At 40.6% G+C, this 111710-nt stretch carries 97 protein-coding genes (1 of these 97 only partly in view); 50 read left to right on the top strand and 47 right to left on the bottom strand.

The window, feature by feature from the left end; all coding sequences use genetic code 11:
• Nucleotides 1-120: 120 nt before the first annotated feature.
• The 8 genes from IQ244_RS10110 to IQ244_RS10075 all read right to left on the bottom strand — a co-directional run bounded on the left by IQ244_RS10110 (nucleotide 121) and on the right by IQ244_RS10075 (nucleotide 10359).
• Nucleotides 121-1458 carry a P-loop NTPase fold protein gene (locus tag IQ244_RS10110; RefSeq protein ID WP_193892997.1) on the bottom strand — a complete coding sequence of 446 codons (1338 nt, stop codon included), beginning with the start codon at nucleotides 1456-1458 and terminating at the stop codon, nucleotides 121-123.
• 114 nt (nucleotides 1459-1572) lie between these two features.
• Nucleotides 1573-1818 (bottom strand): P-loop NTPase fold protein, encoded by a 246-nt coding sequence (locus IQ244_RS10105; RefSeq protein ID WP_193892994.1) that lies wholly within the window; start codon nucleotides 1816-1818, stop codon nucleotides 1573-1575.
• A 286-nt stretch (nucleotides 1819-2104) separates the two neighbouring features.
• Entirely contained in the window at nucleotides 2105-2848 is a 744-nt protein-coding gene (locus tag IQ244_RS10100) for a M50 family metallopeptidase (RefSeq protein ID WP_193892991.1), read from the bottom strand.
• Between the two features lie 140 nt (nucleotides 2849-2988).
• Entirely contained in the window at nucleotides 2989-3801 is an 813-nt protein-coding gene (locus tag IQ244_RS10095; RefSeq protein WP_193892987.1) for an FHA domain-containing protein, read from the bottom strand.
• A gap of 216 nt (nucleotides 3802-4017) precedes the next feature.
• On the bottom strand, nucleotides 4018-4740 hold the full coding sequence (pgl, locus tag IQ244_RS10090) for a 6-phosphogluconolactonase (protein WP_193893026.1): 723 nt from the start codon (nucleotides 4738-4740) through the stop codon (nucleotides 4018-4020).
• A 489-nt stretch (nucleotides 4741-5229) separates the two neighbouring features.
• Nucleotides 5230-8181: a DUF2225 domain-containing protein gene (locus IQ244_RS10085; RefSeq protein ID WP_322746046.1), complete on the bottom strand. Its 2952-nt coding sequence runs from the start codon at nucleotides 8179-8181 to the stop codon at nucleotides 5230-5232.
• Nucleotides 8182-8976: 795 nt separating this feature from the next.
• On the bottom strand, nucleotides 8977-9717 hold the full coding sequence (gene rph / locus IQ244_RS10080) for a ribonuclease PH (protein ID WP_193892984.1): 741 nt from the start codon (nucleotides 9715-9717) through the stop codon (nucleotides 8977-8979).
• A gap of 81 nt (nucleotides 9718-9798) precedes the next feature.
• A complete protein-coding gene (locus IQ244_RS10075) occupies nucleotides 9799-10359 on the bottom strand; it encodes an adenylate kinase family protein (protein WP_193892981.1) in 561 nt (186 codons plus the stop codon).
• A gap of 320 nt (nucleotides 10360-10679) precedes the next feature.
• Between IQ244_RS10075 and IQ244_RS10070 the strand changes: the two genes are divergently transcribed.
• Together IQ244_RS10070 and dcd are read left to right on the top strand one after the other, a co-directional pair.
• Nucleotides 10680-11216 (top strand): P-loop NTPase family protein, encoded by a 537-nt coding sequence (locus tag IQ244_RS10070; protein WP_193892977.1) that lies wholly within the window; start codon nucleotides 10680-10682, stop codon nucleotides 11214-11216.
• A gap of 56 nt (nucleotides 11217-11272) precedes the next feature.
• Complete coding sequence (gene dcd / locus IQ244_RS10065) at nucleotides 11273-11872, top strand: dCTP deaminase (RefSeq protein WP_193892975.1); 600 nt, start codon at nucleotides 11273-11275, stop codon at nucleotides 11870-11872.
• A gap of 391 nt (nucleotides 11873-12263) precedes the next feature.
• Here the strand turns inward: dcd and IQ244_RS10060 are convergent, their stop codons facing one another.
• Both IQ244_RS10060 and IQ244_RS10055 read right to left on the bottom strand, forming a co-directional pair.
• A complete protein-coding gene (locus tag IQ244_RS10060; protein ID WP_228058833.1) occupies nucleotides 12264-12548 on the bottom strand; it encodes a hypothetical protein in 285 nt (94 codons plus the stop codon).
• 36 nt (nucleotides 12549-12584) lie between these two features.
• Nucleotides 12585-13250, bottom strand: coding sequence for a helix-turn-helix transcriptional regulator (locus tag IQ244_RS10055; RefSeq protein WP_193892972.1), 666 nt, complete (start codon nucleotides 13248-13250; stop codon nucleotides 12585-12587).
• Nucleotides 13251-13363: 113 nt separating this feature from the next.
• Here IQ244_RS10055 and IQ244_RS10050 point away from each other — a divergent pair, with 113 nt between their 5' ends.
• Nucleotides 13364-14017 carry a DUF3386 domain-containing protein gene (locus IQ244_RS10050; RefSeq protein WP_193892969.1) on the top strand — a complete coding sequence of 218 codons (654 nt, stop codon included), beginning with the start codon at nucleotides 13364-13366 and terminating at the stop codon, nucleotides 14015-14017.
• 47 nt (nucleotides 14018-14064) lie between these two features.
• Here the strand turns inward: IQ244_RS10050 and IQ244_RS10045 are convergent, their stop codons facing one another.
• Both IQ244_RS10045 and IQ244_RS10040 read right to left on the bottom strand, forming a co-directional pair.
• A complete protein-coding gene (locus IQ244_RS10045; RefSeq protein ID WP_193892966.1) occupies nucleotides 14065-19833 on the bottom strand; it encodes an ATP-binding sensor histidine kinase in 5769 nt (1922 codons plus the stop codon).
• Nucleotides 19834-20562: 729 nt separating this feature from the next.
• A complete protein-coding gene (locus IQ244_RS10040) occupies nucleotides 20563-21240 on the bottom strand; it encodes a response regulator transcription factor (RefSeq protein ID WP_015113911.1) in 678 nt (225 codons plus the stop codon).
• A gap of 1195 nt (nucleotides 21241-22435) precedes the next feature.
• On the opposite strand from IQ244_RS10040, the gene groES reads away from it, so the two are divergent.
• The 9 genes from groES (at nucleotide 22436) to IQ244_RS09995 (ending at nucleotide 29585) form a co-directional block, all read left to right on the top strand.
• On the top strand, nucleotides 22436-22747 hold the full coding sequence (gene groES / locus IQ244_RS10035; RefSeq protein ID WP_015113912.1) for a co-chaperone GroES: 312 nt from the start codon (nucleotides 22436-22438) through the stop codon (nucleotides 22745-22747).
• Nucleotides 22748-22837: 90 nt separating this feature from the next.
• The gene (gene groL / locus IQ244_RS10030) at nucleotides 22838-24475 is read left to right on the top strand and encodes a chaperonin GroEL (RefSeq protein ID WP_193892964.1); all 1638 of its coding nucleotides are present in this window, start codon (nucleotides 22838-22840) and stop codon (nucleotides 24473-24475) included.
• A gap of 136 nt (nucleotides 24476-24611) precedes the next feature.
• Nucleotides 24612-24899, top strand: a complete 288-nt coding sequence (locus IQ244_RS10025; RefSeq protein WP_193892961.1) for a hypothetical protein — start codon at nucleotides 24612-24614, stop codon at nucleotides 24897-24899.
• Nucleotides 24900-25304, top strand: a complete 405-nt coding sequence (locus IQ244_RS10020) for a type II toxin-antitoxin system VapC family toxin (RefSeq protein WP_193892959.1) — start codon at nucleotides 24900-24902, stop codon at nucleotides 25302-25304.
• Between the two features lie 71 nt (nucleotides 25305-25375).
• Entirely contained in the window at nucleotides 25376-25981 is a 606-nt protein-coding gene (locus IQ244_RS10015) for an SMI1/KNR4 family protein (RefSeq protein WP_193892956.1), read from the top strand.
• 48 nt (nucleotides 25982-26029) lie between these two features.
• Nucleotides 26030-26242, top strand: coding sequence for a DUF4351 domain-containing protein (locus IQ244_RS10010; protein ID WP_193892954.1), 213 nt, complete (start codon nucleotides 26030-26032; stop codon nucleotides 26240-26242).
• A gap of 133 nt (nucleotides 26243-26375) precedes the next feature.
• Nucleotides 26376-26669 (top strand): hypothetical protein, encoded by a 294-nt coding sequence (locus tag IQ244_RS10005; RefSeq protein WP_193892952.1) that lies wholly within the window; start codon nucleotides 26376-26378, stop codon nucleotides 26667-26669.
• A 123-nt stretch (nucleotides 26670-26792) separates the two neighbouring features.
• The gene (locus IQ244_RS10000) at nucleotides 26793-27134 is read left to right on the top strand and encodes a hypothetical protein (protein WP_193892951.1); all 342 of its coding nucleotides are present in this window, start codon (nucleotides 26793-26795) and stop codon (nucleotides 27132-27134) included.
• Nucleotides 27135-27800: 666 nt separating this feature from the next.
• On the top strand, nucleotides 27801-29585 hold the full coding sequence (locus IQ244_RS09995; protein ID WP_193892949.1) for a sensor domain-containing diguanylate cyclase: 1785 nt from the start codon (nucleotides 27801-27803) through the stop codon (nucleotides 29583-29585).
• A 124-nt stretch (nucleotides 29586-29709) separates the two neighbouring features.
• Here IQ244_RS09995 and IQ244_RS09990 read toward each other — a convergent pair whose 3' ends face one another.
• On the bottom strand, nucleotides 29710-30786 hold the full coding sequence (locus IQ244_RS09990) for a PIN/TRAM domain-containing protein (protein ID WP_193892947.1): 1077 nt from the start codon (nucleotides 30784-30786) through the stop codon (nucleotides 29710-29712).
• A 249-nt stretch (nucleotides 30787-31035) separates the two neighbouring features.
• On the opposite strand from IQ244_RS09990, the gene hemW reads away from it, so the two are divergent.
• Complete coding sequence (hemW, locus tag IQ244_RS09985; protein ID WP_193892944.1) at nucleotides 31036-32217, top strand: radical SAM family heme chaperone HemW; 1182 nt, start codon at nucleotides 31036-31038, stop codon at nucleotides 32215-32217.
• Nucleotides 32218-32273: 56 nt separating this feature from the next.
• Here hemW and IQ244_RS09980 read toward each other — a convergent pair whose 3' ends face one another.
• Nucleotides 32274-32831, bottom strand: coding sequence for a DUF2808 domain-containing protein (locus IQ244_RS09980; RefSeq protein ID WP_193892942.1), 558 nt, complete (start codon nucleotides 32829-32831; stop codon nucleotides 32274-32276).
• 618 nt (nucleotides 32832-33449) lie between these two features.
• On the opposite strand from IQ244_RS09980, the gene IQ244_RS09975 reads away from it, so the two are divergent.
• On the top strand, nucleotides 33450-35039 hold the full coding sequence (locus IQ244_RS09975) for a glycoside hydrolase family 57 protein (protein WP_193892939.1): 1590 nt from the start codon (nucleotides 33450-33452) through the stop codon (nucleotides 35037-35039).
• A gap of 134 nt (nucleotides 35040-35173) precedes the next feature.
• Here IQ244_RS09975 and IQ244_RS09970 read toward each other — a convergent pair whose 3' ends face one another.
• From IQ244_RS09970 to IQ244_RS09955, 4 genes are all read right to left on the bottom strand, one after another.
• Complete coding sequence (locus IQ244_RS09970; protein ID WP_322746047.1) at nucleotides 35174-36046, bottom strand: SDR family oxidoreductase; 873 nt, start codon at nucleotides 36044-36046, stop codon at nucleotides 35174-35176.
• 111 nt (nucleotides 36047-36157) lie between these two features.
• Nucleotides 36158-37945 carry a sensor histidine kinase gene (locus IQ244_RS09965; protein ID WP_193892933.1) on the bottom strand — a complete coding sequence of 596 codons (1788 nt, stop codon included), beginning with the start codon at nucleotides 37943-37945 and terminating at the stop codon, nucleotides 36158-36160.
• Between the two features lie 401 nt (nucleotides 37946-38346).
• Nucleotides 38347-39075: a pentapeptide repeat-containing protein gene (locus tag IQ244_RS09960; protein WP_193892931.1), complete on the bottom strand. Its 729-nt coding sequence runs from the start codon at nucleotides 39073-39075 to the stop codon at nucleotides 38347-38349.
• Nucleotides 39076-39133: 58 nt separating this feature from the next.
• Nucleotides 39134-39628 (bottom strand): hypothetical protein, encoded by a 495-nt coding sequence (locus IQ244_RS09955; protein WP_193892928.1) that lies wholly within the window; start codon nucleotides 39626-39628, stop codon nucleotides 39134-39136.
• A 590-nt stretch (nucleotides 39629-40218) separates the two neighbouring features.
• On the opposite strand from IQ244_RS09955, the gene aroF reads away from it, so the two are divergent.
• Nucleotides 40219-41079, top strand: a complete 861-nt coding sequence (aroF, locus tag IQ244_RS09950; protein ID WP_193892925.1) for a 3-deoxy-7-phosphoheptulonate synthase — start codon at nucleotides 40219-40221, stop codon at nucleotides 41077-41079.
• Between the two features lie 165 nt (nucleotides 41080-41244).
• Here the strand turns inward: aroF and IQ244_RS09945 are convergent, their stop codons facing one another.
• Nucleotides 41245-42186 carry a phosphoribulokinase gene (locus IQ244_RS09945; RefSeq protein WP_193892922.1) on the bottom strand — a complete coding sequence of 314 codons (942 nt, stop codon included), beginning with the start codon at nucleotides 42184-42186 and terminating at the stop codon, nucleotides 41245-41247.
• Nucleotides 42187-42495: 309 nt separating this feature from the next.
• On the opposite strand from IQ244_RS09945, the gene IQ244_RS09940 reads away from it, so the two are divergent.
• The 7 genes from IQ244_RS09940 to IQ244_RS09910 all read left to right on the top strand — a co-directional run bounded on the left by IQ244_RS09940 (nucleotide 42496) and on the right by IQ244_RS09910 (nucleotide 52719).
• Complete coding sequence (locus tag IQ244_RS09940; RefSeq protein ID WP_193892919.1) at nucleotides 42496-44097, top strand: peptide ligase PGM1-related protein; 1602 nt, start codon at nucleotides 42496-42498, stop codon at nucleotides 44095-44097.
• Between the two features lie 144 nt (nucleotides 44098-44241).
• On the top strand, nucleotides 44242-45981 hold the full coding sequence (locus IQ244_RS09935) for a serine/threonine protein kinase (protein WP_193892916.1): 1740 nt from the start codon (nucleotides 44242-44244) through the stop codon (nucleotides 45979-45981).
• 376 nt (nucleotides 45982-46357) lie between these two features.
• On the top strand, nucleotides 46358-46945 hold the full coding sequence (locus IQ244_RS09930; RefSeq protein ID WP_193892913.1) for a pentapeptide repeat-containing protein: 588 nt from the start codon (nucleotides 46358-46360) through the stop codon (nucleotides 46943-46945).
• A 191-nt stretch (nucleotides 46946-47136) separates the two neighbouring features.
• Nucleotides 47137-48312, top strand: a complete 1176-nt coding sequence (locus tag IQ244_RS09925) for a M20 family metallopeptidase (protein ID WP_193892910.1) — start codon at nucleotides 47137-47139, stop codon at nucleotides 48310-48312.
• Between the two features lie 732 nt (nucleotides 48313-49044).
• Nucleotides 49045-50490 carry a glycoside hydrolase 100 family protein gene (locus IQ244_RS09920; protein WP_193892907.1) on the top strand — a complete coding sequence of 482 codons (1446 nt, stop codon included), beginning with the start codon at nucleotides 49045-49047 and terminating at the stop codon, nucleotides 50488-50490.
• 396 nt (nucleotides 50491-50886) lie between these two features.
• Nucleotides 50887-52236, top strand: a complete 1350-nt coding sequence (locus IQ244_RS09915) for a 16S rRNA (cytosine(967)-C(5))-methyltransferase (protein ID WP_193892904.1) — start codon at nucleotides 50887-50889, stop codon at nucleotides 52234-52236.
• A 57-nt stretch (nucleotides 52237-52293) separates the two neighbouring features.
• The gene (locus IQ244_RS09910; protein ID WP_193892902.1) at nucleotides 52294-52719 is read left to right on the top strand and encodes a TerB family tellurite resistance protein; all 426 of its coding nucleotides are present in this window, start codon (nucleotides 52294-52296) and stop codon (nucleotides 52717-52719) included.
• Nucleotides 52720-52807: 88 nt separating this feature from the next.
• On the opposite strand, the gene psb35 is transcribed toward IQ244_RS09910, so the two are convergent.
• From psb35 to IQ244_RS09895, 3 genes are all read right to left on the bottom strand, one after another.
• Nucleotides 52808-53035 (bottom strand): photosystem II assembly protein Psb35, encoded by a 228-nt coding sequence (psb35, locus tag IQ244_RS09905; protein ID WP_193892899.1) that lies wholly within the window; start codon nucleotides 53033-53035, stop codon nucleotides 52808-52810.
• Nucleotides 53036-53439: 404 nt separating this feature from the next.
• Nucleotides 53440-54288 carry a M56 family metallopeptidase gene (locus tag IQ244_RS09900; RefSeq protein ID WP_193892896.1) on the bottom strand — a complete coding sequence of 283 codons (849 nt, stop codon included), beginning with the start codon at nucleotides 54286-54288 and terminating at the stop codon, nucleotides 53440-53442.
• The gene (locus IQ244_RS09895; RefSeq protein ID WP_193892893.1) at nucleotides 54288-54707 is read right to left on the bottom strand and encodes a BlaI/MecI/CopY family transcriptional regulator; all 420 of its coding nucleotides are present in this window, start codon (nucleotides 54705-54707) and stop codon (nucleotides 54288-54290) included. The genes IQ244_RS09900 and IQ244_RS09895 overlap by 1 nt, the downstream gene beginning before the upstream one ends.
• A 201-nt stretch (nucleotides 54708-54908) precedes the next feature.
• On the opposite strand from IQ244_RS09895, the gene IQ244_RS09890 reads away from it, so the two are divergent.
• From IQ244_RS09890 to IQ244_RS32420, 3 genes are all read left to right on the top strand, one after another.
• Entirely contained in the window at nucleotides 54909-55544 is a 636-nt protein-coding gene (locus tag IQ244_RS09890) for a Uma2 family endonuclease (RefSeq protein WP_193893020.1), read from the top strand.
• A gap of 139 nt (nucleotides 55545-55683) precedes the next feature.
• Entirely contained in the window at nucleotides 55684-56421 is a 738-nt protein-coding gene (locus IQ244_RS09885; RefSeq protein ID WP_193892890.1) for a 2-phosphosulfolactate phosphatase family protein, read from the top strand.
• Between the two features lie 810 nt (nucleotides 56422-57231).
• Nucleotides 57232-57384, top strand: coding sequence for a CopG family transcriptional regulator (locus tag IQ244_RS32420; RefSeq protein ID WP_228058832.1), 153 nt, complete (start codon nucleotides 57232-57234; stop codon nucleotides 57382-57384).
• 61 nt (nucleotides 57385-57445) lie between these two features.
• On the opposite strand, the gene IQ244_RS09880 is transcribed toward IQ244_RS32420, so the two are convergent.
• Nucleotides 57446-57634, bottom strand: a complete 189-nt coding sequence (locus tag IQ244_RS09880; protein WP_322746045.1) for a CopG family transcriptional regulator — start codon at nucleotides 57632-57634, stop codon at nucleotides 57446-57448.
• A gap of 307 nt (nucleotides 57635-57941) precedes the next feature.
• On the opposite strand from IQ244_RS09880, the gene IQ244_RS09875 reads away from it, so the two are divergent.
• Entirely contained in the window at nucleotides 57942-58793 is an 852-nt protein-coding gene (locus IQ244_RS09875; RefSeq protein ID WP_193892887.1) for a hypothetical protein, read from the top strand.
• 104 nt (nucleotides 58794-58897) lie between these two features.
• Complete coding sequence (locus tag IQ244_RS09870) at nucleotides 58898-59119, top strand: hypothetical protein (protein ID WP_193892884.1); 222 nt, start codon at nucleotides 58898-58900, stop codon at nucleotides 59117-59119.
• Nucleotides 59120-59348: 229 nt separating this feature from the next.
• Here the strand turns inward: IQ244_RS09870 and IQ244_RS09865 are convergent, their stop codons facing one another.
• Both IQ244_RS09865 and IQ244_RS09860 read right to left on the bottom strand, forming a co-directional pair.
• On the bottom strand, nucleotides 59349-62867 hold the full coding sequence (locus tag IQ244_RS09865; RefSeq protein WP_193892881.1) for an NB-ARC domain-containing protein: 3519 nt from the start codon (nucleotides 62865-62867) through the stop codon (nucleotides 59349-59351).
• A gap of 719 nt (nucleotides 62868-63586) precedes the next feature.
• A complete protein-coding gene (locus tag IQ244_RS09860; RefSeq protein ID WP_193893014.1) occupies nucleotides 63587-66025 on the bottom strand; it encodes an ATP-dependent Clp protease ATP-binding subunit in 2439 nt (812 codons plus the stop codon).
• Between the two features lie 230 nt (nucleotides 66026-66255).
• Here IQ244_RS09860 and IQ244_RS09855 point away from each other — a divergent pair, with 230 nt between their 5' ends.
• The 7 genes from IQ244_RS09855 to IQ244_RS09825 all read left to right on the top strand — a co-directional run bounded on the left by IQ244_RS09855 (nucleotide 66256) and on the right by IQ244_RS09825 (nucleotide 72817).
• Nucleotides 66256-66552 (top strand): DUF3288 family protein, encoded by a 297-nt coding sequence (locus tag IQ244_RS09855; RefSeq protein WP_193892878.1) that lies wholly within the window; start codon nucleotides 66256-66258, stop codon nucleotides 66550-66552.
• Between the two features lie 213 nt (nucleotides 66553-66765).
• A complete protein-coding gene (locus IQ244_RS09850) occupies nucleotides 66766-67869 on the top strand; it encodes an AAA family ATPase (RefSeq protein WP_193892875.1) in 1104 nt (367 codons plus the stop codon).
• A complete protein-coding gene (locus tag IQ244_RS09845; protein WP_193892872.1) occupies nucleotides 67866-68354 on the top strand; it encodes a hypothetical protein in 489 nt (162 codons plus the stop codon). Before IQ244_RS09850 ends, IQ244_RS09845 begins: the two co-directional genes overlap by 4 nt.
• Nucleotides 68355-68585: 231 nt before the next feature.
• The gene (locus IQ244_RS09840; RefSeq protein WP_193892868.1) at nucleotides 68586-70907 is read left to right on the top strand and encodes a heavy metal translocating P-type ATPase; all 2322 of its coding nucleotides are present in this window, start codon (nucleotides 68586-68588) and stop codon (nucleotides 70905-70907) included.
• 12 nt (nucleotides 70908-70919) lie between these two features.
• Nucleotides 70920-71180 (top strand): hypothetical protein, encoded by a 261-nt coding sequence (locus IQ244_RS09835; RefSeq protein WP_193892865.1) that lies wholly within the window; start codon nucleotides 70920-70922, stop codon nucleotides 71178-71180.
• A gap of 504 nt (nucleotides 71181-71684) precedes the next feature.
• Nucleotides 71685-71903 carry a helix-turn-helix domain-containing protein gene (locus tag IQ244_RS09830; RefSeq protein ID WP_228058831.1) on the top strand — a complete coding sequence of 73 codons (219 nt, stop codon included), beginning with the start codon at nucleotides 71685-71687 and terminating at the stop codon, nucleotides 71901-71903.
• Complete coding sequence (locus IQ244_RS09825) at nucleotides 71900-72817, top strand: hypothetical protein (RefSeq protein ID WP_193892859.1); 918 nt, start codon at nucleotides 71900-71902, stop codon at nucleotides 72815-72817. Before IQ244_RS09830 ends, IQ244_RS09825 begins: the two co-directional genes overlap by 4 nt.
• Here IQ244_RS09825 and IQ244_RS09820 read toward each other — a convergent pair.
• The 10 genes from IQ244_RS09820 to IQ244_RS09775 form a co-directional block, all read right to left on the bottom strand.
• Nucleotides 72807-73871 carry a DNA methyltransferase gene (locus tag IQ244_RS09820; RefSeq protein WP_193892856.1) on the bottom strand — a complete coding sequence of 355 codons (1065 nt, stop codon included), beginning with the start codon at nucleotides 73869-73871 and terminating at the stop codon, nucleotides 72807-72809. The genes IQ244_RS09825 and IQ244_RS09820 overlap by 11 nt on opposite strands.
• 130 nt (nucleotides 73872-74001) lie before the next feature.
• Complete coding sequence (gene nifJ, locus IQ244_RS09815) at nucleotides 74002-77697, bottom strand: pyruvate:ferredoxin (flavodoxin) oxidoreductase (protein ID WP_193892853.1); 3696 nt, start codon at nucleotides 77695-77697, stop codon at nucleotides 74002-74004.
• A gap of 461 nt (nucleotides 77698-78158) precedes the next feature.
• Nucleotides 78159-78590, bottom strand: a complete 432-nt coding sequence (locus IQ244_RS09810; RefSeq protein ID WP_193892850.1) for a YidH family protein — start codon at nucleotides 78588-78590, stop codon at nucleotides 78159-78161.
• 7 nt (nucleotides 78591-78597) lie between these two features.
• Nucleotides 78598-79185: a hypothetical protein gene (locus IQ244_RS09805; protein WP_193892847.1), complete on the bottom strand. Its 588-nt coding sequence runs from the start codon at nucleotides 79183-79185 to the stop codon at nucleotides 78598-78600.
• Nucleotides 79176-80009, bottom strand: coding sequence for a DUF692 domain-containing protein (locus IQ244_RS09800; protein ID WP_193892844.1), 834 nt, complete (start codon nucleotides 80007-80009; stop codon nucleotides 79176-79178). The genes IQ244_RS09805 and IQ244_RS09800 overlap by 10 nt, the downstream gene beginning before the upstream one ends.
• Nucleotides 80010-80015: 6 nt before the next feature.
• Entirely contained in the window at nucleotides 80016-81068 is a 1053-nt protein-coding gene (locus IQ244_RS09795) for a TIGR04222 domain-containing membrane protein (protein WP_193892841.1), read from the bottom strand.
• 70 nt (nucleotides 81069-81138) lie between these two features.
• Nucleotides 81139-82167 (bottom strand): TIGR04222 domain-containing membrane protein, encoded by a 1029-nt coding sequence (locus IQ244_RS09790; protein ID WP_193892838.1) that lies wholly within the window; start codon nucleotides 82165-82167, stop codon nucleotides 81139-81141.
• A gap of 32 nt (nucleotides 82168-82199) precedes the next feature.
• The gene (locus IQ244_RS09785; RefSeq protein ID WP_193892835.1) at nucleotides 82200-82400 is read right to left on the bottom strand and encodes a hypothetical protein; all 201 of its coding nucleotides are present in this window, start codon (nucleotides 82398-82400) and stop codon (nucleotides 82200-82202) included.
• On the bottom strand, nucleotides 82400-83014 hold the full coding sequence (locus IQ244_RS09780) for a hypothetical protein (RefSeq protein WP_193892832.1): 615 nt from the start codon (nucleotides 83012-83014) through the stop codon (nucleotides 82400-82402). Before IQ244_RS09780 ends, IQ244_RS09785 begins: the two co-directional genes overlap by 1 nt.
• Nucleotides 83015-83100: 86 nt before the next feature.
• The gene (locus IQ244_RS09775) at nucleotides 83101-83892 is read right to left on the bottom strand and encodes an ion transporter (RefSeq protein ID WP_193892829.1); all 792 of its coding nucleotides are present in this window, start codon (nucleotides 83890-83892) and stop codon (nucleotides 83101-83103) included.
• 85 nt (nucleotides 83893-83977) lie between these two features.
• On the opposite strand from IQ244_RS09775, the gene IQ244_RS09770 reads away from it, so the two are divergent.
• A complete protein-coding gene (locus IQ244_RS09770) occupies nucleotides 83978-84409 on the top strand; it encodes a nucleoside deaminase (RefSeq protein WP_193893011.1) in 432 nt (143 codons plus the stop codon).
• Nucleotides 84410-84470: 61 nt separating this feature from the next.
• Here the strand turns inward: IQ244_RS09770 and IQ244_RS09765 are convergent, their stop codons facing one another.
• The gene (locus IQ244_RS09765; RefSeq protein ID WP_193892826.1) at nucleotides 84471-85133 is read right to left on the bottom strand and encodes a response regulator; all 663 of its coding nucleotides are present in this window, start codon (nucleotides 85131-85133) and stop codon (nucleotides 84471-84473) included.
• A gap of 11 nt (nucleotides 85134-85144) precedes the next feature.
• Nucleotides 85145-86335, bottom strand: a complete 1191-nt coding sequence (locus IQ244_RS09760) for a sensor histidine kinase (protein ID WP_193892824.1) — start codon at nucleotides 86333-86335, stop codon at nucleotides 85145-85147.
• Between the two features lie 278 nt (nucleotides 86336-86613).
• Here IQ244_RS09760 and IQ244_RS09755 point away from each other — a divergent pair, with 278 nt between their 5' ends.
• The 8 genes from IQ244_RS09755 (at nucleotide 86614) to IQ244_RS09720 (ending at nucleotide 91245) form a co-directional block, all read left to right on the top strand.
• A complete protein-coding gene (locus IQ244_RS09755) occupies nucleotides 86614-87144 on the top strand; it encodes a Spy/CpxP family protein refolding chaperone (protein WP_193892821.1) in 531 nt (176 codons plus the stop codon).
• Nucleotides 87145-87207: 63 nt separating this feature from the next.
• Entirely contained in the window at nucleotides 87208-87507 is a 300-nt protein-coding gene (locus IQ244_RS09750; RefSeq protein WP_193892818.1) for a hypothetical protein, read from the top strand.
• A gap of 58 nt (nucleotides 87508-87565) precedes the next feature.
• On the top strand, nucleotides 87566-88081 hold the full coding sequence (locus IQ244_RS09745) for a Coq4 family protein (RefSeq protein ID WP_193892816.1): 516 nt from the start codon (nucleotides 87566-87568) through the stop codon (nucleotides 88079-88081).
• Between the two features lie 184 nt (nucleotides 88082-88265).
• Nucleotides 88266-88532 (top strand): regulatory protein SipA, encoded by a 267-nt coding sequence (sipA, locus tag IQ244_RS09740; RefSeq protein WP_193892813.1) that lies wholly within the window; start codon nucleotides 88266-88268, stop codon nucleotides 88530-88532.
• Nucleotides 88533-88564: 32 nt separating this feature from the next.
• On the top strand, nucleotides 88565-89122 hold the full coding sequence (locus IQ244_RS09735; protein WP_193892810.1) for a peroxiredoxin: 558 nt from the start codon (nucleotides 88565-88567) through the stop codon (nucleotides 89120-89122).
• Nucleotides 89123-89235: 113 nt separating this feature from the next.
• Entirely contained in the window at nucleotides 89236-89724 is a 489-nt protein-coding gene (locus IQ244_RS09730) for a hypothetical protein (protein WP_193892807.1), read from the top strand.
• A 101-nt stretch (nucleotides 89725-89825) separates the two neighbouring features.
• Nucleotides 89826-90695 (top strand): polyphosphate kinase 2 family protein, encoded by an 870-nt coding sequence (locus IQ244_RS09725; protein WP_193892805.1) that lies wholly within the window; start codon nucleotides 89826-89828, stop codon nucleotides 90693-90695.
• Nucleotides 90696-91017: 322 nt separating this feature from the next.
• Nucleotides 91018-91245, top strand: a complete 228-nt coding sequence (locus IQ244_RS09720) for a DUF4327 family protein (RefSeq protein ID WP_193892803.1) — start codon at nucleotides 91018-91020, stop codon at nucleotides 91243-91245.
• A 264-nt stretch (nucleotides 91246-91509) separates the two neighbouring features.
• Here the strand turns inward: IQ244_RS09720 and IQ244_RS09715 are convergent, their stop codons facing one another.
• From IQ244_RS09715 to IQ244_RS09700, 4 genes are all read right to left on the bottom strand, one after another.
• Nucleotides 91510-92616 carry a sensor histidine kinase gene (locus tag IQ244_RS09715; protein ID WP_193892801.1) on the bottom strand — a complete coding sequence of 369 codons (1107 nt, stop codon included), beginning with the start codon at nucleotides 92614-92616 and terminating at the stop codon, nucleotides 91510-91512.
• Nucleotides 92617-92764: 148 nt separating this feature from the next.
• A complete protein-coding gene (locus IQ244_RS09710) occupies nucleotides 92765-93475 on the bottom strand; it encodes a response regulator transcription factor (protein WP_193892799.1) in 711 nt (236 codons plus the stop codon).
• A gap of 90 nt (nucleotides 93476-93565) precedes the next feature.
• Nucleotides 93566-94276 (bottom strand): NYN domain-containing protein, encoded by a 711-nt coding sequence (locus IQ244_RS09705; RefSeq protein ID WP_193892797.1) that lies wholly within the window; start codon nucleotides 94274-94276, stop codon nucleotides 93566-93568.
• A 1245-nt stretch (nucleotides 94277-95521) separates the two neighbouring features.
• Nucleotides 95522-96469: an SGNH/GDSL hydrolase family protein gene (locus IQ244_RS09700; protein ID WP_193892794.1), complete on the bottom strand. Its 948-nt coding sequence runs from the start codon at nucleotides 96467-96469 to the stop codon at nucleotides 95522-95524.
• Nucleotides 96470-96818: 349 nt separating this feature from the next.
• Between IQ244_RS09700 and IQ244_RS09695 the strand changes: the two genes are divergently transcribed.
• The 6 genes from IQ244_RS09695 to IQ244_RS09670 all read left to right on the top strand — a co-directional run bounded on the left by IQ244_RS09695 (nucleotide 96819) and on the right by IQ244_RS09670 (nucleotide 104372).
• Nucleotides 96819-96959 (top strand): hypothetical protein, encoded by a 141-nt coding sequence (locus IQ244_RS09695; RefSeq protein ID WP_190709609.1) that lies wholly within the window; start codon nucleotides 96819-96821, stop codon nucleotides 96957-96959.
• Nucleotides 96960-97145: 186 nt separating this feature from the next.
• Nucleotides 97146-100040: a glycerol-3-phosphate acyltransferase gene (locus tag IQ244_RS09690; RefSeq protein WP_193892791.1), complete on the top strand. Its 2895-nt coding sequence runs from the start codon at nucleotides 97146-97148 to the stop codon at nucleotides 100038-100040.
• Nucleotides 100037-100384, top strand: a complete 348-nt coding sequence (locus IQ244_RS09685) for a cupin domain-containing protein (RefSeq protein ID WP_193892788.1) — start codon at nucleotides 100037-100039, stop codon at nucleotides 100382-100384. Before IQ244_RS09690 ends, IQ244_RS09685 begins: the two co-directional genes overlap by 4 nt.
• Before the next feature lie 804 nt (nucleotides 100385-101188).
• Nucleotides 101189-102316 carry a sodium-dependent bicarbonate transport family permease gene (locus IQ244_RS09680; protein ID WP_193892785.1) on the top strand — a complete coding sequence of 376 codons (1128 nt, stop codon included), beginning with the start codon at nucleotides 101189-101191 and terminating at the stop codon, nucleotides 102314-102316.
• 84 nt (nucleotides 102317-102400) lie between these two features.
• Entirely contained in the window at nucleotides 102401-102733 is a 333-nt protein-coding gene (locus IQ244_RS09675; protein ID WP_193892782.1) for a P-II family nitrogen regulator, read from the top strand.
• 277 nt (nucleotides 102734-103010) lie between these two features.
• Nucleotides 103011-104372, top strand: coding sequence for a cation:proton antiporter (locus IQ244_RS09670; protein ID WP_416209768.1), 1362 nt, complete (start codon nucleotides 103011-103013; stop codon nucleotides 104370-104372).
• Between the two features lie 377 nt (nucleotides 104373-104749).
• On the opposite strand, the gene rimJ is transcribed toward IQ244_RS09670, so the two are convergent.
• The 4 genes from rimJ to ndhD1 all read right to left on the bottom strand — a co-directional run bounded on the left by rimJ (nucleotide 104750) and on the right by ndhD1 (nucleotide 109490).
• The gene (gene rimJ / locus IQ244_RS09665) at nucleotides 104750-105325 is read right to left on the bottom strand and encodes a ribosomal protein S5-alanine N-acetyltransferase (RefSeq protein WP_193892776.1); all 576 of its coding nucleotides are present in this window, start codon (nucleotides 105323-105325) and stop codon (nucleotides 104750-104752) included.
• 289 nt (nucleotides 105326-105614) lie between these two features.
• Entirely contained in the window at nucleotides 105615-106319 is a 705-nt protein-coding gene (locus tag IQ244_RS09660) for a hypothetical protein (RefSeq protein WP_193892774.1), read from the bottom strand.
• Nucleotides 106320-106536: 217 nt separating this feature from the next.
• A complete protein-coding gene (locus tag IQ244_RS09655) occupies nucleotides 106537-107259 on the bottom strand; it encodes a Uma2 family endonuclease (protein WP_193892771.1) in 723 nt (240 codons plus the stop codon).
• A 653-nt stretch (nucleotides 107260-107912) separates the two neighbouring features.
• Nucleotides 107913-109490, bottom strand: a complete 1578-nt coding sequence (gene ndhD1, locus IQ244_RS09650; protein WP_193892768.1) for a photosynthetic/respiratory NAD(P)H-quinone oxidoreductase subunit D1 — start codon at nucleotides 109488-109490, stop codon at nucleotides 107913-107915.
• A gap of 317 nt (nucleotides 109491-109807) precedes the next feature.
• On the opposite strand from ndhD1, the gene IQ244_RS09645 reads away from it, so the two are divergent.
• Nucleotides 109808-110065, top strand: coding sequence for a hypothetical protein (locus IQ244_RS09645; protein WP_193892765.1), 258 nt, complete (start codon nucleotides 109808-109810; stop codon nucleotides 110063-110065).
• 98 nt (nucleotides 110066-110163) lie between these two features.
• Here IQ244_RS09645 and IQ244_RS09640 read toward each other — a convergent pair whose 3' ends face one another.
• Together IQ244_RS09640 and IQ244_RS09635 are read right to left on the bottom strand one after the other, a co-directional pair.
• Nucleotides 110164-110778 carry a hypothetical protein gene (locus IQ244_RS09640; RefSeq protein WP_193892762.1) on the bottom strand — a complete coding sequence of 205 codons (615 nt, stop codon included), beginning with the start codon at nucleotides 110776-110778 and terminating at the stop codon, nucleotides 110164-110166.
• Between the two features lie 207 nt (nucleotides 110779-110985).
• Nucleotides 110986-111710, bottom strand: the 3' portion of a protein-coding gene (locus IQ244_RS09635) for an NAD(P)H-quinone oxidoreductase subunit 5 (RefSeq protein ID WP_193892759.1). 1366 nt of this gene lie beyond the right edge of the window; only the last 725 of its 2091 coding nucleotides appear in the window; its start codon lies beyond the right edge, outside the window; the stop codon is at nucleotides 110986-110988.

Genomic DNA, 111710 nt, shown 5'->3' with positions numbered 1-111710 from the left:
GGTCATTAATGGAGTTCAAACAAGAGGAGAAAAAAGAAACTATAGTACACAACGTGTAAAATTTAACTCTAATTCTTCTACTTAATTGCTTGTTACATAGTTGTAAATTTTCACCACGGCTTACTTAGGTAGATTATCTATATCTATATTGTAAAGAAACTTAGCTCTAATTTTATTTAATTTACTCTTTTTAGCTAATATACGAATAGCTTGCTCTAACTTTTGAGATGCAGTTAACCCGAAATTCAAAAACTTTTTAACCATATCAGATAAATCAGTATCACCTTGTTCAAGCCATTGAGTATATTGCTCAACAGTACAGTTGTTTATAAATTCAACATTTTCCTTCTCCCAAGGAGATATTGAAAGGGAATTATTACTGATTATATTTTTTATTGCTGTGGTGATATCTAAGGTTTGCAGATATTGATTCTTTTGTTCTTCTAGATATACCTCTAATTCAGGATATTTACGCAATTTAGCTCTAAATATATTTAAATCATTAAAATAGTGAGGGTCATTATTTTTTAGTTTATGTTCTAATAAAGCTCTTTCATATTGGCTAATATCAAGTTCTATAATTGAAGCAACTTGTTCAACTTGTTCAAATTCAGAAATACTTAAATATAGATTATTCTCTTCGAGAAAATTTATAATTTCCTCACTCATTTCTTGTTCGGAATTTCCAAATGAATTATAATACGGCTTGCCAAGATTACGCAATTTTTCAATAACTTGATTTTTTTCCTCTCTATCATTAAGAATTTTTCCTCTTTTAATAAACTCTATTTCATCATAATTAGACAGCGAGCTTTCAACTGAATTAATTATAATCTCATCAATTTCTAGAGAGTTATATCCTAGATAAAATAATTTTTGTATAAGTTGGATTTGTTCTTCAAAACCGTCGTTATTTTTGTATTTTGAAGAGTCTGTTAAAGATAATATGCTGTCTATAGTAATAGAAGAAGTTTTGCAAAATTCTGTATCCATTGTTACTAAATTAATAACAATACTATTTCTTATAACTTGATTACGTAAACTAGTCTGCCAATCCTTTATTAAAGGACTAAGCTCATCAATCAGCCATCTAGTTTTACGAAGAATGCGAATGTTGTTTGTACGAGTCTTTAGAAAAACTGATTTTATTGCCTCTTTATCAGGATGATCTTTAAAGATAAAATCTAAGTTTTCTTCTACTGTTGGAGCAAGCGTAAATTCTCTATCAATTACTTTTTCCCTATAAGTCTGTAAGATGTCTTTGGAAGCTTGTTCTAGATTATCATCACTATAAATTAAAATGATTTTACATTTTAATTCCTGAACTAGATATTCAACAAAGCCAAGTATTTCATCTAGTGGAAGCTGAGATTTTCTTTCAAGATCGTCAATACATATAATTGAATTATCATTTATGTTTAAATTAAAAAATATCTCAAGCAATAAATCACCACCCATAGCAAGTAATGAACCTGATAATCCAAGGTCGAGTTTTGGAGTTTTTTCTAATCTTCCAGAGTTGCGGTTGAAAAACTCAACAACATTCTTAATTGGTTCAGGATTGATATTTTTCTAGTAATTAGCAACTATTCTTGCTTTCAAGTGTTCAATTGAAGAAATCCCAAAAACAGAAGCATACAAATAATAGTTATTTCGATGTTCATATAAAAAATTTCGTACTAGATGGGTTTTTCCAATACCCCATTTTCCTTTGACAGCTAATACTTTATAGTCTTTATTGTTTAAGAATTTATGAATAATATTTTCTGCTTCTCTTCGATTCACACCAGAACGGAATATATTTGTACTGTTCACCATAAAGACTTGTCACCTCCGATAATAACTAAAATTATAATTATTTTATTAATTTTAAAAGCATTAATTATAAGTCTATGTTGTCACATACAAAAAACAACAAAAAATCTCATACCTTACGGTGGCTGATTTTAATTACTTACCTACAAAACGAGTAGCCAGATGAACCGAACTTACCAGCAGTGAACTTACTAATTTTCATACATAATGCGATCGCCCTAAAAAATTATTCTTCATCGGCAGTAGAATTTTTGACTGCTAAAGGGCGATCGCTAATCTGCATATTCTTTTACGCTGAACGATAGGCAACGCGGAGACTTTGAATCAAGATTACCAAAGAAGCGATCACCATCAATCCGCCCCAAAACCAATAAGGTAAAAGTAAATATCTTTGCATCTGGGCTGTATCAGATAGCCCTAAATAGCCAGCACTATAACTAAATAAATAATTGAGTTGGTGATAGGTACTCACACAAGCTTGGACACCCAAAAATTGAATAGCAAAACCCTGCATCCAACGAGGCGCTTTTAACGCCATACCCAGAATAATTAAACCTAATAAAGGAACTGCCAACAAGCCAAACCAAGAACGTACCCAAATTAATGTAGAAAGTAGCAGAAAACCGCCTAAAATTTTTAAACTCAGGGATGCTGCTTTAAAACTGCGAGAAGCCAAAATCAAAGCAGCACCAGCAATTGGCGGCCCCATTGGCCCGGCGGCGGCGACTAAACCGGGGCCAATGGGGCCGAGTGAAGTAGCAATCCGATAAGTAGCTACACCGGAACCATTGCTAAAAATTTCTAACTTTTGAAACTGTCCCCCTAATACCAGCGCCATCAAACCGTGTCCCATTTCATGAAACCAAGTTGCCAGGATAGTGAACGGGTATAAAATATAATCGCCGCCGGGAACTTGCCACAACACAGCCGTGGCGATCGCCGCTGCGACTAACCAATTTAACCCCATACGTTCTACTTCTGGTGGGGCTTCTGTAGAGAGCAAGGTTTCAAAATGTTTTTTTGGTTCCTGCATAGCGCACTTTCCTGAATGTAATTACCCCAGTTAGTGGAGTGTATTTTCATCCATCCTAATCTAAGGAGATAGAAGGCAGGAGACAGGAGGCAGGAGTGAGAATCATTCTTTCCCTGTTCCCTGTTCCCTGTTCCCTATTTTTAAGTTAGTTGAAAGATAAATGTGACCAAATCACCTTTACCGAGGCTGATGCGATCGCCTGGGCGGAGGCGGTGTCTGTTCCCTGGTAATAATGGCAAGTTGTTAATATAAGTGCCATTGGAACTACCAACATCTTCTACATAGTAAGCATCTGCCTCAACCCGAATATCTGCGTGTATCCGAGAGACAATTTCTGAATTACTAAACCCGGAAACATCGATATCAGGGGGAATACGGTCATTTGGCTTGCCGATGTGAATTACCGAAAGACTTTGGGGTAATTCAATTTCGCGATCGCTTTGAATATGAACCACTCGCGCGGTGACTTGTTGCAACTGAGTTCTTGATACGCCTGCGGGAGCCGCTGCTACTGGAGTCGGTTCTGGTTCTGGTTCGAGAACAGGTTCCAGTTCGGGCGGTGAGCTAGGAATCGCGGCCTCAACAGCTACAGGTTCAGGCGCGACAGTAGGTGCTGGATCTGGGGGTGTGCTTTCAGATACTGCTGTTGGTGGTACAGCTACAGGCTGTTGGTTAATTCCTAAAGCGTCTGGTTGTAAAAGATCTAATAGTGGATCTGGTGTAACTAATGGTGGTGCTTGTACAGGAATTTCGGGTGCAACTGTAGCAGCAACAGGAGCAGGTGCAGCAGCGGAGTGCAGATTAAAGCCACATTGACCGCAGAAAGCAGCATCAGCCTGTACCGTTGCTCCGCAGTTGGGACAGTTACTAGTCGCTGGTAAAGGCGTATAGCAAGCTTCACACTGGACAGCGCCGTTGGGATTGGGATGATTGCAATTCGGGCAGACGATCATTGATTTAAGCCTTTGTTGAAGATCAGCGTTAGATAGTACTGGTAAGCAGAAAGAACTCTGTAGAAGTTTCTGCTTCCACCAATCGGCAGTTTTGCAAGGGGGCGATTCTAGCTTTCGATTTTAACAACTACTCTTTAGGAAGTTAAAAAGTAAAAAGCAAAAGTAAAAAGAATAGAGTCTTTTACCTTTTACCTTTTTACTTTTACCTTTTGACTTTTAGGTTGGTAATTCCGCCCCAGCCGCAGCATCTAGGAGCCACCAAAGCTCTCCTTGGGGGCGAATTAAGCGAGATGGGTAGCTAAAGTCATCGGCTTGGGGGGCAAAGACTTTGGCTAAAGCGGGACGTTTATTAGCACCTGCAACGACAAAAATCACGCTGCGAGCCGCGTTGATGAAGGGGTAAGTGAAGGTGATGCGGGGGTTTCCGTCTTTGTTACCCACAGTAATTAAGCGATCGCTCACTTTGAGCGCGTCTGTGTGGGGAAACAAAGATGCAGTATGGGCATCATCACCCATACCCAGCAAGATGACATCTAAAGCTGGGAACTCACCGGGAGCAGTATGAAAAAATTCTCGTAAATCCTGCTCATGCTTGTCAGCCGATAAGGCTGGATCAGCATCTAAAGTAGGGACGGCGTGAATGTTGGCGGCTGGAATATTAACCTTATCTAGCCATGCACGCCGCGCCATTAATTCATTGCTATCGGGATGATCTGGGGGAACGTAGCGCTCATCGCCCCAAAAAACGTGAATTTTATCCCAAGGCAAATCTTTTGTAGCGATCGCTTCATATAAAGGCTTAGGTGTACTCCCGCCAGATAGAGCAATCGTAAATTGCCCTCGTTGGGCAATGGCAGTTTCCAACTTCGATAAAATTAACTCCAGCGATCGCGCCACGAGCGCTGACTGATCTGATAGAATTTCTACCTGTTTATTCATGGCTTGATGATTACATTGCCTGCTTCCAGCAATACGATACCGAACTTCTGACAATCCTCCTTTTTAACTTTTGAAACTTTTAACATCATGATTTAAATAGCCATAAATTAACCTCATTTACCGTTATCATCTTTCATGTTCTGTTGTCAGTAGTCAGTGGTACTAACTGCGAAGGAGGAAGGATTTAAGGGTGTATGGGTGGAGAAACTGACCAGTACAAAATATGATCTGCCAGTTGTAACCTATAACCCAATACGGTTCAGTTAAGGTTGTCAGCTTATCGATCTCAGAAGAACCAAGACTTGGGGGAGAATCCCCCAAACCCCCGAATGGGTGACGGTTGCGTCCCCCAAACCCCCTCCAAAAAATAGATCTGTTTTATGTGTAGCAATTAATTTATTTTCTTAACTGAACCGTATTGACCTATCACCTATCACCTATCACCTATCACCTATCACCTATCACCTGTCAACTGTCAACTGTCATCTGTCACCTATCACCTGCAACATTACTCAACGGAGTCCAATCCCCAGAAGGAAGAAACGCTGCCCAAAATCTGGGATGCTGATATTCTTGACTATTGAGCAAATCCAACTGTGCAGCACGCAAAGCTTCATGTCTTCCCTTCCCCGTCTGCAAATTTTGATAATACTTCACCATTAAATCCTTTGTTGCCGCATCATCCACCAACCACAAACTCAAAACCTGAGATTGGGAACCAGCAATTACCAAAGCCCGACGTAAACCATACACACCATCGCCAACTTTCACATCACCCTTACCAGTTTCACAAGCCGACAACACAACTAACTGATTAGAACGCAAATCTAACCCAGCCACTTCCAAGGCTGTCAACACACCATCATCATTTCCTGGGGTGGCTTGATTGCGTTTGTTTGCACCAGCTAGAGCTAAACCAGAACGCAATAAGGGATTTTCTACTTGTAAAATATTTGGTTGACTCGGTGTTAACTCTAAATCTGATGATGCGTTGAGGTTTTGTTCCACATCAGTGATGAAGAAACCATGCGTAGCCAAGTGTAAAATGCTTGGACTTTTTATTTGTTTGACTGCGGTTTCTGTCGCATCTTTACCTAAGACTAATTTTGCCTTGGGTAAAACATTTTTAATAGCTAAGGCTTCATCTTTAGTAGCAGTTAAAGCTTCAAATTCTAAATTAGCTAAATCACCAGAGCGCAGGTTTTGGGAACTACGCATACCTGTTGTTTTTGCAGTTCCTCCCGTTGAGGTTTGATTATCGTAGTCAATATCTGCCAACACCACAGGCGCAGAAGCATTCTTATTATTTGCTTGAAAGCGTAACAAATCTCTGCCACTGGTGAGGTAAGAAAAAGCGTAACTCTGAATCAAGAATTTATCTTGCTGATCCTTTAAGGCTTCAAAGGGAATTAATGTTAATTGCCCATCAGGAGAAATCAAAATATGCCGCGCATCACCCAATAAAGGACGGATAGGTGCGATTAATTTCTCTTCTAAAGTCCGGGCGAGTTTGTTGAATGACCTTCCTGTAGCTAACTCTACCCGGAAATCAACAGCTAATTGATCAATCTCTGCGGCTTCACCTAAATCAACCCATGAGGGTTTACCAGTAGAACGTAACACCGCCGCCGCATAACGCGCTTTTCCCCACGTTGGGACATCTTTCACCGATTTAGCATTGAACGGCCGATACTGCACAATCTCTACCAAGACGGCATTCTTGGGGATTTTAGCTTGAATGCTGGCTAATTTTACTGGTTGCGTTTGCTCACGGAATTCAGCACTTTTATTACTAATAGCTGCTTCTAGTTTGGCTTTTTCTGCTTCTAGTTGTTCTAGTTGAGGTTTCAGGTTAGCAGTTTGTTTTGTTGATTCAGAAAATACTAATGCGGAGAGTTGCTGTTGTATTTGCAGCCATTGAGTAAATAACTTTTGAGTTTCGGGGTTTTTGTCTAGTTGAATGCGGAGTATTTGGATGCTATCAGCTACAGCATCTAACACCAGTCCTTTGCGCCGCAGTACAGTTGTTAAGGCTAGAGATGCGGCGGTTGAATTTTTTGGTGTTTCTTGCAGGGATAGGGAAATGGCGGTGTTAGTTGTCCCCCGAAAAGTTCTCACGTAACTCTGTTTTCTTTGTTCTGAGCCGACTGCAAAAATCAAATTGAGATTTTTTGCTTCAATTTCTAGCCCACGACGTGAGAAATCAATCGCACGATTATGATCACCCTTGGCTGAGTAGAGTAAAGCCAAATTGTTCAAACTCAAGGCAATTAATGGATGTTCTTTACCAAGTACCTGCTCATAAATAGCTAAAGCGCGGAGGTGCAATGGTTCTGCTTGTTGATAATTTCTTTGTATTTGATAGAGTTCAGCTAAGTTATGTAATATTTGAGCAAAATTACGATGCTCGTGACCAAATACCTGCTCATAAATAGCCAAAGCGCGGAGATATAATGGTTCCGCTTGTTGATATTTACCTTGGGCGCGATAGAGTGCAGCCAAATTATTTAAGCTTTGGGCAATCTGCGGATGTTCTTTACCTAAGACTTTCTCTCTGATAGCTAGAGAAAGCAAATATAATTGCTCTGCTTGTTGATATTTACTTTGTTCACGATACAGTTCCGCTAAATTATTCAAGCTTTGAGCAACATCAGGATGTTCCTTACCCAGAACATTTGCATAAATTTCCAAAGAGCGAAGATACAATACTTCTGCCTGTTGATAATTGCCTTGTTCTTTGTAGAGTAAGGCTAAATTATTTAAGCTTTCAGCGACATAACGATGTTCTTTACCAAGTACCTTTTCATAAATAGCCAGCGATCGCAGATACAATGGTTCTGCTGCTTGATATTTTCCCTGTAATAGATACAGTTCAGCCAAGTTATTCAAGCTATTGGCAACATCAGGAGATTCTTGCCCTTGTGCCTTCTGATAAATAGCCAGAGAACGGAGATACAATGGTTCCGCTTGTTGATATTTTCCCTGTTCTTGATACAGTAAAGCTAAATTATTTAAAGCAATAGCGACATTGGGATCTTCTCTTCCCCGCACCTTTTCAGAAATTGCCAAAGCGCGGAAATATAGTGGTTCTGCTTGTGAATATTTTCCCTGTAATCGATACAGTTCCGCCAAATTATTCAAGCTATTGGCAACTAATGGGTGTTCCTTACCCAGCACCTTCTCGCGGATAGCCAAGACGCGTTCTGCTAAAGGGGTAGCAGTAGCGTATTTTCCTGCTTGGTATAACTTTCCTACCTGTTGATTAAGTTCTTGGGCTTGTTCTAAGGCTGCTTGCTCCTCTGCTGAGTATATAGGAGTTTGCTGTTGGGCGATCGCTTTAACTGACACACTCAACATTAACCCTGTTGTCATCACACCCGCCATCATCCAAGGTGCGAGACAAATACCCGCAGCACTCTTCACACTGAATAACTTTTTCACACTCAACTCACAAGCTTATATAGGTCAGTTATCAGTTATCAGGGAACAGTTATCAGGGTTTTAGTTGGGGATTCGACTCTGGTTAAATACCACTTTTTAGCAATGCGGGACTTTAAAATATATTGCTGATAACTGTTGACTGTTCACTGATTACTGTTAAGTAAATCATGCCGTCTTCCGCACTTTTCGCAAAGCTGTTGTAAAAAAACTAAAAACCCTCCTCTCTGCGTCTCTGGTTACTGAGCAACTTGTACCGAGCGAAGTCGTTCGCGCAGCGTCTCTGACAGGAGAAGGGAGTCGAAGTGTGCGCCTCTGCGTGAGAAAATTCCACAAAATTTCCTGACACTTCACCCTCAAAGGCTCAACTTTTACCCTTTGAACCTCGACGTTCAACCTCAAAGGCTCAACTTTCACCCTTTGAACCTCAACATTTAACCTCAAAGGCTCAACTTTCACCCTTTGAACCTCAACGTTTAATCTCAAAGGCTCAACTTTTACCCTTTGAACCTCAACGTTCAACCTCAAAGGCTCACCTTTTAGCCTTTGAACCTCAACGTTTGAGTAAAAAGACCGAACACGATATCATTCAAAGGCTCAATTTCCTTTCTGAAAACTCCAATTTTTATCTATAAATATAGCCAGCATATCTTTAATAGATGTTTGAATTAATGGTTCTTCAGTATCTAGAGAAAAATGGTGCGTTACGGCTAATTTTCACTCTCTTAAGTTCCAAAATCTTTGTATAGCCGTAACACACCCTACTTAATATTTACTTTATAAATAACCTCTCACACTTCACACTTCAAAAAGAGTTTCCCAATCAGGAATAGCCTCACGTTGGGCAATTAATAATTGTTGAATGCCTTTTTCGGCACAATCAAGCAGTTGATTTAACTGTGTACGGCTAAAACTACCTTCTTCCGCCGTTCCCTGCACTTCAATTATGCCCAGATGATGATCCATAACGACGTTGAAATCTACTGTAGCTGCTACGTCTTCTGGGTAGTTTAAATCTAAATATGGCTCACCTTCTAATAAACCTACAGAAATTGCTGCCACTTGTCCAGATAAAGGCGATCGCTCTAATACCCCCCGCTGTAATAATTGGGAAATTGCCTGCGCTAAGGCGACAAAACCACCTGTAATAGCTGTGGTTCTCGTTCCTGCATCCGCTTGCAACACATCAGCATCCACAGTTATTGTCCGTTCTCCCAACGCCGCAAAATCGATTGTTGCCCTTAAGCTGCGTCCAATCAAACGTTGAATTTCTTGAGTCCTCCCAGACAGCTTTAACAATTCCCGTTCTTGGCGCTGCTGTGTAGCTGCGGGTAACATTCGGTACTCAGCCGTTAACCAACCTTTACCACTCCCGTTTAAAAATCTTGGCACTCCCTCATTGATGCTGACATTACAAAGTACCTGAGTATCACCACATTTAGCCAGCACCGAACCAGGCGCAAAGCGAGTAAACCCAGACTGAAAGCTTACAGGACGAAGTTCATAAGGTTGTCTGCCGTCGGGACGCTGCCATGCCATTGGATTGCCTCACCATTTTCATCTAGAATACTGCTTGAAGTGTGAAGTTGAAGTATGAAGTCGGAAATTTTATCTTTTGACTCAGCACTCAGCACTCATAAGCAGCTTAAGGATATGTTGCTCTACCATATCAGGTGCTTGATCACCATTGATTGTTAACAGGCGGCGGCGACGGTCGTAGTATTCTAAAATGGGGATAGTGCGATCGTAAAAAATTTCCACACGACGCTGGACGATTTCGGGTTGGTCATCTGGTAAAGAACGCCCTAGGGAACGGCTCACCATGATGGCTTGCGGTACTTGTAAATAAATTGCCCAGTCTAATTTTTGTCCTAAACTATCCAATAAAAAATCTAGTTCTTCTGATTGAAAGGCTGTGCGGGGATAACCTTCCAAAATCCAACCACCAACGACATCAAGCTTTTTCAGTCGCAGGCGCATTAATTCAATCATCATTTCATCCGGGACTAACTCACCTCTGGCTACATAGGGTTGTGTATGGCGACCGAGTTCGCTATAGTTAGCGATCGCTTCCCGTAAAATTTCACCCGTAGAAATCTGAGGTATATCAAAGTGTCTAGCAAGCCTTTGGGCTTGAGTGCTTTTACCTGATCCTGAACCTCCCAGAATCACTAATCTCACTTAATTTCACTCCCCATCTGGTAAAATTCACAACATTCAACTCTGTTTTTCCCAAACACAGAGTTGAGATCACACTCGGCTATTTTCATTTATTGCTTCCAAATTTGGCGATGGTGTTGCGACTAGTTTCATCCAAAAAACAAAAATGTCAATATCCCATACCAATTTTGAATTATGGGATTTTAGATTTTGGATGATTTTTCCCTATTCCCTACTCCTAAAACACGCTTGTCAAAATCAGGTTAATCATATAGATAGATTTGCAATAACTCTCAGCCGAACTTCTTTCCTTATTTTTTGTACTTTTCTAAATTTTTCCTATGGTCGCCCAGTTAGAATCTCCCAGCAACAATTCGATACTTTCCTTACCAAATCCAGTAGAAGGGCTAGTGCAGGTTTTCACTAGCGCTCACCGTAACTTTTTCACCACCGTTATGGCTCAATCCTTGAGAATTGCTGGTCAAGGCACATCAGTATTAGTAGTACAGTTTCTCAAAGGTGGTATCGGCCAAGGACAAGATAAACCAATTCAGCTAGGACAAAACCTCGACTGGATTCGCTGTGACTTACCTCGCTGTATCGATACTCCACATCTAGACGAAGCCGAAAATCAAGCTTTACAAAAATTATGGCAATATACACAAAATGTAGTCTATGAGGGCAAATATTCGCTGGTAGTTTTAGATGAGTTAAGTTTAGCCATTAACTTTGGTTTAATTCCCGAAACTGATGTTTTAGAGTTTCTGGCAAAACGTCCGCCCCACATCGATATTATTCTCACAGGGCCAGAAATGCCCAAATCCCTGTTAGATGTCGCCGACCAAATTACCGAAATTCGCCGCAGCCATCGCCCCTAAACAAATGACACCGTTCACGATATTCTAGTAGTTCGGTTGGAATTACCTGTGAACTTGTGATTAAGAACGATAAATGGATTACGGAAATGGCTCAACAAGGGATGATTTCACCCTTTGAGCCAAGCTTAATCCGAAAAGTGCAGAAAGAGACATCTGTTGATGCTCAACCCGTTATCAGCTACGGTCTTTCTTCCTATGGCTACGATATTCGCCTCTCTCCGGCTGAGTTTCGGATTTTTCGCCACATACCGGGAACTGTAGTTGACCCCAAAAACTTTAATCCCCACAATTTAGAGTCAACACCACTGCATACAGATGTCAATGGCAGTTACTTTATTTTGCCTGCTCACAGCTATGGATTGGGTGTTGCTTTAGAAAAGCTAGAGGTTCCAGATAATATTACAGTAGTTTGTATAGGTAAAAGCACGTATGCACGTTGCGGTATAATTGCGAACCTAACGCCCGCGGAAGCTGCGTGGCGCGGTCATTTAACTCTAGAATTTTCTAATTCTTCTAGTGCTGACTGTCGTATATATGCTTCGGAAGGAGTAGTGCAGCTACTCTTTTTAGAAGGAGAACCCTGTGCGATTAGTTACGACACAAGACAGGGTAAATATCAAGATCAGTTAGAAATTGTCACCATAGCTCGCGTATAGTTTAAATTTAAAACCACAGGTTACGGTTACTTTTACCTGTGGTTTCTATATTTGTTATGTGCGTAGACGCAAAGCGGCTTGTTGCTAGATATTGAATATATTGACTCATCCAAAATCTAGGATATAACTATCAATAAGAATTTTTTAACATGAGTTCAACAGATGAAAAAACCTCTCTCCAAACCTCTCTCCTTTTAGGGGAGAGGCTTAAAAAGCCTAGTTTTTGCTTGTGGTTTAAGCCCCTCTCCGCGTCGGAGAGGGGTTGGGGAGAGGTCAAAAAAGACTTCTCGAATTCACATTTTTGTAAATATGAATTAAATATAAAATGGGCGCTGAACCTTGGCACTATTTTGTTCCTTACGAAGAAAACGTAAATTTTACATTACAAAATTTACGGGAGCGAGAATTTAAAGCTAGAAGATTCTAGTGTAGGAGCAATTAATACTTCTCGTCTTGCAGTTTCACTAATTGGGTTAACGTAAGTTAAATTTCTTTGCAAATAGCCGGTCAAAAATTCTAAACAATTAACTTTATCTGCATATCTTGGTAAGTCCAGCCGCTTGCGTTCATATTTAAAATCAAATTCTGCAAGAATATCGGCTGGCGCATAAGGTAATTCAAAATATTTGCTAAAGGTATAACTTGTACCAGGTTGAAGAATGAGAGGGCGAGTCATATTAGTATTTAGTTATTGGCGATCGCACTTCGTTCTCTACGAAACCAAAACATCCTGTAATTTCGCCACCATCTCCGCCCGTGCTGATACTTCTAGCTTGCGAAACATCCGCTTTAAAGCTTGCTTCACTGAGTTTTGCGTAATCCAGAGTTTTTCCCCAATTTCTGCATTCGTTAAACCTTGCGCCACCAACTCAGCGATTTCTAACTCGCGCGGTGTGAGGCGACTAACTAAAGGTGAAGTTACAGGTTTAGCTCTTAAAGTTGCAAGTTTGGCTGACAAATGCAAGCATACAGCACTCAAGTCAGCTAAATCATTGCCATCAAAAGCAGGCTGTCCGCGATCGCGTGCTAAGTGTAATGTACCAATCAACTGACCATCACAAACAATTGGCCCAGTCATAACATGCTCGTGGTCAGAACGAGAACAAAAATGTTTCCAGTCGCCTGGTGATAATAGCAATTGTTCATGGGCGGGAGCGTGACGCTCAACTACATAGCGTCCAACAGGGTTTCCCTCTAAACATACAGAAGGAATAGCCGGAATATTAATTTCTGTTGCTGCTTGGTCATCTAAAAGATAGATACCCCAATGCTGTACGCCAAAATGCTCGCTAATTTTATCCTTGAGAGTGAGGTGTAGCTCTTGCTCATTACGGACAGTAGCGATCGCACCAAATACAGCATGAAGAGAATTAGCCATAAGTGTACCCAAAGTGTACCCCATTGGGGACTATGCTCTACTCAACAATTACCTCTATGCTAATACCAGCAAGAATAAAACGCTATTATCACTGGATAAGCTAGGAGAAGCACATGACAGTTACCAAACTCTCTGCTCAGGAACTTTTCCGGGCCGCTTATGAAAACCGTTACACATGGGATAACAATTTCCCCGGTTATACCGCAGATGTTACCTATAAGTATGACGATAAAGTTACTACAGGTAAAGTAATCATCAATGCTGATCTCAAGGCGGAAGTTCTGGAAGTAGAAGACGAAGCCGTAAAAAAGGCCATCCACGGTCAAGCTTGGGAAATTGCTATTCACCGCATCCGCCGCAGTTTTGAAGACACCCACAGCGAAAACACCTTTAGCTATGGTGACAGCGACTTAACTGATGCAGTAGAAATTTTAGTTGGTGGTAAAGGTTCTGGCGATAAATATAAAGTCCGCAATAACGAAGTTTGTCTGGTTCACCGTCAAATTCATGGCGTTTTCGTCACCATCAACACCTTCAGCAGCCACCAAACTGGCGAAGGTTACTTGTCTCATACTTATGATTCTGTTTACCACGATCCTAAGACTGGCGAACAAAAAGGTGGTAGAAGTGAATTCACCGACGAATATGAAAAAGTAGGCAAATACTTTATCCTCAATCGTCGAGAAATTCGCACCGAAGTCAACGGACATTTGAATGTTCAAGAATTTATTTTCTCGAATATTAAATTGTTGGAACCTGCTGCTTAAGCTGAATTTTCAAATAAATATACGCCTCCAATGGAGGCGTATATTTTTTATACAGGAATTTCAATTAAAAATTCTGTACCCTTGTCTAAAACAGAGTAACAGGTTAATTTGCCACCGTGGGTTTCTTCGACGATTTGCCGAGCGATCGCTAATCCCAACCCCGTACCTTTTCCGACAGCTTTCGTAGTAAATAAATTGTCAAATATCTTTTGTTTAATTTCTTCGCTCATTCCTTTAGCATTATCAGCAATCTTCATCTTCACGAAATTATCTGCTAGGTCAGTAGTAATAGTAATTCGGTTGGGATTGGCTTGAATATCTGCCAAGTTTCGTCCATTATCCGAGTCCTCTAAAGCATCAATAGCATTAGCAAGAATATTCATAAACACCTGATTTAATTGTCCAGGAAAACATTCAATTTGAGGTAAATTACCGTAGTTAGTGACAACTTGAATCGCCGGACGTTGTTCGTTAGCTTTGAGGCGATGTTTGAGAATGAGAATGGTGCTATCTATACCTTCGTGAATATTAAATGGCACTTTGTAATCGCGATCAGCACGAGAGAAAGTACGTAAACTGGTGCTGATATTTTTCAGCCTGTTGCACGCCAAAGTCATGGAATCAAGTATTTTGGGCAAGTCTTCTAAGCTGTATTCCAAGTCAATTGATTCGGCATGGTCTTCGATTTCTTCACTCTTGTTTGGAAAAGTTTCTTGATAGAGTTTTAAGTGTGCAAAAATATCAGCAATGGTGGGTTGAGCTTGTTTGATACTAGCAGCAATAAAACCTAAAGGATTATTCATTTCATGAGCAACACCCGCAACTAAGTTACCCAAAGCAGACATTTTCTCACTTTGGATAATTTGTAATTGCGCTTGTTGCAGGGCAAGTTCTGCTTGTTTGCGATCGCTTATATCAATTACTACCCCATCCCATACAGTTACTCCATCGGCTCGTCGCGTTGGCCGAGAAGCAAATTGCGCCCATTTCACCCTTCCCGAAGACATGACAAGGCGACATTCTTGTTCAAAAGGTGTGAGGTTTTGTGCAGAGTAGGTGAGGGCTTCTATCATTGCTGCGTGATCGTCAGAATGGTGCATTGTAGAAAGATTATGTATCCCCGCCATCACCAACTCCGGATCTAACTCATACAAGTCCCAACAGCCAGAACTAACGTAGGGTGTAGAAGTGGAACCATCCGCAGCCAGATGGAATTGGTACACCATACCCGGAATATTATTTGCTAAATTTTGAAAGCGGATTTCATTAGCCTGCAATTGCGTGAGAGATTGTGTCAATTGTTGAGCATAGTTTTGGGAATTTTCATAAAGTCGGGCATTTTCTAGAGAAATTGCGGCTTGAGCGCAAAGTAGATTGAGGAGTTCAACGCGATCGCTTGTAAATGCGCCTGTGACTAAATTATTCTCTAAATATAAAATTCCGATCAACTTGCCTTGATGCAAAATCGGGCTACACAAAATACTACGAGGTTGTTGGCGAACAATATAGGGATCGTTGGCTAAGGTGGGATCTGCTGTCGCATCCACCAGGACAACAGTTTGATTGTTGTGCTTGACTTTATAAATTAGCTTGTGAGGAATATCTTGACTATCTTCAACAGGTATTCTCTGCAACACCACTGGCTGTGTTCCCTGAGTAATTGAGCCTTTAATTAGCAGGCGCGAGTCTCGCAACAGCATTAACACGCATTTATTAGCCCCGGCATTTTCGATGACGATTTTCAGTAACGATGAAAGTAGCTTTTCCAGTTCGATTTCACCGGAAATAGTATGGGAAGCTTTGAGAATCGCTTTTAAATCTAAGGTATTTGAGAGACTGGTGTTAGAAGTGGCTCCACTGGTGGAGGTGACAGTCCCCAAGGTGATGATGGTTTCGTTAATTGAGAGGGTCGAACGAGTTTGCTGTAATATGGGGGCAAGGAGTTGGGTATAGCGTTTTTCTAAATCGGCAACTTTGGCTTTTGCACCCCATTTGGCATAACAATAGTAGGCTTCTTGCATATGGACTGCGGCAACTTTGGTTTTACCCCAGCCCAGGTAGAATTTAGCTGCCAGTTCGTTAGCTAAGGCTTCTTCTTGGATGTAGCTGTTGGCCTTAGCAAGAGAAATAGCGCGATCGTAATAATCTCCTGCTGCATAATTCTTGCCTAATACTCGGTATTTTTCTGCCTCTACCAAATCCAATTTATGCTGGTGATTCATGGGTGCATGATGCGCCCATTGCTGTAACCGGGTTTGGTTTTCTGTGACACTCTGTAATGCTGCTGATGTTTCGTCTAATTCTGGATTCAATTGTGCCAAAGTCAGCAGAGAATCATAAAGATAAAATACTGGTTCGCTGACTAATCCCGCACCAGCCATAAAATAGCGCCTGACTTCAATAGCATGATTTTTCGCTGGCTCAATTTCTCCAAACAAAAAACAAAGCATTAATTTATATAAATGGAAAATATACAGTCCATATCCATCATTGGTAGACTGTAGCTGCGGTCGAAATTCTGTTTCTTCAAGGGCTTTTCCAGACAAAAAGGTGGTATGTTCTGCAAAACCCAGCAGATTTAAAACCGGTTGCCAATAAATCCGACAATAATTTGCGGTTGTCAATTGATTTATTTGCATCAAACTATGGCAGTAGGCGCTAATATCCTGCTCTAAGGTAGCCAGGGGTTGATTACACCAAAAAGAATTGAGACAAAAAGTGTGTCCATTATATCCAGCAAGTACCAGGTTTCCAAATTCTAAGGCACTGGTGTAACCTTCTTGCAAGAGGGGTAGTGTTTCTTTAATGTGAGATTTGCGGTGTACAATAAATACCCCCAAAATCATCAAAACCTCTGTTTTAGTGGCTTTGGCATCGAGTTTTGAGATAATCTGGAGTGCCAGAGAACCAAACTGCGTTCCTGTATCCACGATTTGAAAGAAATTGCAGAGAATATTGCCATAGTTCACATAGCCAAAAGTAGAATTCGATGTGTTGCCGTACTGAATCGAGAGTTTAACGGACAAAGTATTCAGCAATGGGTACAACGGTGAACCAGTAAGGTAAGCTGCTGGGCTGATGATATTGCAAATCTTCAGAATAGCGAGTTTTTCAGCATCCCGCATCTGTGGCAAGTTAACCAAATCGGCAATTTGCCTATCTCCAATCAGTTGCTCAATCTCTTTGATTTCTTGTTGCCAATCTGATGGTGTGGGTGTTTCAGGAAAAGTGGCACCAAGCTGTTGTAAGACTGGTTGAGCGATCGCGATCGCACAAGTCAATTTACTTTGGAAAATATGAGATTGAATTCTAATGCAGTAAACATTAACCTTTTCTAATAAAGAATGTGCCTGTTCAATGACAGTATCAATGAACTGTTCCATCGCCTCAAAATTACCATTTAGCAGTGCTACTTCTGCCGCTAATTCATGCAAGGCGAGGGTCATTTCATACTGCTGCCGCCAAGTATTTTCTCCCAATAAAGATAATCCCACTATGATATATTCATGCGCTGCTTGATAGGCGGTGGAATTTTTGGCTTTGCGAGATGCAATTAAATTAAGTTGTGCTAGTTCATCTCGTTGAGTTTGTTCGCTAATTAAAGCCGTGCCATAATTTAATTGATTGACGATTTCAAAAATCCGGTCTTCTCTTGCTTGTGCGGAAATCTGTTGTAGCAGCAGTTGTCCGATTTGGTAATGAGTCGTCTGTTTTTGGTCATCAGGAATCAGGGAATAAGCTGCTTGCTGTACTCGGTCATGTAAGAATTTGTATGTAACAATCAGTTGATTTTCCGATGTACCTGCTTGATTTTCTTGCCCGACATAAAATTTATAAACATCACCAATTGGTAAAATCAATCCTTCTTGCAAAGCTTTCCACAAAGCCGCAGCAGTTTCAATTTCTGATTGCTGCGAAACAATCGCCAAAGTTGCTAAATCAAAAGAGTTGCCAATACAAGCAGCTAACTGCAAGACATCTTGAGTTGATCGCGGTAATTTTTGCAATTGCCAACTCATAAAAGTTACAACATCATCTGTAACTGCTTGAGCCGTCACTTCTGATAAATTGCATTGCCAACAGCCGATTTCAAAGTCAAATTGAATTAATCCATCTTGATGCAGTGCTTTGAGGAACTGTGTGGCAAAAAACGGATTTCCTTTAGTTTTTTGATAAATCAATACAGAAAGATGCCATGCTACATCTTCTGAACATTTGAGCGTGTCAGCCACTAACTTATTGACTTGCACTTGACTCAGTGGTGCTAAAGTAATCGTATTAATCTTTGCTTGTGATTTCGCAATTTCATTTAAAGTCAACATCAATGGATGTGCTGGATTGACTTCATTATCACGATATGCGCCGATAATAAAAAGATGACTTGTATCAGCCATTAATAGCTGCATTAACTTCAGCGATGCCGAATCTGCCCATTGCAAGTCATCTAAAAACATTACTAAGGGATGTGATGCACTGGTAAAGACTTGCGTAAACTTTTGGAATAATAAATTAAAGCGATTTTCTGCCGCCGTTCCTGATAACTCTATTGCTGATGGTTGTTCGCCAATAATTCTTGAAAGTTCGGGAATTACTTCAATAATTACTTGACCATTTTCACCAACAGCATCTAAGATTTTAGTTTTCCATTGCTGAATTTGGACATCGCTTTCTGTTAATAATTGCTCCATTAAATCCCGGAATGCTTGCACAAAAGCACTGAAGGGAATATTTCGCCCAAATTGGTCATATTTGCCTTTGATAAAATAGCCGCGTTGTCTGACAATTGGTTTATGTACTTCGTTGACAACAGCTGTTTTACCAATCCCGGAAAACCCAGCAACAAGCATCATTTCTGTTGCGCCAAGACTGACTCGATCAAATGCTTGCAGCAGGGTTTCAACTTCAGTTTCTCGTCCATAAATTTTATCAGGAATGAGGAAGCGATCGCACACATCACGCTGTGCAATTTCAAAGGATTTAATTTCACCAGTTGCTTCTAGCTGCTGTAAACAATTCTCTAAGTCGAACTTTAATCCTAATGCACTTTGATATCTATCTTCAGCATTTTTTGCGATCAATTTCATGACAATCTCACCCAGAACTGAAGGAAGTTCTGTTTTGGGATTACTCAATCTTTCTGGGAGTTTTGCTAAATGAGCGTGTACCAACTCCATTGGGTCATTTGATGCAAAAGGTAACTTTCCTGTAAGTAATTCATAAAAAGTTACACCGAGCGAGTAGAAGTCTGTGCGATAGTCAATCCCACGATTCATTCTCCCTGTTTGTTCAGGAGAAATATAAGCTAATGTCCCTTCTAAAACATTCGGATTGACTAGTGTTTGGGTTTCTCGTGGTAGTAAAGATGCAATGCTAAAGTCGATTAATTTAACTTGCTTGGTTTCGGGATTAATTAATATATTGGCGGGTTTAATATCTTTATGAATGATGCGCTCGCGGTAGAGTATATCTAAGGTATCGCACAAAGCGATCGCTATTTCTAAAAACTCGTGTAAGGTTCTCTCTACTCCCCATTCTTTAAGAGAAATTCCCCCAAAGTCTTCCATGACTAACATATAGCCATTTTGGAAAGGTTCGAGGCTATAGGTTTGAACAATCGAAGGTGAGTTGAGATTTTTGGCAATAGTATATTGATTGCGAAACGACAAGAGTTCATGGAAACTGGGATAAGCATTTCTCAGCAGCTTAATCACTACAGGTTTTTGATCGGTTTCTCGATATCCTCGATAAACTTTTGTTCTAGAACCTAGGTAGAGTTCTTCGCTGACTTTATATCCAGGAACACTTACTGAAGCCATGATTTTATCACCACAATCTTGACAAATTCTGATATTAGTTTGCCCAAAATGATGATCAAGTAAGTTCAAAAATGTCAAGTGTTGTAAAACTTGATAAAATATGCGCTTCCGTGCGAGAATCACGATTATTTAAACTAAAAGCGATCGCACTGGTGATGTTAGGGCGATCGCTTTTAATATTAGGGTAGAGTGATGCAGTGGATTACTTGCAGGATTCACTTTTTTCGCGCTCTTGTTAGGTCTTAGCACTAATACGCGTCACAAAGAACTATCTTCCACAGCACAGGATAAAAATCATGAATTCTACCAATTTAGGAAATGATTTCGATATATGGATTGAAAGAATTTAGACGCAGACAACAATTCCCAATCCAAAATCTAAAATTTAAAATCCAAAATTGGATTACCCCAAGGAGGGTAGATGCAATCATGTCATTTGTCCCGTGCATTCAATAACTATTAGGCATTAATAATTGCTGAAGTCACTTATCCTGGGATGACTGGATTTTTCGATGGGGTGCGATACTGCTGAGATTGGCGCATTTCATCAGGATTTAGCGGCTTTCTTTTCTAACTGGCGCAAAGCAGCTTTGCCACCGGGGAAAAGTGCTGAGTAAAAATACTACTCCCTCATCCCTAGCCTCTAGCCTCTATACCTCTCAAGCCAGCTTTCAGCTATCAGCGGTCAGTGAAACAGTCAAAAGCTGACGGCTGAATGCTGAAAACTTTTTAAGCCATTTGATTCTCAATCGCCCACCGCGCTAATTCAGTGCGGTTATGGAGATTGGTTTTGCCCAACATATTGGACACATGGCTTTCAACAGTACGCTGACTAACATTTAATTCTTCAGCTATTTCTCGGTTCGCTAAACCCCTAGCTACGAACTGGACTACTTTCAGTTCGGTTGGGGTTAACTGTACATCGAAGGGAACTTGAATGCGGGAACCGTTTTCTCCGCCTTTGGCTTGGTGTTCCTTCCAACGGATGGTTTGTTTGAGCGAAGATTCTACTTGGGCAACGAGTTCTTCTGGTTCGAAGGGCTTGACCATATAGACATCAGCACCTTTGTTTAAACCTTTCACTCGGTCTGCACTTTGTCCTTTGGCTGACAAAAACAGAACGGGAATCCAACTAGTGCGTTCGTTTTGCCGGACTTGTTCTACAAAAGTGTAACCGTCCATTTCCGGCATCATTACGTCACAGATGATCATATCTGGAACGTCATGCTCTAGAATTTCCAGAGCTTCACGTCCATTTTCAGCTGTGACGACTTCGTATCCTCTAAATTCCAAGTAATCCTTCACCAGCAAGATGAGGTTAGGGTCGTCATCAATCAGTAGAAGGCGTTTGTGATCTTTCATGCTGGGCTCTTTCATAGCAGTGGCACTTGTCGCGCTTCGGTCCATCAAGGTTTTGAATGGTTATCCTTAATATGGTGGATTTATCGAGATGTTGTCTTTTTTCCCACTTAACTTGCCTTTGCTTCCTCGAAGTCTCAAAAGCGGTTGTCACCTTATTTAAGACCACTAGCTCATCGGCAAAAGTCCGGTAAGGATACGTAGAGCAGTAGTAATTATAATGCGCTATTATATATCGCTTTGAAAGTGGCGGGTGAAAAAACACTGATTAAATAATAATCCTCTGCCATTCACAAGTAAGTATTGGCTTCAGATGACCCTAGCTTTATAACAACTCGCACTTTCATCAGCTTACTGCTTTACTATATCCTGCGGATGTGAAGCCTTATCAGATGTTAACAAGCAAGTAGGGGAATTTCCGGCAAAGATGGGTTAAAAATGCAAATTCTTCTACCACCATGATGCCGATCAAGTATGTTTGGATGATCCGCTGTAGGACTTGCAAATTTGCTTGGTGATACCAGACACCACCATCCGAGCAGACAACCATTATCTGTGTAGAACAACAAAGTGGCAAGCAATTGTCTTGAATTGTCAAGATGCAGAGGGGTAAACTTTCGTAGCTCTTAATCAAATTTTAGTTCTTGAAGTAGCTAATTGAAGCCTTCCCAGAACTATTCACTAACTTGCTGTTAACCGGAGTTAGTAACCGTGTGGTCAGCATACATAAAAATATGTTGCTGATTTTTGGCAATTCCTAAAATTTTTACACAATTGCTTAAGGTTCTCTTGTTGTCTACATATTTAATGCCTTTGTCGATGTGATGGTTTTTTGAATCTTGGTATTGTTACTCAATAGCAGCTCCCTGTTTACTGTTCTATAACAATTTCCAAGCTTTGCAAATAAAGTTGACCATATAAGAATATTCGTAACTTACGGATGAAAATCAGAAAATTAAACTCAATTAGGTACTTATACTTACGTGAACTTCCGATTACTGAGAGTTGGGGAGTGGGGAAATGAGCAGAGGGGCAGGGGTGCAGAGGAGATGGGGAGTAGTGTGCAATGAGCAAAGAGAAATTTTTATAGTAAGTCTTCTCCTCCGCCCCTCCGCTCCCTTGCTCCCCTGCTTTCTTACAACAGTTCGGGAACCCGTACATCAGAAAATGTTGCCATTGCAGGCTTTTCTTCGGTAAATTAGCACTCAGGAGTTGAGAGTGCTAACTCTGGAGAAAAAATTTTATGGCAGCTGTATCTTTAAGCGTATCTACAGTTAAACCTTTGGGCGATCGCGTTTTCGTGAAAGTAAGCGCCTCGGAAGAAAAGACCGCCGGTGGTCTATATTTACCCGACACCGCCAAAGAAAAGCCCCAGGTAGGGGAAGTGGTTGCTCTTGGCCCTGGCAAGCGTAACGAAGACGGTAGTCGTCAAGAGTTGGAAGTCAAAGTTGGCGACAAAGTGCTGTACTCCAAGTACGCTGGCACAGACGTTAAACTCGGCACCGATGAATATGTACTGCTTTCAGAAAAAGACATTTTAGCAGTGGTTGCTTAGTCGAAAGTCAATGGTCAAAAGTCAATAGTCCCTGGACAAATGACAAAAGCCAAATGACAGAGAACAAATAACACAGGAAGATTAACAACTATGGCAAAGCGCATTATTTACAACGAAAACGCACGTCGCGCTCTAGAGCGAGGCATGGACATCTTAGCTGAGGCTGTAGCTGTAACCCTCGGCCCTAAAGGTCGTAACGTAGTTCTAGAGAAAAAATTTGGCGCACCTCAAATCGTCAACGACGGTGTGACCATTGCCAAAGAAATTGAATTAGAAGACCACGTTGAAAACACTGGCGTTGCATTAATTCGCCAAGCTGCTTCTAAAACCAATGACGCTGCGGGTGATGGTACGACAACCGCGACCGTATTGGCTCATGCAATTGTTAAAGAAGGCTTACGGAACGTGGCAGCTGGCGCTAACGCCATCCTGCTAAAGCGCGGTATTGATAAAGCTACCAACTTCTTGGTAGAAAAAATTGCCGAACACGCTCGTCCTGTAGAAGATTCCAAAGCTATTGCTCAAGTTGGTTCTATCTCTGCCGGTAACGACGATGAAGTCGGTCAGATGATTGCCCAAGCAATGGACAAGGTGGGTAAAGAAGGCGTAATTTCCCTAGAAGAAGGGAAATCCATGACCACCGAATTGGAAATCACCGAAGGGATGCGCTTTGACAAAGGCTACATCTCTCCTTACTTCGCAACCGATCCTGAGCGGATGGAAGCAGTATTTGATGATCCTTACTTACTGCTAACAGATAAGAAAATCGCTTTAGTACAAGATTTAGTACCTGTTCTTGAGCAAGTTGCCCGTCAAGGTAAGCCCTTGGTAATTATTGCTGAAGATATTGAAAAAGAAGCTTTGGCAACCTTGGTTGTTAACCGCCTGCGTGGTGTGCTGAACGTAGCTGCTGTAAAAGCGCCTGGATTTGGCGATCGCCGCAAAGCTATGCTAGAAGACATCGCTATCCTCACTGGTGGTCAACTCATCACCGAAGATGCTGGTCTGAAGCTAGAAAACACCAAGCTTGATGGTTTAGGCAAAGCTCGCCGCATCACTATCACCAAAGACAACACTACAATTGTTGCCGAAGGTAACGAAGCTGGCGTTAAAGCTCGTATCGAACAAATTCGTCGTCAAATGGACGAAACCGAATCTTCCTACGACAAAGAAAAATTACAAGAGCGTCTAGCTAAATTGGCTGGTGGTGTAGCTGTAGTCAAAGTTGGTGCAGCCACCGAAACCGAAATGAAAGACAAAAAACTCCGCCTAGAAGACGCTATCAACGCTACTAAAGCTGCGGTAGAAGAAGGTATCGTTCCTGGTGGTGGTACAACTCTGGCTCACCTCGCTCCTCAACTAGAAGAGTGGGCTAAGGCTAATCTCAAAGATGAAGAGTTGACTGGTGCTTTGATTGTCTCTCGTGCATTACCAGCACCTCTGAAGAGAATTGCTGAAAATGCAGGTCAAAATGGCGCTGTCATTGCTGAACGCGTTAAAGAAAAAGAATTCAACGTTGGTTTCAACGCTGCTACCAACGAATTCGTTGATATGTTGGCAGCTGGTATCGTTGACCCCGCGAAAGTAACTCGTTCTGCACTGCAAAACGCTGCTTCTATCGCGGGTATGGTATTGACAACCGAATGTATCGTTGTTGACAAGCCAGAACCCAAAGATTCTGCTCCTGCTGCTGGCGCTGGTATGGGCGGCGGCGACTTCGATTACTAATACTCTGTAGTCACTTAAATAAAAAACAGCTGCTTCCGCAAGGGAGTGGCTGTTTTTTTGTAAATTTCTATATTTTCAGAGAAAATCTAACTGCTAACATAGGATTTAAATTGCCTTATTTTGAGGAGCTTTAAAGATGACTCTGATTAATTATCAATCTAATTTTCAAAAATTACCCAAAATTGTCACAGCTTTAATTGATAATAATCCTATTTATCAAGAAAACTTAAATAAACAGGAAATTATTGAAGTAATTAATCGTACTTTTGACCCTGTCTCTGTTCCTGATATTAATAATATTTCTGAAGAAGAATTAACAAAACGAGTTAAAAGGATTTTGTCTTTGCATTTAGTTTCAGGAATGCTAAATGATTTTACTCCAGAGCAAATGAAACTTTTTGATGAAGCTATAAAACGAGGTTAGATGGGTTATTTATTAGATACTAATATTGTTTCAGCATCACTAAAACAAAATGTTGGAATTAACTTAAAATTGCAAGAGGTCAGTAGCTTAGAAATAGATATTTTAATTAGTGGCATAACATACTATGAAATTCAAAGAGGATTGTTAAGTAGCAATGCCATTAGAAAATTAGCTTTATTTCAACAATTTTGCCAAGATTATCCAATTTTATTTTTGGATGATATCAGAATTTTTCAAAAAGCCGCAGAAATTTATGCTGATTTAAAAGCTAGAGGTACAATGATTCAGGATGCAGATATTTTGATAGCTGCTACCGCTATAGTTCATAATTTAATTTTAGTTTCTCACGATTCTGATTTAACTAGAGTTAACAACTTACAGTTAGAAAATTGGTTGATTTCTTAAGTTAATTATTACTGAAAATATTTTTTAATTTATCATTTTAACAAATTGAACTTGACGAATAAATTGGAGCTATGTCAGCTTTAACAGATGCCTTAGATAGAATCTTGAGTTGGTTAGAGGAATACAATAATTTAGATTTTGCTCGATTTGAATCTTTACAACCAGGGCTAAAATTTGCAGAAATAGAAGAAAAAGTATCTAGTTTATTACCTTTGCGTTTGCCTAAAGAAGTTTATGAACTATATCAATGGGGTAATGGTGTATGGTTAGATGAAGAAATATATGGGCGCTTTTTTGAAAATTATGTGTTTCTCTCATTAGAAACATCATTGGCAACTTATTATGAAATGACAACAATAAATGAAGAAATTGATGAGTGTAATTTGATTATTAAACAGAATTGGAATTCTTTATGGTTTCCAATTTTAAAAGACCTTGATGGTCGAGGTTATTATGTTGTTCTTATTCACGAAATTCAAAAAGATACAACACCAGTAATAAGAGTTGATTTTGAGGAAATGGGCGATTATCCTTACATAATATATCCAACGTTAACTAACATGATGCTTGCAGAGGCAGAATGTTATACTTCAGAGATTTACTCGAAATTTGCTTATGAAGAAGAATATATCCGCCAGAAATACCAAGATATACCTATGAAAATTTGGCGAAATTAAACGCGAGATTTTAAAGATTTAATTCGTCAATTATTACGGGAGTATATCATGAAAGATTCAGTAATTTATCAAGATATTGTTCAGAAGGAAGCATTAAAACTTATTAGCCGTCAGCTAAAAAAGCATTTTGGTGAAATCAATACACCATTACTTGAACAGGTTAGTAATTTATCTGCTGAAAAATTGGAAGAATTGGGAGAGGCGTTATTAGATTTTTCGGAAGTGGCTGATTTGGAAGTTTGGCTAAATCAGCAAAATTAAGTTTCATACATGTATGAAAGCAGCTACTTTTTGAAGGTGGCTGTTTTTTATTGAAACCGCAGAGGTGCAGAGGACACAGAGTAGTAAGTAAAGTTAGACTTAAAGCTAATTTTGCTATGAGTGTTTACGTCTTATGTCAGAATTAACAGATGCTTTAGATAGAATTTTCAAGTGCTTGCAACGACATAAACAATTATACGTATCTTCTCTACAAGCGGGACTTTCTTGTGAGGAGATTGAAGAAAAGGTAAAAGATTTACCATTTCACTTAACGCGAGAAGTTTATGAACTTTATCAATGGCGTAATGGCATGATTGATGAAGATAGTAGTTTTTTCTATGATTACCGATTTCTGCCATTAGAAGAAGCTGTAGAAGTACGGAAAATAGTGTCGGATAATTATGGTTTTGTATTGCCTTTTGGCTGATTCCCTATATTTGAATTTGAAAATGATGGTTTTGCTATTATAGGTGCTGAAGAAATTACAGAAAACTCGCCGATACTGAATTACACTTTGAGAGATGAGATACGATATAGCAGTTTAACTAACATGATGCAGTGTATAGCTGAATGTTATGAAACGGGTGCTTATTATATAGATGAAAGTGGTGATTTTAAAAAAGATGCTATTTTAGCAAATTCTATATTACAGAAGTATGAACCAGAATTACACTATATCGGCGAAGCTAGATTTGAAGTAATTAATGTTCCTGATGGTTCTCAGGTAATAACTAAGTATCACCCTCATAATCGCATTTTAGAAACTAGTGTTATGGGCAATAAAGGAAATATACAAGAATTAACACGTTATTTTCAAGGCAGAGTCGTTGAACATAGAACATCAAGTTATGAAGTTGCGGATTTTTATAGTTATTGCTGTGATGAATATTGATTGAATGATTATGTAAAAGATGAAAGATTTGAAGTTGAGTATCAATATAAATGTGTAATGACGAAAATAGAGCGAAGATATATTAATGGAATGTTGAAACAGGAGATTATTCATCCAGATAAACCGAGCGATCGCTCTCTCCTCATCTTTACTTTAATCTTCACCTTCTTGATTCTTCCTATTATTAATATTCTTAGCTTTTTTGTAATTTTAGTTTTTTCACCGAAAAATCATAGGCGACACTGACACAGATAAACATGACTGACGTGGTGAAACATAAAATTAAAATTTTAGACAAAGAGTTTAAGGGTATAGAGGTTTGGAGTGTGAGTAAATAAAACCCTTACACTTAATTTCAACAACTAACTTTTGTGCGTAAGTGCTAATAAATTCAAATGTAATGTGTGCAGTTTCCGCCGAATCAAGTTAATCGTTAGTCTTTATCAATAAGTAAAATATGCCAAAATATAAGCAATATTTGGCTAATGATGCTAATAGACAGCAACTATTACGCTGTTACTTTTAATTGAATCTTTCAAGAGAATAAATTGTAGAAAAGTTAAACTGAAAGAAAGCTTTGGTATCAGCTTTAATCAAGTAATAATTACGTAAATATAGCGATTTAGCCTGTCTTTTTATACAAAAAATAATTGAAATTACCTTTTTATGTTAAATAAAATTTTACATAACATTACCAAATTATCTGCTGATTTATTCTGTAAACTTCTAGGACAGCCTAGTGTTAGTGATTTAAAAACTCAATTGTATGAGAGAAACGTTCAAATTCAGCAACTAGAACAGCAAGAAAAGGCGCTTTATAAAGTTATTAGCAAAATCCGAGCTTCTCTGGAGTTAGAAACAATTTTTCGTACAGCGACTAAAGAAACTTGCAAGTTGCTCCGCATCGAGCGGATCGCCGTCTATCGTTTTTATGAAAACTGGGGTGGAGAATTTGTCAGCGACTTTGAGTTTGCCGAGCTTGGATGGGATGATGTAGAGACATTAGGAAAAAATACAGTCTGGAATGACTCTTATTTACAAGAGCATCAAGGTGGACGTTATCGTAATAATGAAACTTTAGTGGTTTCAGATGTCTACTCAGCAGGCTTGTCTCAATGCCATTTAGAAATTTTAGAACAGTTCCATATTCGAGCTTATGCAACGTCACCAATTTTTGTGGGAAAAAAACTGTGGGGAGTACTTGCAGCTTATCAACACTCACAGCCACATGAATGGAAAAAATTAGAAATACAGTTTCTGTCTCAAATTGCAACGCAGTTAGGGTTTGCAGTTAAACAAGCAGAATTGTTAGCTCAAGCAGAACAAAAAGCAGCAGAACTGCATAAAGCGAATCAACAGCAGGAGATTCTGTTTAATTTAGTTGCTGAAATTCGTGAATCTCTTAATTTAGATACTTTGTTTAAGACAACTGTACGAGAAGTTCGTAAAGCTCTCCGTGCAGATAGGGTTGGGATTTTTCGATTTGACACGAAATCTAACTATACCTCTGGTGAATTCGTATCTGAGAATGTATTACCTGATTATGATTCGGTGATTGCTATCAAAGTGAAGGATCATTGTTTTGGCAAAAGATATACAGTTGCTTATCAGCAAGGACGTATACAGGTCTTATCAAATATATATCAAGCTGGGCTAAAAGATTGTCATCTTCTAGTATTAGAGCAATTTCAAATTAAGGCGCAGATTGTTGTACCTCTAATGAAAGGGAAAATTTTGTGGGGATTACTATGTGTTCATCAGTGCTGTTGTTCACGCGAATGGAATACGTCAGAAATTCAATTTATCCGACAATTAGCGGCTCAGTTTAATGTAGCTTTAGAACATTCAGAATTATTAGAGCAATCCCGTTCTCAAGCTAATCAATTAGCTCAAGCAAATCATGCTTTAGCACTGGCGAATTCTAAGTTAGAAAAACTTAGTAAGCTAGATGGTCTAACTAAAATAGCTAACCGTCGTTGTTTTGATGAATTATTAGAGCGGGAATGGCATCGACTACAACGAACTGGGAATTATTTATCTTTAGTTTTATTTGATATTGACAATTTTAAAGATTATAACGATTATTATGGACACCTAGCAGGAGATGAGTGCTTAATAAAAGTTGCTCGTGCAGCACAAGCTGTATTAAAGCGTCCCACGGATCTACTAGCTCGTTATGGTGGAGAAGAATTTATCGTCCTTTTGCCAAATACGGATGAATCAGGTGCTATTAAAGTAACTAATTTAATTCATAAATCCATTGAAGAATTAAAGATTTCTCATCCGAAAAAAAATAGTTCTCAAGATTTTGTGACTATCAGTTTAGGTGTAACGACTCAAATACCAACAGCTAAAAGTTCTGCTCAAGAGTTAGTTGATGCAGCAGATAAAGCTTTATATAAAGCTAAAGAACAAGGACGTAATAGGTGGGTTTGTGCTGCAAAACTCTAATTCCAAATAATCTGTCTTACCTGAGCAAAATCTGATAAAACATCAAAAAATAATCGGTGCAGGTTTGCTACACCGATCGCACTACTTGTGCATGATTTAATTGTGATTGAACCTGACATTTCCCTCACGCTAAGGCTGAAGCTTGGGGTTTGGCAAAAATCATGCGTCCGGCGGAGGTTTGCAAGGCGCTGGTGACGACTACCCGCAGTTCACCCCCTACATAACTACTACCTTCTTCCACAACAACCATTGTGCCGTCATCTAGGTAGCCAATACCTTGACTTGGTTCTTTCCCTTCTTTAAGGATTTTCAGGTCGAGGTTATCGCCGGGTAAATAAGTCGGACGGACGGCGTTGACTAAATCGTTGACGTTCAACACGGGGACTTTCTGCACGCTGGCTACTTTCGACAAGTTGTAGTCGTTGGTTAGCAATATCGCGTTGATTTCTTGAGCAAAGCGGACTAATTTCGCATCGACTGTCGCAATATCATCGTAGTCAATGGAGTTAATTAAAATGCGGTCTGGATAATCTTCTTTAATGCGGTTGAGAATCTCTAAACCGCGTCTTCCCCGCACCCGCTTTTGGTCTTTACTGGCATCAGCTACTTGCTGTAATTCCTGTAAAACAAATTGTGGTACGATAATTGCCCCTTCTAAAAACCCTGTTTCTAGTAGTGCTTCAATCCGACCATCAATAATACAGCTAGTATCTAAAACTTTGGTATTGGCAGGTTTTAATGTACCTTCTGCTACCATTGTTTCCACGGTGTTGGGATTAATTAATCGCAACAATCCTCGCCCGTGGGTGTCTGCCAAATTCATACCTGTAACAGCTAAAATAATACTACCAACAACTGCCACCAAGGGTTTAATAAAACTAAAATCTGGTGGTATGGGTAGCAAAAATAGCGGAGCCAGCATTAAATTTGCCAGTAGTAATCCAATAACTAATCCAATGGCACGCGTTAAGATGACTTCCAGTGGCATTTCCCGGACTTGTGCTTCTAGGCGGCGATAAGTCGTCTGGAAACTCAGTCCAACTGCACCGCCAATAATGGCGGCAAAGACGGCAACAGTGAGGCGTAAAGCTTCTAGGTTGGTCACTCGATCTAGGGTGCCATCAGGTAGCAGATCGGTGCTGTAGAAACCTATGCCTGCTGCTGCCAGAATGAATGAGAGAATAATAATGGCATCAAGCATGGTTGTTTTGTTTTCCTGCAATTGTTTTACCCGATAAAGTCAAATGCTTTTGATTTCATCGCTAAGAGACAATAATGAATATTGACTTAGACTAAGGTTTGAAGCAGGGAATATCTGCAAATATTATAACTAAAGACCATTATTTTAATATTTTGCATGGTTTTGTTGTAAAACGATAAAAAACCATAAATAAACTCATTATTTTGGCAATTTGTAATTGTTTGTTAAGTTAATTAATTATGTCTCAAAATGAAATCAGCATTTGATCTTTCTGGCATTGTCAGTTCTGCATACCTACATATTCCTTTTTGCAGACGGCGGTGCTTTTATTGTGACTTCCCGGTGTCGGTTGTGGGCGATCGCTTGCGGGGTGAAACGTCGGGTACAATTTCCCAATATGTGGAAGCTTTATGCCAAGAAATTGCCATCACTCCTAATTTTGGCCAATCTTTGCAGACAATTTTTTTCGGTGGTGGTACTCCTTCGCTGCTCTCAACTGAGCAGTTGGCAAAGATATTAGAATCGTTAGAGCGACGTTTTGGGATTGCGCCGCAAGTAGAAATTTCAATGGAGGTAGATCCAGGAACATTCGATTTGGCGCATATCTCAGGCTATCGGGATTTGGGTGTAAATCGGGTAAGTTTAGGTGTACAAGCCTTTCAAGAAGAATTGTTAAAAGTAGCTGGGCGATCGCACTCAGTTAAAGATATCTTTGCAGCTATTGAATTAATTCACAAAGTCGAGATTCCCGAATTTAGTATAGATTTGATTTCTGGACTGCCACATCAGTCTTTAGATCAATGGTCAGACTCTTTAGCAAAAGCCGTAGCTATTAACCCGACGCATATATCTATCTATGATTTAACCATTGAACCAGGGACGGCTTTTGGTCGCTACTACAAACCAGGAGATAATCCTCTACCCACAGACGAAACTACAGTCAAAATGTACCAGATGGGACAACAAGTATTGACTGGTACAGGTTATAACCATTATGAAATTTCTAATTATGCCCGACCTGGACATCAGTGTCAGCATAATCGAGTGTATTGGGAAAACCGCCCTTATTATGGTTTTGGTATGGGTGCAGCAAGTTACACAACCGGAAAACGCTTCACACGCCCGCGTAAAACACAGGAATATTACCAATGGGTAAAGGCTGGTGGCATAATTGATTGTGAAGTGACTCCACCAGCCGAAGTATTATTAGAAACTTTAATGTTAGGTTTGCGCTTGGCTGAAGGTGTCGGTGTTTCCAGCTTACAAGCAGAATTTGGCGAAGGCAAAATCACAGAGATTTTTCAATGTTTGCAACCGTATTTTGCCAAAGGTTGGGTAAAAGTCGGAGAAGGAAGGTTGCAATTAACTGACCCCGAAGGGTTTTTATTTTCTAATGTAGTTTTGGCTGATTTATTTAATAAATTGGATTAACACTCCCATAGGCAATAGTAGGGAATAGAAATTCCCTACTTCTCACGCCCCATCCTCTAACCTTCCGGGTAAGTGTCTTTATAAAATTGCAGACGACCTACACCCAGAAATTGACCAACTGTTTGCTGTCCAGAAGGAAAGGCTTTTACGCCAAATAAATAGACACCATCGTTGAAAGGATTACGGTAAGTCCGCAAACCAATTGTTACTGTTTGGTCTGGTGGTACAGGATTAGCAAAGGTGACTGTGAAATTCTGCTTATCGTTGCTAACCACAGATTTGACTGCTAACTTTTCACCTCGGCGATCGCGTGTCCCGACAAAAGCCAAGGTATCATTAGGATTAAATTCAATATCTTCTGTACCTGAGACTTGAGTAAAAGTCACCTGTTGCAATGATTCTCCGGCGGTGGCTGGTACTTTAACGGTAAAGTAGTATGTCGTATCAGACACACTTGTTTCATTGTATGGCGTACTAGCACTAACTAAACTTGGTGGTTGAGCAAAGGCGATCGCGCCACTACCTAAAGTAACTGCATTCGCTGAAAATTGAGGTAAGGAACAGATGCCTACACCAAGAAACAGCGTGCTTAAAAAGCTGCTGACGTACTTCATAATTTTATTTTTTGTCTAACTCGTTAACTCATGAAATGGGTTTTATCACCCATAACTACCCCTCAGCAACTGTCTATAAATTTGCTGATAACTTTCTCGTTGTCTTTAGTATTTTTTAAGTATAGCAATTATTTTTTTATGTTAGTAATAGCTAAAAGGTGACAATAAATATTGTATTTTGGCGGCAGCATATGGCTCACAAGACGATAGTTTTAGGTGTGTTCAGCTATGTGCAAATAGCGAAAATGCCTCTATATTCAGGGAGTTTCTTCCAGTGAATTTACTTGAATTAAATACTATTTGATGAAAATCAAAAAACAAAATTTTTCTTCCTGGAAAAACTAAAAATTTGCAAAAATGTAATTAGATAACAGTCACCTCAATACTGTTATCTCAAGTCTAATAAATTAGTTGAAAATTCCCTTTTTACAGAGAATTTACCAAAACCCATGCCCCTACCCCCTTGGTTATTGAGTGCAGTCGAAATATCTACTCCATCTCCTAATCCAACTTTCTCCATACAATCAGGCTACGACGATACCCAGAAGGTCTTAAAATATTGTTAATTTCTGCTAGACCCCTCGACCTTAAATTTACAAGTATCACCCCAAAATTACTATGGCTATTGGCTACGTCGCGCTTGTACTTCACGCACACCTGCCCTTCGTTCGTCACCCAGAAAGTGACTATGTGCTGGAGGAAGAATGGCTTTATGAAGCCATTACCGAAACATATATTCCCTTACTAAAAGTTTTTGAAGGCTTAAAGCGAGACGGTATTGACTTTAAAATTACGATGAGTATGACACCGCCTTTGGTGTCAATGCTGCGCGATCCCCTGTTGCAAGAACGCTATGATGCTCACTTAGCCAAATTAGAGGAACTTACAGAACTAGAAATTGAGCATAATGCCCAAAACGGTCATGTTCGTTATTTGGCTGAACACTACGCCGCTGAGTTTAACGAAGCGCGGGAGATGTGGGAGCGCTACAAAGGTGATTTAGTAACTGCTTTTAAGCAATTCCAAGACAGTAATAATTTAGAAATTATTACTTGTGGCGCTACCCACGGCTATTTGCCATTGATGAAAATGTATCCCCAAGCTGTGTGGGCGCAAATTCAAGTAGCTTGCGAACACTACGAACAAACCTTCGGTCGTCCACCCAAAGGTATTTGGTTGCCAGAATGTGCCTATTATGAAGGGCTGGAGCGAATGCTGGCAGATGCTGGGTTACGCTACTTCCTCACAGATGGGCATGGTATTCTCTATGCTCGTCCCCGTCCGCGCTTTGGCAGCTATGCGCCGATTTTCACTGAAACAGGAGTTGCAGCTTTTGGTAGAGACCATGAATCTTCACAGCAGGTATGGTCTTCTGAGGTAGGCTATCCTGGTGCAGCGGAATACCGAGAATTTTACAAAGATTTGGGCTGGGAGGCTGAATATGATTACATCAAACCCTATATCATGCCTAATGGCCAGCGAAAAAACACGGGGATTAAGTACCATAAAATTACCGGACGCGGTTTAGGGTTATCCGATAAGGCATTATATGATCCTTACTGGGCGAAGGAAAAAGCAGCAGAACACGCGGCTAACTTTATGTATAACCGTGAACGGCAAGCGGAACATCTTTATGGAATTATGCAGCGTCCGCCGATTATTGTTTCGCCCTACGATGCAGAGTTATTTGGGCATTGGTGGTACGAAGGCCCTTGGTTCATCGATTACCTATTCCGTAAGTCATGGTATGACCAAGGTACATATGAAATGACCCACTTGGCAGATTATCTCCGAGCCGAACCCTCACAACAAGTTTGTCGTCCTTCCCAATCGAGTTGGGGTTACAAAGGTTTCCACGAATATTGGTTAAATGAAACAAATGCTTGGGTTTATCAGCATTTGCACAAAGCCGCAGAACGGATGATTGAAATCTCGAAACTTGAACCTGCGGATGAATTGGAATGGCGGGCGCTGAACCAAGCAGCAAGAGAAGTTTTACTGGCGCAGTCTTCCGACTGGGCATTTATTATGCGGACAGGGACAATGGTTCCTTATGCTATACGCCGCACGCGATCGCACCTGATGCGGTTTAATAAACTCTATGAAGATATCAAAATCAGTAAAATTGACAGCGGTTGGCTAGAAAAAGTCGAATTAATGGATAATATCTTCCCGGAAATTAACTATCGCGTCTACCGTCCTTTGTAAGGAGTGCTGAGTTGAAAGTGCTGAGTGCTGAGTTAAAAGATCTGGCATTTACCAAGTGGGAAAGTGTTGAGTAATCTTTTACTGATTCAGTACTCAGTACTATAGTGGTTTGTCACCTGTCACCTACCATCAATTCAAAAAATGATTTGGGGATGAATCAGCTTGTACCCCGCATCTTTAATTTTTTGATTGGATACTGTGGCATTATATGGGCGATCGCTCTTGAGGGAACTATCCCATTGGACTTTAGGTAGATTGTGTTTGGCAAATAAAGTATCTAGTAATTCTCGACTGCTTAAATGTGCATCATCCACCAAATTATAAATACCTTGTAAGTGTTGCTGACGGGCAAATTCAATCGCACCAACAATATCATCTAAATGAATCCAATTGGTGACATCTTCGCCATTACCTGGGCGAGTTGTACCAGATGCGCGACCAAATATTTTAAGCAGTTCTCGATTATTTCCATATATCCCGCCCAAGCGCAAGATGCAAACTCGCAATTTCTCACTGGCGGCTGAGAGCAAAACTTTTTCTGTCTGTCTGAGAACTATTCCTGAAGTATGAGTTGGTTCTACTGGTGTGTCTTCATCGACTGTAGCACCATTGCCATCGCCGTAAACAGAATAACTACCTGTATAAATAATTTGCTTGATATTAGGTAGTTGCGGTAAAATCGCCACTAAAGTTTTAGCAGTTTCTAAATAAGTTTCTTCATATACATTTGCGCCTTTTGCACCCACGCTCAACAACACTACATCTTGATTTTGCAAAACTGATTGCAGTGTTTGGGCATCGGTTCCTTTAACAATTACGACTTTTTGCGCTACGGTTTGGAGTTTTTGGATACGTTCAGGGGTAGTTGTGGTAGCGGTAACAACAAAAGTCATCTTTTGCTGCCAATATTTAGCTACTGCATAACCAACATAACCACAACCAATGATGGCAATATTCATTGAGGTTTCTTCTCTTACTTGACTCTGATGATCTGTATTATTATCAATTGTTATATAAATAATGTTACCGTCTTCTAGAGTCAAAAAATATCTATTATTTCAAATAATGAGCAGTTAAAATAAAGTTATTTATTATTAAATATTGTTGATTACACAATTTTAATCGCTAGAATCCTCACTTTTTTCATCTGCGGTTGGGTGTTTGATAGGTAAAGCGATCGCAAATGTTGTTCCTTCTCCAAGTTCTGATTCGCAAGTTAGCTGGCCGAGATGTTTTTCGACAATAATTTGATAACTAATTGATAAACCCAAACCTGTACCGACTCCAATAGGTTTTGTCGTAAAAAAAGTTTCAAATATCTTTTGTTGATACTCTGGCGAAATCCCCGAACCATTATCAGAAATTTTTATTTGTATCCACTCTGCATCTAGACATTGTGTAGCAATGATAATTTCTTGATTTATTTCTTCATTATCAGACTCTTCTAAAGCATCAATGGCATTCGATAGAATATTCATAAATACTTGATATAATGCACCACCATAGCCTTGGATATTAGGTAGTTCACCATATTTTTTAACTACAGTGATTCTTTTTTTCAGGCGATTATTCAGAATTAATAATGTACTTTCAATACAAGCGTGGATATCTACTGCATGGAATTCAGTTTCATCTAAACGCGAAAAGTTTTTCAAGCTTAAAACAATTTCTTTGGCGCGTTTAGCACCAACTTGCATGGATTGTAATAATTTTGGCAAGTCTTGTTTGATAAAGTCTAAGTCAATCTCTTCAGCTAAGGCATCTAGTTCATCATCTTGGATTTTACCTTGGTAGGCTTCAAGCAGCATTAATAAATTTTGAAAATAAGCGTTAGTATGCTGAAGATTCCCATACATAAAGTTGACGGGGTTATTGATTTCGTGCGCTACTCCCGCTAACATCTGTCCGAGACTAGACATTTTTTCATTTTGAATTAACTGTCGAGATGCTTCGGCTTTTTGCTCTGCCAAAAGAGTATTAACTCGTTGAATGAGTTGATTGAGAGAGTCGGCTAACATCCCCACTTCATCGGCTGTGGTGACTGGTGCTTGCAAATTAAAGTTAGATTCTTGCGTAACTTTCAGTGCGATATCATGAACAGCTTTAAGTGGACGCGCGATCGCCCGACTGGTGTAGTGAGCGAGTAAAATAGCGATCGCCACCGATAACAGCATACTGATAATAATAATTCTGTCTCGCACCTTCTGTGTAGCTAATACCGCCACTTCTTTACGTTGAAAATTCTGATCGGAAGCTTCAAGTAATTGATCTAAAGCATCTGTACTCTTATGTAATTGAATATATATATTGCTCTGAGTTAAAGTTAACAGTTGTTTTTTTGCTAGGGCGATATTCTCTGCTTTTAAATTAGATGTGTCACCTTGGTTTAATAGTGCCGTTATTTGCTGGCTATAAGCTATAGAACTAGTTTCATAAGTTTGCAAAAAATTGGATATCTTTTTGTTAGGATACTTATTAAGATAATTTGTCAAATCTAACCAAAGTTGTTGGAGTTCAGCAGAGTGTTGTACTAGATGAGTGCGTTCTTCTTGCCAATGTTCTAAATCTGTAAAAACTAAGATTTTTCCTTGATGGGCTTGTAATTCTAGTAAAACAGCATGAAGATTCCGAATTAGCTGACTTTCTTGCCATTTTTCTTGTTTCTGGATTATGGCTTGTCGCTGATAGTAATCTCCGAGGATAAATCCCGCTACTGTTCCAACAACAGCAACGCTGAGAGCTAAGGTATAACCCCAAGCAATTTTTTTACTGATACTAAGATTATTAACTAGCCCGACAATCCAAGTTTGATGATTTAATGGCGATTGAGTTAGAGACTCTTTTGTAGAGAAATTAGTAGTCTGATTATCTTTCACAGAAGCATTTTTTGCCTTAGCAGATCGCATATATATTTGTCATCCCCACACAAATGGCTTTAGCCTAACTTAAATTTGTAGTGTCAGCCATACTGACGCGACTAGTGGCAGCTGACAAAATGCAGGAGATGCAACAAAAATATTGATTAATATATTTTCTGTGATAAATTTCAATTTGAACTTAGTTAAAATACGTAATTTTTATATGTGAATTAGATTTGATTCGGAGAAATTATTTTTGTAGGGAGGGAATAGAGAACCAAAAAAACTCTGGAAGTTGTCCCCAATTTTGCAAAAATCAATAGGAGTTTTAGATATGTTTATAATTTGTAATCCGCTGGTGATAATTTATCAAATTCTACTTTCACCAAAGTTAAAAGAGATGGCGATTGCCCTGATTTATTAATACGCAAGTTAAGATAAAAAGCAACTTAACTATAAGTGTTACCATCTGGCATAATTGCACCTGCTAAGTTAGCACCAATCAGTTTCACTAGCAAGCGATCGCCAGAACGAATGCGTGCGCCTGTTAAGTCGGCTCCACGCAAATCAGCGCCACTGAGATCTGCACCAATTAAGTTAGTATTACGTAAATTGGCTTCTCTGAGGTCTGCTAAAAGTAGGTTAGCTCTAAATAAATTTGCCTCTGACAAATTTGCACCTCTGAGAATAACTTTGTGCATAAAAGTATCACTGAGATCTGCTCCACTTAAATTAGCGTAACTCAAGTTTCTCCCAGATAAATCTTTATTACTTAAATTAGCTCGACTAAAATCTTTGCCACTCAAATCTGTACCTGGCTTTGGCGGTTGTGGTGTGGGTTGCGGTGTGGGTTGTGGTGATCTTTTTGGTTGGGGTGACTGGGTGTGTGAAGGCGAATGGGTGTATGAAGGTGAATGAGTGTATGCAGGTGAATGTGTATGTGAAGTGGAATGGTGCTTACCATTGGCAGAATTCCCGTTAAAAGAGCGCAACTTGTCCCGCGCTTCATTTATTGCCTTGAGCTTTTCTTGAGCTTTTTGTTGCAAGCGGATATTATCTTTGGGAAGGCGATCGGGATGCCACACAAAGACTAAATCTTTATAAGCCTGGTTTACTTCGTCAAGTGTTGCACCAGGCTCTAATTCCAAGACTCGATAATACCGCTCCAAGTCGTTCATAAGATGTTGTTAATAGTCAATAGTCAATGGTTATTGTCTCTTTTTATCTGTATCCCCGTCATCTTCCTATTTCTCCATTTCGCCATCGATTCATCGCTCGGAAATATGCTGCAACAGGAATTTGATAAACCTCAACAATAATCCACAGAATGATAGATAAATGTGACAAAAAAGTTAAAATAGTCCAGATGTATGGTATCCAACTGAGGGGAGAATCAATTGATGGGGGAAAGTAGAAAGCAACGATGCCAATTAAAGTTGTGGGCATAAATATAAAAGCGATCGCCGCTATTCCATAACCCCAACCTAACTCCACACCTTCTAATTGAGCTTCTGTCCAACTAAAGCCATTCCAACGCCAAACTAAAGGCGGTTGCCGCGAAGGCATTTTTATTTGCTGTTGCTCTATATTGACAGTAAAAATCTCTTGACAGAAATCACAAGCCATAGTCTCCATTAATGGCATCTGTGAAATCTTACCAACTCGGCAAACTGGGCAAGGGTAAACTTCATGAGCATCAAAAGGTTTGCTGAAGATTTTGGAACTGGGCATAATAAAACTGAGTTTTCCGCAAAAGTATGTGTGTTCGTGCAAAGTTGCATAACCAAGCTTGTTAGGGCTGGTGAGAACTGACTCTCCTCATTCTCATGCCCTTTAGCTTATTTTTCAGTTACCAACCTGCCACAAGCCTCCATTCCCAGAGTTGTAATGAGTCTATCGTTTTTTTGATGTTGTGTGGTGCTTGACGGGAGAGATCGCTTTTGTTATTGTGAAGCTCAAGGAAGCTACATATTTAATTTTGTATCTCAGCGCAGTATATATGTTCAGCCACAATTACTACTTTTATTTTTGGCGTAAGGCGGTTCACCGGGAGTGAGTCACGTTTCCGACTGGAAACCGCCCGATGAACCGCAGAAGCCTACTCTGCGGTTTTTTGTTTTTAGGAGTATCGAGCATGACGACTAATTTAAACAACTGGTTTTACAGCTTTTACTTTTGGCCTAGAGCAAACTCCGGGTAAATAGCGTCATGTCAATCAGTCAGAACGCGCCCGGAACTATCAGTTTCCGGGTTTTTTTGTGACAGACTTTCTTCATTTCAGACTTTAGACTTCAGACTTCATACTTTCGGAGAATCAAACAATGGTTAACGCCAAACTTGCCGCCCAATCCCATCCTGATCACCAAACAATTGTTAAACTCTCAGAGACAGTCGCCTTCGGTGGCAAAGAATTAGTAATTATTGGTGGCCCCTGCACAGTTGAAAGCTTAGAACAAATGGAAACAGTTGCTCAAAAGCTATCAATTTCATCGGTGCAAGCCTTACGGGGTGGTGTTTACAAGCCTCGCACCTCGCCTTACGCTTTCCAGGGAATGGCAGAAGCCGGATTAGAAGTTTTAGCCAGAGTGCGATCGCTCTACAATATGCCAGTAGTTACAGAAGTTATGGCAATTTCCCAAATTGAAGTGGTCGCCGCCCATGCTGATATGCTGCAAGTTGGTAGCCGCAATATGCAGAATTTCGATTTACTCAAAGCCTTGGGACAAGTTGATAAACCAATTTTGCTCAAACGTGGTTTAGCCGCCACCATAGAAGAATTCGTCATGGCTGCTGAATATATCCTCAGTCATGGAAATCCCAATGTAGTGCTGTGCGAACGTGGTATTCGCAGCTTCGATGATTACACCCGCAACGTCTTAGATTTAGGCGCAGTCGCCGCCCTCAAACAAATCACTCACTTGCCTGTGATTGTAGATCCTTCCCACGCTGTGGGGAAACGAGAATTAGTCGCACCTGTAACCAAAGCCGCCGTAGCTTGTGGTGCAGATGGATTAATTATCGAGTGTCACCCAGAACCAGAAAAATCCGTTTCGGATGCCCGTCAAGCATTATCTTTAGAAGACATGGTGAATTTAGTAGATGCTTTAAAACCCATAGCTACAGCCATAGGACGCACAATAGGGGCAGGTTGTACACCTACCCCTATTTTTTGCGCGGCGTAAGGTTTTACATGAATCACAGAGATATGAGATTTTGAGAGGATTTTTGCATAAATTTCTCACTAATTATCCTCTCCGTGTCTCTGGGCGACGATATTTCCAGCCCACGATAAAAATTATTTGCTTCTGCAAATACCTGACTGAAGACGTGGGTATTCTCAGTTCCTCTTATTGATAAATTTGTGTCGCTTTGAGCATATGGTAGGTAATAATTAACTGGGTCAGAGCCAAGGGATAACTTTGCAAGGTTTCTCCAGTTGTCCCAGCAATTTTGCCTAATTCTGGGTTACTTTCGCGATCGCATACACTGCGTAAATGGGGCATATCCGAACAGATAATATGTTCGAGTTTATTTACCTGTTCTAAGGTAGCGTGACCATCAACTTCCAAGACATCCACTGGTTTATTCATATCGCGGTCTAATCCCAGCCGAATTGCTGACCCAGAAACACCATTACTCAAATTGATAATTGGTGTGAAATCGGGATGAGGAATAGTCGGACGCAGGACTAAACGTACATTGAGATGACCATTAGTTTCATCCACGTCTTCTGCCTTTTGTGGATAAAAACTCACGACAATATCTGACCATTGTCGTTGGGGGCGAATAAATTGTTCTGAGTCTGGTTCACGCTTGTCTAATTCTGCCAATACCTGTTCGGGAGTGTAGCCGCGTTTTAGGGTGTCTCTTTTCACTTTCCACTTAGCGCGTAATGGTTCAGGCGGCGCAAGGTACACTTTGACATCATAACAATCGCGGGCGGCACGGGTAGAATAGCCAAGTAAGCCTTCAATAATCACAAATTTATTGGGCTTAATGTACATTGGCGGCTCAAAAGACCCAGTTTTGTGGCTGTAAACAGGCTTGAGAATTGGTTGTCCTGTGCGGAGTAGAGACAGGTGCTGCTGCATAATATCTAGATGGTTGCAGTCAGGATGCAAGGCGGTAATACCAATTTCTGCACGTTGCTGGCGATCGTAACGGTGGTAATCATCTGTACAAATGAGCGTGACATTTTCTGGCCCAAGTACCTGAGCAATCCCCCTAGTTAATGTTGTTTTACCAGCAGCACTATCACCTACAATCCCAAGAATTATTGGACGGCTCATTACCCACCCCCGACACAAACAAATTAGTAAGAAATTTTGCAGACACCGTTGTTTTATTTTAGAAGGGAATTAGCAAGTAACTTGTATCACACTCTTGTCTGCAACATCTCTATACATAAAGAGATATATATAGAGATGTTGCCCAAATAATTTAAGTATCAGGCACACTTAATTTTTCCTGAATCAAAACGCAATCTAAAATCTAAAATTGGTACGGTCAAGAAGTATGAAGGGTCAGGTGTATCTAACTAACTGTGCGGTATACCGAAGAAAGATGCCACTATTGGGGATCAAGATAGGGTAAGGATTATGGTAACTTTAAATATTTCGGAATTGGATCAGGTTGATCAATTTCGCCACTTGCAGTCAACTTTGCGCGATCGCTGGAAAACTATTGAGCTATTCGATAATAGTGAAGCAGATATAGTGGTTGTTCCTTCTCTGAGTCTTGATCAGCGGGAACTGCAAAAAATTGAAGGTTGTGAACATTACGAAGAACGATTGTTATTTGCTTTAATGCGGTTGCGGAATCCTCGCACTCGGCTAATTTATATCACATCAATGCCACTGCATCCTAGTATTATTGACTACTATTTACAACTGCTGCCCGGCATTCCCTTTTCTCATGCTCGCAATCGCTTACTTTTGCTTTCTACTTATGATTCTTCATCGCAACCACTGAGCCAAAAAATTTTAGAACGTCCCCGCTTACTAAATCGAATTCAGCAAGCGTTAAGGCTAGAAAAATCATTTATGATCTGCTACAACTCGACAAATTTAGAAGCAGAATTATCTTTAAAATTGAATGTGCCGTTATATGCAGCCGCACCAGATTTACAAATTTGGGGAACAAAAAGTGGTAGTCGGCAAATTTTTGCCGAAAGCAAAGTTCCCCATCCAGATGGTAGTGCAAGAGTCTGGACTGAGCAAGAATTGGCAAAAGCAGCTAGTGATTTATGGGAACGCCAACCAACATTAAAACGGATGGTAGTAAAACTCAACGAAGGTATTTCTGGAGAAGGCAACGCCCTGCTAGATTTAAGACCAATGATGAATTTAGCACCAGGGAAAGCTACTAGTGAGCAAAGAATAGCAGCAATTAGCGATCGCTTTTCCACCTTGCGCTTTCAAGCCAAACAAGAAACTTGGGCAAATTTTTCGGGACGAATAACTGAATTAGGCGCAATTGTCGAAGCATTTGTCGAAGGAGAAATTAAGCTATCTCCCAGTGTTCAAGGGCGCATCACACCGAACGGCGAAGTCGAAATTCTCTCTACCCACGACCAAATTCTTGGAGGGCCAGACGGTCAAATTTATCTGGGGTGTCGCTTTCCCGCCGATGAAAGCTATCGCCTACAATTACAGCAATTAGGCTTAAAAGTAGGCAGAAAACTGGCAGAAAAAGGCGCACTGGAAAGATTTGGCGTTGATTTTATTACCGTAGACCAAGGTGATAATAATTGGGATATTCAGGCGATCGAAATTAACTTGCGGAAAGGTGGCACGACCCATCCTTTTATGACCTTAAAATTATTAACTAATGGCCGGTACGACCTTTCCACCGGATTATTTTATAGTCAGCAAGGTCGTCCTAAATACTACATTGCCACTGATAACCTGCAAAAAGACCGCTATCGAGGATTATTACCTAACGATTTAATGGACATTATTGCTCATCACAGATTGCACTTTGATAGTGGCACGGAAACAGGTACCGTCTTTCATTTAATGGGATGTCTCTCTCAATTTGGCAAATTAGGATTAACCAGCATTGGTGATTCTCCCCAACAAGCAGAAGATATTTATAACAAAGTTGTTAATGTTTTGGATGAAGAAACCCGCAGCGACAATCAAAATTTTCCCCTATTTTCTGATTACACATTCCCCATTGCTTGGGATGGATACAGTTAGAAAGTATGAAGTGTGAAGTATGAAGTGTTGGCCTTGTTAAATCCCCTAAATTTATTTACGAAGATTTCCTCCTGCCTCCTGCCTTCGTCCTCCTGCCTCCTTAACATAGGTTAAAATCAACTCAGCGTTTGTATTGTAGCGGTTGTGTCCCATATCCCCCAAAGGGCGGTTCACTGCATAAATCCTGATTGTCAACGTCCCTACCCCCAACCTTGGGGAAACAAATTTTGTAACAGCTGTGGCGCATTGCTACAGCTGCTAGACCGCTATGTCCCCCTGGAACCATTGGGTTCAGGTGGTTTTGCCCAAATTTATACAGTGTGGGATGAAAAAACTCAAGCAGAAAAGGTACTAAAAGTTTTGGTGGAAGAGTCACCAAAAGCTCAGGAATTGTTTACACAAGAAGCCGCAGTTTTAATTAGTTTGCAGCATCCCGGTGTTCCCAGAGTTGAAGCTGATGGTTTGTTTCAGATAAATTTGACTAGTCCGAAACCGCGCCAATTAGCTTGTTTGGTGATGGAAAAAATTAACGGGCCGACTCTGGATGAAATACTGAATAACTATCCTCAAGGATGTCCAGAGAATTTGGTACTCAACTGGTTCACTCAAGCTGTCAAAATTTTACAAGAATTGCACAAATGCCAAATTATTCACCGCGATATTAAACCTTCTAATTTAATGTTGCGGATACCAGCCTCAACCGCACCGCCGACACAAGCTAGAACTGGGTGGGAACAACTAGTATTAATTGATTTTGGTGGTGTCAAACAAATTAACGCCGCAATGCAGCGTCGAGCGTCGAGTTCCACTCGGTTATTTTCTTCTGGTTACAGTCCGCCAGAACAAGTAACTGGGGGGAATGTGGGGCCTGCGGCTGATTTTTACGCCCTCGGCCGAACAATGATTGAATTACTCACAGGTAAATATCCGCCAGAATTGGAAGATATGCAAACAGGGGAATTGCGTTGGCGGAATCGCGTGAACGTAAACTCACAGTTTGCCGATTTACTTGATGAGATGGTAAAAGAAGACGTAAAGTTGCGTCCAACTAATGCAGCCATCATTCTCAAACGATTAGCAAAAATTAACAAACCTGCCAAGCCAGGATTATTTTCGCAACGACAAAACGCAACTCCCAGCAATTACTTTGTACTTCTCTTTCAAGCCATTGAACGAGCCTTTGCCGATTTTCTCCAAGCTATTGGTAAAACAATTTTGTTCATCGCCAAAGCTTTGTTCAACATTATTCAAGCTTGTTTGGCGATAATTTGGGCAATGCTGCTATCTAGCTTAGGCGCTTGTTTGGGGACAATTATCGGTTTTTTTATCGCTTACCGGACAATTTTAGGCGATCGCATTGTGGAATTAATCTTAGGTCAACTACCAGAATTAATTCCCCATTCTCAAACTAACTTTGGTGCAGACATTTTAGTATTTGTCAGTGCTGGCTTAGGAACCGCCTGGGGACTGACATTATCTGGATGTTTTAGTCAACGGCGGCGATTCTTAGTCGCCTCGATCATGGGTATAATCAGCTATGGATTTGGTTGGTTATTTTGGCAACTCATTTCCCCAAAACAAAGCAGTGATGGTTTAGTCGCCATGATTGCTGTTTCTATATTTTTGTTATCCCTCAGCTTTGGGTTTCGCAGCCATCACATAGTTTATGCCCTAGTTGCCGCCTTTGGCACAGCCCTGATTTTTTCCGGCTTATTCATTGTGGGTTTTCCCGCCGCAGTCTTTCACTTTTCGCCTCAAGCACTGTGGTCAGAGTTGGGTCTACCCTTGGCTTTGTTTGCCTTGGTCGCCATCTTCATGAGCTTTTGGCTAGGAGTCAGTCACTACTTAATTGTTCCAGGACTACGCTTTTTGGGATGGCGTTAACTCATTGCGTTTGCAGGGGTGCAGAGGTAGAGAGGTTCAAAATCTTTACACCCCTTACCCCAAAACTAACGTTCCTGCGTAAGTCCTGATGGTATAAATGCCTAAAACAAGATCCCCCCAGCTACTTTGTTCATCTAGCTGGGGGGATCAGATATTTGATAGTCTATAATGAGTTCTGTATAGTTCCTTACGATTCGATTTTAAAACCTAAATTTGGTTTTGTGTAGTCTAAAAATCAGAATTTATACTATTTTTATAGCTTCTTCATCACCACTTCATTGCTAGGATTTGCTGAGTCAGCGGTATATGTGTATATGTTAAGTATGGCAGTAACTCTACGCTTAACTTATCACCCATCAGAATATCCGTAAAAATTATGAAACTCCAGATAGCCAGCCTTGTTGCTCTACTAGTTTGTACGGGGCTAACAGAAAAAGCCTTGGGGCTGAACCCGCAAGACCTAGAACAGTTAAAAAAATCTGGTGTTTGTCCGAGGTGTGATTTGAGTGGTGTTGACCTAACTCAAGCTAATTTAGCTGGTGCAAACTTGCGCGGGGCTAATTTAAAGGGCGCAAATTTATCTCAGACGAATCTCTCGAATGCAGATTTGACTGGCGCAAATCTTGAAGGTGCAGTGCTAAAATCTGCTAATCTCGCAGGAGCATCTTTAACAGGTACAAATTTAACATCAGCATCCTTAGAAAATACTGATTTATCTTTTACCGGTTTTATCGGTGCTAATTTGACAGCGACAAATCTTTCTGGTGCAAAGTTATATTTAACCAATTTTCGGGGGGCAAACTTCCGACTAACTACCTTACCCGTTGGTAACGTCACTTCTGATAAGCCTTACTGGTGGTCATCTGAGCGTGTAATTCCCAAGCAATGTAATAAATTTACAGGTGACAATATTCGGGGTACAACTTGTTATACCCAGTCAGAGGACGTGGAAAGTAAGAAATAGGGCGTGGTGGTTCGGCTACTTCGACTGCGCTCAGTACAAGTTCGCTCACCAACCGGGAGTTGGAAGTGGAGATGGTTTAAATTCTTGTCTACTGTTCCCTATTCCTTGTTCCCTGTTCCCTTTGATAAAGAACATTTTGTTCAGGGACAGTTCTTTATCATGGGAACAAAGCTCTGAACTAAAATTGATTGATGCTATCCCGTATTAAAGATATAGCCACAAAACTAGCGCCTCGGTTAGTTGAAATTCGCCGTCATCTGCACTCTCATCCAGAACTAAGCGGTCAAGAGTACCAAACAGCTGCTTTTGTAGCTGGGGTTCTGTCGTCTAGTGGTCTCCATGTGCAAGAAGGTGTGGGTAAAACTGGTGTGATTGGGGAAGTGCAGGGTACAGGTGCTGATCATCGTTTATTAGCTATTCGGACGGACATGGATGCTTTACCCATCCAAGAACGTACAGGTTTAGAATATGCTTCCCGGAATGAGGGCGTAATGCACGCTTGTGGTCATGATGTTCATACCACCGTCGGGTTAGGTACAGCAATGGTATTGTCTCAAGTCGCTGATGAATTGGGCGGTAAGGTACGCTTTTTATTTCAAGCAGCCGAGGAAATTGCCCAAGGAGCGCACTGGATGGTGCAAGATCAGGCAATGGAGAATGTTTCTGCTATTTTAGGAGTTCACGTTTTTCCTTCTATACCCGCAGGTTCGATTGGTATCCGTTACGGGGCGTTGACAGCTGCGGCGGATGATTTAGAGATTACGATTATTGGTGAATCTGGACACGGCGCACGTCCCCATGAAGCAATTGACGCGATTTGGATTGCTTCTCAAGTTATTACTGCTTTACAACAAGCCATTAGCCGGACTCAGAATCCTTTGCGTCCGGTAGTGTTGAGTATTGGGAAAATTCAGGGTGGTAGAGCGCCCAATGTAATTGCTGATCAAGTGCAGTTGTGGGGAACAGTGCGATCGCTTCATCCCGAAACCCGCGCCAATCTCCCCCATTGGATTGAAAATATTGTGGCAAATGTCTGTCATGCTTATGGCGCAAAGTACCAAGTTAATTACCGTGAAGGTGTCCCCAGCGTCCAAAATGATTATTCTTTAACACAATTATTGCAATCAGTAGCAGAAGAAGCCTGGAGTAGCGATCGCGTCCAAGTTTTACCCGAACCTTCTCTCGGTGCGGAAGATTTTTCTGTTTATTTAGAACACGTTCCTGGCTCGATGTTTCGCTTGGGTGTAGGTTACAAAGATAGAATGATCAATCACCCATTACACCATCCCGAATTTGAAGTTGATGAGTCAGCAATTTTAACGGGAGTGGTAACTATGGCTTATGCTGCATACAAATATTGGTTGTAAGCATAAACTGCTAAAAACCTAGTTTTCAGTGTTGATTTTGAGTAGCAACTGTTGCTCATCTAAACTCAAAAGTTACTCAAAATCTATCACATGGGAATGACAGTATTATTGCTACAGTATATTTAACTACTAATAGAAATTTTAAGGAAAAATACTCAATTTTTAGCAATTTATGGGGCTTTTTTAATTAAAAAATCTCACTATAGTCAGGTGTTTATACTTCTTTTGAGGTATTGACTTCTCAAATTTTATAGCAATTTATCTTGCACATTCTCAAAAAAGGTTATAAATTATTAGTCTATAGGGGAAAATTAAAATTTTAGTTTCCAAAACATAATTACTATACGTAATTATACTGAAAACTATTTAAGCTGGATATAGCATTTAAATAGGTTGCGAGATATAGTTTGATTGATATAACTGGTTCTAGCAGAAAAACAGAACATTACTTAATCAGATAATATATCTTGTCTAATTATTTTCAGTATTAACTTTCTTGCTAGAGGTGAGAAAATTATAAATGGAATTCACCAAAAGCATTATCAAATTCCAGCAAAATAATTAACGTTGTAATTGCTGAAAAACTGTTAGTTACAATCATAAATATTGGCTTGAAGAAGATACTATTTCTGCGGTTATATAAATTCTCTTTGTTATGATGAGGATGGCAGAAAATTAGACAATAAGGCGCATTTACTACGAACATACAACCTGCATGGAGTTTTTTAGGCAATGCAAATAGAGAATTTATTAACAGATGAAAATACAGAAAAAGCAGCATGGGAAGCACTAGAAAAATCGATTCTCTACTATCAGGGACGACCGATTGGCACAGTAGCAGCTTATGATGAATCTGTAGAAGCACTCAATTATGACCAGTGTTTTATTCGAGATTTTGTCTCTTCAGCATTAATTTTTCTCGCTAAAGGTAGAACAGATATTGTTCGCAACTTTTTGGAAGAAACGTTAAAGTTACAACCAAAAGAAAGGCAATTAGATGCCTATAAACCGGGGAGAGGTTTAATTCCAGCCAGCTTCAAAGTTGTATTAGATAATGGCGAAGAATATTTAGAAGCAGATTTTGGTGAACACGCGATCGCCAGAGTTACACCTGTGGATTCTTGTCTCTGGTGGATTATTTTATTACGTGCTTATGTTGTAGCGACAAAAGATTTTTCCATAGCCTATCAGCCAGAATTTCAAAATGGCATTCGCTTGATTATGGAAATTTGTTTGGCGAATCGTTTTGATATGTACCCAACACTGTTAGTTCCCGACGGTGCTTGTATGATTGACCGTCGCATGGGTATATATGGTCATCCTCTAGAAATCCAAGTTTTATTCTACACAGCACTGCGGGCATCGCGGGAATTACTAATTTGTAAAGGCAATCAAGATATTGTGGCCGCAATTGATAATCGTTTACCACTTTTATGCGCCCATATCCGTCAGCATTATTGGATAGATATTAATCGCTTAAATGCCATTTATCGCTTCAAAAGTGAAGAGTATGGCAAAGCGGCAGTTAATCTATTTAATATCTATGTAGACTCTATTCCCTATTATGAATTAGATAAATGGCTATCCAGAAAAGGTGGTTATTTAGCAGGTAATGTTGGGCCATCACAGCTGGACACTCGCTTTTTTGCCTTGGGTAACTTGATGGCAATTATTTCTGATCTAGCTACAGAAGAACAGTCACAAGCAATCATGAATCTCATTGATGAAAGATGGGACGATTTGGTGGGAGATATGCCAATGAAAATCTGTTTCCCAGCTTTAGAACATGAAGAGTATAGAATTGTGACTGGATGTGACCCCAAAAATATACCTTGGTCTTATCATAATGCTGGTAGTTGGCCTGTCTTAATGTGGATGTTGACAGCAGCAGCGATTAAAACTGGTAAAGTCCATTTGGCTAGAAAAGCAATTGAAATTGCGGAAGCACGGATTGGTGAAGATGAATGGCCAGAATATTATGATGGTAAAAAAGGTAGACTAATTGGCAAACAAGCTAGGAAGTATCAAACCTGGACAATTGCTGGTTTCTTATTAGCTAAAGAATTAATCAACGACTCTTCTCATTTACCACTAGTCAGCTTTGATAAATTACCTCCAGAGTTAGTTTCTAGAGCTTGTGAGTTTGAAATTGGCAGTGTCGACCCTCATAGCTCTTGATAGTTGTTATGAGGTAAAGGCAATTATACTACTGATGAAGTATAGCAATTCTCAGGCAGATGAAATACACCCCACCCGCGCTGTCGCGCACCCTCCCCTTGCCAAGGCTATGGTGTACACATAAATCTGGGTTGAGTGCATCGTCCCGCCTCGGAATTTATTCCGAGTCTAATAGCGGAAGTCCTCTCAAGAGGACTCAAAAAGAAATTGATTCCAGTCTACTAAAGTAGACTTTGGCTATGAGCCTGTAACTTTAGTTCAAGGCGGGATGTGGTTGAACCTGTCCCGCTTGTGTGTATACCGCAGCTATATTGAGGGCGAACGGCCGTTTGCCCTTACCACCATACTGATAGAATAATACAGCCCTGCCAAGTCAACGGGGGTAGATGAAAACTTATGACTAACCCCCGCCAAATAGCTTTTATTGCTTTGCGAGATGTTCACAAAGGGGCTTATGCTGATGTTGCCCTAGATAGAGTGTTGCGAAAATTTAAATTGCCAGATAGCGATCGCCGTCTAGCGACAGAATTAGTTTATGGTAGTGTCCGCAGATTACGCACCCTCGATGCACTCATTGACCAACTCGCCACGAAAAAATCTCACCAACAACCCCCAGAACTGCGTACTATTCTGCATCTAGGTTTTTACCAACTGCGCTACCAAGAACGCATTCCCCCCTCGGCGGCGGTGAATACAACAGTGGAACTCGCTAAGGAAAATGGTTTTTCTGGACTCACTGGTTTTGTCAATGGTTTGTTACGCCAGTACCTCCGTCTGACCGAAAAATCTCCTGAACCTTTGAAATTACCAGAAAATCCTGTAGAACGTTTGGGGATTTTACATAGTTTCCCCGACTGGATAATTCAAGTTTGGTTAGACCAAATTGGTTTGGCGGAAACTGAACAACTTTGTGCATGGATGAACCAAACCCCGACAATCGATTTACGCATCAACCCACTCCGCACTAATTTAGAACAAGTAGAAACAGCCTTAGCATCGGCGGGAATTTCCACGCAAAGAATCCCCCATTTACCCCAAGCCTTACGGTTAACTAGCAGTCCCGGAGGCATACAAAATTTACCTGGGTTTACCGAAGGTTACTGGGTTGTCCAAGATGCAAGCGCCCAACTGGTGAGTCATTTACTCGATCCTCAACCGGGTGAGGTGGTGATTGATACCTGTGCAGCCCCAGGGGGAAAAACAACGCACATAGCCGAATTAATGCAGGATCAAGGTAAAATTTGGGCGTGCGATCGCACTACTTCCCGACTGCGAAAACTCCAAGAAAATGCGCGGCGACTCAATTTGCACTCAATTGAAATTTGTACTGGCGACAGTCGTAACTTGCCGCAATTTTACAATATTGGCGATCGCGTATTGCTAGATGCACCATGTTCTGGTTTAGGAACCTTACATCGTCACGCCGATGCACGTTGGCGACAAACACCAGAATCTATCCAAGAACTCTCACTGCTGCAAACGGAATTACTCTCACATACATCAAATTTTGTCAAAAACGGTGGTTTATTAGTTTATGCCACCTGTACACTGCATCTAGCCGAAAATGAAGCGGTAATTTCGGGATTTTTGGCTGAAAACTCGGAATGGCGGATTGAGCCTTTGGATGAGAGTTCACCCTATTCAGTTTATGCTGCACCTCAAGGTTGGCTCAAAGTCTGGCCTCATCTTTGGGATATGGATGGCTTTTTTATGGTGCGCTTAAGAAAAACTAATAATTCAGGGTGATTACTGCTGGGGATTGTACGATTTGATGGAAGCCCCAATCTACCACAGGAGGCAACAATGGTTACTGATTCCAATGTAAAGAACTTAGTTAAAATCTTGATTGGAGCCGCTTGGATTGATGGGATAATTCAGCCAGAAGAACGACAGTATCTCCGCGAAATTGCCCAAGCAAAAGGTTTAGCAAGCGATCCAGAGATTAAGCCTTGGTTGTACGAATTAGTACCCGTGCAACCAAAAGAATGTTACGCCTGGGTGAAAGAATATCTGGGCGATCGCCCTAGCTTGGAAGATTGCGAAAGTCTAATTGAAGCCATTAGCGGCTTAATTTATAGCGATGGTGAAGTCGCAACCGAAGAAGCTAGACTCCTGACACAACTTCAGGATTTAGCCGAGCAAGATAATTCTGCTCAACAACCAGTTCATAATACGTTGCTTAAACAAATTCAAAAGCTTTATCGCCGTTGGGTCGACGTTCAAAATTAACACTATAGTCCAGAGTCAAAAGTCAAAAGTCTAGATTCCCAACTCTAAAACTTTGAGCATTGACCTTTGACTGTTGACTATTGACTTATTATGACTTCGGTTCACCTAGACCCGGAGTTTCTTCTTTTTCTACCTTGGGTACAAAGTCTGGACGGTCTTTGCTTTCCCAACCCACTGGGCGTTTAGAATTGTACCAAGCAATAGAACCAATGGTGACAGCAGCAATAAAGCCTACTACATAGACCAATGTAAAAGCAAAGGGAAAATTACCTCCGCCTGTTGCTACTGAATCTGCCGCCTGCATTAATATATGCATGAGTATATGCTCCTATTTTACGCAACACTACTTAAGACACTATAAAACTAGAGTATCACTTACATCCTCCTCTAGTTTGAAATGGTGGTCTTTCAAGAGATACAGACGAATAGAGACTTGGTAATGCCAAGTCTCCAAAAAATTTATCAATCAAAAAATTATGTTTATCTGAGCCTGAGTAAATTTTGGTCAGGCGATAAGCTAATAATCACAAAAGCTTGCTTGTTGAGACCGCAAGGGGGTAGGGGAGCAGAGGAGCAGGGGAGAGAACTGGAAGTTTTTACCCAAATTTTCAATTGTGCAACTTGTAAGCACAAAAGCTTATCGACAACTTTCTATTAGTTCGCCACACAAACTTTGTCTGGTGGTAAGCAAAAATCACAAATAACGACATTAACGAGTTATCAGGTGTGGAATAACACAGTTAGTAAAGGTATAAACGCCAACAGAAATCCTTGCCAAGATTGCCAGTTAATGGTTGGTGCAGGTTCTGGTGGTGCGAGTAAGGCATCTATTCTTTGTTCCAGGCGATCGCCTACAGCAGTACCCAACGCCGCACAGCAAACCTCAGATTCTGGTAAGACAGAAGTTTGGCTAACAACCAACACTAGCGATTCTGCTAACAGCAATGGATCTACTTGAGATACAGCGTAACTATCGGCACGCAGTTCTCTTAACACAAGTAACTCTTGCCACAACTCATCTGTATTCGGTAGCCAAGTGGTGCAAGAACGCACCCAACCCAGCCAGAAAAACCAAAATGTATCACGGTAAAAATGATGTCCTTGCTCATGTGCTAAGACACTTTCTACATGAGCAGGTGAAAGAGTTTGGAGCAATCCTTGACTAATTACTAGTTCTGGTTGCCAAAAACCAATCTGACCAGCGAACAATGCGGGTGTGTTGAGTAGTCGGACTAAGTTACCATCCAGATTGACTAAGGGAGAATTACGGGCAGATTCGACAGATTGCCAACCTTGGAAAGTGAGTTTAATAGCCAAAAAGGCAAAATAGCCCAAAGCAATAAATGCTAAGTCATAGCTCAACCAGCCGCCTGTATAGGTTCCACCCATTTTACCTTGTGGCCCCATACATAGCAGGGCGATCGCTGTCATAAATAGCAACAGCGGGGGAAATAGAAAGATAAATAGAGCTTTCCGCCACCGCACGTTCCAATTACCTGGGGTAATTACCCAAGAGCATCTCAATATCCAAGAGACTGTCACCGCAGTCAAAATCATGATTAGATGCATTATTGTTCCTCCCTGGCTTGACGTGCAGCTTGAATGCGCTTGGCGATCGCTTCTATTTGCTGACTCGCATTTTCATCCAGACTATCGGCAAAAGCGGCGATGACATCAGGATTACCCACCGCTAAAAATCGTTGTAATTGATCATGAGCTTTAATGACTTGAGCTTGTTGCTTACTCAACAATGGTCGCCAATAAAAAGCTCGTCCTTGTTTATCGCAGGCCAGCCAACCTTTTTCTGTGAGTCGCCGCAGCACTGTGGTGACAGAAGTATAAGCCAATTCTCGGTTAGGATCAGCCAAAATGCGATCGTGTACATCTTTAACTGTCGCAGAACCAAGTTCCCAGACAATATTTAAAATTTCTGCTTCTAAGGGGCCTACAGACAGTTGTTTTGGGCGGTAATCGGGTAAAGGTGCCATGTCGATTTTAGATCCTAGAGTTTAGATTGGCAGATTTGCTGCAAAATTCCCCTCTTGATTAACCAAGGTAAGGTTATTATAAATCCCCTGTTACTGGGATATTTGATTAAATTAAATCAACTAAGCGATCGCACCTTTAAAAATACCATCTCAAATCTTCATAATCATTGCCCTTCACTACCACTCAAAGGATCTGCAATTATGTATGCCCTAGTCTCCTATGACAAAATTCAATTACCTGCTGGTTCTGTGGTGCGCCTACCTGCTACTTGGCCAGAGTATCAGCGCCTCTGTGAACAACGGGGAGATGGCTCAATTCCTCGCATTAAATATCGTGATGGAGAAGTATTACTCATGTCACCTTTGCCTGTACATGGACGAGATGCCAATTTAGTAGCAGATATTGTGAAGGCTCTGTTAGATCACGATGGCAGGGAATATGATGCGTTTACCCCCGTGACTATGGCGCTACCCGAAGAAAGTGGTATTGAGCCTGACTATTGTTTTTATATTGATAATTGGCAAGCCGTCTCAGGTAAAAAGCGAATTGACTGGAAACAAGATCCCCCGCCTGATTTGGTGATTGAAATTGATGTCACTAGTTATTCCGACGTGGAAGATTATCTGCCTTATCGTGTTCCAGAAGTTTGGCTATTTAAAAAACAGCAGTTATTGATTTACCAATTGCAGGGAACCGATTACCCAATGCAAACCCAGAGTCGCTATTTTCCAGAATTTGATTTGCCCAGCGCCATCGCCCAGTGTGTGCAAATTGCCTATCAACGCAACACCAGCGCCGCCATACGCCATCTTAAACAACAGTTAAGTAACAGTTAAAGTCAAGGTTTTCTGCCCTCATTGGCCTGAATCTTGCTATCACCTCTAGAAATTCCTATTGCTTGAATTGTCATTATGACTATTCACACAAATTAGAATGTATCTCGACAATAATATTTAGAGCAGGTGTATCCAGCGCGTGAAGTTATTCTTATACCATACTCCAGAATTAACTCCCAAGGATGAAATCCCCGACTGCGCGATCGCAGTTGATGTCTTGCGAGCCACTAGCACAATTGCCACAGTCTTAGCGGCTGGTGGCGAAGCAGTACAAGTATTCAGCGATTTAACCAAGCTCGTAGAAGTTAGCGAACAATGGCCAGCAGAAAAACGTTTAAGAGCCGGAGAACGTGGCGGAGCCAAAGTTACTGGCTTTGAACTCGGTAACTCTCCCCTAGACTGTACATCAGATTTGGTGCAGGGTCGTCGCCTGTTCATCAGTACGACAAATGGGACTCGTGCTTTACAACGGGTGCAAAACTCTCCGGCTGTCCTAGCCGCAGCTTTGATCAACCGAGCCGCAACAGTACAGTATCTTTTAGAAAAACAACCAGAAACAGTCTGGATTGTTGGTTCTGGTTGGGAAGGAAGTTTTGCCTTAGAAGATACAGTTTGTGCTGGTGCGATCGCCCATAGTATCGTTGCACAATCCCAGGTGTCAGCAAATGAATTAGCTGGTAATGATGAATTAATTGGGGCGATCGCTCTTTACACACAGTGGCAAGATAATTTATTGGGATTATTCCATCATGCTAGTCATGGCAAACGCCTGTTACGCCTGGAATGTCATGAAGACCTGAAATATTGTTCCCAAACTGATATTTTGGATGTTTTGCCAATCCAACAAGAAATAGGAGTTTTAAAAAGCAAAATTTAAAAATTACTCACACATCATCAACTCTTCCCAAGTTTTTTCTTCTTGTTTTCGTAGCATCTTTCGGGAATTTTTCCGAGTTTAATGTACCAGATTTAACTTTGTTTGCCTATCTGGAAGCTTAATCTTGACGCGACGCTTGTTCTGTTTGCATTCATTAGTCATTTAAAATCTCCCTGGTACTTATACCAGGGAGATTTTAAATCAAATTATTTAATAAATTGTTTATTAATTAATAATAAAAACTTAACTAAACTTTATCACACATAAACTTGTAATGAAGGAAACACAGCCTTAAAAGATTGTGGGAGTTAGCAAAGATGCAATAGAAAGGAGTTTGGACTATCTATAACCCTCATTTTGCACTTAATCTTCTACTTCTGGACTATTTTGTCAATTTTAATCACCTTCATCGAAATCATTACTTACATCATTGTGCTAATTTTCAAAATATCTGGTCATAACATCATATTTGGCTGATGCTTGACTTGAGTGGTAATATTCTCAGTAAGAAATTTAGACCCTGATTGATCTAAATACCAGAGAAAACAGAAACTGGAGAAACTTTAGAGCGTCTTTGAAAAGTGATGCGGAGGCAATATGCTTCGTCTCTTAGCAAGATAAATAAACATCTTTGATGATTTCTGAAGATAGCTGATGAAAGCAAAGGCATACTTTTTTAGCTATTTTTTATTTTAGGTAAATCACTCTCTCTCTTTTAAAGAGCGTACAAGCGTAGAGACAAAAGCTAGAGGATGGTCTGAAATAAATGAAAATTTCTGTAGTTTCATCTAATACAACCAGATTTATAGCATGAATAAAAAATGGGCGGTCAAGCGAATAACCATCAACCTGGCATTAAACGAAGCCAAAAGCTTAGAAAAATATTGTGACCAAACAGGGAGACCAGCAACAGATGTGATCAGGGAATTGATTAGAGGATTGGCTACTACAAGATCTGAGTAGTCTTCAAGCTGGGTCTATGTTTTCCAGCATTGTATTGAGGATTTTCTCAACTTTAACTAACTTAGGTTACAGATAACCCTCGAATGAGTTCCTCAATCACATTCGAGACTGCTTGTCCTGTCTGTTCACAGTATTTTTCTAGGTTTTGAGCTTCATCTGGAGTCAAGTCTATAGTGATTTGCCTGACTACCTGTTTTTTAGTGGAGGTTGTCAAACCAGGAAATCCAAGGGCAAATGTTTTATCCATCATTTTCCAGTTCGTATGGAGTCTACTAAATATTGCCAATACTGAAACATCTTTACCAGTGAAAATCAAGATTTTAAGCTTAAAGTTAAGCTTTTTACAGATATTCTTGATTCAGAAATTTACTTGAGAAACGCAGAAAATCCCATTTGGCCATCAATTCATAATTTTTAAGTGAGAAAAATTTTTAAAAAGCGCAGTTGTCTCATAGGTGTATTGAAATTATTTAATTATTCAGTTATCTACGATCTTTGGCAGTAGCAGAATTACCAGTCAAGATCCTACAAAGATATGGGAGTGTACAAAGCGAACCATGCCTAATGAATTCTTAATTGATACAGAATCAGCACGTATTCAGCCTGATAAGGTAAGGATGGAGACAAACAATAGTAGTTGGGTAAATCAACCGCAATCAGATGTTAGCGGTGATTCCTCAAATCAAAAAATGATGGATGCAGATACCTTATCTAAAACCCGAAAGCTTTTAGATCGGGCAATAGTATCTGCTTGGCACACAGTAAAGTCTGATCGCCGACCACCAACTTTAACCGCTACCCGTTGGGTATGGCGACTGGCTGGTTTTTACCATTTGTGCCATTCTACTCCACAACTAATGGAAGAAGCGCGATCGCGTTTCGCCTCAGCAAATCGTCAGAGTTTGGCACAGTGGGCTGCACAAAAAGCACAAGATGAAGCTGGTCACGATTTACTGGCTCTGCGGGATATTCGCTCAATGGGTTATAGAGCCGAAGCTGTTGTTCAAGCGTTTTATCCTCCTGCGGCAAAGGCATTAATGGATTATTTCGCCCAAAGCTCACAGGACTCAGACCCAATTGATTGCGTGGGCTATTCCTATACGGCAGAACGTTTAGGGATATGTATAGGAGAAGCGTACATTCAAAAAGTAGAGGAATTGCTACCACCAGGTATCAATGCTACCCGTTGCCTACGTGTACACAGTGCTATTAGTAGCAACGAGGTACAGCACGTTAAGGAAACAGTGGCGATGATTGCCGGGCTAACTCCCCAAGAGTGCGATCGTGTGGCACAAGCCTGTTATCAAGCCGCATTATTGCGTTTTAGCCCACCGTCAGAAGCTTATATATCAGATGAGGAGATTGAAAATGTTTTAGAACCACTAAAACTCAGTCATCAGGATGAGTAAGGCTTGGTTATTAACTACTGAGGTACTGACCAAATAACCAAGCGTAAATTTTTTCAAAAGGTTTTGCGAACATTCAATTCAGTGCAATTACCAAGGAGAAAAACATGAAAACAGCAACATCAACAATTACAACAATCACCCAGTCATCTTTCACTCATGATGATTCTGTGATTCAAAACAAATCTTTGAATCATCATAATTCTGACACTAATCTCAGTGACAATAACTTAGCAATATTAGATGACACAGATTTAGAGTTAGAAAAAATCATGTTCGAGGAATTCGCACATGGATTGCCTAGCGACATTCCTATGGCTGATCTTTAGTTTCTGCCTATTTGTCTAATTGATAGAGCTTAGGTGATTAAGTAATCAGAGAGTGTGTCCCTCAATTATCTAGCTTGTACTAAATAAGAGTCAGGACTTACTTACGCACAAAGATTATCTGTTGAGACTGGTTGTAGGAGTGCGTTTTTCACGCCCATACCCCTACACCCTTTTCTCAAACCTTAATTTTTCGTTTTTTTGCGTAGTCCTAAAATACCAATTCAGTATTCTAAGCAACTGCCCCCAATCCCTTCAAAGTAGTAATAGTTGCGGCAGTTAAACCTGTAATCCCCCTAATATTCGTTCCCTCATAAAATTTTTTAGCTTTTAAAGTTTTTACGCACTCAGTTGTGCTGACATCCCAGACTCTAATTGTCTCATCCGCACTGCTACTGGCCAGAGTTTGATTATCTGGGCTAAAAGCTATTGACCATACCCAAGCTGAATGTCCATATAGTGTTCTTTGACATTCGCCTGTATCCACATCCCATAACTTAATTGTGTAATCGGGACTACTACTAGCCAGAATTTGACCGTCTTGATTAAAAACAACTGCTTTAACAATACTATTTGCACAAACCTCTAAAGTTTTTAAACAAACACCAGTCCTAACACTCCATAACCGAATTGTTCCGTCATAACTAGCACTTGCCAGTAGTTCACCATTCGGGCTATAAGCGATTGACCATACCCAATTTGTATGACCCTCTAATGTTTGTTCGCACTCACCAGTGTTGACATCCCATATTTTGACTGTCTGATCCCAAGCACCACTTGCCAATGTTCTCCCTTGAGGACTAAAGGCAACTGATTGAACCGCAGCACTATGTCCCTGAAAAGTTTGCAAGGATTGACCCGTATTCACATCCCACAACCGCACTGTTTGATCTTCACTGGCACTTGCAAGTTTTTGCCCATCTGGACTGAAGATAACTGACTGGATTGCGGCACGATGTCCCTGAAAAGTTTGCCAGGATTGACCTGTATTCACATCCCATAAGTTCACTATGCGATCATCACTGCCGCTTGCCAATTTTTGTCCATTTGGGCTAAAAGCAACTGATCGAACCACCGCACTATGTCCTAAGAAATTGTGCAAAGCTTGTTCTGTATGAATATCCCATAACCTCACTATTTGATCGTGACCGCCACTTGCCAACATTTGACCATCTGGACTATAAGCAACTGACCAAGACTGACTGGTATAACCACTAAGCGTCTTCAGACATTGACCAGTATTAACGTCCCATAGTTTCACAGTTTGGTCATCACTGCTAGTAGCGAGAAGATTCCTTTGCAAATTAAAGGCAACAGAAAGTACCCAACCAGAGTGTCCTTGAAGGGTTTTCAGGCATTGACCTGTATGAAAATCCCATAATCTTACGGTTTGATCGAGACTACCACTAGCGATAAGATTGCCTTGAGGACTAATGGCTACTGACCAGACAGCAGCATGATGTCCATGTAGAGTTTTAATACATTCCCCAGCTGCAATATCCCATAACTTTACTGTTTGGTCATCACTGCTACTGGCAATTGTCTGGCCGTCAGGACTGATACTGATGGATCTTATGCCATCAAGATGCCCTGGCAAAATTTTAAGGCATTCACCAGTGCTGACATTCCACACACGAATTGTATTGTCATCGCTGCCACTTACTAGTTTCTGACCATCCAGAGTGAAAACGGCACAGACTATCCAACTGGTATGTCCTTGAAAAGTTTTGAGGCATTCACCAGTGCTAACACTCCATAGTTTTATCATGTGGTCATTACTACCACTTGTTAGGGTGTTACCATCTGGACTAAAAGCTACTGTCCACACCTCATGTTTGTGTCCTTGCAAAGTTTGAATACATTGACCAGTAGTGACATTCCACAACTTCACAGTGTGGTCGCTACTACTGCTTGCCAGCATACTACCATCAGGGCTAAAGACAAGTGATGGAACCCAGTTAGTATGTCCTTTGCAAATTAAGAGTTGTCTCCAGTCGGAAACTTGGTACAAGCGAATCTCACCATTGGTATCTCCCGTTGCTAAAAGTTTGCCATCAGGACTAAAAGCTACTGAGGCAATACCACCAAAGGTTTCAGTAAAAACAGATTTGGCTAAATCAGCATTTTGGAAATTAACATTATGTAGTTTGACGTTCCGCAAATCAGCTTGCCAAACTGTTAGTTCCGAAAAATCATAGCCTGTTAAATCTGTCTGTAGTTGACACAGCAGATTAATAATATTTCCCCCTGTGTATCCTGGTTCTTGGGGTGATTCTACTCTAAGCTTGCGTAAAATTTGTGTTAGTTGGTTTTCAATACCTTTTTTGCTTCTTAATACAGTGAGCAAGCCATCAATCACTGGTTTGAGAATGAGGCGAATCTGTGTTTCTCTGATGTAATCTTTAGCACTTGCCTTGATCAGAGCGTGACATCTCAAAAGCTGAATATTCTCAGTGACTATTTCTTCACAAACTTTTTCTATCAATACCTGAGTTACATATTCCATAACTACAGGTTGTAAGGTGAAAGTTGCTGTGCTTTTTTCTACTAGCGATCGCCTGACTAAAGATTCTAGCGCTTCTAGAGATTTTTGTGGTGGTACTGGCGATAAAATATCCTCTCGCAAGTCTGATAGCGCCACTGGTTCACAATTAATTGCTAACCAATACATTATTTCTTTTTCTAAATCTGACAAGCGCTCAAACTGCTGGTCTAAAATATCACGAATATCGCCAAAAACAACTGTATTTTGTTGTAAAAACTCAGTTACATTCCCGGCGAACACATCTTCAATGGTTGTCGCCACTATTTTTAAAGCTAATGGATTACCGCCATAGGATTCAATCATGGCTTTCCATTCATCTTCGGCGGCTGATAATCCTTTGACTTTTAAAATTTCTTGGCCTTCCACTACCTTCAAGCCACTTAATTGTAAGGCGCGAACAGGTAGTGCTTCTCCTTCTAATAATCCTATTTCTTGAGGTTTTTCTCGACTAGTTAATACTAGGCAACTTTGGTGAGTCGCTTCTCCTAAACGCTTGAATAATTCACCATATCCTTCATATCCTTCTCGATATTTGCCGGCTCGACTGCCATAACGGAGAATAGATTCAGCATTATCCAGAATTAATAGACAGCGATAATTTCGGAGATAATCCATCAAGCGTGATATGCGATCGCTTAAACTGTCTGGTAAGTTAGCTTCTGTTTCTTGCTCGTCAGATAAAAACTGGATCAATTGAGTTAGTATAGCTTTCACCGGTGGAGCTTCACGCAGCGATCGCCAAATCACATACTCAAAGTCTTCTTGAATCTGTTGAGCCAGCTTGACAGAAAGCGCAGTTTTACCAATCCCACCCATGCCTAACAATGCCACCAATTGGCAATGTTCATCCAGAATCCATTGTTCTAAGGTGAGCAGTTCTTCTTTCCGTCCATAAAAAACGGGTAAAAAACTCGCATCCCCCCAATCTAAATGATTATTTGAGCTTAAATAGTCACTTTCATTTATTTGTAAATTAAAAACTAAAAATAGTTTTTCTAGAGTTTTTTTATCAACTCCCCCTTCTCGATTTAATACTTTTGAGATTGTGCTGGGATGTAACCCTGAAAGTGAACTGATATCTTCAAGTGTGAAGCTATTTCCAAAATTTTCCTTGGCTTCTGATTGACGCTTTGCCTCTTGAAGTTTTTGTAAACCTCTAGTAGTAAGTGAAACACCGCGCTTGCGTCTCCAATTCTGTAATACCATGTATTAAAACTTGATTAATTATCACTTAGCCCTGATGTTATTGGCTTGCCAACATAAGAATGTAGTAATTCTAATTTATTTACAAAATATATATTTGAGAATTTTTAGCTCAAGCAAGCTTGATGATGGTTAATCAAACGCCCTTAGCTTGAAATAGTGCCAAATCATTCTTAATTTATCAAATATCATTCCAGTGCTATAGTTTATGCGGAATGATCTTACACACAGGATTAGGTATATTAAACGTATTTTCGGCTGTATCTTAGCATATCCCACGGCAAGACTCACCAAGAGAATATGGAAGATTACTTTTAGGGCGTATCTGGATGCAGAGAAATGTTGCTATTCCCGTAAACTCTGCGAAAATCTGTAATTTTTTGTCTTTTAAGTAGGTGGACACAATTATTTAGAACACGCATTTCGACTTCGCTCAATGCTCGATAAGCTGACTAGAAGAGGGTTGAGCGTAGTCGAAACCCTGTCACCTCAAGTTAGGTTTAATTTAGTCCTTCTACTTACTATTACACTAAAATTCTGATACACATTGATGTCTGATCAAGGGGCATAGCTGTGCATTCTTCCCCAAGTATTTGTATGGTGGTGAAAGTGATAGCGGGGTACAGAGAATCATTTTACTCACCCAGTATAATAAATTGCCAAAAATCCCTTGGTTGATCAACCAGGGGATTTTGGAGCTTCAAAGTATTAGACTGTCAAAATTAGCGCGCATTTGCTAAAAGTAACTCCCGCGTATCTGACTTGCGGATTTTAACTTGACCATCGTCATCTACATCGACAATAGCTGTGTCACCATTGCCGATTTCGCCAGATAGCATTGCTTCCGCTAAAGAATCTTCCAATAGGCGCATAATTGCCCTACGTAAAGGTCTTGCACCATAGCTAGGGTCATAACCTTGTCGGACTACCAATTCTTTAAAGGCTTCGGTAACTTCTAGGACAATACCTTTTTCCGTCAAGCGATGACCAACATCGCGGAGCATAATCTCAGCAATTTCCTTGACTTCATCTTTAGACAGTTGAGTGAAGACAATAATCTCATCCAGCCTGTTGAGAAATTCTGGGCGGAAGTAAGATTTTAGTTCCTCATTCACTAAGTTACGAATGCGGTGATAGCTGGCTTCGGCTTGATTATCAAATTCAAACCCTAAACCACCGCCACCTTTTTCAATTACCTTAGAGCCGATGTTAGAAGTTAGGATGATCAAAGTATTCTTGAAGTCTACCCGCCGACCTTTCGCATCGGTTAACTGACCATCATCCAAGATTTGCAGCAACATATTGAAAACATCGGGATGCGCTTTTTCGATTTCGTCGAACAGCAGCACTGTGTATGGCTTGCGCCGTACAGCTTCAGTGAGTTGTCCGCCTTCATCGTAGCCGACGTAACCTGGAGGCGAGCCAATTAGCTTCGATACGGTATGGCTTTCCATAAATTCGGACATATCCAAGCGAATCATCGCTTCTTCTGCACCGAAAAAGTAAGCGGCCAAAGCTTTAGCCAATTCAGTTTTACCAACTCCTGTGGGGCCAGAGAAGATAAAGCTGGCAATTGGACGCTTAGGACTCTTTAATCCAACTCTGGCACGGCGGATGGCACGAGAGACAGAAGTAACGGCTTGTTCTTGCCCAATTAACCTTTGATGCAGTGTGTCTTCTAGGTGTAACAACAACTCTGACTCAGATTCTGTCAGTTTGTTGACGGGAACACCAGTCCAAGAGGCGACAATTTGAGCAATATCTTCTTCGTCAACCGTGGGGATAGAAATAGTTTGCTCTGTATGTAACTGAGCTTCAATTTCTAATTCTTGGTCGCGGAGTTCACCTGCTTTATCAAAGTCTTGGAGTCTAACTGCTTCATGTTTAGCTTTGGTCACACTTACTAGTTGACGCTTGAGTTCCTTGTTTGCGGAAATTTGCGAGTTCCGTAACCGGACACGAGAACCAGCTTCGTCAATTAAGTCTATGGCTTTATCTGGCAAGAAGCGATCGCTAATATAACGATCTGACAATTGGGCGGCTGCTAATACAGCTGCATCGGAGATTTCTACTTTGTGATGCTGTTCGTAAGCACCACGCAAGCCGTAAAGAATTTGGATGGTTTCTTCAACGGAAGGTTCACCTACCAAAATTGGTTGGAAACGCCGTTCTAAAGCTGCATCGCGTTCGATGTGCTTACGGTATTCATCGAGAGTTGTGGCCCCAAGACACTGGAGTTCACCCCGTGCTAAAGCTGGTTTGAGGATATTGGCTGCATCTAAGCCGCCTTCTGTTCCACCAGCACCTACAAGGGTATGAATTTCATCAATTACCAGGATGATGTTACCGACAGAGCGGATTTCATCCATGATTTTTTTCAGGCGTTCTTCAAAATCACCACGGAAGCGAGTTCCTGCTACAACTAAGCCCATATCTAGGCTGATAACTTGTTTGTTCAACAAGAGTTCAGGAACGTCTTGGTTAACAATACGTTGTGCTAAACCTTCCGCGATCGCCGTTTTCCCAACTCCTGGTTCACCAATCAACACAGGATTATTTTTCGTTCGGCGACCAAGAATTTGAATAGCCCGCTCAATTTCTTTTTCTCGACCAACTACAGGGTCTAGTTTGCCTTCTTGTGCTAGTTTACTGAGATTTCTGCCAAACTCTTCTAGGGTGAGGGCTTGTTGGTTACGTCGGGGACTATTACCACCGACAACTACATTATCTTCACCTAAACGACGTAGGACAGCAGTCCGCACTAGTATGAGGTCTACTCCTAGATTTTGCAACACTTTGGCCGCAACACCCTCACCCGCTTCGGTTAAACCCAAAAGCAAGTGTTCTGTGTTGATGTAGTTATGTCCTAGGCCATGAGCTTCTTTAAACGATTGTTCAAAGAGGTTTTTTACTTTCGGAGTAAAAGGAATTTCTGGCGGTACAAACCCAGAACCTCTACCAATAATTTTTTCAACTTCCCGTCGTGCTTCTTTGAGGGTAACGCCCAACTCACTCAGCACTTTGGCAGCAACTCCCGTTCCTTCTCCAATTAAACCCAGGAGAATTTGTTCCGTTCCTACGAAGTTATGTCCCAGGCGACGTGCTTCCTCTTGAGCTAACATGATTACTTTAATGGCTTCGGAAGTGAAGTGTTCAAACATAGCGGGTTCTTGCTCCCTTGCTGCTTGTAATTGGGGTGAGATAATGTTCACCCTCATTAAAACTTTTTGTATTTTCTTAAAGACAATGTATCTTTATTTATTATTGACTGGCAGTGGTGAGAGCCGTAAGAGGTAAGGTGTGTTTGCCCTCATGTTTCATTATCCTGCGTTGGCAGGAATCTCACCTCTAGACTCAGAATGAATTAAGAATCAGACTAAAGGTATAAACTATGGCAGAACAGCACGGAAGTAAAGATCAGCAACATCCACTTTACAACCGCGATCGCCCCTTTATTGATATTCTACTCGCTCAAGAGGCAACAGACTATAATTTGGCAGAATTAGCGCGGTTACGCATCCGTTATCAAGGCTTTCCCGGCGCACGAGACATCAAAAAAGACCTAGATAAAGTCTTGCAGCAGTGGGGTTTGAGCGAAGCTGAACTTTTTGCCAAAACCCGCCAAATCCACGACATCGGAGGGATTTACAAAAGTCGCGGCAAAAAAGAAGAACAAGATTGGAATTAGTCTGAAGTCTGAAGACAGTTGCAACAACAGTGGCAGAATACTCGTAGCGGACATTAGTAGGACTTACGCAAAACATCTCTCAAACTCTCATTTCTCCGTGAACTCTGCGCCTCTGTGGTTCGTTCTTCCGTAGCCTGTGCGTAAGTCCTAATTAGTTAAGTAAACTTATGATTATTAGCTTGTTCACTTCCCCAACCCCGGAGTCACTTTTCTATGCTTCAAAGATTGTATGTACACAACTTCAGATGCCTAGAGAATTTTGAACTGTCCTTAAAGGGGATGTCATCCGCACTTTTAATTGGGAAAAACGGTGTTGGCAAATCAACGATTGCCAAAGCGTTAGAGGTACTTCAAAGTATTGGTCGAGGCATTAACAGAGTCGGTCAATTGATTCAGTCAAAAGATTTTGCTCATGAAAGGTCTGAGATCCCAATTAGATTTGAAATAGAAGTATTACTTAAAGATAAATTATATAAATATATCCTGGCATTTGACTTGCCAGAAGGCTTTAGAGAACTTCGAGTTTTTGAAGAACAACTCTTGATTGAAGGAAATCCAGTTTACTCTCGCAAAGAAGCACAAGTTACACTTATTTCCAAAAATCATGAAGCTCAATTTCTGGTGGACTGGCATCTTGTAGCTCTCCCAGTGATTCAAGAGCAATCAGAAGCAGATCCACTTCACATTTTCAAGACTTGGCTGGCACGTATGATTATACTAGCGCCAATACCAGCCTTAATGACTGGAGACTCTCACGGCGAAACGTTGGAGCCTAAGCAAGACGGCTCCAACTTTGGGGAGTGGTTTTCTGGCTTACTTAGTCGCTATCCTGCCGCCTACACACAGGCTGATAAATATCTTCGAGATGTTATGCCTGATATTCAGGATTTTTTAAATGAAATTATCGGCAAAGATGCTAAAAGTATGGTTGTTCGCTTCGAGGCAAATCATGCAACTTTGAGTGTTGACTTTAAGGACTTATCAGATGGGGAGAAATGCTTTTTCCTTTGCGCCGTTGTTTTGGCGGCTAACAAATACTATGGCCCACTTTTCTGCTTTTGGGACGAGCCTGATAATTATCTTTCTTTGTCAGAGGTAGGGCATTTTGTTGTATCTTTACGGCGATCGTTTAAGAATAATGGGCAGATTTTAGCAACTTCACATAATGAGGAAGCAATCCGAAAATTTTCAGATGAAAATACTTTTGTGCTAGACAGAAAAAGCCATTTAGAACCAACTTTAGTAAGATTACTCAATGATATACCTGTTAGCGGTGATCTGGTAGAAACCTTGCTCCGTGGTGACATACAGATATGAGCCTTAATAGGTATAAACCGCACGTTTTTGTTCTACCAGAAGATGATGCTAATCGCCAAATAGCAAACGGTTTCCTTCTCCATCCAAATCTGAACGCACGTGTAATACAAGTCCTTAAAGCTGCTGGCGGATGGGGCGATGTCGTGAGCAAGTTTGCAAAAGATCATGTTCCTGAAATGCGTCGATATCAAGAGGAAAGGCTGATTTTACTCATTGATTTCGATGATCAGTTTGAGCATCGATTGCCTCATGTAAATAGCCAAATTCCAGATGATTTACAGGAAAGAGTATTTGTACTTGGAGTGCTATCTGAACCAGAGAGGTTGAGAAGCAATATGGGAAAAAATTTTGAAGAAATTGGAGAGGCGCTGGCAAATAATTGCGCTGATAACACAAATGAGCTATGGGAACATGAACTTCTCAAACACAACAAGATTGAATTGGAACGTATTATTTCTTCTGTTAAACCATTTCTTTTTACTTGAAGAAGTGCAGCAACTTCAGCAGTAAATAGAGAATGAGTCTTCACCTGGTTTGTCCCTCCTGCCTTTTTTGATAAAGTACAAGTGGGTGCATCTATCTTTGGACAACAAACATCACCACCCTGCACTCAAGAAAAATTATGCTAACAACCCCTTGACTCTCCAGTTGAGTAGAGAATTCAAGATGAAGTTAGTCGTTAGCTAGTGCTACTTAAAATATTGGGATTAGTTCAGATGGAGAATACCACACTTAAACTGCGCGGTATGAGTTGCGCCTCCTGTGCCAAAAGTATTGAAGATACTATTCGTTCTGTCCCAGGTGTCAATGAATGTAGTGTAAATTTTGGGGCGGAACAGGCAACAGTTGATTATGACCCCAAAAAAACAAATTTACAAGTTATCCAAGATGCAGTAGATACCGCAGGTTATTCTGCTTATCCCCTGCAAGAAGAAAATCTCATGGCGGGAGAGGATGATGCAGAAATCAGACATCGCCAGCAAGAATCTCGTGATTTGCTACACAAAGTGACATTTGGTGGCATCATGGGCATCGTATTGGTGATTGGCTCACTGCCAATGATGACAGGATTGCACTTACCCTTTATTCCTCAATGGTTGCACAACCCTTGGTTGCAATTAGTTCTCACCACGCCTGTGCAGTTTTGGTGCGGTAACAATTTTTATGTCAATGCCTGGAAAGCTTTCAAACGCCATACTGCAACAATGGATACCTTAATAGCTTTAGGTACGAGTGCAGCATATTTCTATTCCCTATTTGCTACTTTATTTCCTGGCTTTTTCTTCAGTCAAGGATTGATGGCAGATGTGTATTATGAAACTGCAACAATTGTCATTACTTTGATTTTGTTAGGGCGATTATTTGAAAATCGCGCCAAAGGACAAACCTCAGCAGCTATCCGCAAATTGATTGGTTTACAGGCGAAAACCGCCCGGTTAATTCGTAACGGGATAGAAGTAGATGTACTCATTGAGCAAGTACAAATTGGTGATGTAATACTGGTTCGTCCTGGGGAGAAAATTCCCGTTGATGGCGAAGTAGTTGACGGGACATCTACAGTTGATGAAGCGATGGTAACAGGCGAAAGTGTACCTGTGAAAAAGCAACCAGGGGATGAAGTTATCGGCGCAACCCTCAACAAAACAGGAAGTTTCAAATTTCGCGCGACAAGAGTCGGAAAAGATACTGTATTGGCACAGATTGTGCAATTAGTACAGCAGGCTCAAGGCTCAAAAGCTCCCATTCAAAGATTAGCAGACCAAGTTACAGGGTGGTTTGTGCCGGCGGTAATTGCGATCGCCATCCTCACCTTTATCATTTGGTTCAACGTCATGGGTAATGTTACCCTGGCATTAATTACCACAGTTGGAGTGTTAATTATCGCTTGTCCTTGTGCCTTGGGTTTAGCCACACCAACTTCTGTGATGGTGGGTACGGGTAAAGGTGCAGAAAACGGCATTTTAATTAAAGGGGCCGAAAGCCTAGAATTAGCACACCAAATTCAAACAATTGTCTTGGATAAAACTGGCACAATTACCCAAGGTAACCCGACAGTGACAGATTTTGTCACAGTTAACGGTACAGCTAATGGCAACGAAATTCAGCTGATTCAACTAGCCGCATCTGTAGAACGCAATTCCGAACACCCTTTGGCAGAAGCTGTTGTTAGATATGCTCAATTTCAGGAAGTAACCTTAGCTGATGTCAGAGATTTTGCCGCTGTGGCTGGTAGTGGTGTCCAAGGTGTTGTTACTCATCATCTGGTGCAAATTGGCACACAACGCTGGATGGAAGAGTTAAATATTAATACTCAAAGCCTGGAACAAGATAAAGAACGCTTAGAATACCTCGGTAAAACAGCAGTATGGTTAGCAATTGACGGTGAAATCCAAGGATTGATGGGGATTGCTGATGCCATTAAACCCACTTCTCCTCAAGCAGTAAAAGCATTGCAAAAACTTGGTTTAGAAGTTGTGATGCTTACAGGAGACAACCGCCGCACCGCCGAAAGTATTGCTCATGAGGTTGGTATTAAAAGAGTCTTAGCCGAAGTCCGTCCTGAGCAAAAAGCAGAAGTCATTAAATTGCTGCAAACCGAAGGGACAAAGAAGAATTATCCAGCACGGGCTAAACGCCCCGCTACAGCTAACAGCACTCAGCACTCAATTGTAGCGATGGTTGGTGATGGGATTAATGATGCACCAGCTTTAGCGCAAGCCGATGTAGGAATTGCCATTGGGACTGGTACAGATGTAGCGATCGCAGCTAGTGACATTACACTTATATCTGGTGATTTGCAAGCCATCGTTACAGCCATTCAACTCAGTCGCGCCACAATGCGTAACATTCGCCAAAATTTATTCTTCGCTTTTATCTACAATGTTGCAGGTATTCCCATCGCCGCCGGGATTCTTTTCCCGATATGCGGTTGGTTACTTAACCCAATTATTGCCGGTGCAGCAATGGCTTTTAGCTCGGTTTCTGTAGTGACTAATGCGCTACGCTTGCGTAATTTTCAAGCTAAAACAATTGTCTAAGGAGAAGCAACAATGTGGAATAGCAAGGTAATTATTAGTACTGTTGTCAGTTGTGGATTGATGTTGAGTTTAGCTGGGGGTGTAGGGATGGCGCAAATTCCCAACCCACAGGAATTATCCATCACTCAGTTCCGGCGCATTGAACAACCACTATCCATTAAAGGTGCAGTTACAGCGGTGGGTTTGGGATTAATTGGTTTAGAAATCTGGTGGTTTCTTTTAAGTAAACCTAAGTCTCACAGTGATCAAGGTAATAGTGAATCAACTAAATGATGAAGCGGGAAAAGATGCGATCGCTGATGTATAATTACAATCTCCCCAACTCCCGCAAATTTTTTATGTCAAAGCCAATAACTAAAACGATAGAAACATCTCCGTGAGAAATATGTTGGCATTCAAATTTTAGACACTTTAGCCATAATCTAATTTAAGGCTTCTGCTGGCGATCGCATATCCATTTGCCAGGGTTTCTTACCTTGTTCTCGCAATTGGATAATTTCACAACCACACTTGTCTATCAAGCTACGGCACAACCTGTATGCTGCCGGATTTTTGGATGGCGGAAACCATTAAATTAAATGCTTGCTACGTAATATGCGATCATCTTTGCCTAGTGTATTGTAAGATTTTGTAATTCTACAAACCAGAAATAATCTATTATCCTATTTTGGGATTATCCGAAAATGGGTTTATTGTGTTGAGACAATACATAATATTCAAACTTATTGCACAATGAAATCAGTTTTCAGTTATGAATATGAGATATTCCGGCGATGTATGATTGCAGCCCGTAAAGAAGCTCAACTAACTCAAGCAACCCTGGCTAAATTTCTTAAAAAACCCCAATCTTTTGTGGCTAAGTATGAGAATGGTGAACGGCGATTAGATGTGATTGAGTTCCTATTAGTGACTCGTATAATAGGCATATCGCCCTGCGAAATTCTGAGGAAAATTGAGCAAGAAGTATCTAATATATCTTGCAAAGAAGATACATGAAGACCCAGGAAGTCATCGATCTTGCATCTCAATATATTGATAGCTTATCTGGTCATATTTTTGACGTTTTAGATATATCCAAGCCTATCACTGTTGATGCAGCAGTCAATTTAGCCAAAGTTATTTCTAAACTATCACCGTTGGTTGGCAATTTGATTGAATTTAACACTGTGGAACTTTTGAATAAGCAGAGTGAATTTTCTAATTTAGGACAATGGCAAAGGCAAGATCCTGGCTTTCCAGATACTATTTTTGTCGGAAAAGTTCAACCGACACCAGGATTAGAGATTAAAGCATGGTTCCCATTAGCAACTGAGATAACCGCACGTTTTAAGGATAGTCAGAACCACTTTCAGTTTGACCAGACCTATGTTGCTATACTGGCATGGCTACCTGAGAAAGTTATCTATGGCAAACCTCGCATTTTTGGTGTAGGCGTTGTCTCTGGTTTATCTATAGCTATGGCTAGAGACAGTCATTACCATAATCCGCCCGATTATCTTGTTCTGGAACCAGAAGATACAACACTCAGAACAGCAAACCTACAACAAACTAATACCAATGGTTATAAGTTTCAGGGATCTATAGAAGAATTCTTAGAAGCTCAAAAAATAGTTGAATCATGGGGGATTGACGGAAAACTCTATCAGCCCACTAGAGAATATCAGCTTCTTATGCGTCAACTACTAACGCGATATACTTATAGACTAGACACCAATTTTGCAAAGTTGGACAGAATTGTACATCCAGACATCGAAAGATTCAAGCAACGTGTTTACAATACGGAAGTTGCTGGTATGACAATAGGTCAATGGAATAAACTTTTATCAAGCCGCCGAGAAGAAAGTATCAAGAGAACTTTACAGAATTATTTAGAAATTAGAGAAGAGAATATTGATGAACTTATTGATTAAATCTTTTAAAACCATAATAGAAATAGTCTGAATCAAGCTCACATGAATATGCTCTACGTTTTATTTTACGTGCTGCTAGTGATGCACTAAACAAACCTCCAAATGGTTCCCAAATTACATCATTTTCATCAGATGATGACTCAATGATGACGTTCATTAAATCCAGAGGTTTTTGATTGAGATGTACTGCCTTCCCAGACGAAGTTTTAATTCTTTCATCCCCTCGTAATGCTGGGCGTTCCCAAACATTTGTAAAACCATGAGGACATTTAAATTTTGACCGTAATTTATTCCATTCTTCTCCCGTTAAGGGTTGATTTCCATTCAAAGAAAAATAAGGTTTTCCTTCTGGGTTGCCATACTCATTTGCATATTTCACTAGCCTTTCAAACATTTTTGGAGGTGGAAAATACCATAAATGCCCTTGATCAAAATATTTTCTAGTTGCAGCATCAATTACACCACAAGCATCATTTGCTCGCTTTAACGGTAATTTAGAGCGTTTCCATTCATACAGTAACCATGCTTTTAAAGTAAGTTCATTAATTTTCACTTCTCGCACATATTGAACACATACTTCTGTAACGACAGGGAACCTACGAATTTTTTCTGTATTAATATTTCCTGCTATGTGTCCTTTTCCCTTGTTCCAAATATTACAATTAACGTAGCGCCAACCATATTTTTCCAGAAGTGGATGTACAACAGCCCAACCAATTTCGGAGTTCCAAAACCAAAGAGTTGTACATGGCATCACAGCTTTTGACCACGCTGCAATGTGAGGTTCATACCAATAAGGTAAATCTAGGTGGTCTGAAGTATCTCCTTCAAAACCAAGAATACCATAAGCGCCATCGGAAACAATTACAGTAGGTTGCTCCCAACTACTGTAGTGTTCAAGACTATTACCTAGATATAGAGCAACATATTCATCGCTCCAGGCAGAACAACTTAATTTTGTGTCAAGTTGTCTTACTTTTGCACGTCCTACTGTGCTGGTTGCCTTTCGCTTTAAACTATTGAGGGAAAAAGACTTTGGGTTATGCAGGCTCATTTAACTATTTATGTGGCTATACAAGCTAAGTAATTGCTACTTTATCCGATCTTAGGATATTTGTATAGCTACAAAATAGGTTTTTAAGAAACTCCTCTCCTATTACTTTTGCTTGGTTAAGACCGTGTTTTTATAGATTCTGTTGGGCTAAATATTGATACATTTGCCAACGTGCATCGACTTCGGCTTGTGCTTGTTGTAATAAGTGCTTGGCAATTTCTGGTTTACTCTTAGCAAGCATTTTAAAGCGATTTTCTTGATACATTGATTGCTCTACAGATGTATCTTGACTTGCTGTTTCTCGTCTACGCTCTAATTGCAAGGGGTTCTTACCTTGTTCGCGTAGCAGGGGATTGTAACGATATAGCAACCATCGTCCTGATTCTACCAAAGCTTTTTGGTGATTCATGCCTGTGGTCATGTTGATGCCGTGGGCAATGCAATGGCTGTAGGCAATAATTAATGATGGCCCGTCGTAAGCTTCGGCTTCTAAAAATGCTTTGAGGGTGTGGTCATCCTTTGCGCCTAAAGCTACACTGGCTACGTAGGCGTTGCCGTAGGTCATGGCAATTAAGCCTAAATCTTTTTTGGGTGTAGGCTTACCACTGGCGGCAAATTTCGCTACGGCTGCTTTGGGTGTGGCTTTTGAAGATTGACCGCCAGTATTAGAATATACTTCTGTATCCATTACTAAAATATTGACGTTGCGATCGCTTGCCAACACATGATCAATTCCACCAAAATCAATATCATACGCCCAACCATCACCGCCAACAATCCACACGCTTTTTTTAACTAAATAATCAGCGAGGGATTTGAGAATTTTGGTTTTAGATATTAAGTTAGGGTCTATTTCGTCAGTGAGAATTTTATCTAATTTTTCTTTTAATAAAGCTACTCTTTCTCGTTGTTCCCAAATATCGGCTTCGGTTTTTTGTTCAGCTTTGAGGATGGAATGAACTAAATTATCTCCTAATTCACTGCCTAATTGTTGTAATAATTCGGTGGCAAATTCTGTTTGTTTATCTATAGATAAGCGATAACCAAAACCAAATTCGGCGTTATCTTCAAATAAACTATTTGACCAAGCGGGGCCGCGTCCGTCGGCGTTGGTTGTCCAAGGCGTGGTGGGGAGGTTTCCTCCGTAGATGGAAGAACAGCCGGTGGCGTTGGCAATAACAGCGCGATCGCCAAACAATTGGGTTAATAATTTTAAATAAGGTGTCTCACCACAACCAGCGCAAGCACCAGAAAATTCAAATAATGGTTCTTGTAATTGTTGTTGACTAATTTGGTTTAATTTTAAATTTCTGCGGTCAGGATTGGGTAAATTTAAAAAGAAATCCCAATTTTCTCTTTCTTGTTCTCTTAAAGGTAGTTGCTGCGCCATATTAATGGCTTTTTTACCAGGTTCAGATTTATTTTTAGCAGGACAAATATCTACACAAATAGCGCAACCTGTACAATCTTCGGGAGCAACTTGAATAGTAAATTTTTGATGATTAAAATCTTTATCTTTAGCATTTACTGACTTAAAAGCCTGTGGTGCATCAGCTAACTCACTTTCTGCATAAGCTTTAGCACGAATGGCGCTGTGCGGACAAACCATCACACATTTACTGCATTGTACGCAGACATCCGGTTCCCATACAGGGATTTCTTGGGCGACGTTGCGTTTTTCCCATTTGGCTGTCCCTGTGGGGAAGGTTCCATCTGGGGGTAAGGCGCTGACAGGTAAGTCATCACCTTGCCAAACCATGATTTTACCCAATACTTCTTGGATAAATTCGGGTGCAGTTACACATAAGGAAGTTGTCGAGAATAATTCCTCATCTAGCCATTTACCTTGTTCGGCGGTGGGAATTTGGACTTGATGCAGATTATCTAGTGTCATATCCACCGCTTGCATATTCATGCGGACGATATCTGCACCTTTCTTACTGTATGTTTTTTCGATCGCCTTTTTAATTTTGGCGATCGCTTCTGCTTGTGGTAAAACCCCGGCTAAAGCAAAGAAACATACTTGCATAATTGTATTGATGCGTCCCCCCATCCCACTGTCGCGGGCAACTTGGTTGGCGTTAATGACATACAATTTCAGCTGCTTATCTAAAATTTGCTGGCGCACTTTTGGGGGAAGATTTCGCCAAACAGTCTCTTTATCAAAGGGACTGTTTAATAAAATGGTCGCCCCGGTTGCAGCCGTTTGCAGTATATCTATCTTTTCTAGAAATACCCAATGGTGACAGCCAATAAAATTGGCTTTGTCTATCAGGTAAGTCGAATGAATGGGTTGCGGACCGAACCGCAGGTGAGAAACGGTCATCGAGCCGGATTTTTTCGAGTCGTAGACAAAGTAACCTTGGGCGTAGTTATCGGTTCCCTCACCGATAATTTTGATGGAGTTTTTATTCGCCCCTACTGTACCATCGGAACCCAACCCGTAAAACATCGCCCGGACGACGTTATCGGGTTCGATGGAAAAATCGGGGTCAAAATTGAGGGAAGTGTGGGTAACATCGTCGTGAATACCCACAGTGAAATGATTTTTGGGTGTTGGTTGGGCGAGGTTGTCGAAGACGGCCTTCACCATCGCCGGAGTAAACTCCTTAGAGGAAAGGCCGTAACGTCCACCAACAATTACAGATGGAAGTTTATCTCTACCACTACCACGCGCAGCAACAGTTACAGATGGAACTTTGTCTCTACCACTACCACGCGCAGCAACAGTCACAGATGGAACTTTGTCTCTACCACTACCGCGTTCAGCACGGATTTCGTGAATAGCAGCGACGACATCCAGATATAGTGGTTCGCCGGCGCTACCTGCTTCTTTAGTGCGGTCTAAAACCGCGATCGCTTGTACACTTTCTGGTAACATTTCCACAAACCTTTGGACATCAAAGGGACGGTAGAGGCGTACTTTCACCACGCCCACTTTTTCCCCAGCAGCGTTGAGATAATCAACAGTTTCATGGACGGTTTCACAACCAGAACCCATGATGACAATTACCCGTTCTGCATCTTCCGCACCGTGATATTCAAAAATGCGGTAGTATCTTCCTGTGCGATCGCCAAATTTATCCATGATGTTCTGCACAATCTCTGGACAGGCGTTGTAGTAGGAGTTCGCGCCTTCTCTTGATTGGAAGTAAACATCAGGGTTTTGGGCTGTACCACGTAACACAGGATGGTCTGGAGTTAAAGCACGGGCGCGGTGTTCTAAAATTAATTCGTCGGGAATGAGCGATTTAATCTCGTCATCGGAGAGTAACATCACCTTCTGCACTTCATGAGACGTGCGGAACCCGTCAAAGAAGTGCATGAACGAGACGCGAGTTTCTAAGGTAGCTGCATGGGCGATAAGCGCTAAGTCGTGACTTTCCTGTACCGAAGCGGAACACAACAAAGCAAAACCAGTCGCCCGCGCCGCCATTAAATCACTATGGTCGCCGAAAATGGATAAAGCGTGTGTAGCCAAAGAACGTGCAGCCACATGAACAACTGTGCTAGTCAGTTCCCCAGCAATTTTGTAGAGGTTAGGAATCATCAACAATAGCCCCTGAGAAGCCGTAAAAGTCGTACTCAGAGAACCTGTTTGTAATGCCCCATGCACTGCACCAGCCGCACCGCCTTCACTTTGCATCTGCACAACGCTGGGAACCGTACCCCAAAGATTCGGGCGGCTTTCCGCTGACCACGCATCCGCCCATTCGCCCATTGCCGAAGACGGGGTGATAGGGTAAATAGCAATTACTTCATTTAATTTGTAAGCAACACGGGCAACAGCTTCATTCCCGTCGATGGTTGCAAAGGTTTGACTCATAATTGTAGCCCTAGCCTTTAAACGGCACTATCAGACAGCGTTGTGATACTAATTAGAAATAGTTAAAGCCTAGAAGTTGGTGTTTCATGTTAGCTGCATCTAACTGGAAAATCCAATATATGTAGGTAGGATTATCCCTGGTTAGGATAATATTTGATTGACCACTTGCGGGCTTTGAGTTTGACTCTAAATAGTGAATGTAAGCTTTAGTATCTCATCCGAAATACTTTATTTATTTATATCTATTAACGATGTACTCAATCGCCAAAAGAATATCTAGCAAAGGCTTTCAAACAAGTACTTCTCATTCGTGGGGGTACAGGTTCGGGATTTGATTTCTAATGTAAAACCAGCTTTATTTGATTGTTTAATCTATTCTAAAATTTTAGCTGATTATATTTAAAAGCACAAAATTAAATTTTTAAATATGCCTTAATCTATGAATTACACAATAATGATTGTTACCTAATATTTTTCGTTTGTGGTTGAGGCGACATTAAAGATGGGCGCGGCGTAACATAATTTCGGAAAAATAGTAAAGGAATACTCAGCAAGCCTAAAATCATCACAATTGTGGTGATAAACCAAACAGGTAAACGATTGGGTCGATAGTCACCGCGTTCAATTTGCCAGAACACCTGATTATATCGCCAAGCAGCTAAAGCGATCGCACCTACTCCCACAATTACTAAAGCAACTCCTAAATTTTCCGAGTTAAATAGCGGATGTACTGTTGGTTCCTGTTGCGTAATTGCCGTATTTAATTGGCGTAAAAATAGACCAAACCTTGCAATGGCAAAACCAAACCCAATTAAAGCAATAGAAGTTCTCAACCAAGCTAAAAAAGTTCTTTCATTGGCTTGATGTTCCCTCTGGCGGTCTATTTTATTCATGAGTAAACTAATCTACAACTCCTGATACTCTCCGCGCCTCTGCGTGAGGTAATATTATATGACGTAATTGCGATCGCCCCGACCAACGCCACCATATTGCTAAAGTTGGTTTTGCCGTAAAATCACGATGAACAGCGTAACGCAACCAACAGAATTTCAAGCATTTCCCAGGTTCATAAGCGAGTAGCCAAGCTTTTTCGTAGCGGACTAAATCACTTACCCAAACTGGTGCGAGTTCTTCCTTTTGTGCAGCGTTATTAATAAAGTTAGCAAAAGCGATCGCATCATCCCGATGTTTTTTTATTCCCGTCGGTAAATAAGTCTCTGCATATCGCCAAAACAAAGTATTAAAATTTTTCCCCAACGCCTTAGCTGTTCTGGGTAACAATTCTCGTATTTCCCCTAACCGCTTCCACTTGAGAGAATTGGCAAATATATTGACTTCCTGCGATGAAACTTCCGCTAACTGCTGCGCTTCATCATCACTCAAACCAAACTCCACACCCACCGCTTGCGGGTTGGCAAAAAAACGCTCTCGAAATTCAGTATTAGTATAAAGCTGGGCTAAAACTTGCTGGGTTTGTGCTAACCCCATCTTTGATAACTCCTACCAATTTTTCGTGCTGTATCCAATTCTTGGGCTATTTCTGAAAACGGAGGTAAATTTTCATCCCGTTCTAACACTATCCCTTTCACGGGAATACGGGCTACAACTTCCTCCATTATTTGCCAAACTTCCGGGGGTGTTGACTGGGAATGACTATCAATTAATACCCCATCATGCCAATGTCCGCCGACGAAATGCAACTGTACAACACGTTCCCACGGTAAATCATGGAGAAAATCTTGCACATCATAACCATAATTCACCGCATTGGTATGTAAATTCGTTACATCCAACAGCAACCCACAGTCAGCACGTTCTACCACTTCTGCCAAAAACTGCGCTTCGGTCATCTCTGCACCAGGAAGTTTTACCATATAGGTAATATTTTCCAGAATTAACGGCACATCAACAAAGCGTCGCACTTCGGCAATATTGCGACAGAGTATATCTACCGCCTCTTTGGTGTAAGGTAGTGGTGACAAATGCCCAATATCCACACCGCCAGCTTTGGTAAAACAAATATGTTCACTCCACCAAGGCGGGTTAAGTTGTTTAATTAAGGTTGCAAGTTTGCCTAAATAATCTGTATCTAAACCTTCCGCACTACCCAGCGACAAATTAATGGCGTGGGGAATTATCGGGAAATGTGCAGCCAGTATTTCTAACTCTTGTTGTTTTTGTACTGGTGCATCAAGATAATGTTCTGCCACAATTTCGAGAAAGTCCACTTGGTGACGGTTGAGAAACAAATCACTTTTGAATGGTTCTCGAAAACCCAACCCGACACCCAAAGTAGGAAGTTGAGATAACATAATTTTTTAGTCTCCACCACATCCACCACAACCCCCACATCCACCACCACCGCAGGAACCGCTACAACCGCCACTACAGCCACCTCCGCCACAGCCGCCAGAACTACTATTTTGACTACTGGTAGTAGTTCTCATGGGGACAAAAATATTTTGATATTTGTCGTAGCGAGTTCCTGCAAGTAAATCAAAACCGTAGAGTGCTACAGCCAAGTTATATTCAAACTCGGAAGGAATGCCAATTTCTACTTTTTGTTTTAACTGTGCGAAAGTTGCTTCCGGGATATCAGCTTGAATTTTTTGTTTTAATTGCTTGAATGTGGCTTCTAGTTGTTTCAGGTACTCTACCCCTAGTAGACTTCTATGTTGAGTTATCTGACAGGCATTCTGAAGAAAGTAAAACGAGAATATTCCCATCAGCACGAGATAACCCATATTATTGCGATTATGTAACGAAGCTATTACCAACTTAAAGCCGCCCAAACCGACAATGATAGAAGCCCCTATCCATTTGATTAACTCTGTTCTCGCTTTCAGGTTATCGGAAGTTAGTAGTTGTTCATTTAGGAGTTGCTGCTGATAAACTTTGCAGTGTGGCTGCAATTGTCTGGCTAATAACCATCCAGATGTTCTTGGTGTTGTTGGTGTAGTAAACCAATCAAATGCTTCACGTTGTATGGTTGTTAACAGAGATACATCAGGATGATTTTCTGCTTGCTGAATAAACTCTTCCGTGATTTGTAAATAACCGCGTTGTGACAAGTCCATCACTGCTACCTTTGCTACTCCCATTTCTTGAGAACGCAGGTAAGCAATTTTGTAAGGATCTGGTTCAGCCGGAATTAACGGTAAAGGTTGATTTTGTGTGGGATCTTGCACTAGCTGACTACTTACTAGCACTGTGATGGTCACAATAGCACCATAGAAAAGCAGAAAATCAGGATCAGGCATATCTGGTACTATTGTTGCGATCGCCACCACTAAACCTATCGCCACTGAAATAATCAGTAACTTGAGTATTACCGATTTTGTAATTGTGCTTGGTACAGGTTTATCGAACATTCTTTCAGTCTCAATTCTTCAGACAGCCTGTTGTATGACATTTGTCGTCCAAGTCTTGACGACATCCTCTCTAGTCTCCACCGCCACAACCACCACAACCACCACCACAAGAACTACCGCAGGAACTACCACTGCTGCATGAACTGTCGCCAGAACTACCGCTACTGCATGAACTACTACTGTACGAACTACATCCAGAACTACCGCTGCTGCATGAACTACCACCAGAACTACTACCACTTGAACGATTAGATGATCTGCTAGTGCTGCGGCTACTTATTTTTACAGAATAAGTAGGTGGAAAGAATGCTTTGTAATAGGAATCGTAGGAAGTACCAGCAAGAGCCTCTACACCAAAGATTGCTATTAACAGGTTGTAGTCAAATAGAGAAGGAATATGATATCTAGCTTTTTTTATGAGTTGCGCGAAGGTTGTTTGAAGTTGTTGTAGATACCTTTTTCCCAGATGACTTAGGGGCGAATGGTGCTTACTCACAAACCACAGCAGATAGATAATAGAACATACACCCATAACTATCAAAAAACTAACGTTATAGCGTCCTTTATCCAAAGCTATCAGCAATTTATAACCGCCTAAGCTCAAAATCAGCATCGCCCCAATTAAGCTAACTTTAACGTTGCGTATTTGCCATTTACCTGCATACAGTAATTTCTCATCATGCAACTGTTCTTGATAAGCAATGCAGAATGACTGTACACACTCGGTAGCCAGCAAAAGGGATATTTTAGCTGTAGCAGGTTCCGAAAACCTTTCCAATACTTGCTTTTCTATTGGCTCTAAATTTGATGTATCAGGATGGCTGGGTATTTTGCTAATAGTCTGTCCGCTAACTTGCAAATAACCCTGCTGCACCAAGTTGAATAATACTAAATGAGCAATTCCTTTTGCTTGAGAACGCAAGTAAGCGATTTTGTAAGGATCTGGTTCCGCCGGAATTAATGGTAAAGGCTGATTTTTTGTCGGATCTTGGGCTAGTCGCCCACACAATAACAAAGTTGCGATGATAACAATACCATACAATAGCAGAAAGTTCGGCCCATACATATCTGCAACGAAATTGTGCAGTAATGCATCCATTACTTTTACTCCTTATTAGGGGATTCCTGAAATTAGGAAATATTGAATGTAAAAAATTTTGGCAGCGGTTTTTTAATACATCTCGCTTTTTTAACTCTGGTAAGTATTATATCACACTCAATTTTAGCCACCACCACCGCATCCACCGCAAGAACTTTCACCACTGCAAGAACTTCCGCCACCACTACTACCTCCAGTCGGGTTGTTATGCGGCTGGCAACTGTACTGAGCATTATTCTACAAGTTTCCAAAAAAATTCATCTCTTGAATCTATTGCTTCGGAATTAGAACATGATATCAATTTATATTTTTTGGAAATCATACAGATTTTGTTTGCGCCAAATACATGGGAGGTGTAGTAAACGTCTAGTCGAACTTTATATGATTTCTTTATGGAGATGCGGGAATGGATCTTTTGATCCTCAACAGATACTGGGGGTGCAGGTTCATGACCTCTCTCTGTGAGCCATTGAATTAAATCACCACTAGACATACCAGATGGCACAAAACTTTCAAGGGGTTTAAGTCTTGTAAGTTTTTCTACAGTGTAGGTAAACCACATACCTCTAAATACAGTGAATTCTAGGCATCTTCTAATACCAACTTCTATTCGCAGATCATTAGCTGTAATTTTGTCGCTTTCGTTACGGACATTGTAAACAGGCAGCGTATATCGATTAGGCAGATAGAGATTTGCTTTTATTTTCGGATAATTAGAGGCTAAAAATACCCTTCTTGAGTTCCAAAAATTCCCCCACGTAGCTATAAGAGCAAGCAAAGATATACAAAAGGAGAAAGCAGAAAGGTTTTCTTGTATGAACTTTAAATTTATTTGAATGGGTTGCATTTAGGGTTGCTCTCTTCAATACTTTGATGTTTAGTCAAATTTACATTGAGATTAACCAATCCAGAAAATTTAGCAAAATTTAATTTTTAGTCGCCACTTTTAATTCTCAATTTCGTCCCACACCTTTTGCAAAAAGCTGCATCCATATCATGAAAAGCCAACCCACAACCTGAACAAACTATTTCTACCTGATTAGCATTTTTCACCAAACGCTTAATTAAATCTCCTACTTGCCAAGGAATTAACGCTACACCAGTCAAAATCATCAATACTGTTAGCAGACGACCTACTTCAGAAATAGGAGTGAGGTCTCCAAATCCTACAGTTGTCATAGTTACAACCGAGAAATAAAACGCATCCAGAAATGTAGTATACGCTTGGGGATTTACTGGATGTTCAACTTGATAAATTAATCCAGAATAAACAAAAATAATTGCAAATAATGTAAATAATATCCGTGCGAAAATTAGCCCATCTTCTGTACTGATGCTGGCAAACAAAAACTTTTGATCGATAAATCTAATTAATCGTAAAATCCGAAACCATCTTAATAGGCGAATAAAACTGATATCTACTGTGCCGAGAAAAAAGGGCAATATTGCCATTAAATCAATAATTGCATAAAAGCTAAAAATATACTTAAGTTTATTCTCGGCACTCCAAAAGCGCAGTATGTATTCTGCTGCAAAGATAATGAGGATAGCAGTATCAATTAAATCTAGCAAAAACCTAATATTGTCAGGAATATTATAAGTTTGGGCAACAAAAATTCCTGACGAAATTAGGACTAAAGCCGCCATTGTCAGATTGATAATTTTACCTGTAGGTGTTTCCAAGTCTGTTAAGTAAAATTCTGTTTTTTCTCTACTTAGTAACATATTTTTTCGACCTTTAGCGCCTGTACTTGCATCCCATAAATCATGAGATATGATTGAGCATGATTTTTACCTGAAAATAACGAACATGAACCAAGAATATTTTATGCGTTTAGCCTTAGAAGCAGCCAAAAAAGGTGATTGGCCTTATGGTGCTGTGGTTGTCAAGGATGACGAAGTGGTTGAGGTAGCATATAATACTGTGCAACGGAATAATGATCCATCTGCCCATGCAGAAATGAATGTTATTCGCAGTTTAACAAATAAACTAAAAAACCCTTCTTTAGAGGGTTACAGCATATATACGACTTGTGAACCTTGTCCTATGTGTGCAACAGTTTGTATTTGGGCTGGTATATCAGAAATTATTTATGGGGTTTCCATCCAAGATTTAATCTCTATAAATCAGTCACAAATTCATGTTTTTTGTGATGAGATTATCGCCAAGTCTTTTAGAAATATCAAAGTGACGAAAGGTATTTTAAAAGATGAATGTTTGGCTTTGTTTATTGGAAGTTAGCTATTTGAAGAATGTTGGGTATTAAATGTAAGCAATAATTAGTTTGGCTGGCTTAACTGGATTAATCAAACTCATTTAAATAAGCTAAAAATGTATTTGCAATAATAGCCGCCTGGGTGCGATCGCGCAAACTTAAGCGATTTAAAATATTAGTAACATGATTTTTCACTGTACCTTCCGAAATATATAATTCCTGGGCAATTTCGCGGTTACTTGCACCTGTGGCAATTAATTTTAAAACTTCTTTTTCTCTGGGTGTCAGTTCAGTTAAACTAGGCGGCACAGGTTCTGAGTGAGTTTGTCCACCACTAGGAAATTGATTCAATAGTTTTTTCACTATTCCTGGCCCTAGTTGAGTATAACCTTTGTGAACGGCGCGAATTGCCGCAGCTAATTCTTCTGAAGGTGTATCTTTGAGTAAATAACCCATTGCACCATATTTTAAGGCGGCGGAAACATATTCATCATCGTCAAAAGTTGTGAGTACCAAAATTTTGATGTTACCAAAATTTTGATGAATTTCTTGTGTAGCTGCAACTCCATCCATAATTGGCATTCTAATATCCATTAGCACTACATCTGGCTGTAATTTTGCTGCCAAGTCTACAGCTATCGCACCATTTTCTGCTTCGCCAACAATTTCTAAATCTGGTTCCAATTTTAATAATTCTTTGAGACCTTGACGAATTAAATTTTGGTCATCTACCAGCAAAACTCTAATCATTACACTCAACTTTATAAAGGAATATCAACTATAATTTGACAGCCAGAATTGGGAGTAGTGTTAATCTTAAATTCACCACCCAAGGCTAAAGTGCGATCGCGCATACTTTGTAAGCCAAAACCAGTAGTATTTTGCTGAATATCAAAACCTATCCCATTATCTTGCACCATTAAACGTAAGCTTTTTTTTGTATTAGTCAGTGCGAGGATAATTTCTGTAGCTTTTGCATATTTAGAAATATTTGTCAGTGATTCTTGAATAATCCGATACAGTGCAATATTAGTTTCTGGAGGTGGGGGATAATCCAGATTAATAAAACAACGTGGGCTAACCCCATTAGCTCGATAAAAATCTTCTAAAAGTATAGATATCGCCTGCTCTAAAGTTTTTTCTTGTAAAGGATTAACCCGGATAGTTGAAACCGACTGACGCACATCTTTTAACGCTTTAGAACCAAGTTCTTTAGCTCTAGCTAAAAATGTTTGTGCTTTTTCCGGATTCGACTGCCATAATTTTAAAGCAGTTTCTAACTGTAAATTTAATGCGGTTAAAGAATGTCCTAAAGAATCATGAATTTCACGGGCAATGCGAGTACGTTCTTCTAGGGTAGCTTGATTTTCAATTCGTAAAGCATATTGGCGCATTTTCTCGTTAGCGATCGCCAGTTTTTCCCGATTCTGCCGTTCAGCTAAGACTGTATTCATTAATAATAAAACAAAAATTAAACTTAATCCAAATAACAGCGCCGTGTTGAAAGTAATAAACCGAAAACGCTCTTGTGCTTGAGGTGGTAAAGCTTTGGGTAAACGAGAGTTCAATGTTATCAAAAATAAAGAGAAAGATAAACCTGTGACAACTAAGCGCCCAGGTAACTGAAAAATTAAACAACTACGAGTTACTAAAATTAGATAGATAAAGGGAAACAATCGCGCAACTCTACCACCAAACATTCCAGTAACAAATAATAATAAAACTTCAATTGATGTATAAATTATCTTATTTATCGGCTTACCTGTAGGTAATCTTAAACCCATTAAACCAAAAATAATTAAACAGCCAATAGTCAGTTCAGGAAATTGATTAGCAAATCGTGGCGAAGGATCAGGAAATGTAGATGTCGAAATAGCGAGAGTTAGTAATATCCATTCCAAATATAGTAAAAACCGAAAGGGATGATTGTTAATTTGGATAGGTTGATTCATATCAATTTGAGATTTTATATTAAAAATTAGTAGACTGGTATTTAATCCCGGTATATCGAGTTAATCGATAATTTACGAAGAAGAGTTTCTCTTGTTTATTCTCCTGAATTCTGAATACTGTTATAACTATAATTTACAAGTTAGTGTTACTTAAATAACATAAAAAGAAAGTATGACTAAAGTCACGGGTGTAACCATGACTTTCTCCTCATGTAATGACTAAGAATAAATTCCTATGATGATGACATCCTCAAAAGGAAAAGAAAACAAGGTAACAAATGAAACTGAAGTCATTATCATTAATTGCTGGTGCGATCGCTCTGACTCTGACTGCAACATCCTTTGCTGTGAAAGCTCAAGCTTTATCTCATTCACCCCTATTAGTTGCTCAAGCACAAAAAGAAGGAAATTGGCAAGGTAAAAAAGGCCCTTGGGCAGAATTAGGTCTGAGTGATGCTCAAAAAACCCAAATTCAGCAAATTCAACGCAACACCCGCAGTCAAATGGAAAATGTTCTCACCCCAGAACAAAAGGCAAAAATCAAAGCAGCTATGGAAGCACGCCGCGCCGAAAGACAAGCTAATCAGGGTCAACCACGGCAACCTGGACAGCGTGCAGGCCGTCCAGGTGGTAAGGGTTTTGCTGAGTTGAATTTAACTGAAGCCCAAAAAACTCAAATGCGGCAAATACGTGAGTCTTCTAAACAACAAATTGAAGCAGTTTTGACTCCAGAACAACGGACAAAACTTCAGCAATTACGTCAAAACGGTAAAGAGCGTCGTCAACAACGCCAACAACCCAATAGCTAATTCTGCTCATCCAGCATTGAAGTCCAGAGCAAAAACTATCACTAGTTTTAGAAGGTTATTTTTATGAAGTGCTTTGCCTATGCTGCTCTATGTGCTGGAGCTATTTTCTTACCTTCAGTAGCTTCTGCTGGGGAAGTTTATCACCGAGAAGTTAATCAACAACAACGCATCTATCACGGTGTTAAAAACGGCTCAATTGATAGAACAGAATTACGTCAATTAGAACGGCGTGAAGCATCTCTGGAAGCTGCAAGAAGACGGGATGTTCGTCGTGATGGACATCTAACTCCTCAAGAGAGAAGACAACTCAACCGCCGCGAAAACCGTTTCTCTCACACCATCTACCGAGATAAGCACGACTAGTTATTCAGCCAGGGTGGGAATTAAACCACCCTACTAAAATATTTTTAATTTAAGAAATATGCAGCCTGATATTGCTTCTTCCAATCCTACTCCTCGCATCCAACAATTTTTAGATATCCTCGATCGCGTGACAGAAGCACGCGGGAAAAATGTACCACAAATTGTTCATGTAGAAAAATTGCGATCGCTACCTGCTAACTCTTTTGGTAAAACCTGGGTTGATTTTCTCGATGCACACAACCTCCAACCTTTCACAACAGGTCTTCGGCGTAAACAACTCCATGATGGTGTTCATATTCTTACAGGTTATGGCGCAGACCCCATTGGCGAAGCAGAAGTACAAGCATTTTTAGTCGGCGCAAAATTTGGATTATTTAATCTCCTTTTAGGAATAGGGCTATTAAAAGTTATTTATCAAAATCTTAATTCTCGTCAAGAATTTGCTTGGAAAAGATTGTGGCAAGCATATCAGCGCGGTCATCACTCCAACTTCGACCCAGATACTTGGCAACCTGAGTTAGTTTGGCACCTACCACTAACTCAGGTACAAGAAATATTTTCCATCAACCAATAAATTTTTTACTTTTGACTTTTAACTTACTCAAACTTCTTTGCAGAAGATGGCGATAGGGGATAAGTTCCATCTCCTTTCGCATTCCTTAATTTTCTTCCCAACTAGATTTACTCTCACCCCAACAAAATTGACAACCCCTTTAGGATAAAGTTAGGAGTTAATTCAAACTTCTAGCTTTTTTTATATGCCCAAAGAATTTCCTATTGGTAGTAAAGTCCGGGTTGTGGCGCTACCACCATACGTCAAAACAGCTGATCCCATGCCGATGTTACGTCCTCCAGAAGTGATCAATCTGGGTGAAGAAGGTATAGTTCTTGACCGTCGTCCTGGAGGTTATTGGGGCATCCGGTTTAGCAGAGGAGCCTTTCTTCTCGATAGCCAATACATCGAAAGCACAGATCCCCCTAGTGAATCCACGCCAGGTGACAATAATAGCAACCAAGAATTGTAAACTTATGTAAAGTTGTGATTCTGGTCTACACCATGATTTCTCGGCGCAATTTTTTAAATATCTTCTTTGCCAGCTGTTTCGCTTTGATTAGTTGGTTCAACTTTTCACCTGTGGCTAATGCCCTTGGTGGTAAACTACCAACGCTAAATCAACCTGCACCAGAGTTTACTTTACCTACCAACACAGGCGATGGCCAAATCTCTCTGGCCGACTTGCGCGGTCAATGGGTAGTACTTTACTTTTATCCCAAAGACTTTACAGCTGGTTGCACCATCGAAGCACGGCGTTTTCAGCAAGACTTACCCAAATATCTAGCAAAAAATACGCAAATAATTGGTGTCAGTGCTGACGATGTTGATTCTCACGCCGAATTTTGTGATTCTGAGGGATTAAAATTTCCCCTATTAGCAGATACCACTGGCGCAGTCAGCAAAGCTTATGGTTCTTGGATTGGTTTTGTCTCAATGCGCCACAGCTTTATCATCGACCCAGAAGGTATATTGCGCGAGACTTTTGTCAAAGTCAACCCATCTGTTCACAGTCAAGAAGTGCTGGCAAGATTAGAAAAATTACAATCTTCAGCTTCATAGATTTTATGTGTCTTGGTAGTTCATATTATCAAGACACATCAACACCAAAGATATTTGCGTGACTCCAACTGATTGGTTAGGCTATCTGTATCCTCTTTCTTCTATAGCCTGCTATGGATTTTGAAGGCAAAGCTACCGCCACGACTGCTACAAAAAACCCAGAATTTACTCAATCAGTAACGACACGTAAACCTCTAGAGTTGTTACGAGATACTGAGGCTTTGCTACGTCGGCCTACTGTAGCAACATTAGTGCCAATTTTGCCCCCAAAGTTGAGTAACAGAATGCAAGAAGTCTCAACTGTTGCAGAATCATCCTTGCAAGAATTAGCAAAAATTGATCTAGAGCAAATTAGTGACTGGGAATTACAGCCTATACGTCTACGTGTAGGGTTAAGCTTTGTGGGTTTTGGCGCATTAATGATATTGGTGCTGCTACTGTACTTGAATACGCTGCATCCAGAATTAAGTACAGTTGGGCAGATTCACCAATATTGGTATCAATATGTTTGGTTTGTTTGCTTGGGGATAGCGGGAATGTTTGTAATTGGTCGAGAAACAATGCGGCCAAATGTCAAGCTAAAAAAGCTAAAAAAACGATAACATAAGCAATCATTACATCTTATGGCAGCTGTTTGATTGCCCACCTACACACTATAAATACTGGATATTTCATACTTCATACTTCACACTTTATACTTTATATGAATCATGATGCTTTTATTGTGCCGCCAAATTCCCAGATTTCTCTACGAAAAAATTATGACCCAGCTTATACAGCTAATTATCATGACAGAAATGATGCTGCACTAAAATTAAGGTCAGATATTGAAAGATTAGCCAAGTATCAAGATATTCTTTATGCCCAAAACAGCTATGCCTTGCTAATTATTTTTCAAGCAATGGATGCTGCTGGCAAAGACAGCACAATTAAACACGTCATGTCTGGGATTAATCCCCAAGGTTGTCAAGTCTTTAGTTTCAAATCTCCTAGTAATGAAGAACTAGATCATGACTACCTATGGCGCACAATGAAGTCTTTGCCAGAAAGGGGGAGAATTGGCATATTTAACCGCTCTTACTATGAAGAAGTGTTAGTAGTGCGAGTTCATCCAGAAATTCTCCAAAACCAGCAACTACCTCATTTACCAAAAGGTAACAAAATCTGGCAACAACGTTTTGAGGAAATCAATAATTTTGAAAAATATTTAGTCGATAATGGGATTATTGTTCTCAAATTTTTTCTCAATGTCTCGAAAGCAGAACAGAAAAAAAGATTTTTAGCGAGAATTGATGCTCCAGACAAAAATTGGAAATTTTCGGTTCATGATGTCCGAGAAAGAGAATTTTGGTCAGATTATATGGCTGCTTACGAAGATGTTTTTCATCAAACTAGCACCGTACACGCTCCTTGGTATATTATTCCTGCCGATCGCAAATGGTTTATGCGTATGGTAGTGGCTGATATTATCTGTTCTAAATTAGAGTCACTGAAGTTAAAATATCCCACCGTTAGCGAAGAAGATCAGCAGCACCTTTTGCAAGCAAAGTATGCCTTAGAGCAAGAAGAATAACTCATCATTGTATCAATTTAATTAATCTACATAAACTTTTCTAAATCTGCTCTACCTAGAGGCTGATCACAAGCCTATGCAAATATGTCATTCTGAGCAAAGTGTCGATATTCAGATTTTGTCCCCGTGTGGCTAAATAAAAATCAAAATTAATTAGATAGTTTATGGATATAATTTAATCTCCTCAATTACGTAGCTTCAGCTAGATTGAATGCTGTAGTTCTTCACAATGTTCTCAAATTTTTTTGATAATTTTAAGATAAAGTCCAAGCATTGATTGCTTTGGCATTTAATTCCTTGATAATAAACAAAGGAACCAGCTATGGATACTGCTGTTAAATACGACATTGAACTAATTAAAGAAGAAGCACGCCAACTAGTGAAAAAGGGACTTATTAGCCGTCAACGTCCAATTTATGCTTTGTGCAAGTATATCCCTGAACGTGAATGGGCTATTTTTGAACTTGAACTAGAAAAAAACGAATTTTTGCTCCGAGATAGAATTATTGACCTATTGGGTAGTGAAAATTGGGAAGAAGATGGCAGTTGATCATCCAAGTTATTAATCTTGGGACTGGTTTGACGGGAATAAATAGGCGATCGCAGCCCAACCAGAGATAGTGAGTAAACTCACCAAACAAGAAGCCAGGACAAGAGTAGTCATCTCAAAAATGAATTAAAACTCTAGTTTGAATATCTTCAAACTATCAATTGAGTATGACAGTAATGCGACTAGCTTGTGTCAATTCTTTGTACAAATAAAGTGCTGAGTGCTGAGTATAAAGCTAGTTCTTTCAAAGCTTTGTCACAGTCATTAAGCTAACGGTAGACTAAACCGAAATGTACTACCAATTCCTAATTCGCTTTCTACCTGAATTTGTCCACCTTGTAATTCAACTAAATGCCGAGAAATAGTTAAACCAATACCAGTTCCACCCGAATGGCGATCGCGTGATTGATCGGCTCGCCAAAACCGCTCAAATACGTGGGGTAAATCTTGTGGAGCAATACCAATACCTGTATCACTCACAGCAATCCATAGTTGGGATGCTTCCGTCCAAAGTTGCACAGTAATTGTGCCATTAGTAGTGTAACGAACGGCATTTCCTACTAAATTGACTAACACTTGTTCAGTGCGGTCAACATCTGCCAATACCAGAGGTAATGGTGTTGGACAATCTAAACGTAGCACTGGCCCATCTTCTAACAGTTGTTCACTAAATCTTTCTACCAAAGATTCTAATAAAGGACGTAGATTTATCGGTTGTATATTAATTGGTAAATAACCGGCTTCTGCTTTAGAAAGTTCTTGTAAATCATTCACTAATCTTTCTAAGCGGCGAGTTTCTCTGGCTAAACGCCGGTAAACTTCTGGTGATGGTTCTATTTCACCATCTGCTAATTCTTCTAAGTAACCACGCACAACTGTCAAAGGTGTCCGTAGTTCATGAGTCATATCACCGATGAGTTCTCGTCGTCGTGCTTCCACGCCCTCTAAACTGGCCGCCATACGGTTAAAACTTGCACCCAAGCGATTCAGTTCGGGAATCTCAGACATAGGTAATCGCGCATCTAACTCACCAACAGCAAACTTTTGGGTAATTTGTTCCATTTCCGTCAAGCGCTGCATAATTCGCTTAGACACCCAGTAACTCAATCCTCCCGCCGCTGTCGTACCAACGATAACTGACCAAATGGTACTGCGCCGCCAAGCTGTTTCAAAACCTTCCACTAGTTCAGTACGGACATTAATTAAATCTAACCCCTGACTTTGTAGCCGCTCTAAGTGCAGCACAAAAAAACGGGGTGACGAGACTTTACTAATAGTCACAAAACTAGCTACCCCCACAATCATGACTACCAAGTGGGAGAAAAACAAACGTGATGCCAAAGGCAAGGATTTTGTCCAAGGCCAACTCATTTTAAAAAGTAAAAAGTAAAAAAATAATTCCCCAAAATTAAGGAATTTGAAGCAAATACTTTTTTCAGGGAGCTTATTACCCTATAAATGTTACTGCTTTTTTTGCCTTTTAACTTTTTACTTTTGCCTTCTGTTTTGTGCATCACGCTCACATTACAGGAGAGTCTTCAAATTTATAGCCAACTCCCACAACAGTTTTAATAAATGAGGGATTAGCTGGGTCAGGCTCAATTTTTTTGCGTAACCGCGCTACATGGGTGTCAACAACCCGTTCGTCACCAAAAAAATCATCTCCCCAGAGTTTATCAATTAACTGAGTGCGGTTCCAAACTCGCCCAGGATTACCTACAAAGGTGCTTAACAAATTAAATTCCAGGTTGGTTAAGTCTAAAGTTTCTGCTTCTTGGGAATTTAACTGGCGAGAAGCTGTGCGTTGTTCGACATCTACAATAAAGTTTTGCGTCCGCGTGACTTGATGTTGTCCGCCTTGGCGGAGACTACGCCGCAATAACGCCCGCACTCTGGCTACTAATTCTCTGGGGCTAAAGGGTTTAACCATGTAGTCATCAGCACCAGTAGATAAACCAATCACGCGATCGATTTCTTCACCCTTGGCTGTCAACATCAAAATATAAGGGTCTTTTGTACCTGGTTTTTGCCGAATTCTGGCACAAACCTCTAATCCATCCAACCCAGGAATCATTAAGTCTAGAATGATTAAATCAGGTGGTTGCTCTTGAAACATCCGCAAGGCGTTCACACCATCGCGGCTCATCCGACAAGAAAATCCTTCTTTTTCTAAAGAAAGTTGGATTAACTGAGCAATTTCAGATTCATCCTCAACAATTAAAATATCCATCGCAATTCAAAATTTAGCGGAATACGCAGAGTTATTTCCTGGCTTGTAATTGTACTCTAAAAACCTGCGATGGTTGATAAGTAGTGGAATTTACAGGTGGGAATTAGACAGTGAGCGATAGTTGTAACCCAAATGGGAATCTTTTTGAATTTCTTGTTTAATGCTATCAAGATCAAGAAAGTAATCAGCAACATCAATCAGGCTATCGCTGGTCATTGGTCGCAAACTTACGACTTCAACTCGACCACCTTTGCTAGTGACAGCTTCGACAGCATAGGCTAAAGCACCATCACCACTGACCAAAATAGCCGTATCGTAATAGGGCGCTAAAGTGATCATATCAACAGCAATTTCTACATTCAAATTAGGCTTTTTAGTATGGTCTGTCAGCTGTGCTTCTTTGGTAACTACTCGATAACCATTTCGCCGCATCCAAAACAGAAAGCCTTGTTGTTTGTCATTTGCCCGTGGGCGTGCTGGTGTTGGTCGTGCAACATCAACTATTGTGTAAAAGAAAGCTCGCAACAACCGTGAACCAGAGGTTAAACGACACAGTAATTTGAGATAGTCGATTTCAATGCCTAGTTGTAAAGCTGCATGAAATAGATTGACACCATCAATAAAAATTGCAACTCGTCCACGGTTTAATCCGTTGATTGTTGAACTGTTAGTTTTCGGTTCTCGATCGTGATAATTATCACTTTTGCTTGGATTCTTCAAGACAATTTTCGCTGATGAAGGCGATTCTTGTTCTAGAGGTTTATAGGCATTTCTGGCTTTGGTAAAATTAGTGAAAGTCATTGAATCCTCGGAAATTTTAAATTTGTGGAGACTGTTGAGAAATGACCAAGAAAGCATCTGTGCTAGTTTATTTACCTAGCAGCAAATGATGTTAAGCTATTTGTACTTAAGCTGTTAGCTGTCTAAGTTGCACATTAAATTGCAGAGTTTGTATTGTGTCATTAGTCATTGATATTGATGAGAGCAAATGAAAAAATGACTAATGAGTTTATACTTAGCAGCATTAGCTTAATACACAGGTATTGTGTTAATTTTGCAGATTCCAAAAATAAACGCTCCAGAGTTGTGAACTCCAATCAGAGCGAGTTTTACGAGATATTCCCTATGCCTACAACTATACGGCTCTTTATCTATTCCCTCTGCATCCCAACTTACCACAGGATGCTAACACTTGCTCAAAGGCAATTTGCTGTAAGGTGAATAGCGAAGAGCGATCGCATCTATATCTTATTGTACAACTCTATTGCAAAATCCTTCAATCAAAGTAAGGGTTGTATATTGATATCAACATATATAGTAGTTGGATTCAATATTCCCAAAAATTTTCTATCTCTATATTTAGGTTGATGGCAATTATAATTTATTTCAAATTAACAGTAAGAACAATTACAGCAATATTTGAGCATATTTGCTATTTAAAGTTTATCTACTGACAAAATCAGTTAAATAAGCTGGTGGTAAAATTGTCATCAATATAACTTATCAACTTAACCTTTAATTCTTCTTAAGATGGAGTGCATTGATTGAGTAATAGAGGTAAATTTATATCTAGACTAGTCCACAAAATGTCTTTGCTCATCTCCTCCAGTGGTTATTTAACCCCGGAGGTTATTTTTTTGATCCAGTATTTATTGGGTGATGACAATTAATAAATTTGGTTTGTAAAATAAATTACTCTCTAGACGGAAAATTAAGAAATGCTAAGTATAATTCTTATTTTTACTGAGTATCATGTTATTCTGGCAATGATTTGTACCTAAAGCAAAATGTTAGAGAAACTACGGTTCCTTCTTGGTTAATTTGTTTTAGGCAGTCTGATAAGGTAAATCCAAGAATTTTCTCAAACTGAGGAAATAAATCTGGGTTTCTTGTTTAATTCACTTTGTTTATAACACGCTAACAAACCGATAACACGAGCGCGCCAGTTTTATTCCGCTTTAACTGGCGCTTTTTCTATTTTGACAACTGCTCATTTGTCAGCTTTTGAGACATATCTTGTAGCGAACGGCTTGCTTAATTTTGACTTTATAGTCCCAAAATTTCTAGAAGCGATCGCTCAATCACTCCACTCACGAACTGATTACCCTGCAAATTCATGTGGATGCTGTCATGATATAAGGCTTGAACATTGGCAGTTTCATTAAATAGCGGTAAAAAATCTATATAAGGAATTTGCTGGGTTTTGGTAAACTCATTCAACCGTTGACGCGCGGTAATTTCGTAATCAAGGGGGCCAGGTTCGCCGAGTTCTCGCCGTAAGGGAGTCATGGCTAAGAGAAATTTGCTGTTGTGTTGAGTGACTATGGCTTGAATTTGCTTAATTGCTTCGAGATTCACACCCACGCGATCGCCTGATTCTGCTTGAATTGCTTTCAATTCAGGAATTGGCTGTTGTTTAGTTATATAACGCTGCCATACTTCGACTAATCCTAAAGGCGGTTTACTATCTGGATAGTTGCGATCGCGGCCTACTGGTAAAGCTGTAGGATTATGAGCAAACAAATCGTCAGTATTAATTAATAAAACTATTATCTGCGCCTGAAAACTGCCAAATCGCTGTAAATAAGCGAGTTCATTTCTTGGCCCCCAAGAATTAGCCGAAGCATTCAAAACCTCAACTTGGGGATATTTGTCAGCGATCGCTGATGTGAGCGAATTCATGATTAAGCTAGAGATGGTATTTTTTTGATCCGTCCACCAACCACCATTGGCGATGGAGTCTCCTAAAAGTAGTACTCGCAAAGTCGAAGATGCAGGGATTTTGGTGATGGGGCTGCTACGCATGGAAAACTCGTTAATTTCAATGCGATTACCAAAGCGACGAGTATTTTGATTCGGTGCTAATAAGTACCCAATCTGGGAATCACCAATGTAAATTAGGGGATTGCCAAAACCAAAGAGCGATCGCAATCCCATCTCAATCACAATTAGTAGCCCTATTAGTCCCAAAATCATGAATATTACTACTTTCACTTGTTAATCCTCACCGATGATTTCTGCAAATTCCCAAGTATAAAGTAATCAACTATACTATATTTTTTCCGTAAGTTCTGGCGAAAGTATTAATTTATCAACTCGTAGATTTACTGAAAATTGCCCATAATCAGCGACCAATATCATGAGTTTTGATTAATTAATACCAAAGATATATTGATTCTTTGTATAAAGTGAGTCATTATCACTAAAGGCATAAGTAAATTTAGTGATGTATTTGTTGCAAAGCTTAAAGAAAATAACAGGAGAAACTTAACTTGTTTTGCTAACAGAAGGACTACAATCAAAACGGACAAATTAGGACTCTAACGAAGGAGGATTAAAGGCGATGTCCGACTTAAATAGAGGAATTATGAAATTTGAGGGTGCAGACTCTCCCAAATTAGTGACTATTTCTACTGTGTTGCTTTTGGGTTCGATTGCTGGCCTGATTATTTGGGCGCTGCAAGCGGCATACGCCCTAGATTAAGTAACAAGGTGCAGAAAAATTAGTTGTTTGGTGGACACTGGCAAAACAACGGTTTCTGCCACTGCTATGTGTCCATTAAACATATAATCAAAATGTCTGCACAACCGTTAGAAAACTTCAAAAAGATTTTAGACTTTGCGATTTGAGATTTTAGATGCAATATAAATCTAAAATCCAACATCAACAATGCTTGAACTTTGGGGTGCCTTAGTTATTTTAATTGCCTGCCCCTTATTAGGAGGCTTACCTCTGATAGCCTGGATTACCAACGGGTTAACAGGTAGGCGATTGTCACAAATAGGCACAAAAAACATCAGCGTCTCAGCCGCGTTTTATCATGGCGGCACTTGGGTAGGACTTTTGGCGGTATTGTCAGAAGCCTTAAAAGGAATTGCCGCAGTTTTTCTCACACGTATTTTTTTCCCAGATGGATCACCCTGGGAAATAGTCGCCTTGATTGCCTTAGTCTTAGGGAGATTTTGGTTAGCTAAAGGGGCTGGTACAACTAACGCAGCTTGGGGATTTCTCATTCATGATCCTCTGGTGACAGTATTTGTCAGTTTTTTGGCAATCACGACATTGCTAGTATTTCGTGCCAAAAAACCAGTAAAGTACGGGGTGTTAGTTTTGTTTCCCTTACTTGTGACCATCGTGCATTCAGATGATGTATTTAGAATGCTGGCAGCGATCGCCTTAGCTGGCTTACTAGGCTGGATTTATCGGCAAATGCCTGATGATTTAGATTTACCAGCCCAAGAAGCACAGACAGATACACAAGCAACATTAGAAAAGTTGCAGGGCGATCGCCCCATTTGGACTTTAGATAATGAGTTAGATGGGGCAATAGTTGGGCAAAAAGCCGCCACTCTCTCGCAAATTAAGCGTTGGGGTTATCCTGTACCGAAAGGTTGGGTTGTTGTCCCTGGCGCTGATCCAGAAAAGTTAATCGCCATTCTCCAACCATCAGATTTATCCCCGTTAATCGTTCGTTCATCAGCCATTGGGGAAGATTCGGAACAAGCTTCCGCTGCTGGACAATATGAAACCGTGGTGAGTGTCACCAGTAAACAGCAATTGCAAACCGCGATCGCCCAAGTCCGTGATTCTTACAATCATCCAACGGCTGTGCAGTATCGTAGCGATCGCGGTTTACCAGAAACAGCGATGACTGTACTGGTGCAACAGCAAGTACAGAGTGTGTATTCCGGCGTGGCTTTTACCCGCGATCCAATTACTCAGCAAGGTGATGCGATCGTCATTGAGGCCTTACCCGGTAGTCCAATTCAAATCGTCTCTGGACAAGTCACACCAGAACCATACCGCGCCTTTGTAGTCGAAACAGACAATATCTCATCTATTCATATAGAAGGTACGGGACAAGTCCCCCAAGCCATCCTCAAACAAGTTGCTTACCTCGCCCACCGGATTGAAAAACGTTACCACGGTATACCCCAAGATATTGAGTGGAGTTATGACGGTCAAACTTTGTGGGTGTTACAGGCGAGGCCGATTACTACGCTGTTGCCAATTTGGACAAGAAAAATTGCCGCGGAAGTGATTCCTGGAGTAATTCATCCTTTAACTTGGTCAATTAATCGCCCGTTAACTTGTGGCGTTTGGGGAGATATTTTCACAATTGTTTTAGGCGATCGCGCTTCTGGGTTAGATTTTAGTGATACTGCTACACTCCACTACTCCAGAGCTTATTTTAATGCCTCCCTCTTAGGAGATATTTTTCTGCGGATGGGGTTACCACCGGAAAGTTTAGAGTTTCTCACCAGAGGTGCAAAAATGAGTACACCGCCTTTGCAGTCAACGGTGCAGAATCTTCCAGGATTAATCCAACTGCTGAAGCAGGAATTAAATTTAGACAAAGACTTTAAGCAAGACTACCGCCAATTATTTATTCCTGGGTTATCGCAATTAGCCCATGAGTCAATTGAGGAGATGGATGCGTTAGCAATTTTAGCGAGAATTGACTTTAACTTAGAATTATTGCGGCGTGGGACGTATTACAGCATTTTAGCGCCCTTGAGTGCGGCAATTAGACAATCAATTTTTCGGGTCAAAGATGGGCAGATTGATAACAGTGTGACACCAGAAGTTGCCGCGTTGCGATCGCTCAGTGCTTTAGCCGCCGACGCAAGACAAGTATTACTAGAGTTTGAACCAGACAAAGTTTTTGAACAGTTAGAACAAACTCCCGAAGGACAAAAAGTTCTTTACGAATTTAACGAACTGCTGGAAGATTACGGTTATTTAAGTGATGTGGGGACTAACATTGCTGTTCCTACCTGGAAAGAAGACCCCCGACCAATTCAGCAGTTATTCGTCCAGTTGATTCAAGGTAATCAACCGGAAACTGGCGATGTTGACCCAATTAATCGCGCCTTATCAGGTAAACGTAAGCGTGGCTTTGTTCAAGAACGTGTGGATATCAAAGGACGGGTAACAGAGGTTTACTCGCGGCTATTAGCCGAATTGCGGTGGCGATTTATTGCAATTGAGAAAACTTGGTTAAAATCTGGGTTACTCAAAACAGCCGGAGATATTTTCTTTTTAGAAATAGCCGAAATTAGACAACTTATTGCCGAAGCTGATAGTCCTTTGCGAGAACGCCTAGCAGAAATTATCGAATATCGGCGATCGCAATTTATTGAAGATAGCAAAATTCCCCAAGTCCCAATTTTAATTTACGGCAATACACCACCGCACCCCCTGGCACCTTCTCCTATATACTCTGACCAAGTATTACAAGGTATTCCCGCCAGCCACGGACAAGCGGTCGGTCGAGTCAAAGTTGTGCGGAGCTTACAAGATATGCCCTACATCGACCGCGATACCATTTTAGTTGTACCCTACACCGATTCTGGTTGGGCCCCTTTGTTAGTTCGGGCTGGTGGACTAATTGCGGAAGCCGGCGGGAGATTATCTCATGGCGCAATTGTCGCCCGTGAATACGGTATTCCCGCGGTGATGGATGTCAGAGGTGCAACTTGGTTATTGCAAGATGGTCAACGAGTCAGAATTGATGGGTCTAGGGGTATCGTAGAACTATCTAATGACTTAAGACCTCAATGATTACTACTTCCCTTAGTAATTTGCCAGAAGAATCCGTTTCCCACAATCCTGATATCAAAAAAAAGGTGATGTTACGCCTTGGCGATATACCTCACCTCACCAATTTTTCTCAAGCCCGTTTTGCACCCGGACATACTGCACCCGCCCACGCCCATCTAGATATGTGTGAAGTATTTTTTGTCGAAGCTGGTTCAGGGATAATTCGTGTGAATCACCAAGAATATCCTCTACTTCCCGGAAACTGTATTGCCATCGAACCAGGAGAAGTTCACGAAGTAATTAATAATGGCGAGACTGAACTTGTTCTTACCTACTTTGGTTTACGTGTGGAATCACAAGTTTAATTATTTAGGGACTTTCAATTGATTCCACCAATAAATCTGGGGGTTCTCATACAAAGGAACTATGGGTCACAATAATCAGAAATAATACTTAATATAAAATTTATCTATCTTATTAATTACCGAAACCTTACTTACTCAACAGGTATAGTATTTTATCTATGTAAGCAATTTAATATTTATTTAATAATAAGACTTATAAATGATCAACATTGACTAGGAAAGTTGTAAGCTATTTCTAACCGTATTGAAGTTGGTGATAAATAAAACTTACAACTTTTGTAAGTTTTAGCAATCAATTTTTTAAACTCTCTTCGGCTGAAGCATTTCCTATGGGAGACTCGTTTCAACGACGCTCCATATAGAAAAGCACTATAAGTCTGCTGTGTAAAGAAAATTTTAATTTCTTTGCCTAATTTTTCATGCTTATAAAACATGAAATTCATTTCCAGCGGCAGGCAATTTTTACAAATAAAAACTTTGCATTTTCTGTCAGCAAAACCCTATTAAGCCAACCGTAGATTTCTTGAACAACTTGGCGGAGTTTGAGAAAACGAATGGCAATCCTGATCGGCAGTCTGTTGTTGAGACTTCTTTGCACGCGCGATCGCAGATGTCAGATTCCATTCTCCAGCCGACTTTTATCTATAACCCATCCTTTCTATGAAAAGGGTCGGCTCTAGTTCGTTTGACCTACCGTTCATTGACCTCAATGATGGCAATCACGAATCTCATCCGGTTTAATAACCTCCGGTTCATTTAGTTCATTTATTGCAATACTCGTCATTCGAGGAGAAGGAGGCATTCGTGGATTTTTTGTCCTTATTTTTAATCGACTTTGTTAAGCAGTTACAGTCACCAACACTCGGCTTTCTGATTGGTGGGATGGTCATTGCCGCCCTTGGTAGCGAATTGGTAATTCCAGAGGCCATTTGTACGATCATCGTCTTCATGCTGCTCACCAAAATCGGTCTGAACGGTGGTATTGCGATCCGCAATTCCAATCTGACTGAGATGATTTTACCTGCGGCGTTTGCTATAGTCACAGGTATTCTTGTTGTCTTCATCGCGCGCTATACATTGGCCAAGCTGCCGAAGGTCAAAACAGTGGATGCGATTGCGACCGGGGGTTTGTTTGGTGCCGTGAGTGGCTCTACGATGGCTGCTGCCCTGACGCTACTGGAAGAACAAAAGATCCCATACGAGGCATGGTCTGGCGCACTCTATCCATTCATGGATATCCCAGCGCTCGTAACTGCGATTGTTATAGCCAACATTTACATCAACAAGAAGAAGCATAAAGAAGCAGCCTACTCTATTGGGCAGCAGTCTTTCAGCGAGCAGCGCGTTGCGGCTGGCGATTATCCCGATCAAAAAGATTATCCCAGCAGCCGTCAGGAGTATCTCAGCCAGCAGAAGGGGGATGCGGATAATCGGGTCAAGATATGGCCAATTATCGAGGAAAGCCTCCGGGGTCCTGCCTTATCGGCAATGTTGTTAGGCCTCGCTCTTGGACTGTTCACCCAGCCGGAAAGTGTCTATAAAAACTTCTATGATCCCGCCTTTCGTGGTTTGCTTTCGATCTTGATGCTGGTCATGGGGATGGAGGCTTGGTCAAGAATTGGCGAACTGCGTAAGGTAGCCCAATGGTACGTTGTGTATAGTGTGGTGGCACCGTTTTTGCATGGGCTAATCGCCTTCGGTCTCGGCATGATTGCCCACTACGCCACGGGATTCAGCATGGGCGGCGTTGTGATCCTGGCTATCATCGCTTCCTCTAGTTCAGACATCTCAGGGCCGCCCACGTTGCGAGCCGGTATCCCTTCAGCTAATCCCTCCGCCTATATAGGCGCATCCACAGCCGTCGGTACGCCAGTTGCGATCGGCTTGTGTATACCATTCTTCATCGGTCTCGCCCAAGCGATCGGCGGCTAATCCCAGACGGATTGAGGTCTGTCGGCGCTTCCTTGACCGGGCAGACCAAGTAGATAAATTACATCATTTCAGGAGGTAACCAACATGGGCAAGCGTGCCAACAAGCTCGTCATCGTCACGGAAAAAGTGCTGATGAAAAAGGTCGCCAAGATCATTGATGAATGCGGGGCGACTGGTTATACGGTGGTGGATACCGGCGGTAAAGGCAGTCGCAACGTGCGCTCTACGGGTAAACCCAACACTGCCGACACCGATTCCAATGTAAAGTTCGAGGTACTCACCGACAATCGGGAGATGGCAGAGAAAATTGCGGATCAGGTCGCAATCAAGTTTTTCACCGATTTTGCGGGCATTATCTATATCTGTGAAGCAGAGGTACTGTACGGGAGACATTTCTGTGGACCAGAGGGCTGTTGAATCGAAATGACGCGCCACGAAAGGAACAAGCGAGTCATTAGTGCTAGTTTTTGTGGTTTAGACGGCTGTTGGATGGAGACGACGCAGACCCTAAAGGCCGAGGTCATGACCTCGGCTTTTGAGTGACCGTGTTTCGTATCCGCAGGACGTTGACCCTGGCGCAGAAGTCATTCCCCCCGCAGTTTTATAACTTCCTCAAACCCTTAACCTTCATTGCTTTAAACTCATGATTTTGTCCAACATTCTGCCTCCTTTCAGTGGGGGGATGGCCGCTCTCATGGCTCCGATACCATTCCTGGCGACTGTTGTTGCTGAGGATTCACCAATTATTCTGTCTGGCGTATTGCTGACGCTGGTGGTGATTTATCTGGCCAGCAAGTTCGGCGCAGAGATCGCTAGGCGATTGGATTTTCCGCCCGTCCTGGGGGAACTGGTCGCCGGTGTGATTGTCGGTGTTTCGGCGTTGCACCTGGTGATCTTTCCTGAAGGAGGGCTGTCTGCCTCTGACTCGGTGATTATGACAGCGCTGCAAGGATTGAACCAATTGGCACCGGATGCGCTGACCCGGATCTTTGAGTCGCAAAGTGAAGTGATTTCGGTTCTGGCTGAAATCGGCGTGATTATTCTGCTATTTGAAATTGGACTGGAATCCGATCTGCGGCAACTGAAGGAAGTGGGAATTCAAGCCACGGTTGTCGCCTGTGTCGGAGTCGCGGCACCTTTTGCGGCGGGAACAGCAGGGTTAATGATGCTCTTTCATGTCGCAGCAATTCCAGCGATTTTTGCGGGGGCCGCGTTAACGGCAACGAGTATCGGCATTACCTCTAAAGTGTTGTCAGAGTTAGGTCAACTCAAATCCAAAGAAGGGCAAATCATTGTTGGCGCGGCGGTGATTGATGATGTCCTCGGCATTATTGTCCTGGCTGTAGTCGCCAGTTTAGCCAAAACCGGTGAGATTGATGTCGCCAATGTCATTTACTTGATTGTCAGTGCTACGGCATTCTTGATTGGATCAATTTTGTTGGGGGGTGTCTTTAACAAAAGTTTTGTGGCGATCGTGGATCAGCTCAAAACCCGTGGAAATATTGTGATTCCGGCATTTATCTTCGCTTTCTTTATGGCATTTTTAGGGAACGCCATTCATCTCGAAGCGATTTTAGGTGCCTTTGCAGCAGGTTTGGTGCTTGATGAAACCGATACCCGGAACGAGTTAGATGAATTAATCAAACCGATCGCTGATTTACTTGTACCCATCTTCTTTGTGACTGTGGGAGCGCGTGCGGATCTCGGTGTTTTGAACCCGGCGATACCAGAGAATCGGGCGGGACTATTGATTGCTGTCTTTTTGATGGTGGTGGCGATTATTGGCAAGCTGATCACAGGTTGGGCAGTGTTTGGACAACCTGGTATCAATCGAGTGGCGATCGGGGTTGGGATGATCCCGCGAGGAGAGGTGGGTCTAGTGTTTGCTGGCATCGGCTCAGCTAGCGGCATTTTGGATAAGCCCCTGGAGGTGTCGATTATTATCATGGTAATTTTGACAACTTTCCTGGCTCCACCTTTTTTACGGGTTGCCTTTGGTTCATCCACGAATCCCATCCCAGAATCTACCACGGCTGTAGAAGCAGCGAGTGAGTAACGATTTTGTGCCGAAAGTTAAAACCTGATTTTCGTCATTATGGTAATTTTAACAACTTTCTTAGCACCGCCTTTATTGCGCTTTGCATTTAAACAATCAGCAGCAGAAAAAGAGCTTTTAGAAGAAGCCAATTTACTCAGCTAATTACTTTTCCATCAATATCTATCGACAGAAAAGGTAAAATTTATCTCTTTTACCTTTTTTGTTTTTATTGTTTCTAGTATAGGAATCCGACTTGATTATTGAAATTACTTGTGTAGGGAGAAAATAGGAAACAGGGAACAAGAAAAGAAGTAACACAGGTGTACTGAATTTTTTTCAGAAATTAAATATGATTCCTATATGTAGCATTATTGTATAGGTATAATTATACTGAATTAGTATTCCCTTGCTTGCCAATGAGGATTAGTCAGACTTGTGAGAATATGATCTTGCCATTTACCATTAATTAATAAATAGTCTCTGGCATATCCTTCGACGACAAATCCCAGGCGTTTCAGCACATTACCGCTACGTTGGTTATGTGGCATATAATTTGCCATAATCCGATGAAAATTTAAATCATCAAATACATATTGAATTGCTACTTTGAGTGCTTCTGTCATGTAGCCTTTGCCTTGCTCACTTTCTGCTAGGCTATAACCTACATAACAAAAATGGGCGGCTCCCCGAATAAAATTATTAAAATTAATAGTTCCCAGGATTGCTTGAGGATTTTTTTTAGAAAAAATAAATAGTTTTAAAGATTGGTCATGAATGAATTCTAAAAATGTATTTTCTAGTTGATATTGCCAATACAGTTCTGTAAAAAAATCATCTACCCATTGAGGATAAAATGGAGTTAGATAAGCTTTATTTTCCCGAAAATATCTTAATATTTGGGGAATATCTTCTTTGATAGCTATGCGTAATAACAGGCGATCGCTAGTAATAATTGGTAATTCCGAATTCATACAAATTTGACTAAATTAACAACTGATGACTACGGTATTTAGACTTATTGACTTTTTTTATTCCATCTGTGTACGGCTGTAGCTGCTGCTCGAAAATAGTAAAACTGTTATAACAAGATTTATCAAAATTAGCATTTTCTAGATTTGTACAGCAGAAATCTGCTTAAACTAGGTTTTAGTTGGCAAGTTGGTTTAATTAATATATATGTACTATAAAACAGCGATCGCACCGTACCAGTTAAAAAAATTCTGGAAACGATGCGATCGCATTTTGATTATATTCAAGGCTTTAATAGCTGAGGGTGAGTTGTCCCTTGAGGTAATCAAGAAAATCTAGAAGTTCTGTCTCCGAGAGATGATACCGCGATCGCTTGCCATATTTTTGCTGCAAATACTCTCTACCCTGCTTGGGAGTCCAGTTTAACTGTGATAAATATGTGTCGGTTTTAGCAATGAACTCGGCGCGAACTTCTGATGTATTGGTATTAGCTGGCATTTCTATTGTTTCGGAATTAGTAGTTTTATCGCCATTGATTTTTAAACTCACTCTTTTTCCTAATGCTTGCCAGTCTATCTCCTTATGTCCATCCCAGCTAACTCCAACAGAACGATAAGTAACTGGATGATAAATTGTACAAAATACTATTGCTTTGTCGCCTGGACTCACTCCAATAGTTAGCGGTCGCAGCAATTGTTCATAGCTTAAGGCATCAAGTGACAGCAATAAACCCTTTGAAAAATAAGATTCACTTCCTGAGCGAATAATATATGGCTTATCGCCCAAAATATGCAAATCTGTTTTTTCACTTTTTCCCTGAGAAGTTTCTACTGTTTTCTTAATTTCTATTTCCGTGATCACTCCAGTTAAGGCTCTGTCATAAATCGGTATTTGTTTTGCATCATCAGAGAGCATATACCAACAGTGATCATGTTCTTTACTAACAAAGACAAACTGAGGCTTTGGGATAGATCCGAACCCTAATTTAATATTCATAGTACATGAGAATACGTATGTAAATCAATTGACATGGCAACAATCATCACAAACTGCCAACCAGCAATTAGTGTATTTACATATAGAATTCCCTAGTCAGCAGGTTAATTAACAACCTTCCTTGCACAAAAAACAGATTCAAATGTCACAAGCCAAGTTCCTCAATAGGGTGCTTGCGGAATTTGGCTGGCAATTATGAGAGATTTAATAACAATCTTCAGGCTAAATTTTCAGGTTCTACACCTAAAGCTTTTAACTGTTCTGCTAATTGGTTCATTTTTTGTTCTGTTTGGATGCGTAGTTGTCGCTCAAAATATAACTGTTCTTCTATTTCTTGAACACGTTCTTCTGGGGTAGATAACCTTTGTCCTTGCTCGTTATACCAGTACAACCACTCGCGGGCAATACCTTGATAAATTCCTAGTTCTCGGCCAATTCCTAAATTAATCTCTGGTAGCCAAATAGGGTTTCCTGACATGAGGATATATTCGCCATCTATTAATTGATATACCTCAAGGGGCGGCTTTTTCCGCTGTAAGGGTTTGTAAATCAGGTAGTACAAAACTCCTAATTCTTTGGCATAAAATTCTTTTTTGGTACTGTATTCGCCATGACTGATGTGAGAAACCACCTCTAGTGCTAAGACTGGTGGTTGTTTTTCTTCCCACATCACATAACTAAGGCGTAAGTCGCCATCAATAAAACGCTTCACTCCGACACTGAGAAATCCATCAGGAGCGATCGCCGCTTTTTTTGGGTCGTAATAAATACCCATCCTAACGCCAAAAAACCAATCCCAACGCTCTGACCATGCAAACGCCAGTGTTGCTTTGAGCAAACTAGGAATCAAATCTTGTAGTTCATTATCCACAGGTATATCCTCTGAGTCTGGTAGCTCTTCGGAAGACGGCAAACAGTGTAACGGGTTGTAGTTTAACATGAGTAGTCTTTGTAGATGCTAAGTTTAAGTAAATTGTCGAAAATTAGTTAAATTTCCTGGTGCAAATACACAAATTTTTAAATGATATTTTTAAACTTTATTGGCTCAAAGTTGTAAAGAATATCAGATGAATGAATATCTATAGGGGGAATTTTTATTAATCAACTAATTTTAACTCATTTAATGATAGGGTTTCTTGTTTATAATTTGCTAGACTATTGTGTCCATCTTCTATTGTTCATATAAATTCAGCTTAGACCTGTGATAGAAGTTTATTCCCCAAGTTGGCTCTATCAAGAGCTTATTAATAACTGCTGACCTTGGCAAGCAGGTCAGCAAATTAGCTTTAGCCACTTCCATGAACAATATACACTACATGATTCCCACTGGATAGGCATCTTTTATCATGTTGCGTATAGTCCGATTTGATTTTTCAAACAATCTCAGTCGATCCAAGCGGCGTTGTTCCCTTTTTTTAGGGAATATGCAGTGCGTTGCTTGCCAACCTATGGTTCAGAAATTAAATATAATTCCTATATTTATCTTTTATACAGAGAAACTCTATTTAGACAATCAATTTAAATCAAATTTATATAAAAAAGCGGGTATAAAACCCGCCCTAAAAAATAAGAATTTAACTGATCAATTCTTATCTAATTACCAATTGTTGGCGCATTCAATGAAAGCTTTGGTGCTGTTTCTTTTTCCTGTGCCAAGGTTGGTACAGAATCACGCAATCTCGCGGTCAATTGTACGGTTGTAGCGTCGTAAATTTGAGTCAGCAATTTGGGATAGAAACCAATCCCAATAATTGGCACTAGCAAACAAGCAATGATAAAGACTTCACGGGGTTCGGCATCGATAAGTTTCTGGTGAGAAACTAATTCCTCATTTTCTTTGCCATAGAAAATTTCTCGCAACATCGATAGCAAATAAATTGGCGTTAAAATCACACCAACTGCCATCAAGAACACTACGATAACTTTGAAGGTAGAGCTATAAGCATCGCTAGTGGCAAAGCCCACAAATATCATCAATTCTGCTACGAAACCACTCATTCCTGGCAATGCTAAAGAAGCCATTGAACAAGTTGTAAACATAGCGAAAATTTTCTGCATTCGCTTACCAACACCACCCATTTCATCTAACATCAGGGTGTGTGTGCGATCGTAAGTTGCACCGACCAGGAAGAATAAACTTGCCCCAATTAAACCATGAGACACCATTTGTAAAACTGCCCCACTCAATCCCAAATCGGTGAAGGAGGCGAGACCGATGAGGACAAAGCCCATGTGAGATATTGAGGAGTAAGCAATTTTTCGCTTGAGGTTGCGCTGGGCAAAGGATGTCAGGGCGGCGTAGATAATGTTCACCACCCCTAAAATTACCAGCACTGGGGCGAAATAAGCATGGGCATCAGGCAGCATTTGGGCATTCATCCGTACCAAGGCATAACCGCCCATTTTCAGAAGAATACCTGCCAGTAACATATGTACGGGTGCTGTCGCTTCACCGTGGGCATCGGGTAGCCAGGTATGCAAAGGAATAATTGGCAACTTGACGGCGTAGGCAATCAAAAAACCAGCATACAATAACAACTCGAAATTCAGGGCGTAATCTTTGAGAGCGAGCGATCGCATATCAAAGGTGACTGTATCGCCATAAAAGGCCATCGTCAACGCCCCGACCAAAATAAACAGCGAACCGCCTGCGGTGTACAAAATAAACTTTGTCGCTGCGTATTGCCGCTTTTTACCACCCCAAATTGCCAGTAGCAGGTAAACCGGAATCAATTCCAGTTCCCACACTAAGAAAAACAGCAGCATATCCTGGACAGCGAAGACGGCAATTTGACCGCCATACATCGCCAAAATCAAAAAGTAAAATAGCCTGGGTTTGAGGGTTACAGGCCATGCTGCCAAAATTGCCAGGGTAGTAATGAATCCAGTCAAAAGAATTAGGGGCATAGATAAGCCATCTGCCCCTACTGACCACTTCAAATCTAGTTGTGGTACCCAGGCATAACTTTCAAACAGCTGCAAATCTGGATTGGAGAAGTCATACCCGGTATAAAAGGCGTAGACAATCAGTGCAAAGTCTAGTAACCCAATAATCAGGGAATACCAGCGCACAGTTTTACCATCTTTATCAGGGATGATCGGAATCAGGAGTGATGCCGCAATCGGAAATAGGATAATCGTCGTCAGCCACGGGAAATTAGCTGTATTCATCACAATTTATCTGCAATCAAAATCATGTTTTTCAAGGAAGCCCTAGCTATTAAGTAGCAGCTTTTTGGGGATTTGGCATTCCTTGTTAGGTTGATTTAATTAAGTGGGTAATTGTCATTTTTTCTGTTGGCAGTATCTTGTTATGGTAATGGCTACTGAATATTGCGGAGAATACTTGCTATCAAGCCAAAAATTCACCCTAAAAAAGCCACTACAATATAATTTGTCGAGATGCAATCGCATCACCCAAGCTAGTCGCCAAAAATACATCGTGCAGCGATTTGATTTAAAAAAAGCTTCACAGGAGAAATCAGCCTATGAGCATCGGACAAATTAACAGCCAGATTCGTTATGTCACAAACGCTGATGGTGAAACAACAGATGTACTTGTCCCTATAGAACTTTGGCAACAACTCATGAGTTGTATCAATTCTGATGATGTCAGTGGTTTGGCTTTAATGGATGAACAACAGCCAAAAGCGCAAATATTAGCCGATTTGCAAGAATCCTTACGACAAGCCGCAGCAGGACGCACTTTTCCTGTGTCAGCACTTTGGGACGATATTAAAGCCTAGATTTATGGCAGAAGTTCGCTTTAGCTCTCCCTTGAAGAATGACGTGTTGGACAATTTTTAACAATTTGTTACAGCAAATTGCAACGACAACAAATTCTTCAACTAACAGACATCAAAAAAACTTTGTGTTTATTTGATATTTGAACTTTTCCTTGCTCACTTAAGCGTTTAATAGCATTATAGTTTCCAAACCGCGTATGTCCTTCTATAAGCTGGTATGGGCGATTTAATTCTGCATAATTTGGTACATTAAGTATATTTTCTGTTTCCAGTACAATTATTGGGACTCGCCAAGTTCCAAATTGTCTCCAATAATTTTTATCTTCACCAGTGCATGATAGATGTTCAAAATCTGGTAGATAACTTTTGCGATCTACATAATCCTTAAAACCTGAAAATATTTGCACTTTAGACAACTCTTTTTCAGACCAGTCAACAAGATTAAAACTCACTTGATAATAATTAATCCAGCCATAGTTATTGACCATATCGAAGTTATAGATATGCTCAAATTGCCACTGAACAAGTACGTCTATAGGAATTTTGTTGAATATTGATATTATCCTTTGTGAATATTCTAAAGGGGTTTCATCAGATAAATTGCAATAATCAAAGTTACGTTTTGGCTTGAGTTGTTTCCATGTATTATGGCTTCGTTCCCAAACTTCATCAGGTATATAAAGCCGCCTAATTCTGATCTCTTCTTCTGTCATAAATAACTAAATATTGTGATGTTTTTAATTTTTGAAGATTATTCAACATCTTGAAAAAATCCGAGCAGAATTAGAAGGCTAGACTTCTATAGATTGTATTAAAAAATTATGTAATTTTTTTCATAGCCAACTCTCAATTGCTTTCTGCGACTCTGCGTGAGATAAAAAAATAATGTAGGGGCGGACATTTGCCCACCCCTATAAGAATTAGGTGATACCAAAAACGATCACTAAGCCTAAAACTGCACCAAACACAATCAAGGCATAGAATTGAACGCGACCGTTTTCTAAATATTTCAACCCTTCGCCGCTGACTAGGGTGAAAAAGCCTGTGAGGTTAACAGCACCATCAACAACGCGGAAGTCAACTTCCATAACTTGTCTAGCTAGGCGACGCAAGCCGAGGACAAAGACGCGATGGTAAATGTCATCAAAGTACCACTTGTTGAGGGATAGCTCGTACAACGGTTTGATTTTAGCTGCGATCGCAGCTGGGTCGATTTTCCCGCGCAAGTACATCAAGGAAGCTAAGGTAATCCCAATCAAGGAAATCCCGACAGAAGCCCCCGCCATAATATAAAATTCCGTCGGTTCAAACTCGGCGGCTTTTTCGAGAACTTCGGTAAGAGTTTCGTTGGGTGAGTAAATAAATTCCTCAAAGTAATTGGCAAAGGGAGTCCCCACCAAACCAATCAAAATCGAAGGCACAGCCAGCACTACTAATGGCAAGGTCATCGTCCACGGTGACTCATGGGGAGAATCGCTATGATGACCATGAGAATCATGATGGTCTCCTGTAGCAGCTAGTTCACCGTGTTTCATTGCCCCTGGGCCAAAATTCGGGGCTGGTTCTGCGGCTTGTAGTTCGAGAATGATTGTCGATGCTTTTTTGAGCTTGTCTTTGATTTTCTCGTCATTGCCGCGGAATTTGC

This window comes from Nostoc sp. LEGE 06077, from assembly GCF_015207705.1.
Lineage (GTDB): Bacteria > Cyanobacteriota > Cyanobacteriia > Cyanobacteriales > Nostocaceae > Nostoc_B.
Note: the sequence above shows the minus strand (reverse complement) of the source record. Positions and strands in the feature narration are given on the sequence as shown.

Bases quoted from the DNA above. Each gene is read 5' to 3' on its own strand.
- IQ244_RS09825 (WP_193892859.1), top strand. From the start codon at position 71,900: ATGAAGACCCAGGAAGTCATCGATCTTGCATCTCAATATATTGATAGC.
- IQ244_RS09960 (WP_193892931.1), bottom strand. From the start codon at position 39,075: ATGAACGACTTGGAGCGGTATTATCGAGTCTTGGAATTAGAGCCTGGT.
- IQ244_RS09750 (WP_193892818.1), top strand. From the start codon at position 87,208: ATGAAGTGCTTTGCCTATGCTGCTCTATGTGCTGGAGCTATTTTCTTA.
- IQ244_RS09870 (WP_193892884.1), top strand. From the start codon at position 58,898: ATGAAAACAGCAACATCAACAATTACAACAATCACCCAGTCATCTTTC.
- IQ244_RS10025 (WP_193892961.1), top strand. From the start codon at position 24,612: ATGACTCTGATTAATTATCAATCTAATTTTCAAAAATTACCCAAAATT.
- IQ244_RS09865 (WP_193892881.1), bottom strand. From the start codon at position 62,867: ATGGTATTACAGAATTGGAGACGCAAGCGCGGTGTTTCACTTACTACT.
- IQ244_RS10110 (WP_193892997.1), bottom strand. From the start codon at position 1,458: ATGGGTGGTGATTTATTGCTTGAGATATTTTTTAATTTAAACATAAAT.
- IQ244_RS09890 (WP_193893020.1), top strand. From the start codon at position 54,909: ATGTATGCCCTAGTCTCCTATGACAAAATTCAATTACCTGCTGGTTCT.
- IQ244_RS32420 (WP_228058832.1), top strand. From the start codon at position 57,232: ATGAATAAAAAATGGGCGGTCAAGCGAATAACCATCAACCTGGCATTA.
- IQ244_RS09770 (WP_193893011.1), top strand. From the start codon at position 83,978: ATGAACCAAGAATATTTTATGCGTTTAGCCTTAGAAGCAGCCAAAAAA.
- IQ244_RS09685 (WP_193892788.1), top strand. From the start codon at position 100,037: ATGATTACTACTTCCCTTAGTAATTTGCCAGAAGAATCCGTTTCCCAC.
- IQ244_RS10050 (WP_193892969.1), top strand. From the start codon at position 13,364: ATGACAGTTACCAAACTCTCTGCTCAGGAACTTTTCCGGGCCGCTTAT.
- IQ244_RS10060 (WP_228058833.1), bottom strand. From the start codon at position 12,548: ATGACTCGCCCTCTCATTCTTCAACCTGGTACAAGTTATACCTTTAGC.
- IQ244_RS09785 (WP_193892835.1), bottom strand. From the start codon at position 82,400: ATGCTCAGTACAGTTGCCAGCCGCATAACAACCCGACTGGAGGTAGTA.
- IQ244_RS09805 (WP_193892847.1), bottom strand. From the start codon at position 79,185: ATGGGGTTAGCACAAACCCAGCAAGTTTTAGCCCAGCTTTATACTAAT.
- IQ244_RS09940 (WP_193892919.1), top strand. From the start codon at position 42,496: ATGGTAACTTTAAATATTTCGGAATTGGATCAGGTTGATCAATTTCGC.
- aroF (WP_193892925.1), top strand. From the start codon at position 40,219: ATGGTTAACGCCAAACTTGCCGCCCAATCCCATCCTGATCACCAAACA.
- IQ244_RS09780 (WP_193892832.1), bottom strand. From the start codon at position 83,014: ATGCAACCCATTCAAATAAATTTAAAGTTCATACAAGAAAACCTTTCT.
- ndhD1 (WP_193892768.1), bottom strand. From the start codon at position 109,490: ATGAATACAGCTAATTTCCCGTGGCTGACGACGATTATCCTATTTCCG.
- IQ244_RS10015 (WP_193892956.1), top strand. From the start codon at position 25,376: ATGTCAGCTTTAACAGATGCCTTAGATAGAATCTTGAGTTGGTTAGAG.
- IQ244_RS09675 (WP_193892782.1), top strand. From the start codon at position 102,401: ATGGGCAAGCGTGCCAACAAGCTCGTCATCGTCACGGAAAAAGTGCTG.
- rimJ (WP_193892776.1), bottom strand. From the start codon at position 105,325: ATGAATTCGGAATTACCAATTATTACTAGCGATCGCCTGTTATTACGC.
- IQ244_RS10095 (WP_193892987.1), bottom strand. From the start codon at position 3,801: ATGATCGTCTGCCCGAATTGCAATCATCCCAATCCCAACGGCGCTGTC.
- IQ244_RS09910 (WP_193892902.1), top strand. From the start codon at position 52,294: ATGGTTACTGATTCCAATGTAAAGAACTTAGTTAAAATCTTGATTGGA.
- IQ244_RS09695 (WP_190709609.1), top strand. From the start codon at position 96,819: ATGTCCGACTTAAATAGAGGAATTATGAAATTTGAGGGTGCAGACTCT.
- IQ244_RS09710 (WP_193892799.1), bottom strand. From the start codon at position 93,475: ATGGATATTTTAATTGTTGAGGATGAATCTGAAATTGCTCAGTTAATC.
- IQ244_RS09845 (WP_193892872.1), top strand. From the start codon at position 67,866: ATGAGCCTTAATAGGTATAAACCGCACGTTTTTGTTCTACCAGAAGAT.
- IQ244_RS09955 (WP_193892928.1), bottom strand. From the start codon at position 39,628: ATGCCCAGTTCCAAAATCTTCAGCAAACCTTTTGATGCTCATGAAGTT.
- IQ244_RS09760 (WP_193892824.1), bottom strand. From the start codon at position 86,335: ATGAATCAACCTATCCAAATTAACAATCATCCCTTTCGGTTTTTACTA.
- IQ244_RS10070 (WP_193892977.1), top strand. From the start codon at position 10,680: ATGGTCGCCCAGTTAGAATCTCCCAGCAACAATTCGATACTTTCCTTA.
- IQ244_RS09920 (WP_193892907.1), top strand. From the start codon at position 49,045: ATGCAAATAGAGAATTTATTAACAGATGAAAATACAGAAAAAGCAGCA.
- IQ244_RS09715 (WP_193892801.1), bottom strand. From the start codon at position 92,616: ATGAGTTGGCCTTGGACAAAATCCTTGCCTTTGGCATCACGTTTGTTT.
- IQ244_RS10105 (WP_193892994.1), bottom strand. From the start codon at position 1,818: ATGGTGAACAGTACAAATATATTCCGTTCTGGTGTGAATCGAAGAGAA.
- IQ244_RS09930 (WP_193892913.1), top strand. From the start codon at position 46,358: ATGAAACTCCAGATAGCCAGCCTTGTTGCTCTACTAGTTTGTACGGGG.
- IQ244_RS09875 (WP_193892887.1), top strand. From the start codon at position 57,942: ATGCCTAATGAATTCTTAATTGATACAGAATCAGCACGTATTCAGCCT.
- rph (WP_193892984.1), bottom strand. From the start codon at position 9,717: ATGGCATGGCAGCGTCCCGACGGCAGACAACCTTATGAACTTCGTCCT.
- IQ244_RS10000 (WP_193892951.1), top strand. From the start codon at position 26,793: ATGATGCAGTGTATAGCTGAATGTTATGAAACGGGTGCTTATTATATA.
- sipA (WP_193892813.1), top strand. From the start codon at position 88,266: ATGCCCAAAGAATTTCCTATTGGTAGTAAAGTCCGGGTTGTGGCGCTA.
- IQ244_RS09655 (WP_193892771.1), bottom strand. From the start codon at position 107,259: ATGTTAAACTACAACCCGTTACACTGTTTGCCGTCTTCCGAAGAGCTA.
- IQ244_RS09790 (WP_193892838.1), bottom strand. From the start codon at position 82,167: ATGGATGCATTACTGCACAATTTCGTTGCAGATATGTATGGGCCGAAC.
- IQ244_RS09925 (WP_193892910.1), top strand. From the start codon at position 47,137: ATGCTATCCCGTATTAAAGATATAGCCACAAAACTAGCGCCTCGGTTA.
- IQ244_RS09830 (WP_228058831.1), top strand. From the start codon at position 71,685: ATGATTGCAGCCCGTAAAGAAGCTCAACTAACTCAAGCAACCCTGGCT.
- IQ244_RS09980 (WP_193892942.1), bottom strand. From the start codon at position 32,831: ATGAAGTACGTCAGCAGCTTTTTAAGCACGCTGTTTCTTGGTGTAGGC.
- IQ244_RS09915 (WP_193892904.1), top strand. From the start codon at position 50,887: ATGACTAACCCCCGCCAAATAGCTTTTATTGCTTTGCGAGATGTTCAC.
- IQ244_RS09720 (WP_193892803.1), top strand. From the start codon at position 91,018: ATGGATACTGCTGTTAAATACGACATTGAACTAATTAAAGAAGAAGCA.
- IQ244_RS09670 (WP_416209768.1), top strand. From the start codon at position 103,011: ATGGCTCCGATACCATTCCTGGCGACTGTTGTTGCTGAGGATTCACCA.
- IQ244_RS09855 (WP_193892878.1), top strand. From the start codon at position 66,256: ATGGCAGAACAGCACGGAAGTAAAGATCAGCAACATCCACTTTACAAC.
- IQ244_RS09850 (WP_193892875.1), top strand. From the start codon at position 66,766: ATGCTTCAAAGATTGTATGTACACAACTTCAGATGCCTAGAGAATTTT.
- IQ244_RS09640 (WP_193892762.1), bottom strand. From the start codon at position 110,778: ATGACAGAAGAAGAGATCAGAATTAGGCGGCTTTATATACCTGATGAA.
- IQ244_RS09800 (WP_193892844.1), bottom strand. From the start codon at position 80,009: ATGTTATCTCAACTTCCTACTTTGGGTGTCGGGTTGGGTTTTCGAGAA.
- groL (WP_193892964.1), top strand. From the start codon at position 22,838: ATGGCAAAGCGCATTATTTACAACGAAAACGCACGTCGCGCTCTAGAG.
- IQ244_RS09840 (WP_193892868.1), top strand. From the start codon at position 68,586: ATGGAGAATACCACACTTAAACTGCGCGGTATGAGTTGCGCCTCCTGT.
- IQ244_RS09880 (WP_322746045.1), bottom strand. From the start codon at position 57,634: ATGATGGATAAAACATTTGCCCTTGGATTTCCTGGTTTGACAACCTCC.
- hemW (WP_193892944.1), top strand. From the start codon at position 31,036: ATGAAATCAGCATTTGATCTTTCTGGCATTGTCAGTTCTGCATACCTA.
- IQ244_RS09755 (WP_193892821.1), top strand. From the start codon at position 86,614: ATGAAACTGAAGTCATTATCATTAATTGCTGGTGCGATCGCTCTGACT.
- IQ244_RS09810 (WP_193892850.1), bottom strand. From the start codon at position 78,590: ATGAATAAAATAGACCGCCAGAGGGAACATCAAGCCAATGAAAGAACT.
- IQ244_RS09860 (WP_193893014.1), bottom strand. From the start codon at position 66,025: ATGTTTGAACACTTCACTTCCGAAGCCATTAAAGTAATCATGTTAGCT.
- IQ244_RS09895 (WP_193892893.1), bottom strand. From the start codon at position 54,707: ATGGCACCTTTACCCGATTACCGCCCAAAACAACTGTCTGTAGGCCCC.
- IQ244_RS09990 (WP_193892947.1), bottom strand. From the start codon at position 30,786: ATGCTTGATGCCATTATTATTCTCTCATTCATTCTGGCAGCAGCAGGC.
- IQ244_RS09835 (WP_193892865.1), top strand. From the start codon at position 70,920: ATGTGGAATAGCAAGGTAATTATTAGTACTGTTGTCAGTTGTGGATTG.
- IQ244_RS09735 (WP_193892810.1), top strand. From the start codon at position 88,565: ATGATTTCTCGGCGCAATTTTTTAAATATCTTCTTTGCCAGCTGTTTC.
- IQ244_RS10100 (WP_193892991.1), bottom strand. From the start codon at position 2,848: ATGCAGGAACCAAAAAAACATTTTGAAACCTTGCTCTCTACAGAAGCC.
- IQ244_RS10055 (WP_193892972.1), bottom strand. From the start codon at position 13,250: ATGGCTAATTCTCTTCATGCTGTATTTGGTGCGATCGCTACTGTCCGT.
- IQ244_RS09945 (WP_193892922.1), bottom strand. From the start codon at position 42,186: ATGAGCCGTCCAATAATTCTTGGGATTGTAGGTGATAGTGCTGCTGGT.
- groES (WP_015113912.1), top strand. From the start codon at position 22,436: ATGGCAGCTGTATCTTTAAGCGTATCTACAGTTAAACCTTTGGGCGAT.
- IQ244_RS09725 (WP_193892805.1), top strand. From the start codon at position 89,826: ATGAATCATGATGCTTTTATTGTGCCGCCAAATTCCCAGATTTCTCTA.
- IQ244_RS09645 (WP_193892765.1), top strand. From the start codon at position 109,808: ATGAGCATCGGACAAATTAACAGCCAGATTCGTTATGTCACAAACGCT.
- IQ244_RS10020 (WP_193892959.1), top strand. From the start codon at position 24,900: ATGGGTTATTTATTAGATACTAATATTGTTTCAGCATCACTAAAACAA.
- IQ244_RS09900 (WP_193892896.1), bottom strand. From the start codon at position 54,288: ATGCATCTAATCATGATTTTGACTGCGGTGACAGTCTCTTGGATATTG.
- IQ244_RS10005 (WP_193892952.1), top strand. From the start codon at position 26,376: ATGTCAGAATTAACAGATGCTTTAGATAGAATTTTCAAGTGCTTGCAA.
- IQ244_RS10040 (WP_015113911.1), bottom strand. From the start codon at position 21,240: ATGGACCGAAGCGCGACAAGTGCCACTGCTATGAAAGAGCCCAGCATG.
- IQ244_RS09995 (WP_193892949.1), top strand. From the start codon at position 27,801: ATGTTAAATAAAATTTTACATAACATTACCAAATTATCTGCTGATTTA.
- nifJ (WP_193892853.1), bottom strand. From the start codon at position 77,697: ATGAGTCAAACCTTTGCAACCATCGACGGGAATGAAGCTGTTGCCCGT.
- IQ244_RS09765 (WP_193892826.1), bottom strand. From the start codon at position 85,133: ATGATTAGAGTTTTGCTGGTAGATGACCAAAATTTAATTCGTCAAGGT.
- IQ244_RS09705 (WP_193892797.1), bottom strand. From the start codon at position 94,276: ATGACTTTCACTAATTTTACCAAAGCCAGAAATGCCTATAAACCTCTA.
- IQ244_RS10010 (WP_193892954.1), top strand. From the start codon at position 26,030: ATGAAAGATTCAGTAATTTATCAAGATATTGTTCAGAAGGAAGCATTA.
- IQ244_RS09975 (WP_193892939.1), top strand. From the start codon at position 33,450: ATGGCTATTGGCTACGTCGCGCTTGTACTTCACGCACACCTGCCCTTC.
- IQ244_RS09965 (WP_193892933.1), bottom strand. From the start codon at position 37,945: ATGCGATCTGCTAAGGCAAAAAATGCTTCTGTGAAAGATAATCAGACT.
- IQ244_RS09660 (WP_193892774.1), bottom strand. From the start codon at position 106,319: ATGAATATTAAATTAGGGTTCGGATCTATCCCAAAGCCTCAGTTTGTC.
- IQ244_RS09730 (WP_193892807.1), top strand. From the start codon at position 89,236: ATGGATTTTGAAGGCAAAGCTACCGCCACGACTGCTACAAAAAACCCA.
- IQ244_RS09795 (WP_193892841.1), bottom strand. From the start codon at position 81,068: ATGTTCGATAAACCTGTACCAAGCACAATTACAAAATCGGTAATACTC.
- IQ244_RS09775 (WP_193892829.1), bottom strand. From the start codon at position 83,892: ATGTTACTAAGTAGAGAAAAAACAGAATTTTACTTAACAGACTTGGAA.
- IQ244_RS09690 (WP_193892791.1), top strand. From the start codon at position 97,146: ATGCTTGAACTTTGGGGTGCCTTAGTTATTTTAATTGCCTGCCCCTTA.
- psb35 (WP_193892899.1), bottom strand. From the start codon at position 53,035: ATGCATATATTAATGCAGGCGGCAGATTCAGTAGCAACAGGCGGAGGT.
- pgl (WP_193893026.1), bottom strand. From the start codon at position 4,740: ATGAATAAACAGGTAGAAATTCTATCAGATCAGTCAGCGCTCGTGGCG.
- IQ244_RS09820 (WP_193892856.1), bottom strand. From the start codon at position 73,871: ATGAGCCTGCATAACCCAAAGTCTTTTTCCCTCAATAGTTTAAAGCGA.
- IQ244_RS10045 (WP_193892966.1), bottom strand. From the start codon at position 19,833: ATGGCTTCAGTAAGTGTTCCTGGATATAAAGTCAGCGAAGAACTCTAC.
- IQ244_RS09745 (WP_193892816.1), top strand. From the start codon at position 87,566: ATGCAGCCTGATATTGCTTCTTCCAATCCTACTCCTCGCATCCAACAA.